This window comes from Mesorhizobium liriopis (genome assembly GCF_024053505.1).
Classification (GTDB): domain Bacteria; phylum Pseudomonadota; class Alphaproteobacteria; order Rhizobiales; family Rhizobiaceae; genus Mesorhizobium_B; species Mesorhizobium_B liriopis.
On the sequence record NZ_JAMXQS010000003.1, the window covers coordinates 168,302 to 279,753 of the forward strand.

The 111,452-nt window shown below is 63.3% G+C and carries 113 protein-coding genes, 1 tRNA gene and 3 pseudogenes (2 of these 117 running past the window's edge); 51 read left to right on the top strand and 66 right to left on the bottom strand.

Annotated features, from left to right (window positions below):
* Positions 1-173: the beginning of a ribosome hibernation-promoting factor, HPF/YfiA family gene (hpf, locus tag NGM99_RS06560; RefSeq protein ID WP_252817288.1), read on the bottom strand. The gene continues 475 nt to the left of window position 1, outside the view; the window shows 173 of its 648 coding nt (coding positions 1-173); the start codon lies at positions 171-173; the stop codon falls past the left edge of the window.
* Positions 174-492: 319 nt separating this feature from the next.
* Between hpf and NGM99_RS06565 the strand changes: the two genes are divergently transcribed.
* The gene (locus tag NGM99_RS06565; protein ID WP_252817290.1) at positions 493-1,203 is read left to right on the top strand and encodes an HPP family protein; all 711 of its coding nucleotides are present in this window, start codon (positions 493-495) and stop codon (positions 1,201-1,203) included.
* Here the strand turns inward: NGM99_RS06565 and rpoN are convergent.
* From rpoN to lptC, 4 genes are all read right to left on the bottom strand, one after another.
* Positions 1,200-2,708 carry an RNA polymerase factor sigma-54 gene (rpoN, locus tag NGM99_RS06570; RefSeq protein ID WP_252817292.1) on the bottom strand — a complete coding sequence of 503 codons (1,509 nt, stop codon included), beginning with the start codon at positions 2,706-2,708 and terminating at the stop codon, positions 1,200-1,202. The genes NGM99_RS06565 and rpoN overlap by 4 nt on opposite strands.
* A 187-nt stretch (positions 2,709-2,895) precedes the next feature.
* Positions 2,896-3,681 (bottom strand): LPS export ABC transporter ATP-binding protein, encoded by a 786-nt coding sequence (gene lptB / locus NGM99_RS06575; RefSeq protein ID WP_435371406.1) that lies wholly within the window; start codon positions 3,679-3,681, stop codon positions 2,896-2,898.
* A 44-nt stretch (positions 3,682-3,725) separates the two neighbouring features.
* Positions 3,726-4,340, bottom strand: a complete 615-nt coding sequence (locus tag NGM99_RS06580; RefSeq protein ID WP_252817295.1) for an LptA/OstA family protein — start codon at positions 4,338-4,340, stop codon at positions 3,726-3,728.
* Positions 4,341-4,363: 23 nt separating this feature from the next.
* Positions 4,364-5,095, bottom strand: a complete 732-nt coding sequence (lptC, locus tag NGM99_RS06585; protein ID WP_252817297.1) for an LPS export ABC transporter periplasmic protein LptC — start codon at positions 5,093-5,095, stop codon at positions 4,364-4,366.
* Between the two features lie 359 nt (positions 5,096-5,454).
* Here lptC and sppA point away from each other — a divergent pair, with 359 nt between their 5' ends.
* From sppA to NGM99_RS06610, 5 genes are all read left to right on the top strand, one after another.
* Positions 5,455-6,420 (top strand): signal peptide peptidase SppA, encoded by a 966-nt coding sequence (gene sppA / locus NGM99_RS06590; protein WP_252817299.1) that lies wholly within the window; start codon positions 5,455-5,457, stop codon positions 6,418-6,420.
* 88 nt (positions 6,421-6,508) lie between these two features.
* Positions 6,509-6,793 (top strand): integration host factor subunit beta, encoded by a 285-nt coding sequence (locus tag NGM99_RS06595; protein ID WP_252817301.1) that lies wholly within the window; start codon positions 6,509-6,511, stop codon positions 6,791-6,793.
* Between the two features lie 22 nt (positions 6,794-6,815).
* Positions 6,816-7,163, top strand: coding sequence for a LapA family protein (locus tag NGM99_RS06600; protein WP_252817303.1), 348 nt, complete (start codon positions 6,816-6,818; stop codon positions 7,161-7,163).
* Positions 7,164-7,165: 2 nt separating this feature from the next.
* The gene (lhpI, locus tag NGM99_RS06605) at positions 7,166-8,128 is read left to right on the top strand and encodes a bifunctional Delta(1)-pyrroline-2-carboxylate/Delta(1)-piperideine-2-carboxylate reductase (RefSeq protein WP_252817304.1); all 963 of its coding nucleotides are present in this window, start codon (positions 7,166-7,168) and stop codon (positions 8,126-8,128) included.
* Positions 8,129-8,428: 300 nt separating this feature from the next.
* The gene (locus tag NGM99_RS06610) at positions 8,429-8,959 is read left to right on the top strand and encodes a hypothetical protein (RefSeq protein WP_252817306.1); all 531 of its coding nucleotides are present in this window, start codon (positions 8,429-8,431) and stop codon (positions 8,957-8,959) included.
* On the opposite strand, the gene NGM99_RS06615 is transcribed toward NGM99_RS06610, so the two are convergent.
* On the bottom strand, positions 8,956-9,573 hold the full coding sequence (locus NGM99_RS06615) for a YitT family protein (RefSeq protein WP_252817307.1): 618 nt from the start codon (positions 9,571-9,573) through the stop codon (positions 8,956-8,958). The genes NGM99_RS06610 and NGM99_RS06615 overlap by 4 nt on opposite strands.
* A gap of 106 nt (positions 9,574-9,679) precedes the next feature.
* Here NGM99_RS06615 and NGM99_RS06620 point away from each other — a divergent pair, with 106 nt between their 5' ends.
* The 5 genes from NGM99_RS06620 (at position 9,680) to olsB (ending at position 15,242) form a co-directional block, all read left to right on the top strand.
* Positions 9,680-10,675 carry an RsmD family RNA methyltransferase gene (locus NGM99_RS06620; protein ID WP_435371407.1) on the top strand — a complete coding sequence of 332 codons (996 nt, stop codon included), beginning with the start codon at positions 9,680-9,682 and terminating at the stop codon, positions 10,673-10,675.
* The gene (locus NGM99_RS06625; RefSeq protein WP_252817313.1) at positions 10,672-11,514 is read left to right on the top strand and encodes a TrmH family RNA methyltransferase; all 843 of its coding nucleotides are present in this window, start codon (positions 10,672-10,674) and stop codon (positions 11,512-11,514) included. The genes NGM99_RS06620 and NGM99_RS06625 overlap by 4 nt, the downstream gene beginning before the upstream one ends.
* A complete protein-coding gene (lspA, locus tag NGM99_RS06630; protein WP_252817315.1) occupies positions 11,511-11,996 on the top strand; it encodes a signal peptidase II in 486 nt (161 codons plus the stop codon). Before NGM99_RS06625 ends, lspA begins: the two co-directional genes overlap by 4 nt.
* A gap of 55 nt (positions 11,997-12,051) precedes the next feature.
* A complete protein-coding gene (locus NGM99_RS06635) occupies positions 12,052-14,313 on the top strand; it encodes a PAS domain-containing hybrid sensor histidine kinase/response regulator (RefSeq protein WP_252817317.1) in 2,262 nt (753 codons plus the stop codon).
* 113 nt (positions 14,314-14,426) lie between these two features.
* A complete protein-coding gene (olsB, locus tag NGM99_RS06640; RefSeq protein WP_252817319.1) occupies positions 14,427-15,242 on the top strand; it encodes a l-ornithine N(alpha)-acyltransferase in 816 nt (271 codons plus the stop codon).
* A gap of 37 nt (positions 15,243-15,279) precedes the next feature.
* Here olsB and grpE read toward each other — a convergent pair whose 3' ends face one another.
* Positions 15,280-15,918: a nucleotide exchange factor GrpE gene (gene grpE / locus NGM99_RS06645; protein ID WP_252817321.1), complete on the bottom strand. Its 639-nt coding sequence runs from the start codon at positions 15,916-15,918 to the stop codon at positions 15,280-15,282.
* Positions 15,919-16,161: 243 nt separating this feature from the next.
* Between grpE and NGM99_RS06650 the strand changes: the two genes are divergently transcribed.
* Positions 16,162-16,356, top strand: coding sequence for a hypothetical protein (locus NGM99_RS06650; protein WP_252817323.1), 195 nt, complete (start codon positions 16,162-16,164; stop codon positions 16,354-16,356).
* Between the two features lie 12 nt (positions 16,357-16,368).
* On the opposite strand, the gene NGM99_RS06655 is transcribed toward NGM99_RS06650, so the two are convergent.
* From NGM99_RS06655 to NGM99_RS06695, 9 genes are all read right to left on the bottom strand, one after another.
* A complete protein-coding gene (locus tag NGM99_RS06655) occupies positions 16,369-16,893 on the bottom strand; it encodes a DUF934 domain-containing protein (RefSeq protein WP_252817325.1) in 525 nt (174 codons plus the stop codon).
* A gap of 65 nt (positions 16,894-16,958) precedes the next feature.
* Positions 16,959-17,711 (bottom strand): phosphoadenylyl-sulfate reductase, encoded by a 753-nt coding sequence (locus NGM99_RS06660; protein ID WP_252817327.1) that lies wholly within the window; start codon positions 17,709-17,711, stop codon positions 16,959-16,961.
* Positions 17,686-19,356 carry a nitrite/sulfite reductase gene (locus NGM99_RS06665; protein WP_252817329.1) on the bottom strand — a complete coding sequence of 557 codons (1,671 nt, stop codon included), beginning with the start codon at positions 19,354-19,356 and terminating at the stop codon, positions 17,686-17,688. Before NGM99_RS06665 ends, NGM99_RS06660 begins: the two co-directional genes overlap by 26 nt.
* A gap of 13 nt (positions 19,357-19,369) precedes the next feature.
* Positions 19,370-19,711 (bottom strand): DUF2849 domain-containing protein, encoded by a 342-nt coding sequence (locus NGM99_RS06670; protein WP_252817332.1) that lies wholly within the window; start codon positions 19,709-19,711, stop codon positions 19,370-19,372.
* On the bottom strand, positions 19,708-21,168 hold the full coding sequence (cysG, locus tag NGM99_RS06675) for a siroheme synthase CysG (RefSeq protein ID WP_252817334.1): 1,461 nt from the start codon (positions 21,166-21,168) through the stop codon (positions 19,708-19,710). The genes NGM99_RS06670 and cysG overlap by 4 nt, the downstream gene beginning before the upstream one ends.
* Before the next feature lie 149 nt (positions 21,169-21,317).
* On the bottom strand, positions 21,318-23,459 hold the full coding sequence (locus NGM99_RS06680) for a transglycosylase domain-containing protein (RefSeq protein WP_252817336.1): 2,142 nt from the start codon (positions 23,457-23,459) through the stop codon (positions 21,318-21,320).
* Positions 23,460-23,534: 75 nt separating this feature from the next.
* Entirely contained in the window at positions 23,535-24,197 is a 663-nt protein-coding gene (locus NGM99_RS06685) for an SOS response-associated peptidase (RefSeq protein WP_252817338.1), read from the bottom strand.
* Positions 24,198-24,236: 39 nt separating this feature from the next.
* A complete protein-coding gene (locus NGM99_RS06690; RefSeq protein ID WP_252817341.1) occupies positions 24,237-24,863 on the bottom strand; it encodes a ribonuclease D in 627 nt (208 codons plus the stop codon).
* Entirely contained in the window at positions 24,860-26,254 is a 1,395-nt protein-coding gene (locus tag NGM99_RS06695; protein ID WP_252817342.1) for a M20/M25/M40 family metallo-hydrolase, read from the bottom strand. Before NGM99_RS06695 ends, NGM99_RS06690 begins: the two co-directional genes overlap by 4 nt.
* Before the next feature lie 348 nt (positions 26,255-26,602).
* Between NGM99_RS06695 and polA the strand changes: the two genes are divergently transcribed.
* Positions 26,603-29,539 (top strand): DNA polymerase I, encoded by a 2,937-nt coding sequence (gene polA / locus NGM99_RS06700; protein WP_252817344.1) that lies wholly within the window; start codon positions 26,603-26,605, stop codon positions 29,537-29,539.
* Positions 29,540-29,652: 113 nt separating this feature from the next.
* Here polA and NGM99_RS06705 read toward each other — a convergent pair whose 3' ends face one another.
* Together NGM99_RS06705 and NGM99_RS06710 are read right to left on the bottom strand one after the other, a co-directional pair.
* Positions 29,653-29,862, bottom strand: coding sequence for a hypothetical protein (locus NGM99_RS06705; RefSeq protein ID WP_252817346.1), 210 nt, complete (start codon positions 29,860-29,862; stop codon positions 29,653-29,655).
* A gap of 10 nt (positions 29,863-29,872) precedes the next feature.
* Positions 29,873-30,058 carry a hypothetical protein gene (locus NGM99_RS06710; RefSeq protein WP_252817348.1) on the bottom strand — a complete coding sequence of 62 codons (186 nt, stop codon included), beginning with the start codon at positions 30,056-30,058 and terminating at the stop codon, positions 29,873-29,875.
* Positions 30,059-30,281: 223 nt separating this feature from the next.
* Here NGM99_RS06710 and NGM99_RS06715 point away from each other — a divergent pair, with 223 nt between their 5' ends.
* From NGM99_RS06715 to NGM99_RS06735, 5 genes are all read left to right on the top strand, one after another.
* Positions 30,282-30,932: a site-specific DNA-methyltransferase gene (locus tag NGM99_RS06715; RefSeq protein ID WP_252817350.1), complete on the top strand. Its 651-nt coding sequence runs from the start codon at positions 30,282-30,284 to the stop codon at positions 30,930-30,932.
* Positions 30,933-31,055: 123 nt separating this feature from the next.
* Positions 31,056-31,793, top strand: a complete 738-nt coding sequence (locus NGM99_RS06720) for a DNA methyltransferase (RefSeq protein ID WP_289852389.1) — start codon at positions 31,056-31,058, stop codon at positions 31,791-31,793.
* Positions 31,794-31,840: 47 nt separating this feature from the next.
* A complete protein-coding gene (locus NGM99_RS06725; RefSeq protein WP_252817352.1) occupies positions 31,841-32,827 on the top strand; it encodes an aldo/keto reductase in 987 nt (328 codons plus the stop codon).
* Between the two features lie 59 nt (positions 32,828-32,886).
* Positions 32,887-33,846, top strand: a complete 960-nt coding sequence (locus NGM99_RS06730; protein WP_252817354.1) for an ABC transporter ATP-binding protein — start codon at positions 32,887-32,889, stop codon at positions 33,844-33,846.
* The gene (locus NGM99_RS06735) at positions 33,843-34,604 is read left to right on the top strand and encodes an ABC transporter permease (protein WP_252817356.1); all 762 of its coding nucleotides are present in this window, start codon (positions 33,843-33,845) and stop codon (positions 34,602-34,604) included. Before NGM99_RS06730 ends, NGM99_RS06735 begins: the two co-directional genes overlap by 4 nt.
* A gap of 226 nt (positions 34,605-34,830) precedes the next feature.
* On the opposite strand, the gene NGM99_RS06740 is transcribed toward NGM99_RS06735, so the two are convergent.
* Positions 34,831-35,568 (bottom strand): GntR family transcriptional regulator, encoded by a 738-nt coding sequence (locus NGM99_RS06740; protein WP_252817358.1) that lies wholly within the window; start codon positions 35,566-35,568, stop codon positions 34,831-34,833.
* A gap of 258 nt (positions 35,569-35,826) precedes the next feature.
* Here NGM99_RS06740 and NGM99_RS06745 point away from each other — a divergent pair, with 258 nt between their 5' ends.
* The 7 genes from NGM99_RS06745 to NGM99_RS06775 all read left to right on the top strand — a co-directional run bounded on the left by NGM99_RS06745 (position 35,827) and on the right by NGM99_RS06775 (position 42,536).
* Positions 35,827-36,915 (top strand): ABC transporter ATP-binding protein, encoded by a 1,089-nt coding sequence (locus NGM99_RS06745; RefSeq protein WP_252817360.1) that lies wholly within the window; start codon positions 35,827-35,829, stop codon positions 36,913-36,915.
* A gap of 23 nt (positions 36,916-36,938) precedes the next feature.
* Positions 36,939-38,231 (top strand): ABC transporter substrate-binding protein, encoded by a 1,293-nt coding sequence (locus NGM99_RS06750; RefSeq protein WP_252817362.1) that lies wholly within the window; start codon positions 36,939-36,941, stop codon positions 38,229-38,231.
* Positions 38,232-38,310: 79 nt separating this feature from the next.
* The gene (locus NGM99_RS06755) at positions 38,311-39,228 is read left to right on the top strand and encodes an ABC transporter permease (RefSeq protein WP_252817364.1); all 918 of its coding nucleotides are present in this window, start codon (positions 38,311-38,313) and stop codon (positions 39,226-39,228) included.
* Between the two features lie 4 nt (positions 39,229-39,232).
* Entirely contained in the window at positions 39,233-40,057 is an 825-nt protein-coding gene (locus NGM99_RS06760; protein ID WP_252817366.1) for an ABC transporter permease, read from the top strand.
* Positions 40,054-40,794, top strand: a complete 741-nt coding sequence (locus tag NGM99_RS06765; RefSeq protein WP_252817367.1) for an aspartate/glutamate racemase family protein — start codon at positions 40,054-40,056, stop codon at positions 40,792-40,794. Before NGM99_RS06760 ends, NGM99_RS06765 begins: the two co-directional genes overlap by 4 nt.
* Positions 40,791-41,639, top strand: a complete 849-nt coding sequence (locus tag NGM99_RS06770) for a GNAT family N-acetyltransferase (protein WP_252817370.1) — start codon at positions 40,791-40,793, stop codon at positions 41,637-41,639. The genes NGM99_RS06765 and NGM99_RS06770 overlap by 4 nt, the downstream gene beginning before the upstream one ends.
* 522 nt (positions 41,640-42,161) lie before the next feature.
* Positions 42,162-42,536, top strand: a complete 375-nt coding sequence (locus NGM99_RS06775; protein WP_252817372.1) for a VOC family protein — start codon at positions 42,162-42,164, stop codon at positions 42,534-42,536.
* Positions 42,537-42,622: 86 nt separating this feature from the next.
* On the opposite strand, the gene NGM99_RS06780 is transcribed toward NGM99_RS06775, so the two are convergent.
* Positions 42,623-42,925, bottom strand: a complete 303-nt coding sequence (locus tag NGM99_RS06780) for a YdeI/OmpD-associated family protein (protein ID WP_252817374.1) — start codon at positions 42,923-42,925, stop codon at positions 42,623-42,625.
* A gap of 233 nt (positions 42,926-43,158) precedes the next feature.
* Complete coding sequence (locus NGM99_RS06785) at positions 43,159-43,383, bottom strand: hypothetical protein (RefSeq protein WP_252817376.1); 225 nt, start codon at positions 43,381-43,383, stop codon at positions 43,159-43,161.
* Positions 43,384-43,782: 399 nt separating this feature from the next.
* Here NGM99_RS06785 and NGM99_RS06790 point away from each other — a divergent pair, with 399 nt between their 5' ends.
* From NGM99_RS06790 to hydA, 6 genes are all read left to right on the top strand, one after another.
* Entirely contained in the window at positions 43,783-44,502 is a 720-nt protein-coding gene (locus NGM99_RS06790) for a GntR family transcriptional regulator (protein WP_252817378.1), read from the top strand.
* Positions 44,503-44,673: 171 nt separating this feature from the next.
* Positions 44,674-45,459: a transporter substrate-binding domain-containing protein gene (locus NGM99_RS06795; RefSeq protein WP_252817381.1), complete on the top strand. Its 786-nt coding sequence runs from the start codon at positions 44,674-44,676 to the stop codon at positions 45,457-45,459.
* Positions 45,460-45,541: 82 nt separating this feature from the next.
* A complete protein-coding gene (locus NGM99_RS06800; protein WP_252817383.1) occupies positions 45,542-46,216 on the top strand; it encodes an amino acid ABC transporter permease in 675 nt (224 codons plus the stop codon).
* A complete protein-coding gene (locus NGM99_RS06805) occupies positions 46,216-46,956 on the top strand; it encodes an amino acid ABC transporter ATP-binding protein (protein WP_289852370.1) in 741 nt (246 codons plus the stop codon). The genes NGM99_RS06800 and NGM99_RS06805 overlap by 1 nt, the downstream gene beginning before the upstream one ends.
* 35 nt (positions 46,957-46,991) lie before the next feature.
* Positions 46,992-48,206, top strand: coding sequence for a cysteine desulfurase-like protein (locus NGM99_RS06810; protein ID WP_252817385.1), 1,215 nt, complete (start codon positions 46,992-46,994; stop codon positions 48,204-48,206).
* A gap of 8 nt (positions 48,207-48,214) precedes the next feature.
* Positions 48,215-49,666, top strand: a complete 1,452-nt coding sequence (gene hydA / locus NGM99_RS06815; RefSeq protein WP_252817777.1) for a dihydropyrimidinase — start codon at positions 48,215-48,217, stop codon at positions 49,664-49,666.
* 134 nt (positions 49,667-49,800) lie between these two features.
* Here the strand turns inward: hydA and NGM99_RS06820 are convergent, their stop codons facing one another.
* The gene (locus NGM99_RS06820; protein WP_252817387.1) at positions 49,801-50,205 is read right to left on the bottom strand and encodes a winged helix-turn-helix transcriptional regulator; all 405 of its coding nucleotides are present in this window, start codon (positions 50,203-50,205) and stop codon (positions 49,801-49,803) included.
* A gap of 73 nt (positions 50,206-50,278) precedes the next feature.
* On the opposite strand from NGM99_RS06820, the gene NGM99_RS06825 reads away from it, so the two are divergent.
* Positions 50,279-50,869: an NADPH-dependent FMN reductase gene (locus NGM99_RS06825; RefSeq protein WP_252817389.1), complete on the top strand. Its 591-nt coding sequence runs from the start codon at positions 50,279-50,281 to the stop codon at positions 50,867-50,869.
* Between the two features lie 164 nt (positions 50,870-51,033).
* Here the strand turns inward: NGM99_RS06825 and NGM99_RS06830 are convergent, their stop codons facing one another.
* Entirely contained in the window at positions 51,034-51,426 is a 393-nt protein-coding gene (locus NGM99_RS06830) for a winged helix-turn-helix transcriptional regulator (RefSeq protein WP_252817391.1), read from the bottom strand.
* Between the two features lie 82 nt (positions 51,427-51,508).
* On the opposite strand from NGM99_RS06830, the gene NGM99_RS06835 reads away from it, so the two are divergent.
* The 4 genes from NGM99_RS06835 (at position 51,509) to paoC (ending at position 56,451) form a co-directional block, all read left to right on the top strand.
* Positions 51,509-52,240 carry an SDR family NAD(P)-dependent oxidoreductase gene (locus NGM99_RS06835; protein ID WP_252817393.1) on the top strand — a complete coding sequence of 244 codons (732 nt, stop codon included), beginning with the start codon at positions 51,509-51,511 and terminating at the stop codon, positions 52,238-52,240.
* A 378-nt stretch (positions 52,241-52,618) separates the two neighbouring features.
* Complete coding sequence (gene paoA / locus NGM99_RS06840) at positions 52,619-53,254, top strand: aldehyde dehydrogenase iron-sulfur subunit PaoA (protein ID WP_252817395.1); 636 nt, start codon at positions 52,619-52,621, stop codon at positions 53,252-53,254.
* Entirely contained in the window at positions 53,251-54,201 is a 951-nt protein-coding gene (locus NGM99_RS06845) for an FAD binding domain-containing protein (protein ID WP_252817397.1), read from the top strand. The genes paoA and NGM99_RS06845 overlap by 4 nt, the downstream gene beginning before the upstream one ends.
* Positions 54,202-54,204: 3 nt before the next feature.
* Entirely contained in the window at positions 54,205-56,451 is a 2,247-nt protein-coding gene (gene paoC / locus NGM99_RS06850; RefSeq protein WP_252817399.1) for an aldehyde oxidoreductase molybdenum-binding subunit PaoC, read from the top strand.
* Between the two features lie 185 nt (positions 56,452-56,636).
* Here paoC and NGM99_RS21735 read toward each other — a convergent pair whose 3' ends face one another.
* Complete coding sequence (locus NGM99_RS21735; protein ID WP_353937388.1) at positions 56,637-56,999, bottom strand: terminase gpA endonuclease subunit; 363 nt, start codon at positions 56,997-56,999, stop codon at positions 56,637-56,639.
* Positions 57,000-57,211: 212 nt separating this feature from the next.
* Here NGM99_RS21735 and NGM99_RS06855 point away from each other — a divergent pair, with 212 nt between their 5' ends.
* Positions 57,212-58,561 carry an NAD(P)/FAD-dependent oxidoreductase gene (locus tag NGM99_RS06855; protein WP_252817401.1) on the top strand — a complete coding sequence of 450 codons (1,350 nt, stop codon included), beginning with the start codon at positions 57,212-57,214 and terminating at the stop codon, positions 58,559-58,561.
* A 42-nt stretch (positions 58,562-58,603) separates the two neighbouring features.
* On the opposite strand, the gene NGM99_RS06860 is transcribed toward NGM99_RS06855, so the two are convergent.
* The 5 genes from NGM99_RS06860 to NGM99_RS06880 are packed head-to-tail and all read right to left on the bottom strand — an operon-like array spanning position 58,604 to position 63,331.
* Positions 58,604-59,365 carry an SDR family NAD(P)-dependent oxidoreductase gene (locus NGM99_RS06860; protein WP_252817403.1) on the bottom strand — a complete coding sequence of 254 codons (762 nt, stop codon included), beginning with the start codon at positions 59,363-59,365 and terminating at the stop codon, positions 58,604-58,606.
* Positions 59,366-60,190, bottom strand: a complete 825-nt coding sequence (locus tag NGM99_RS06865; RefSeq protein WP_252817404.1) for an ABC transporter permease — start codon at positions 60,188-60,190, stop codon at positions 59,366-59,368. It lies immediately after the preceding gene.
* On the bottom strand, positions 60,190-61,056 hold the full coding sequence (locus tag NGM99_RS06870) for an ABC transporter permease (protein ID WP_252817405.1): 867 nt from the start codon (positions 61,054-61,056) through the stop codon (positions 60,190-60,192). Before NGM99_RS06870 ends, NGM99_RS06865 begins: the two co-directional genes overlap by 1 nt.
* A gap of 7 nt (positions 61,057-61,063) precedes the next feature.
* Complete coding sequence (locus NGM99_RS06875) at positions 61,064-62,215, bottom strand: polyamine ABC transporter substrate-binding protein (protein ID WP_252817406.1); 1,152 nt, start codon at positions 62,213-62,215, stop codon at positions 61,064-61,066.
* 39 nt (positions 62,216-62,254) lie between these two features.
* Positions 62,255-63,331: an ABC transporter ATP-binding protein gene (locus NGM99_RS06880; RefSeq protein WP_252817407.1), complete on the bottom strand. Its 1,077-nt coding sequence runs from the start codon at positions 63,329-63,331 to the stop codon at positions 62,255-62,257.
* Positions 63,332-63,459: 128 nt separating this feature from the next.
* Here NGM99_RS06880 and NGM99_RS06885 point away from each other — a divergent pair, with 128 nt between their 5' ends.
* The 5 genes and pseudogenes from NGM99_RS06885 (at position 63,460) to NGM99_RS06900 (ending at position 68,279) form a co-directional block, all read left to right on the top strand.
* Complete coding sequence (locus NGM99_RS06885) at positions 63,460-64,260, top strand: helix-turn-helix transcriptional regulator (RefSeq protein WP_435371403.1); 801 nt, start codon at positions 63,460-63,462, stop codon at positions 64,258-64,260.
* A gap of 526 nt (positions 64,261-64,786) precedes the next feature.
* A pseudogene (locus tag NGM99_RS21905) lies at positions 64,787-65,215 on the top strand (ATP-binding cassette domain-containing protein); the annotation flags it as partial.
* 327 nt (positions 65,216-65,542) lie between these two features.
* Positions 65,543-66,232, top strand: a pseudogene (locus NGM99_RS21910) (ATP-binding cassette domain-containing protein); the annotation flags it as partial.
* A gap of 35 nt (positions 66,233-66,267) precedes the next feature.
* Positions 66,268-67,263 (top strand): ABC transporter permease subunit, encoded by a 996-nt coding sequence (locus NGM99_RS06895; RefSeq protein ID WP_252817782.1) that lies wholly within the window; start codon positions 66,268-66,270, stop codon positions 67,261-67,263.
* Between the two features lie 77 nt (positions 67,264-67,340).
* Complete coding sequence (locus NGM99_RS06900; RefSeq protein WP_252817408.1) at positions 67,341-68,279, top strand: ABC transporter substrate-binding protein; 939 nt, start codon at positions 67,341-67,343, stop codon at positions 68,277-68,279.
* 698 nt (positions 68,280-68,977) lie between these two features.
* Here the strand turns inward: NGM99_RS06900 and NGM99_RS06905 are convergent.
* From NGM99_RS06905 to NGM99_RS06935, 7 genes are all read right to left on the bottom strand, one after another.
* On the bottom strand, positions 68,978-69,325 hold the full coding sequence (locus tag NGM99_RS06905) for a cupin domain-containing protein (protein WP_252817409.1): 348 nt from the start codon (positions 69,323-69,325) through the stop codon (positions 68,978-68,980).
* A gap of 4 nt (positions 69,326-69,329) precedes the next feature.
* A complete protein-coding gene (gene kduD / locus NGM99_RS06910; protein WP_252817410.1) occupies positions 69,330-70,091 on the bottom strand; it encodes a 2-dehydro-3-deoxy-D-gluconate 5-dehydrogenase KduD in 762 nt (253 codons plus the stop codon).
* On the bottom strand, positions 70,088-70,960 hold the full coding sequence (gene kduI, locus NGM99_RS06915) for a 5-dehydro-4-deoxy-D-glucuronate isomerase (protein ID WP_252817411.1): 873 nt from the start codon (positions 70,958-70,960) through the stop codon (positions 70,088-70,090). Before kduI ends, kduD begins: the two co-directional genes overlap by 4 nt.
* Positions 70,957-71,691 (bottom strand): ATP-binding cassette domain-containing protein, encoded by a 735-nt coding sequence (locus NGM99_RS06920; RefSeq protein ID WP_252817412.1) that lies wholly within the window; start codon positions 71,689-71,691, stop codon positions 70,957-70,959. Before NGM99_RS06920 ends, kduI begins: the two co-directional genes overlap by 4 nt.
* The gene (locus tag NGM99_RS06925; protein ID WP_252817413.1) at positions 71,691-72,716 is read right to left on the bottom strand and encodes an ABC transporter permease; all 1,026 of its coding nucleotides are present in this window, start codon (positions 72,714-72,716) and stop codon (positions 71,691-71,693) included. The genes NGM99_RS06920 and NGM99_RS06925 overlap by 1 nt, the downstream gene beginning before the upstream one ends.
* Positions 72,717-72,785: 69 nt before the next feature.
* A complete protein-coding gene (locus tag NGM99_RS06930) occupies positions 72,786-73,736 on the bottom strand; it encodes a sugar ABC transporter substrate-binding protein (protein ID WP_252817414.1) in 951 nt (316 codons plus the stop codon).
* 81 nt (positions 73,737-73,817) lie between these two features.
* On the bottom strand, positions 73,818-75,338 hold the full coding sequence (locus NGM99_RS06935) for an aldehyde dehydrogenase family protein (protein ID WP_252817415.1): 1,521 nt from the start codon (positions 75,336-75,338) through the stop codon (positions 73,818-73,820).
* Positions 75,339-75,438: 100 nt separating this feature from the next.
* On the opposite strand from NGM99_RS06935, the gene NGM99_RS06940 reads away from it, so the two are divergent.
* Positions 75,439-76,134, top strand: coding sequence for a GntR family transcriptional regulator (locus tag NGM99_RS06940; RefSeq protein ID WP_252817416.1), 696 nt, complete (start codon positions 75,439-75,441; stop codon positions 76,132-76,134).
* A 73-nt stretch (positions 76,135-76,207) separates the two neighbouring features.
* Here the strand turns inward: NGM99_RS06940 and NGM99_RS06945 are convergent, their stop codons facing one another.
* The 6 genes from NGM99_RS06945 to NGM99_RS06970 all read right to left on the bottom strand — a co-directional run bounded on the left by NGM99_RS06945 (position 76,208) and on the right by NGM99_RS06970 (position 82,577).
* A complete protein-coding gene (locus tag NGM99_RS06945; protein ID WP_252817418.1) occupies positions 76,208-76,990 on the bottom strand; it encodes an SDR family oxidoreductase in 783 nt (260 codons plus the stop codon).
* A gap of 8 nt (positions 76,991-76,998) precedes the next feature.
* On the bottom strand, positions 76,999-78,147 hold the full coding sequence (gene dgoD / locus NGM99_RS06950; protein ID WP_252817420.1) for a galactonate dehydratase: 1,149 nt from the start codon (positions 78,145-78,147) through the stop codon (positions 76,999-77,001).
* Positions 78,148-78,158: 11 nt separating this feature from the next.
* Complete coding sequence (locus NGM99_RS06955) at positions 78,159-79,052, bottom strand: aldose 1-epimerase (protein WP_252817423.1); 894 nt, start codon at positions 79,050-79,052, stop codon at positions 78,159-78,161.
* Between the two features lie 6 nt (positions 79,053-79,058).
* Entirely contained in the window at positions 79,059-80,009 is a 951-nt protein-coding gene (gene araH, locus NGM99_RS06960; RefSeq protein ID WP_252817425.1) for an L-arabinose ABC transporter permease AraH, read from the bottom strand.
* Between the two features lie 4 nt (positions 80,010-80,013).
* A complete protein-coding gene (gene araG, locus NGM99_RS06965) occupies positions 80,014-81,531 on the bottom strand; it encodes an L-arabinose ABC transporter ATP-binding protein AraG (protein WP_252817427.1) in 1,518 nt (505 codons plus the stop codon).
* A 62-nt stretch (positions 81,532-81,593) separates the two neighbouring features.
* A complete protein-coding gene (locus tag NGM99_RS06970) occupies positions 81,594-82,577 on the bottom strand; it encodes an arabinose ABC transporter substrate-binding protein (RefSeq protein ID WP_252817428.1) in 984 nt (327 codons plus the stop codon).
* 157 nt (positions 82,578-82,734) lie between these two features.
* Between NGM99_RS06970 and NGM99_RS06975 the strand changes: the two genes are divergently transcribed.
* Positions 82,735-83,475 (top strand): FadR/GntR family transcriptional regulator, encoded by a 741-nt coding sequence (locus tag NGM99_RS06975; protein WP_252817430.1) that lies wholly within the window; start codon positions 82,735-82,737, stop codon positions 83,473-83,475.
* 101 nt (positions 83,476-83,576) lie between these two features.
* Here NGM99_RS06975 and NGM99_RS06980 read toward each other — a convergent pair.
* The 8 genes and pseudogenes from NGM99_RS06980 to NGM99_RS07015 all read right to left on the bottom strand — a co-directional run.
* Positions 83,577-83,723 (bottom strand): annotated as a pseudogene (locus NGM99_RS06980) (transposase); the annotation flags it as partial.
* Positions 83,724-83,983: 260 nt separating this feature from the next.
* Positions 83,984-84,736 carry an SDR family NAD(P)-dependent oxidoreductase gene (locus NGM99_RS06985; RefSeq protein WP_252817432.1) on the bottom strand — a complete coding sequence of 251 codons (753 nt, stop codon included), beginning with the start codon at positions 84,734-84,736 and terminating at the stop codon, positions 83,984-83,986.
* 22 nt (positions 84,737-84,758) lie between these two features.
* Positions 84,759-85,823, bottom strand: a complete 1,065-nt coding sequence (locus NGM99_RS06990) for a glycerol dehydrogenase (protein WP_252817434.1) — start codon at positions 85,821-85,823, stop codon at positions 84,759-84,761.
* Between the two features lie 10 nt (positions 85,824-85,833).
* On the bottom strand, positions 85,834-86,607 hold the full coding sequence (locus tag NGM99_RS06995) for an SDR family NAD(P)-dependent oxidoreductase (protein ID WP_252817436.1): 774 nt from the start codon (positions 86,605-86,607) through the stop codon (positions 85,834-85,836).
* Positions 86,608-86,652: 45 nt separating this feature from the next.
* Positions 86,653-88,152: a xylulokinase gene (locus tag NGM99_RS07000; RefSeq protein ID WP_252817438.1), complete on the bottom strand. Its 1,500-nt coding sequence runs from the start codon at positions 88,150-88,152 to the stop codon at positions 86,653-86,655.
* A gap of 17 nt (positions 88,153-88,169) precedes the next feature.
* Positions 88,170-89,090: an ABC transporter permease gene (locus NGM99_RS07005; RefSeq protein ID WP_252817784.1), complete on the bottom strand. Its 921-nt coding sequence runs from the start codon at positions 89,088-89,090 to the stop codon at positions 88,170-88,172.
* 94 nt (positions 89,091-89,184) lie between these two features.
* Positions 89,185-90,684 carry a sugar ABC transporter ATP-binding protein gene (locus tag NGM99_RS07010; RefSeq protein ID WP_252817440.1) on the bottom strand — a complete coding sequence of 500 codons (1,500 nt, stop codon included), beginning with the start codon at positions 90,682-90,684 and terminating at the stop codon, positions 89,185-89,187.
* Positions 90,685-90,785: 101 nt separating this feature from the next.
* A complete protein-coding gene (locus tag NGM99_RS07015) occupies positions 90,786-91,754 on the bottom strand; it encodes a sugar ABC transporter substrate-binding protein (RefSeq protein WP_252817442.1) in 969 nt (322 codons plus the stop codon).
* 287 nt (positions 91,755-92,041) lie between these two features.
* On the opposite strand from NGM99_RS07015, the gene NGM99_RS07020 reads away from it, so the two are divergent.
* The 6 genes from NGM99_RS07020 to NGM99_RS07045 are packed head-to-tail and all read left to right on the top strand — an operon-like array spanning position 92,042 to position 97,015.
* Positions 92,042-92,617: a glucose-6-phosphate isomerase gene (locus NGM99_RS07020; RefSeq protein WP_252817785.1), complete on the top strand. Its 576-nt coding sequence runs from the start codon at positions 92,042-92,044 to the stop codon at positions 92,615-92,617.
* Positions 92,618-92,636: 19 nt separating this feature from the next.
* Positions 92,637-93,302, top strand: a complete 666-nt coding sequence (eda, locus tag NGM99_RS07025) for a bifunctional 4-hydroxy-2-oxoglutarate aldolase/2-dehydro-3-deoxy-phosphogluconate aldolase (RefSeq protein ID WP_252817445.1) — start codon at positions 92,637-92,639, stop codon at positions 93,300-93,302.
* Positions 93,299-94,249 carry a shikimate dehydrogenase family protein gene (locus NGM99_RS07030; RefSeq protein WP_252817447.1) on the top strand — a complete coding sequence of 317 codons (951 nt, stop codon included), beginning with the start codon at positions 93,299-93,301 and terminating at the stop codon, positions 94,247-94,249. The genes eda and NGM99_RS07030 overlap by 4 nt, the downstream gene beginning before the upstream one ends.
* Entirely contained in the window at positions 94,246-95,202 is a 957-nt protein-coding gene (locus NGM99_RS07035; protein ID WP_252817449.1) for a phosphoglycerate dehydrogenase, read from the top strand. Before NGM99_RS07030 ends, NGM99_RS07035 begins: the two co-directional genes overlap by 4 nt.
* The gene (locus NGM99_RS07040; RefSeq protein ID WP_252817451.1) at positions 95,199-96,068 is read left to right on the top strand and encodes an MBL fold metallo-hydrolase; all 870 of its coding nucleotides are present in this window, start codon (positions 95,199-95,201) and stop codon (positions 96,066-96,068) included. The genes NGM99_RS07035 and NGM99_RS07040 overlap by 4 nt, the downstream gene beginning before the upstream one ends.
* Positions 96,069-96,124: 56 nt before the next feature.
* Positions 96,125-97,015, top strand: coding sequence for an SIS domain-containing protein (locus NGM99_RS07045; protein WP_252817452.1), 891 nt, complete (start codon positions 96,125-96,127; stop codon positions 97,013-97,015).
* A 162-nt stretch (positions 97,016-97,177) separates the two neighbouring features.
* On the opposite strand, the gene ligD is transcribed toward NGM99_RS07045, so the two are convergent.
* The 11 genes from ligD to NGM99_RS07095 form a co-directional block, all read right to left on the bottom strand.
* Positions 97,178-97,351: a non-homologous end-joining DNA ligase LigD gene (gene ligD / locus NGM99_RS21740; protein ID WP_353937389.1), complete on the bottom strand. Its 174-nt coding sequence runs from the start codon at positions 97,349-97,351 to the stop codon at positions 97,178-97,180.
* Positions 97,351-97,668 (bottom strand): DUF6538 domain-containing protein, encoded by a 318-nt coding sequence (locus tag NGM99_RS07050; RefSeq protein ID WP_252817454.1) that lies wholly within the window; start codon positions 97,666-97,668, stop codon positions 97,351-97,353. The genes ligD and NGM99_RS07050 overlap by 1 nt, the downstream gene beginning before the upstream one ends.
* Before the next feature lie 97 nt (positions 97,669-97,765).
* Positions 97,766-97,850 (bottom strand) — tRNA-Leu (locus NGM99_RS07055).
* A gap of 226 nt (positions 97,851-98,076) precedes the next feature.
* The gene (locus NGM99_RS07060; RefSeq protein WP_252817456.1) at positions 98,077-98,700 is read right to left on the bottom strand and encodes a 2,3-bisphosphoglycerate-dependent phosphoglycerate mutase; all 624 of its coding nucleotides are present in this window, start codon (positions 98,698-98,700) and stop codon (positions 98,077-98,079) included.
* 10 nt (positions 98,701-98,710) lie between these two features.
* A complete protein-coding gene (dapB, locus tag NGM99_RS07065) occupies positions 98,711-99,532 on the bottom strand; it encodes a 4-hydroxy-tetrahydrodipicolinate reductase (protein WP_252817458.1) in 822 nt (273 codons plus the stop codon).
* The gene (locus NGM99_RS07070; RefSeq protein WP_252817460.1) at positions 99,525-101,369 is read right to left on the bottom strand and encodes an ABC transporter ATP-binding protein; all 1,845 of its coding nucleotides are present in this window, start codon (positions 101,367-101,369) and stop codon (positions 99,525-99,527) included. The genes dapB and NGM99_RS07070 overlap by 8 nt, the downstream gene beginning before the upstream one ends.
* A 94-nt stretch (positions 101,370-101,463) precedes the next feature.
* Positions 101,464-102,516 (bottom strand): glucokinase, encoded by a 1,053-nt coding sequence (locus tag NGM99_RS07075; protein WP_252817462.1) that lies wholly within the window; start codon positions 102,514-102,516, stop codon positions 101,464-101,466.
* Between the two features lie 151 nt (positions 102,517-102,667).
* Positions 102,668-103,717 carry a penicillin-insensitive murein endopeptidase gene (gene mepA, locus NGM99_RS07080; protein WP_252817464.1) on the bottom strand — a complete coding sequence of 350 codons (1,050 nt, stop codon included), beginning with the start codon at positions 103,715-103,717 and terminating at the stop codon, positions 102,668-102,670.
* A gap of 110 nt (positions 103,718-103,827) precedes the next feature.
* Positions 103,828-104,724: an SDR family NAD(P)-dependent oxidoreductase gene (locus tag NGM99_RS07085; protein WP_252817466.1), complete on the bottom strand. Its 897-nt coding sequence runs from the start codon at positions 104,722-104,724 to the stop codon at positions 103,828-103,830.
* Positions 104,725-105,891, bottom strand: a complete 1,167-nt coding sequence (gene queG / locus NGM99_RS07090) for a tRNA epoxyqueuosine(34) reductase QueG (protein WP_252817468.1) — start codon at positions 105,889-105,891, stop codon at positions 104,725-104,727. It abuts the gene before it with no gap.
* Positions 105,872-106,561, bottom strand: coding sequence for a glutathione S-transferase family protein (locus NGM99_RS07095; protein ID WP_252817470.1), 690 nt, complete (start codon positions 106,559-106,561; stop codon positions 105,872-105,874). Before NGM99_RS07095 ends, queG begins: the two co-directional genes overlap by 20 nt.
* A gap of 206 nt (positions 106,562-106,767) precedes the next feature.
* Here NGM99_RS07095 and NGM99_RS07100 point away from each other — a divergent pair, with 206 nt between their 5' ends.
* A complete protein-coding gene (locus NGM99_RS07100; RefSeq protein ID WP_252817472.1) occupies positions 106,768-107,574 on the top strand; it encodes an undecaprenyl-diphosphate phosphatase in 807 nt (268 codons plus the stop codon).
* Between the two features lie 85 nt (positions 107,575-107,659).
* Here the strand turns inward: NGM99_RS07100 and NGM99_RS07105 are convergent, their stop codons facing one another.
* The 5 genes from NGM99_RS07105 to NGM99_RS07125 all read right to left on the bottom strand — a co-directional run.
* The gene (locus NGM99_RS07105; RefSeq protein WP_252817474.1) at positions 107,660-108,643 is read right to left on the bottom strand and encodes a complex I NDUFA9 subunit family protein; all 984 of its coding nucleotides are present in this window, start codon (positions 108,641-108,643) and stop codon (positions 107,660-107,662) included.
* A gap of 153 nt (positions 108,644-108,796) precedes the next feature.
* Positions 108,797-109,648 (bottom strand): ABC transporter permease, encoded by an 852-nt coding sequence (locus tag NGM99_RS07110; RefSeq protein ID WP_252817476.1) that lies wholly within the window; start codon positions 109,646-109,648, stop codon positions 108,797-108,799.
* Complete coding sequence (locus tag NGM99_RS07115; protein WP_252817787.1) at positions 109,645-110,370, bottom strand: ABC transporter permease; 726 nt, start codon at positions 110,368-110,370, stop codon at positions 109,645-109,647. Before NGM99_RS07115 ends, NGM99_RS07110 begins: the two co-directional genes overlap by 4 nt.
* An 83-nt stretch (positions 110,371-110,453) precedes the next feature.
* The gene (locus NGM99_RS07120) at positions 110,454-111,203 is read right to left on the bottom strand and encodes a transporter substrate-binding domain-containing protein (RefSeq protein ID WP_252817789.1); all 750 of its coding nucleotides are present in this window, start codon (positions 111,201-111,203) and stop codon (positions 110,454-110,456) included.
* A gap of 75 nt (positions 111,204-111,278) precedes the next feature.
* Positions 111,279-111,452: the 3' end of an ABC transporter ATP-binding protein gene (locus NGM99_RS07125; RefSeq protein WP_289852372.1), read on the bottom strand. The gene runs 636 nt beyond the window's last position; the window shows 174 of its 810 coding nt (coding positions 637-810); the start codon falls outside the window, past its right edge — the gene reads right to left on this strand; it ends in the stop codon at positions 111,279-111,281.

Consider the following 111,452-nt stretch of genomic DNA (forward strand, 5'->3'; position numbering starts at 1 on the left):
CAATCGGCGGTGAAGCGGTCTCCGGTCCGCGAAACGGTGGATTTGGTGATGGTCACATGACCGCTCGCCCCACCATCGTAATATTTATCGAAAGCACCCGCCAAACGGGATTCGATATGGGCACGGAAGGCGTCGCCGACATCCATGTGTTTTCCGGAAATGCGCAGTTTCATCGCGGTTGGAACCTCATCGGTTGGGTTGCCACAAAGGGAAGCGAACGCCGGCCACGCGATAAACAGTTTAACCGCTCAGCGTCGCCGAAAGCCGCCTCGCGAGACAAACGCTACCCCTGCTTTTCCTGTTCCGCCAGCCCTTATCTTGTGAGCGGCGGAGGGTTGACGGAGCGGCATTTCTCAGGGGCGCGGGGATAGGCAGTTCACCCATCCTTGTCAAGAAATGGACCGCTCGCGATCGGGGTTCGTGGCATAAGGCCTTTGCCTTGCAAGGCTTTGGTGGCTGTGCGACGGCACGAGCCAAGCGAGGCACGTTTTCATGATTCAGCGCCCGATCTTTGCGCCCATCCTGGCCGGCGCGACCCTGCCCGACCGGCTTTTCGCGTGTCTGGGCGCGGCAGTCGGCATCGCGGTGACGGCGCTCGCGGCCTGGGGTTTCTTCACGCTCGTTCCCGACCTCGCGCTTGCCTCCCTGCCCCTGGTCGTCGCGCCCATGGGCGCCTCCGCGGTTCTCGTCTTCGCGGTGCCCGCCAGTCCGCTTGCCCAGCCATGGCCGGTGATTGGCGGCAATGTGATCTCGGCCGTGGTGGGTGTGACCGTCGCGCATTGGGTGCCGAACATGCCGCTGGCAGCTGGCCTCGCGGTCGGTCTCGCGATCCTTGCGATGTCTCTTTCGCGCTCGCTGCACCCGCCGGGCGGGGCCGCGGCCCTCACCGCCGTGATCGGCGGACCGGCGGTGTTCGCCGCAGGCTATGAGTTTCCATTTCTGCCGATCGGGCTGAACGCGCTGGTGCTGGTCGCGGCGGGGCTCATCTATCACCGCTTCTCGGGGCACTCCTACCCGCACCGGCCTGTACCGGCGGCGGGCCACGTTATCCCCGCGTCCTCGCTCATCCCGCACCCCGAAGACATCGACAAGGCGTTGGAGGATCTCGGCGAAAGCTTCGACGTGTCGCGCGAGGATCTCGATCTCCTCTTCGCGCAGGTCGAGCGCCATGCGGCGGCCCGAAGGGGCTCGGTGAGAGCTTAGCGCCCCACGCCTGCGAGCGCCCGCTTCTCCCGGCGGCGCTCCACGGAAGAGGGAATGTTCAACCCCTCGCGGTACTTGGCCACCGTGCGGCGCGCGATATCGACGCCGTTCTTCTTGAGCGCCACGACGATGGCATCGTCGGACAACACATCGGCCGGCGTTTCGGCGGCGATCAGTTCGCGGATGCGGTCCTGCACGGCGAGCGCGGAATGCGAGTCGCTGCCCTCGGCCGAGGCAATCGCGGCCGAGAAGAAGAAGCGCAGCTCGAACACGCCGCGCGGGGTCAGCATATATTTGTTGGCCGTCACGCGGCTGACCGTCGATTCATGCATGGCGATGCTTTCGGCCACATCGCGCAGGGTCATCGGCTTCAGGTGGCGCACGCCATGCGCGAGGAAACCGTCCTGGCGGCGCACGATCTCGGTCGCGACCTTCATGATGGTTTTCGCGCGCTGGTCGAGCGAGCGGGCGAGCCAGTTGGCGCTCTGCAGGCAGTCGCTCATGAAGCTTCGCTCGTTCGCTTCGAGCTTGAGGCGGTTCACTTCCGCATAATAGGTCTGGTCAACGAGCAGGCGCGGCAGGGTCTCGCTGTTGAGCTCTACCGCCCATGAGCCGTCGGGGGCGGCGCGCACCTCGACATCGGCCACCACCGCATCCGCATGCCCGGCTTCGAAGCCCGCACCCGGGCGCGGGTCGAGCGCACGGATCTCCGCCAGCATGTCGAGCAGGTCTTCCTCGCTCACCCCGCAAATCTTGCGCAAGCTCGCGAAGTCTCGCTTGGCGAGCAGGTCTAGCCGTTTCACCAGCGCCTGCATGGCCGGATCGAACCGGTTGCGCCGCCGCAGCTGGAGGCCAAGGCAATCGGCAAGGTCGCGCGCAAAAAGGCCGGCCGGCTCGAAGCCCTGACAAGCTCTCAGCACGGCCTCGACTTCGCGTTGCGAAAGCGACAGGCGCTCGGCGATCTCGCTTGTATCGACGCGGCAATAGCCGGCCTCGTCCAGTTCATCGGCCAGAAGTTCGGCGACGGTGCGCTGAACGGGGTCGTTGAAGCGAAACGCGATCTGCTCGGCCACCACCTCGCGCATGGTGGGTGCGGCACCCGCCAGATCGTCCATGTCCCATGGGTCGAGCGAGGCGGAGCCATTGCCGACCGTCTTCCACTGGGAGGACAGATCAGGACCCATCCGCTCGGTGCGGCCCGGATCGTCGGGAAAGATGTTCTCGAGCGAGGTGTCGAGGCCGGACGCCACGGTTTCGGCACTGAAACGCTCGCCCTGTGCGTCGAACCAGTCTTCGGCGCTCGCAGGCTCGGGCTCCGGCCGGGCTTCGGCCGACGGCTCGGCGGCGTCGGATCGGGAGAGGAGAGGGTTTTTCTCGATCTCTTCTTCGATGAATCGCTCGAGCTCCACCGTGGTCAGCTGAAGCAGCTTGATCGACTGCATCAACTGCGGCGTCATCACCAGCGCCTGCGATTGGCGCATGACCAGCTTTGCCGCGAGCGACATGGTTTTACGTCTGCGAGCCTCGATGAGAATGCTTCGGCGAAGTGCCGTCAGGATCGAGGCATCAAACTGGCGCGGCTTTTGCTTGTCAAGGCGCCTGCATGGTGACGCAAACAGATTTGATCAAAGACCGTGCAGAAAACGGAAGAATCGTGCCCGAAGAGACGCCGTATTGGCGTCCTTGGTCTGTTTAGAGGCTGAAAGCCTCGCCGAGATAGAGGCGGCGCACATCAGGGTTCGCCACGATCTCGTCGGGCGTGCCATGCGTCAGCACCTCGCCGGCATGGATGATATAGGCGCGGTCGATCAGGCCCAGCGTTTCGCGCACATTGTGGTCGGTGATGAGAACGCCGATGCCGCGTTGCTTGAGATGGTGCACGAGGTTCTGGATGTCGGACACCGCGATCGGGTCGATGCCGGCGAAAGGCTCGTCGAGCAGCATGTAATTGGGCCGGCTCGCCAGGGCGCGCGCGATCTCCAGACGCCGGCGCTCGCCACCCGAAAGAGCGATGGCAGGGCTTTTGCGCAAATGCTTGATGCCGAACTCGTCCATCAGGGCGTCGAGCCGGTAGGCGCGCTCCTTCTTGTCCTTTTCGACCACTTCGAGGATGGCCTTGATGTTGTCCTCGACGCTCAGGCCCCGGAAGATCGAGGCTTCCTGCGGCAGGTAGCCGATGCCGAGCCGCGCGCGGCGATACATCGGCATGCCCGACACATCGAAACCGTCGATCTCGATCGTGCCCTGATCCGACGGCACCAGCCCGGTGACCATGTAGAAACAGGTGGTCTTGCCCGCCCCGTTGGGCCCGAGCAGCCCGACCGCTTCGCCTGCGCGCACGCCGAACGATACGCCGCGCACCACCTGGCGGCCCTTGTAGCTCTTGGTCAGACCGCGCGCGATCAGCGTGCCGTTCAGTTCCTGGCGCTGTTCGGGATGGGCTTCCGGCGCGGCGTCCTCCGGCTGCGCTTTCGCCACGCGGCGCGAACGCGATGGCGCCTTGGCTGCGGTTCTCGCCTCGCTCACCGGGTCCGCTGACCCTGCTGCGCGTCCTGGGCGGCCTTCGGGTTGATCGACATGATCACACGGCCATTGCCCGAATTGCCCTTCTTGCAGCCATCGACCTGCGCCTGTCCACTCTGCATCTGCACGGTCAGAAGGCAGCCGACGAGCACGTTGTCGCCGTCCGACAAGACGACTTCATTGCCGGAGAGGGTCATCACCTCGGTCTTCATGTCGAACACGCCACGATCGCCGGTCGCGGTCTGGGTGTCGGACTTGATGTAGACCTTGCCGTCCACTTCGAGGCGGTCGATGTTGGACGAGCCGGTGGTGGTCGAGGCCTGCGGATTCTTCGGGTCGCGCACGTAATAGACGGTCATCTTGCCCGACTTCAGCAGCGCCGTGCCCTGCGTCACGTTCACATTGCCTGTGAAGATCGCCTTGCTTTCGGTTTCCACCACTTCGAGCTTGTCGCTTTCGATCTGGATCGGCTGGTCGCCCGAAAGCTTGAGCCCCTGCAGGCGTCCCTGCTGCTGCGCCTGGGCAAATGCCGTGGCCGAAAAGCTCGAAGCCAGGGCGGCGCCCAGAAGGAGAGCGCGCGCGAAGCGTGCGGGCCGAGGATCAGTGGTTCGCATTCCGCTCTCCATTCGTGTTGCCTTTAGTTGGTGCCATCGGTTGCGGCGCCATCCGCGCCGGAAGGTTTCTTCTGCGACGGCTTGATCACCATATGCACTTTGTTCTCGAAAACGAAAAGCTTGCCGTTCTCGCTGACCGAGAGTTTATCGGCGCTGATGGATGCGTCCTCGCGCTCGATCTCGACGCGACCGCTGGCCTGCATGGTGCTTTTGCCGACATCGACGGAAACGTCGCGCAGGTTCGCCACCGTGCCGTCGCTGGTTTCGATGCGCACGCCGGTGGCATTATCCTCGGCCTTGATGGTCAGCGTGTTCTTGACGCGATCATAGACGCCCTTGGCCGCCTTGATGAGCGCCGTCTGCTCGGCATCGACCGGCAGGAGCGCATTGATCTCCTGCAACTCGACCAGATCTTCCTTGGCCAATTCCTGCACGGCGCGCGCCGCCGTCATCGAATAAGGCAGCTCTTCGCGGGTGAAACCGTCCACCTTCGGGTTCGCCATCACCAGCTTGCCGTCCGACACGCTGGAATTCTCAGCCTGCACCGTGATCTCGGCGGGGATCGAGCTGTAGGAAAAATAGATGAAGACGGCCGCGACCAGACAGGCGAGAACCGGCAAGAGCCAGCGCAACAGGTGAACGGTGCGCGAATGCGCACGAGCGCGACGGAAAGCGTCGATGCGCGCGCCGGTGGATGCGTCCACCGTCATGCGCCGCCGTGGCTCGACGGCGAGGCCGGGCGAGGAAACGCTCAAACGCAGGCCTCCAGCGCGGCAAACCGGCCAGCGGAAGGTGAAACCCCATATGCAGCAAGGAAAGAGCAGAGCATCGGTTCGATCCGCGAAAAGAAGGAGGCGTCAAATCGTTCAGGCGAAGCGGTACCCGGACGGACCAGGATGCTCCATGAACGCGAAGGCGCGAACTGTTCTTGGGCCAATATGGTAATTTTTGGGTTTACTACCAGTATGCGCCCCGAACCTCTCTACAAACCCTCATGTTGCAGCTTCGCGCTGCCGCGCTTCGTCTCACACGACAAAGCGGTGGCGATGCCATGAAGGCTGCTTTAAGACGCGCCTCTCGACCTGACTGAGCCCCTTCGGCTGGAGCCGCCCCGATGTCCACCCGCGCAGACGAGTTGATCGACCGCCGACGCCTGCGGCGCAAGCTGTCCTTCTGGCGGGTGATCGCCATCGGCCTCGTGGTCCTGGCGCTGGCGGCGGGCGCGTTGTGGACGCTGAACCCGGCGGACTATGCCAAATGGGAAAAGGGTGCCGCTCTCGACCACATCGCCAAGGTCAAGATCGAGGGCACGATCACCGAAGACGAGGACCTGCTCGAGCGGCTCGACGACATCGCGAAGACCGATCGCGTCAAGGGCGTGATCCTGTCGATCGATTCGCCCGGCGGCACCACGGCGGGCGGCGAGGCGATCTACGAGGCCGTGCGTAAAGTTGCGGCGCACAAGCCGGTCGTGGCGCAGGTCGGCACGTTGGCCGCGTCCGCCGGCTACATGATCGCATCGGGCGCGGACCAGATCGTCGCGCGCCAATCATCCATCGTGGGCTCGATCGGTGTGCTCGTGCAGATCCCGAACTTCCAGGGCACGCTCGATAAGCTCGGCGTGCGCGTGGACGAGGTGAAGTCCTCGCCCCTCAAGGCCGAGCCATCGCCCTTCAACGAAACCACCGAGCCCGAGCGCGCCATGCTGCGCGCGATGATCATGGACAGCTATGACTGGTTCGTCAGCCTCGTGGACGAGCGCCGCCCGCTCTCCCGCGACGAAGTGCTGGCGGTGGCCGACGGCTCGATCTTCACCGGCCGCCAGGCGCTTCAGCGCAAGCTGATCGACCGGCTCGGCGGCGAAGACGAGGCCAAGGCATGGCTCGTCGAGAAGGGCGTCACCGACAACCTCGAAATCGTCGAGTGGAAGCCCAAGAACAGCGGCAGTTTTCTTTTCTCCTCGATGGGTTCGCTCATGAAGCTCGCGGGCCTGTCCGACAGCCTCGTCGCGCTTTCCGGCAAGCTCGGTTCGGACCGCATGTTTCTTGACGGTCTGGTGTCGGTCTGGCAACCTGAGTGAAGGGGAGAGACCGACCAAAACGTCTGCGAAATCATTCGCCTAATCAGTTCGATCGTCACCAAGTCGCCGACTTCTCAAGGAACGCCCCGTGATCAAATCCGAGCTCGTGCAGATCATCGCCGCGCGCAACCCTCACCTCTTTCTTCGCGATGTCGAGAACATCGTTTCCGCCATTTTCGATGCCGTCACAGAAGCCCTCGCCGAGGGCAACCGTGTCGAACTGCGTGGCTTCGGCGCGTTCTCCGTCAAGAACCGTCCGGCGCGCACGGGCCGAAACCCGCGCACGGGTGACGCGGTCGAGGTGGACGAGAAATGGGTGCCTTTCTTCAAGACGGGCAAGGAACTTCGCGAAAGGCTGAACGATTCGGAGTGACCGAACCGTTCCGGACCCGCTCATGCTCAATCGTATCATCCTCGTCGTCATCCTCGTGCCGCTGGCCGTGCTGCTCGTCACACTGGCTATAGCCAACCGCGAACTGGTGTCCTTCACGCTCGACCCGTTCAATCCGGGCAGCGCCGGCCTGACGCTCACACTGCCCTTCTTCATCTGGCTGTTTCTGGCGCTCGGCATCGGCATCTTGATCGGCAGCGCGGCCACGTGGCTGCGCCAGGGGCATTATCGCCGTCTCGCCAAGCATCGCGGCCGTGAGGCCGAAACGCTGCGCCGCGAGCAGGCCGCGAACGCGCCCGCCACCACGCTGCCTGCCACGGCAGCGGGTCGCGCCAACCTGCCCGCAGCCTGAGCATGCGCAGCATCGGACCCGAAGAGGTCGACCGCCTTCTGTCATTCGGCCACCTCGTCGAAGTGCTGCGGGAAGCATTCCGAAAGGGCGCTGTGCAGCCCGTGCGGCATCATCACACCATCGAGCGCGCGCAAGGCACCTCGCCGACGCTTCTCTTGATGCCGGCATGGGATGACTTCACCAAGACCGAAACAGGCTATGCCGGGGTGAAGATCGTTTCTGTCGCGCCCGACAACGGGCAGAAGGCCCTGCCTGCCGTGATGGGTGTCTACCTGCTTCTGGACGGCACCACTGGCACGCCACTGGCGCTGATCGACGGGCAGAGGCTGACGCTCTGGCGCACGGCGGCAGCTTCGGCGCTCGCGGCATCATACCTGGCGCGCGACGATGCATCCAGGCTGCTGGTGATCGGCGCGGGAGCACTGGCACCCTTTCTGGCCCGCGCCCATGCGAGCGTGCGCCCGATCAGTGAGATCAGAGTCTGGAACCGGACGCCTGCCAAAGCCGAGGCCCTCGCGGATGCCTTGTCGGGCGAAGGCTTCGAAGCGAGGACCACGACCGATCTCGATGAGGCGCTCGGCTGGGCGGACATTGTTTCCTCTGCCACCATCTCGCCCGAACCCTTGGTCAGAGGGGCGCGCTTGAAGCCGGGCACCCATGTCGATCTCGTCGGTGCGTTCACCCCGGCCTTGCGCGAAAGCGACGACGAGGCGGTGCGACGCGCAAGCGTCTTCGTCGATGTGCGCGAGAGTGCGGTCCGTGAGGCCGGCGACATCGTTCAGGCCATCGAAAGCGGCGCATTGAAGCCGGACGCCATCGAGGCCGATCTTTACGGCCTTACCAGAGCGGAACACCGCGGCCGTGCCAGTGCGGAGGAGATTACGCTCTTCAAATCGGTCGGCGCCGCCATTGAAGACTTGGCAGCTGGCGTCGCGGTTTTCGAAGCCAGCGGACACCAACGCTAAGAACCTTATCGTCGGATGCGCAGCTGCCGAATTGCACAGCCTGCGCTTGGCTGCAGATGCCTCATGCAGCTTGCGCATGGGCCGATGGCTTTCACCTTCACTCACCGATCGCCGTGAGAATAGGCCACGATATGACTAGACATATCAGAGGCCTTTCATGCGACATTCACTGTCGCATTCACGCGCCCTTGCGCGGGAAGTCTTCCGCCTGCGATTTTTCTCACCCAAGTTTGAGAAAATAGCTCTTGCATAACCTTTATCGACACAAGATTGAGAGCTCGGTTCAGGGGATTTACCGCATTGGGCGCGGCAGCACTGCAAGAGATATCGACACCGTTCGTCGAGCCCGCAAAGCTCGTCGGCGTTTATACATGGGATGTCAAAACCGACCGGGTTTACTGCGACGGGAAGGTCGCGAGTTACTTCGACCTTCCGGTCTCGGTCGGGTCGGAGGGTGCCCCGTTGCAGGCATACCTTCGCGCTGTGCTGGACGAAGATGTCGAGTCCCTACGGGAATCCATCGATAAGACAGTGAACGGCGGAGGTTCCCGGCAACTTTATCGTGTCAGTTCGCAGCGACACGGCGTTCGCCATCTGCTTTCGGTCGGCCAATGTTTTCGTGGGCCCGACGCGCAGCCGACGATCTATTCCGGCTATATCTTCGACGTGACCACCGACCAGCAAGCCAGTCAGTTGCTCAATCTCAAGCACTTCCTGTCCGAGGCGCGGAACGCGGCGCATGCGCTGAAGCTCAAGCCCTTCACTTATATCCTGGAAATGCTTCTTCTCGACATCACCGAGCGCACCGAAAAGCGTGGGCGCAACAATTAGCTGACAGCCACATACCGGCCCGGCCGGTGATTGAGCGCGATCACGAGATTGAGCACGGCAGCGCCTACGAGCGACAGCAGCACCTTGTCCCAACGCAGCACGAAACAGGCGAGAAGCAGGATCAAAGCATCGATGCAGAGCTGGAAGTAGCCGGCGCGCATCACCCCGCGATCCTGCAGGTAGAGCGCCAGGATGGTCAGCCCGCCGAGGCTCGCGCGATGGCGGAACAGCATCAGAAGCCCCACCCCCGTCAGGCCACCGCCGACAATGGCCGCATAGATCGGATCGAGCGTCGAGACGTCGATCCATGATGGCGTGAGCTTGGCAAAAAGCGACACCAGCGAGACGGCGATGAAGGTGCGCAAAGTCGTGCGCCAGCCCATGCGCAGCAGGCTCAGCGCGTAGAAGGGCAGGTTGATCACGAAAAACACCAGCGCGAAATTCCAGCCGGTGATGCGCTGCAAGAGCAGCGATAGGCCCATGGTGCCGCCGGTCGCCAGAAGCGCTTCGGAGTAAAGCGTGACGCCCAGTGCGGCGATCAGCGTGCCAAGCAGGAAGGCCATCACGTCTTCGGCGAGGCGATGGCGCTGGGTGGTCGTCGTGGTTTCGGTCAAAGCCCGTCTGCCGCAATTTTCCTTTCCCATGCACCCGCACCCTTTCGGCCGCAAGATCACGGGCTTCGTTGCGGCGCGAAGCGCACTGTGGCATGAGCCCGAAGCCATGCAGGCCAAGAACCCATCCACCCCTCCCCACCTTCCGCGCCGCGACGCGGAAAGGCCGCCGCTCGTGCGTCCTTCCGGCGCGCTGCCGGCGGAAACACTGCCGCTCATTCTCGAAGTGGCACCCGACGCCGACTATGCGCTGATCGACAGCGGCGAAGGCCAGAAGCTCGAACGCTATGGGCCCCTGCGCATCGTGCGGCCTGAGAACCAGGCCATCTGGGCACGCGCGCTTCCGCCCAGGGACTGGAACCGCGTGGATGCCGTGTTCACCGGCGACACGGATGAGGAAGGCATGGGCCGCTGGCGCTTTCCGCGCGAGCCGCTCGGCGAAACATGGCCGATGCGCTTCGACGGCCTCTCCTATCTCGGCCGCTTCACCTCGTTCCGCCATGTCGGCGTGTTTCCCGAACAGGCGCCCCATTGGCGGCATATGGCCGGGCTGATCGAGGAAGCATCGGCCAAGCGCCGCGAGCCCGTGAAGGTCCTGAACCTGTTCGGCTATACGGGTCTGGCGAGCCTCATAGCTGCCCGCGCGGGCGCCCATGTGACCCATGTGGACGCCTCCAAGAAAGCCATCGGCTGGGCACGCGAGAACCAGGAGGTGGCAGGCCTCGAGACCAAGCCGATCCGCTGGATCTGCGAAGACGCCATGCGCTTCATCGAGCGCGAGGTGAAGCGCGAAAGCCGCTACGACATCGTCCTGCTCGACCCGCCCGCTTACGGGCGCGGGCCCAAGGGCGAAGTGTGGCAGTTGTTCAGCGACCTGCCCGCCCTCGTCGCGCTCACGCGGCAGGTGCTGACACCAAAGCCTCTCGCGGTCGTGCTCACCGCTTATTCTATCCGTGCCTCGTTCTTCGCGATCCACGCGTTGCTGCGCGACAGCTTCGCCGGCATGGGCGGACGCGTGGAGTCGGGCGAACTGGTGATCCGCGAAGAGAACGAAGCGGCGCGAGCCCTTTCGACATCGCTCTATGCACGCTGGGTGGCCCGATGACCGAACGCAGGCAGGCTCCCGGCCGGGTCCACGAGGTTTCGAGCCTCCAGAACCCGATCGTCAAGAACATCCGTGCGCTCACGCAGAAGAAGCATCGCGACGAGGAAAAGGCGTTTCTGGCCGAAGGGCTCAAGCTCGCCATCGACGCGCTCGATGGCGGCTGGGGCGTGAAGACGCTGATCTTCGCGAAATCCGCACGCGGCAACGCGCTGGTGGAAAAGACGGCCGCCCGCGCGCTGGCCTCCGGCGGTGACGTGCTCGAGGTCTCCGAAAAGGTGCTCGAAGCCATCACCCGGCGCGACAACCCGCAGAACGTCGTTTCGGTGCTCAAGCAACGGACAGTGCCCCTCGAGCGCATTGAGGCGAAGCCCGGCGATGTGGTGGTCGCGCTCGACCGCGTGCGCGATCCCGGCAATCTCGGCACGGTGATCCGCACGGCGGATGCGGTGGGGGCGAAAGCGGTGGTGCTGGTCGGCGAAACCACCGATCCGTTCGGGCTCGAAGCCGTGCGCGCTACCATGGGCTCGCTTTTCGCCGTGCCGCTGGTGCGCGCGAGCGAGGAAAGTTTCATCGCATGGCGGGGCCGCGTCGCGTTCCGCACGCTCGGCACGCATCTGAAAGGCACCACCGACTTCCGCAAGCTGCCGAAGGATGGCCGCCCGACGCTGCTTCTGATGGGCAACGAGGCGCAAGGTCTGAACGAAGCGCTGTCCGGCGCCTGCGACCTCCTCACCCGCATCCCGCAGGTCGGCCAGGCGGACTCGCTCAATCTCGCGGTTGCGACCGGCGTGATGCTGTTCGAACTGCGCCGCGACGCCCTCACTTTGGACGGCCAATGAAGACCATCCTCTTTTACGCCGTGGTCGTCGTGCTTGCGATCATGGGCGATCAGGCGATCAAGATTCTCGTCGAGCACTCCCTGCCCTATCAGCAGATGGTGCCGGTGCTGCCCTTCCTCGCTCTTTTCCGCACCTATAATACGGGCGTTGCCTTTTCGATGTTCAACGCGTCGGAAAGCCTGTGGCTCTTCGTGATGTCGGTCGCGGTGGTGGCCTTCGTGCTGTTTCTCGCCTGGAAAACGGAATCCACGCAGCGCCTCGCGCGGCTGGGTTTCGCGCTGGTGGTCGGCGGCGCGCTCGGCAATCTGGTGGATCGCGGCATTCATGGGCATGTGATCGATTATGTGCTCTTCCACACGCCGGTCTGGTCCTTTGCCATCTTCAATCTGGCGGATGCCTTCATCACGGTGGGTGCGGGGCTGGTCCTGCTGGAAGAGGTTCTGCTTTGGCGGCGCGAGCGGGCAGCGAAGGCGAACCGTTAAAAATCACGGCTGCACGGCCTCCCTTTCGCAAGCACTTGTCTGCTAGGCTCTCGCGATGGCGGCAACCGAAAGCGACACGGCAGACGACCTCGATCCCCCTCGCTCGGTAAGGGGCTCGCACCCAGCGCTGGCCGTGCTGCCGACACCGCCCAGTTCGATCCTCGTCAAGCGTTCACCGGCCATCGGCCTTGCCACGGGTGCCGTACTGGTTCTGGCCGGTGCACTCCTCGCCCATGGCGCACCGCGCTGGCTCGGCCTGCCGATGATGGGGGCTGGCGTCGTGGCGCTCCTGCTCTTTCTTCTCGCCGATCGAAGAACCCGCTCTACGCTGCATTTCTGGGGCAAGCAGACCAATGCGCGGGCCGAGCTCGAAGATCTCGCCGACCGCATGTGGGAAATGCAGGAAAGCGAGGAGCGCTCGCGCGGGCTGATCGACGCGCTGGGCGACCTCGTCGTGCATCGCGACCGCGAAGGCCGCATCGTCTATGCCAATCGCGTCTTCGCGGAAGCCGTGGGCCGAAATCTTCACGACATCAAGGGGCGCACGCTGGCTGAACTCGGCGTTCAGGTCGGCACCGTGCCGGACGCGGCCTTTGCGGACGCCGAATGCCTGAGTTCGGCCGATGTTTCCATTGAAACGCCTGCCGGCACGCGCTGGTTCTCCTGGATCGAGCTATCCATGCGCGACGAGGATCACAATGCCGTCTTCCACCGCGCGATCGCGCGCGACATCACCGCGCGTAAAAGGGCGGAAACGGCGCTGATCGCCGCACGCGAGCGTGCGGAAGTGGCGAGCCAGGCCAAGTCGCGCTTCCTGGCCACCGTCAGCCATGAGATCCGCACGCCCATGAACGGCATCATGGGCATGGCGACGCTTTTGTCGGGCACCGAGCTTTCACCCGAGCAGCGCACTTATCTCGGCGCGGTTTCGACCTCGGCCAGCGCCCTGCTCGCCTTGATCGAGGACCTGCTGGCCTTTTCCAAGATCGAGGCCGGGCGCTTCGAGCCCGAGCCGCAAGCGATGAGCCCACGCGAACTGGCCGATGGCGTGACGGAACTGCTCGCGCCGCGCGCCTATGCCAAGGGCATCGGGCTCGGCTGCTTCGTTCATCCGGCGGTGCCGCGCACTCTTGTTTCCGATCCCGGCCGCGTGCGACAGGTGCTCCTCAATCTGGTGGGCAACGCCATCAAGTTCACAGAAAGCGGTGGGGTCAACGTGGCGGTGACGATCGTCGGCGAGCCTGCTGCGGCGCTTATCCGCTTCGAGGTCAGCGATACGGGACCGGGGCTTCGCGCAGAAGACCGCGAGCGCATCTTCGAGGAGTTCGAGCAGGCCGACAGTTCCTCGACCCGAACGCATGGGGGTGCGGGACTCGGGCTTGCGATCTCGCGGCGCATCGTCAAGGCGCTGGGGGGCACGATCGGCATCGAGCCGGCGGTTGAAGGTATGACGGGCTCGCGCTTCTTCTTCGAACTGCCGGTGACGGATCCATCCGACACGCTGGAAGCCGCGGTTCCGCCGCTGGCCGACCGGCGCGTCCTGATCCTGTCGCGCAACGCGGCGGAGGCGCACGCGATGGGGCAATGCATCGAAGCCTATGGCGGCACCGTCCGCGTGGCGGGCTCGGCCCTCGAAGTGCAGGAGCAGAAGGAGCCGTTCCACAAGCTGATCGTGGATGCCGCGCTCGAAACGCGCGAGGGCAGCACGTTGAAACGCCTGGAGGCCGCGGGCTTCAAGCCGCGTCGCGCCATCGTGGCGGTCGCGCCCGGCGAGCGCGCGATGCTGTCCGATCTGCGCGCCAGCGGCTATTCCGGTTTTCTCGCACGGCCCGTGCGCGGCACGACGCTGATCAAGACGCTGCTCGGCAATATCGGCAATCAGGACGGGGCTGGGAACGCGCCGGCAACGCGCAAGGGTGCCGGCCCGGCCGAGACTGGGCTCAGCGTGCTGATCGCCGAAGACAACGAGATCAACGCGCTTCTGGCGCGTGCGGCGCTGAAACGCGGCGGGCATCGCGTCGAGGTCGTCAACAATGGCCGCGCGGCAGTCGATGCTCTGACGGGCGACGCCCGCGCGCGCTTCGATGTGGCCGTGATGGACCTCCACATGCCCCTGATGGACGGGATCGACGCCATTGCCGCGATCCGCCGCCATGAGGAGGACAACCACCTCGTGCCCCTACCCATCATGGTGCTTTCGGCCGACAGTCAGGAAGGCACACGCCATGCTGTGATCGCGCACGGCGCCAGCGGCTTCGTGTCCAAGCCCATCGATCCGGATGAACTGGTGCGGCGGGTGGAGGCCCAAGCCGGCTAAACGGCTTGCGCTTCGAAGCCTGGACCGCGAAAACAGTCATGCATTCGTCGCGGTTCGTGGCTAGATGAGCGGCCAATCGCAATGCGTCAGTCAACAAGCGATGGAGGACCGCCATGACGATTGCCATGCCTTTGGGCTTCCGCTCGGAAAGTACTGTTCCGCTCGACGCTGGCACCGTGCTCGGCCGGCTCAATCGCTTCGAGGCACGACTGGCGCGTGGAAGCGAGGATATCGAAAAAGCGCAGGCCCTGCGCCACCGCGTCTTCTTCCGCGATGAACAAAGCCTTGCCCGTGACGAGGACCGTTTCGACGCGTTCTGCGACCATCTGTTGGTGGTCGAGAAAGGTGCGGAGGAGCGCATCGTCGGCACCTATCGCCTGATGCGCGAGGAAGCGGCATTGGCTGCCGGCGGCTTCTACTCAGGGAGCGAGTTCGCCGTCGAACCGCTTCTCGCGCGCAACCCGCACGAGCGATTCATGGAGCTCGGCCGCTCCTGCGTCGATCCGGATTTCCGGTCGCGCGGCGCGCTGGAAACGATGTGGCAGGCGATCTGGGCCTATTGCGGCCATTACCGCATTTCCGCGATGATGGGCTGCGGCTCGTTCGCGGGCACCGTGCCCGCACTTCACGCCGAAGCCCTGTCCTATCTTACCCATTTCCATCGGGCGGACGGGCGCTGGGCGGTTTCAGCCCTTTGCGAGCGCCATGTCGAGATGGATCTGATGCCGCCGGAGGCGATAGACCCCCGTTCGGCTACTGCCAAGCTGCCCCCGCTGCTCCGTGGTTACCTGCGTCTGGGTGCCAAGATCGGCCATGGCGCGGTGGTGGACCATGATTTCGGGACCACCGACGTCTTCGTGTTATTGCCGACCGGTGCGATCGGCCAGCGCTATCTCAATTACTACGCCCCAGAGCGCCGCGCAGCCTGAGTTGCACAGCGTTTGGGATTAAATCACGGAGAGTGATTTAAGCGTCCTTCTCAGCCTGCGCATTGACCGGGCCGGGTTCGGCCGGGGTTTCGGCTTCAGACTCGGCGGATTTCGCCACGAAAGCCGGGCCACCCTTGGCGACGCCGACCATGGCGGGGCGCAAAACGCGCTCGCCGATGCGGTAGCCGGGCTGCACCACCTGCACCACCGTGTTCGCTGCCACATCCGGGTTCGGCACTTCGAACATCGCCTGATGGAAGTTCGGGTCGAAGCGCTCGCCTTCCGGCTCGAGCTTCTTCACGCCATGGCGCTCGAGTGCCGAGAGCATGGCACGCTCGGTCATCTCCACGCCTTCCACCAAGGCTGAGAGGCCGGCGGCATCCGCCGTGCCCGAATTGGCCGGAACAGCATCGAGCGCGCGGCGGAGATTGTCGGACACGCTCAACATGTCGCGCGCGAAGTTCGTCACCGCATAGGCGCGCGCATCCTGGATTTCGCGCGCGGTGCGGCGGCGCAGATTCTCCATTTCGGCCACCGTGCGCAGCGAACGGTCCTTGAGTTCCTCGTTCTCTTTCATCAGGCGAACGAGCGCCTCATAATCGTCGGCCTGGCCGGTTTCGGCGTTCTCGGAGAACTCGGCTTCGTTGCCTGCGGGGTTCTGTGTCTGGTCGCTCATGTCGGTCTTTCTTCTTCGGCGCTCGGGAGACACGTCCAAGCGCAAATTCATGGGTCGGGCCCGATATCGAGTGAGGGGCGGCAAAAATCAAGATGGCGCGTTCCTGCCCTTCCGCGACACGATCCAAACTATTTAAGTCAAACTTTACCTTGCCCTGCTCACATGTGTGCGGGGCACGGGGATCAGAGGAACCAATCTGTTTCGAGTGGAGTTTCGACTGTGGAAAACGTGTGCTGGACGGCCATGAACTCTTACGCGGATAATGATCGGGAGCGCCTGCAGACAGGCATCCGTCGCCAGATGGGGGCGGAAATGACGACGCGTTTCCTGCGTTCGCTGCCGCTGTTTCGCACGGTCGAAACCCTGCCTGACCACCTCCGCGACATGCTGGCGAAGCTCGACGAGCAGGACCATCGCGCGGTCGGCGGCAAGCGGTAAGGCGCCAGGCGCCTACTGCTTCAAACGGCGCCAGGAATAGGCCTGGTGTCCCTCGGCCGGCTTGACCGTCGGCTGGTAGTAGAACGGAATACCGCCCGTCACGCCTTCTTCCAGACGCTTCAACAAAGTCGGATTGCTGATCTCGAACTCGGTAAACCCAAGACGCAGCATGTGCGGCAACTGATCGACCAGCACCTGCCCTGTGGCACGGACGATCTTTTCGAAGCCGTAGCGGCTTCGCAGCAACTCGGCTTTGGAAAAGCTGCGACCATCGCTGAATGCCGGGAAAGCGAGCGCCACCAGCGGCAGTGAGCCAAGGTAGGGCTCGATCTCGCTCAATTCCTCGCCCGGCAGGATCTGCACGCCGATACGGTCGGCCGCAGCCTCGCGCGCTTCCCCGCTCATTTCGAGAAATGCCGCAAGCGGCAGGATGAAACGACCATTGCCGGACAGCGCTTCGGCACTCTCCACATGCGTCCAGTCATCCTCGATGAAGCCCTCTGGCGTCCAAAGGCGCGTTGCGGGGGCATCGGTCATAAGCAGGCCTACAGAGCGGGCGGAGCCAAGTTCCGCCGGTTGATGGGTCGAAATGGCTGGTGCCATCAGAGATTGCTGTCAGTCAAGGACTGGTCGAGGCCGCTGAGGTGAATGCCGCACTCGGTCTTGGCTTGGCCCGCCCAGCGGCCGGAACGCGCATCGTCACCGGGCTGCACGGGCTGGGTGCAGGGAAAGCAGCCGATCGAGAGATAGCCGTAAGGCACCAGCGGGTTGGTGCGCAGGTCGTGCTTGCGCATGTAGTCGGCCAGATCGGCCGTGGTCCAGTTCGCCAGCGGATTGATGCGCAAACGCGGGCCGACCACCTCGAAGACGTTGAGCGCGGAACGCGTCGCCGCCTGAAAGCGCTTGCGGCCCGTGAACCATGCGCGGAACGGCGACACCGCGCGCGCCATCGGCTCAACTTTCCGCACCGCGCAGCAGGCTTCGGTGTTGCGACCGTGCAGATCGTTCTTCGGATCGACCTCGGCAAGGGCCGTCTCGTTCGGGCCGATCACCTGCAGGTTGCGCAGGCCCAGATCCGCCACCAGCGCGTCGCGGTATTCAAAGGTCTCTCCGAAATGCTGGCCGGTGTCGAGAAAGATCACCGGCAGGTCGCGGTCCACCTCGGCGATAAGATGAAGCAGCACGGCGGAGTCCGCGCCGAAGGATGAGACGGCAGCGATCGCGCCCGGAAAGAGCTCGTGCGCGGAAGCCTCGATGATGGCGGTGGGCGACAGCGCGCCGTAGCGCGCTTCGAGCGCGCCGGCTTCATCCAAAGCTTCTATCTTGGCTTCACGCAGCCTTGGCGTCGCTTCCATACAGCGCCTCCTTGAACGGCGCGGCGCCGACACGGCGATAGGCGTCGAGGAACTTTTCAGACTTGTCGAGACGCAACCCGAGATAGGTGTCGACCACCGTCTCGACGGCGTCGGTGATCTCTTCGGGCGCGAAGCCGCGGCCGACGATCTCGCCGATCGAGGTCACCTCGTCGCCCGAGCCGCCGAGCGTGATCTGGTAAAGCTCGGTGCCTTTCTTTTCGACGCCCAGAATGCCGATATGACCGACATGGTGGTGGCCGCAGGCATTGATGCAGCCGGAGATCTTGAGCTTCAACTCGCCAATCTCCTGCTGCCGAACGGGGTCTGCGAAGCGGTCGGAGATTTCCTGCGCGACGGGAATCGAGCGGGCATTGGCCAGCGCGCAGTAGTCGAGGCCGGGACAGGCGATGATGTCGGTGATCAGACCGGCATTGGCGGTATGCAACTGGCCTTCCACGAGGCGGTCATAGACGGCCTTCAGATCGGCACGCGCGACATGGGGCAGGATCAGGTTCTGCTCGTGGGACACGCGGATCTCGTCGAAGGCATAGCGCTCGGCGATGTCGGCGACGAGATTCATCTGGGCGTCCGACGCGTCACCGGGCGCTTCGCCGATGCCCTTCAGCGAGATGGTCACGCAGGCATAGTCGGGATGCTTGTGGGTGATGACGTTCTGATCGACCCAGGTGCCGAAGTCGCGGCTGTCGAGACGCGCGAGCTTTATGGCCTCGTCGCCTTCGGGACGAGCGGGCAAGTCGGGCAGCGCGAAATAGCGGTCGATGGCCTGGATGTCGCTTTGCGGCAGCTTCAGCTCACCATCCTTGATCGCCAGCCATTCCTGCTCGATCTGCGCGGAAAGCTCCGCCGTACCCGTCTCGTGGACGAGGATCTTGATGCGGGCCTTGTATTTGTTGTCGCGGCGGCCGTGCAGGTTGTACACGCGCATGATCGCGGTGGTGTAGGAGAGCAGGTGCTCTTCAGGCAGGAAGTCCTTGATCTTCTTGGCGATCATCGGCGTGCGCCCCTGACCGCCGCCGACATAAACGGCAAAGCCCAGCTCGCCCGCTTCGTTCTTCTTGAGATGCAGGCCGATATCGTGGACCTGGATCGCCGCGCGGTCGCGCTCCGCACCCGTCACCGCGATCTTGAACTTGCGCGGCAGGTAGGAAAATTCCGGGTGCACCGAGGACCACTGGCGCAGGATCTCGGCGTAAGGGCGCGGATCGGCGACCTCATCGGCCGCGGCACCGGCGAAGTGGTCTGCCGTCACATTGCGGATGCAGTTGCCGCTCGTCTGAATGGCATGCATCTCGACGGAAGCCAGATCGGCCAGGCAGGCCGGCATGTCGGCGAGTGCGGGCCAGTTGTACTGGATGTTCTGGCGCGTGGTGAAGTGGCCGTAGCCCTTGTCATATTTGCGCGCGATATGGGCGAGCATCCGCAACTGGCGCGAGGACAGTGTGCCATAGGGGATGGCGACACGCAGCATATAGGCGTGAAGCTGGAGATAGACGCCGTTCATCAGGCGCAGCGGCTTGAACTGGTCCTCGGTCAGCTCGCCCGAAAGACGGCGTTGCACCTGATCGGAAAACTCGGCCACGCGGGCATTCACGAAGGCCTGATCGAATTCATCGTAGCGATACATCGAAGAATGCTCCTCAGGCGTTGGCAGGGGTGATGAAGGGCGTGGGGGCGGCCTGCGGGGGCAGCTTGCCCTCGGCCTGCTTGCCGAGATCGGTGCGGTTGGTGGGGCCCGCGGCGCGGATGCGCTCGCGGATGCGGACAGGCACCGGCACGCCTTCGACCACGTTGACGTCGATCAGGTTGATGTCCACGGCGAAATTGGTGCGGCCGGCTTCTGTGCCCACGGCTTCGAGAGCCGCTTCCTCGTCCTTGGAGGCGGCGGGCTTGGCACCCAGGATCGTTTCGATCCAGCCATCGGTTTCGCACCACCAGACGGCGATGCCATCGGTCAGCCTGTTTGCGGTCAAAACCTTCACTGCGGCATACCTTGTTTCTGGGCTTCCATCTGGGTCTGCCTGTTATGAGCCGCAAGCGGCTCCGAACGATCCAACTTGGCGCCTGCCACCGCATCGCCGATCACGGTCATCACGGGGCCGGCCAGATCCGTGCGCTCGGAAAGCGCGGGCAGATCGGCCAAGGTGCCGTGGAACATGCGCCGATAGGGCAGGCTCGCATTTTCGGCCACTGCCACCCCGGTGTCGGGCGACAGGCCCGCATCGATCAGGCGCGAGGCGACGTCGGCCGCGTTGGAGCGCCCCATGTAGACGGCGAGCGTCGCCCCGCCAAGTGCCAAGCCCGCCCAGTCGGGCAGGCTTTCGCCGTGGAGATCGTGGCCGGTGGTGAGCACCAGCGAAGACGACACGCCGCGCAAGGTGAGCGGCAGTTCGAAGTCGGCCGCAGCGGCAAGTGCAGCGGTGACGCCAGGCACCACTTCATAGGACAGGTTGGCGTCGCGGAGCGCGGCCATTTCCTCCCCGGCGCGGCCGAAGACGAGCGGATCGCCGCATTTGAGGCGCACCACCTGCTTGCCCTGGCGCGCGAGCGCGACGAGCAGGTCGTTGATCTCGCTTTGGGTCTTGGAATGACAACCCTTGCGTTTCCCCACGCCGATGCGCTCGGCGTCGCGACGACCGACGGCCACCACGGCCTCGGGCACCAGCGCGTCGAACACGATCACGTCGGCTTCCATGAGAAAACGCTGGGCGCGCAGCGTGAGCAGGTCTTCCGAACCCGGCCCGGCACCCACCAGCGCCACATGGCCACGCCGTTCGAGACGGCGGGCAAGCAGCTCTTCCGCAGCCTCCTGCGCCTCGTCGAAATGGCCGATCTCCATGGCGCGCGCGGGCGCGCCTTCAAAAAAGCTCTTCCAGAAGCGGCGGCGCAGGTTTCCCTTGGGAACCAAATGCTCGACGCGGTCGCGCAAGGAAGCGGCAAGCGTCGCGAGACGCCCGAGCGAAGGCGATAACATACGGTCGATGCGGGCGCGGATCATCTGCGCGAGAACCGGCCCCGCCCCTTCCGTGCCGATGGCGACCGCGACCGGCGCGCGGTTGACGAGCGCGGGCGTGAAGAAATCGCAGAGGTCGGGGCGGTCCACGCAGTTGACGGCCACCTTGCGCGCGCGGGCATCCTCGGAGATGCGGCGGTCGGAGGTTTCGTCACCCGTCGCGGCAAAGGCGAGCACCGCGCCTTCGAGATGGGCGGGACCATAGGCTTCGCGGCGCAGTTCGACATTGTTCTCAGCAGTCCAGGCAACAAGCGCCGGCTCCGGGGTTTCGGCGACCACGAGCAGGCGTGCGCTCGATTGCGACAGGAGCCGTGCCTTGGCGAGCGCCTCGTCGCCCTCGCCCACGATCACCACGAGCGCACCCTCCACCTTCACGAAAAACGGGAAGGCGTTGAGCTTGGGCGTGGGCGTTGGTTCGACTGACATTAAAGGGCTTATCCCGTGAGCGCGGAAAATAGGGAATGCGTCATGGTTTCCCAAGGAATCCATTGAGGACAAACACGCACTTATCGCGAGGGATATTCTATGTGACGCCGGCTGATTAGAATATTATTTCAACGGCAGTCTTCCGCGCATTACCGACCGAACAGCCGCTCCAGAATGGAGCCCGCTTTCGTCTTCGGGCCGCCGACATCTGCGGGCGGAACGGGACGGTTGATCGAGCCCGACGACTCGCGATCGAGCGAGGGCGTGGCTTGCGGCTCCGAGGAGACCGAAACCGTGCGTGGCGCGGCGAACGGGTTCCAGTGGCCCGGCAGCGGGCGGGGCGACAGGCCTTCGTGGGCCGCGGCCATGAACTCGTGCCAGGCAAGCGTCGGCAGCGAGCCGCCGGTCACGTCCTTCATCGGCTTGCCGTCGTCATTGCCGAACCAGACGCCGGTGGTGAGGTTGGCCGTATAGCCCACGAACCAGGCATCGCGCGCATTCTGCGTGGTGCCGGTCTTGCCGGCGGACGGCCAGCCGAAGCGGGCATTGCGCGCAGTGCCGACCGACACCGCTTCCTGCATCATAGTGTTCATCATGCCGACCTTTTCGTCGGAGACCACGCGTGAGAGCTTCTGGTCATGCCATTCGAAGATCGTCTTGCCTGCCGCCGTCTTGATGCGCGACACGGTGTGGACATCCGGCTTCAAGCCGCCATTGGCGAAGGGCACGTAAGCCGCCGTGAGTTCGAGCGGCGTGACTTCGGACGTGCCGAGCGCGATGGAAACGTTGGGCTGGAGCTTGGACGTGATGCCCAGACGCTCGGCGGTCGCGATCACGGTTTGCGGGCCGACCTGCTGGGCGAGTTGGGCGGCGACCGAGTTCAGCGATTCAGCGAGAGCAGTCGTGAGCGTGACGGCCCCGCGATATTTCTTCTTGTAGTTGGACGGGCTCCATTTGCCGATGCGGATCGGCGCGTCGTCGCGCACGCTGTCGGGCGTTTCGCCGGCCTCGAGGGCTGCGAGATAAACGAAGGGTTTGAAGGCCGAGCCCGGCTGGCGGCGGGCTTCGGTGGCGCGGTCGAACTGGCTCGCCGCATAATCCGCGCCGCCGACGAGCGCGCGCACCGCGCCCGTGCCGTCGATGGAGACGAGCGCGCCCTGGCTGACGGCGAGCGTCCTGCCCTTTTCTTTCAAAAGGCGGCGGATCGAATCTTCGGCGGTTTTCTGCAAATGCAGATCGACCGTGGTTTCGACCACGAGGTCCTCGCGCGGCTCGCCGATCAGGTCGGTGAGGTCATCCATCACCCGGTCGGCAACATATTGTTCGGAGCCCGTCCAGTAGGACGGCGCGCTGACGGCGGGTGCGCTCATGGCGGAGGCGAGCTGACGGTCGGACACCATGCCCTCCTCGCGCATCGCACCGAGCACCACTTGGGCGCGCTCTTCCGCCGCCTTCGGGTCGCGCGCGGGCGACAGGCGCGAGGGAGCTTTCAGGAGGCCCGCCAGCATCGCGGCTTCGCCCAGCGTCACGTCGCGGGCGGATTTGTTGAAGTAGCGCCGCGAGGCGGCTTCCACGCCATAGGCGCCGGAGCCGAAATAAACGCGGTTGAGATACATCTCCAGGATCTCGTCCTTGGAGTGCTCCTGTTCGAGCCAGAGCGCGAGCAGCGCTTCCTGCACCTTGCGGCCCACCGTGCGGTCGGGTTTGAGGAACAGGTTCTTGGCGAGCTGTTGCGTGAGCGTCGAGCCGCCCTGCGCCACGCGGCCGCGCACAACGTTTTCGACACCCGCTCGCGCGAGGCCGAGCGGATCGACACCCCAATGCGAGCGGAAGCGGCGGTCCTCGATCGCGATCACGGCCTTGGGGATGAAAGGCGACATCTTGGCGAGCGTCACCGACTCGCCACCCGTCGCGCCGCGATTGGCGAGAAGCTTTCCTTCCGCCGAGACGATCTTCACATTGGGCGCGCGGTCGGGCACGGCCCAGTCGGTCGCGCTCGGCATCTGCGCGCCGTAATAGGCGACGACGCCAGCCAGTGCGATCACGCTCCAAAGCCCGAGAACGGCGGTCCAGTAGACGAGACGCGACGCGCGACGGAACAGACCGGGACCTTTGCGGCGGGCAGCAGGCCGGGACGTTCCGCGTGCTTTCGGCTTCGCCTTGCGCTTGGGCGCCGTCAATGCGTCGTTCCGCATGATCCGGTCGCCCGGACCGATCTGAAGGCCGTAAGGGACTTCAGGACTGTCGCCGAAGCTGGGCTCGATCCGCCGCTTGTCGCCATTCCTCGCCATTTCCGCGTGTGTGATCCTTCGGGCCCGCGTGGATGGCGGTGGGGAGAGGGTAACGGCGCGGCGGTTACCGGAATGTTATGAGAGGTAAGCGAGGTCCCCGCGCCCGATGATCTTGAGCTTTTCATCGGGCAGAGGTCGTTGCAGCGAAAGGGCGTCCTTTGTCGGTGCTTCGAGCCAATGGTGCACTTCCTCGGGTGTCGTCAGAAGCACCGGCATGGCCTTGGGGTGGATCGGCTTCACCACGGCGTTGGCATCGGTCGTCAGGAAGCCGAAGAGCTCGTGGTCCTGCGGGCCTTCCGCTTTCTTGCGGATGCCGTGCCATGGCGTCCAGATGCCCGCGAAGAAGAAGAGCGGTTCCTCGTCGTCGAGCGCGAACCAGACCTTGGTCTTTTTCGGCACCGTGTTTTCCCATTCGCAGAAGCGGTTGGCGGGAACCACGCAGCGGTGTTCGGGACCGAGCCAGCGGCGCCAGTGGGGCGAGCCGGCACTGCGGATATTGGTGACGCCGGGATCGGTCTCACGCCCCTTCATCGCAAAGAAGGGTGACGGCATGCCCCAGCGCAGGCGGACAAGTTCCAGGCCTGCCTCTGTCTTGCGCACGACAGGCGCAGGGCTATCGGGATAGAAATCGTCGGGCTGGAGGTTGCCGGCCCGGTTCTCGAACGGACCTTCGATGATCTTTCCGAACCAGCGGCGGACGCCCTCCGGGCCTTTGGTCAGCGAATAAAGATTGCACATCGGCCGACTATGCCCGGAGCAAGTCCGTCACGCCAGCGCTCAACTATGAGCGAAGATGTCCTGCTCTTCCCAGCCCATCAGGTCGAGCTTCGCGCGTGTGGGGAGGAAGCGGAAACAGGCCTCTGCCACTTCCACGCGCTCCTCACGCGCGAGACGTCCGTCGAGAACTTCGCGCAGGCGGTGAAGATAAAGGACGTCGGACGCCGCATAGTCGAGCTGGTCCTGCGACAGCGTTTCCGCCCCCCAGTCCGAGCTCTGCTGCGCCTTGGAGATGCCGACGCCGATCAGTTCGCCACACAGCTCCTTCAGCCCATGCCGGTCGGTATAGGTGCGCACCAGCTTGGAGGCGATCTTCGAGCAGAAGACGGGCTCGGCCCAGATGCCGAAGGCATGGGCCAGAACGGCGATGTCGAAGCGGCCGAAATGGAAGAGCTTGGTGATCGCCGGATCGGCCAACAGCTTCTCGATGTTCGGGGCCGAGGTCTGACCTTTGAGTATCTGCACCACATCGGCCGTGCCGTCGCCCGGCGAAAGCTGGACGACGCAGAGCCGGTCGCGATGGGGATTCAGGCCCAGCGTCTCGGTGTCGATGGCGACCGCGTCCACCTGATAATGGTCGAGGTTCGGCAGGTCGCCCTGATGGAAGCGGATTTCAGGACGGCTCACGCGGATGCTCCCGACACGGCGTCCAGAATGCGCGCCCAGGAGCGCGTGCCCTTGTGGAAGCTCTGGAGGTCGTATTTCTCGTTGGGCGAGTGGATGCGGTCGTCCGACAGCGCGAAGCCGACCAACAGCGATTCCATGCCGAGATAGGTCTGGAAATCGCCGACGATCGGGATCGAGCCGCCCATGGCGATGGTCACCGCCGTTTTCGGCCACTCGTCGGACAGCGCGCCCTGCGCTTTCACGAGGAAGGGCGAGTCGTAGGAAAGCTGGATCGCCGGCGAGCCGCCATGCGGGTGGAACTCGACCGAGCAGTCGGCCGGCAACCGGTCGCGGACGAATTGCTGGAAATTGTCGCGGATGGCGTCCGGGTTTTGTTTGTGAACCAAGCGGAACGAGATCTTGGCGTGTGCCTCGGCCGGGATCACGGTCTTGAAGCCTGCGCCCGTATAGCCGCCCCACATGCCGTTGATCTCGGCCGTGGGCCGCGCCCAGGTCAGCTCCTGCACGGTCCGGCCCTGTTCGCCTGACGGCACGGACAGGCCGATGGGGCCAAGGAAGTCTTCGGCCGTTTCGCCCAGCGCAGTCCAGGACTGCAGGATCTGCGTCGGCGTTTCCTCGACGCCGTCATAGAAATCGGGGATCGTGACGCGGCCGGTCTCGTCGTGGAGATCGCCCAGGATCTTGGCGAGCACGCGGTTGGGGTTGGCTGCCGCTCCGCCGAACTCGCCCGAATGCAGGTCACGGTTGGCGGCGCGGATCGTGATCTCCTGCCCCACGAGGCCGCGAAGGCCCACACAGATCGCGGGCGTTTCGCGGTCCCACATGCCGGTGTCGCAGACCATGGCGAAATCGGCCTTGAGCTCGGCAGCATTGGCTTCGAGGAAGGGTTTCAGCGAGGGCGAACCGGACTCCTCCTCGCCCTCAAACAGAAGCGTGATACGCGCGGGCAGGCCGCCATGAACCGCCTTCCAAGCACGGCAGGCTTCCACGAAGAGCATCAGCTGCCCCTTGTCGTCCGACGAGCCACGGCCGGTGATGACCTCGTGCCCGCCTTCGATCGTCTTGATCTTCGGGTCGAACGGGTCGTCGTGCCAAAGGCTGAGCGGATCGACGGGCTGCACGTCATAGTGGCCGTAGAACAGAAGATGCGGCGAACCGGCCGGGCCCTCGTGGTGGGCGACCACCATCGGGTGGCCGGGCGTGTCGCGCACGCTCGCCACGAAGCCGATGGTCTTCAGGTCTTCCACCAGCCATTCGGCGGCACGGCGGCAATCGGCGGCATGGGCCGGATCGGTGGAGATGGAAGGAATGCGCAGAAGCGAAAAGAGACGGTCGAGGCTTTGCGGAAGATCGGCGTCGATGCGCTCGAGAACGGAGGCGATGCGGGACATGAAACGGGCCTTTCGAATCTGCGCGCGAACCTAGAGACGACGACGCAAAACGGAAAGAAAAAAGCATGGCCCGGATAAAGAAGCGCCGCCGTGGTGGAGGGGGAACCACGGCGGCTTTACTTCTTGAGGGGCAGCCCGGAGAGGGGGGATGAGGCTGCCGCCTTTACCCGGTCGAGGCGGGGGACGAGCCTCGTAGTGACCGGATCTCGACGTGTGACCCGCCGATGGGTGTTATCTGTGCGCCACAATCGGGCATTTCAAGGATGCGATTTCGTAACGAAGGCGTGAACACCGGCAAGGGCTCGAACGCCCGTGGACAGGCCCCTGCCCCCGCGCTACGGGTTCGCCATGAAAAAGGGTGATCACCTCTTCCTCGTCGATGGTTCGGGCTACATCTTCCGCGCCTATCACGGCCTGCCGCCGCTGACGCGCAAGTCCGACGGCTTGCCCGTGGGCGCCGTTGCGGGCTTCTGCAACATGCTGTGGAAGCTGATGGTTTCCGCGCGCGACACGGAAGTGGGCGTGACACCGTCCCACTTCGCGGTGATCTTCGACTATTCGTCGAAGACATTCCGCAACGAGCTCTACGACCAGTACAAGGCGAACCGCTCGGCCCCGCCGGAAGACCTCGTGCCGCAGTTCGGCCTGATCCGTGACGCCACCCGCGCCTTCGAGCTGCCTTGCATCGAGATCGAGGGCTTCGAGGCGGACGACCTGATCGCCACCTATTGCCGGCTTGCGACCGAAGCGGGTGGCGACACCACGATCATTTCCTCCGACAAGGATCTGATGCAGCTCGTGTCGCCCTCGGTCTCCATGTACGACCCGATGAAGGACCGCGAGATCCGCGAGCCGGAAGTGATCGAGAAGTGGGGCGTGCCGCCTGCGAAGATGATCGACCTCCAGGCGCTGACCGGCGATTCCATCGACAATGTGCCGGGCGTGCCGGGCATCGGGCCCAAAACGGCGGCGCAATTGCTCGAAGAATACGGCGATCTCGACACGCTTCTGGAACGGGCGGGCAAGATCAAGCAGCAGAAGCGGCGCGAGGTCATCATCGCGAATGCCGACAAGGCGCGGCTCTCGCGTGAGCTGGTGCGCCTGCGCACCGACGTGCCGGTGCCTGAAACGCTGGATGAGCTGGTGCTCCATCCACTGAACGGGCCGAAGCTGATTTCCTTCCTGAAAGCGATGGAGTTCACCGCGCTCACCCGCCGCGTGGCCGACAAGACGGATACCGATCTGGCTTCCGTCGGTAAGGCGAAGGTCGAGGTGGAGACCGGCGCGGAAGCGCATGGACCCGATCTGGATACAGGCGAGCCTAGGCCCGCGCCCGACAAGGACACGAGCTTTCCCGGCGACCGCGCCGGAAAGGTGGAGGGCAAGACCCCGCAGGATCTGGCCAACAAGCGCATCGAGGAGGCGGCGAACAGCAAGATCGACACGAGCGCTTATGTGACGATCCGCGATGCCGACACGCTGAAAGAATGGATCGAGCGCGCGAAGGACATCGGCTATGTCGCCTTCGACACCGAAACCACCTCGCTCGACCCGATGCAGGCGGAGCTTTGCGGCTTCTCGCTCTGCTCGGAACCGGGAGTCGCGGCCTATGTGCCCCTGATCCATAAATCCGGCACGGGCGACCTCTTGGGAGGCGGGTTGGCGCCCGACCAGATCGATACGCGCACGGCACTCGACCTGCTCAAGCCGCTGCTCGAAGACCCGTCCGTGCTGAAGATCGCGCAGAACCTCAAATACGATCTCGTGGTGATGAACCGCTACGGGATCGACGTGCGGCCCTTCGACGACACGATGCTGATCTCCTATGTGCTCGACGCCGGCAAGGGCGGGCACGGCATGGATGTGCTGGCCGAACGCTGGCTCGGGCACCGCACCATCCAGTTCAAGGATGTGGCGGGCACCGGCAAGGCCAAGACCACCTTCGACTATGTGCCGATCGACCGCGCCACCGAATATGCGGCCGAAGACGCCGACGTCACCTTACGCCTGTGGCGCGCGCTGAAACCGCGGCTCGTGGCCGATGGCGTGGTCGCGGTCTATGAGCGGCTCGAACGGCCGCTGGTGCCGGTGTTGGCCCAGATGGAGCAGCGCGGCATCTCGGTCGATCGCCAGACACTGTCACGCATCTCGGGCGAGCTCGCGCAAAAGGCGGCGGCGCTGGAAGACGAGATCTACGAGCTTGCCGGCGAGAAGTTTTCGATCGGCAGTCCCAAGCAGCTCGGCGACATTCTGTTCGGGCGCATGATGCTGCCGGGCGGGTCCAAGACCAAGACCGGCCAGTGGTCCACCTCGGTGTTCGTGCTGGAAGAGCTGGCGGCGGAAGGCCATGAACTGCCGCGCAAGATCGTGGACTGGCGCCAGCTCACCAAGCTGAAATCGACTTATACCGATGCGCTGCCCGAATATATCCACCCCGAAACCAAGCGCGTGCACACCTCTTTCGCGCTTGCCGCGACCACCACGGGCCGACTGTCCTCGTCGGAGCCCAATCTTCAGAACATCCCGATCCGCACCTCGGAGGGACGGCGCATCCGCACGGCCTTCGTGGCGGAGCCCGGCAACAAGCTGATCTCGGCCGATTACAGCCAGATCGAGCTGCGCCTGCTTGCCCACATCGCCGATATTCCCGAACTCAAGCACGCGTTCGAGAACGGCTTGGACATTCACGCGGCGACCGCCGCCGAAATGTTCGGGTTGGATGTCGAGAAGGTGCCGACCGATGTGCGGCGTCAGGCCAAGACCATCAATTTCGGCATCATCTATGGCATCTCCGCCTTCGGGCTCGCGACGCGACTGGGGATTAGCCGCGAGGAAGCGGGTGACTACATCAAACGCTATTTCGACCGTTTCCCTGGCATCCGCAACTATATCGAAGGCACCAAGAAGCGGGCGCGCGACAGGCTCTATGTTGAGACGATCTTCGGACGCCGCGCCTATTATCCCGAGATCAAGGCGTCGAACCCGCAGACCCGCGCCTTCAACGAGCGCGCGGCGATCAACGCGCCGATCCAGGGCTCGGCCGCCGACATCATCCGCCGCGCGATGATCCGCATGGATGATGCGCTCAAACAGGAAAAGCTCGGCGCGCGCATGCTGTTGCAGGTGCATGACGAACTGATCTTCGAGGCACCCGAAAAGGAAGTGGACGAGACGATCCGCATCGTGCGCGCGGTGATGGAGGATGCCGCGATGCCGGCGGTGTCGCTGTCCGTGCCGCTGCAGGTCGATGCGCGGGCGGCGGATAATTGGGACGAGGCGCACTGAGGCCTTAGTCTGCCGCACAACGACTCAAACTTCTAAGGTCTGCGCCAGCAGTCCCAACTAAAAAACGGCAGCTCGTTTCCGAGACCGCCGCTTTCTTTATCGCGGATCAAAGCTCAGGCAGGTCTTGTGCCGCCGCCCTTCTTTTCCGCGTCATGGGTGTGGTGGCTGTCCTTCTCACCGCCGCCGCCCGAAACTTTCGAATGCTGGCGCTGATCGCTGTCGGCCTCGCCCTTCGGCACGTCGAGCGGAGCCTTGGCATTTTCGTGCGACGCGCCGGGCCCGCCCTGGCGGATGGTCTGGGGTGCCTTGGTGGATGTGCTCATGGGGCTTCTCCTATCGGTCCTGCTGGTGGCCCTGATGGGTGGTGTTCACCTTGGTGTTGCCCTGCTGGCCCTGCTTGTCGGGATCGGGCGCACCGTGGCTCGCGGCCGAGCCCTGCACGGCTGCGTTCGCCTTTTCGTCGCCGGTGCCCTTGTGGCTCTGGTTCTCGCTCGGAACGGGTGGTGCCTTGGCAGACATGGCTTGCTCCTGTTCGGGTTGAGCAAGCTAACCTCGAAGTGAAACGACGGTTCCCATCGGGAGCGCTTCGCATTTTCGGGAGAAGAATTTCAACAATCTATACGCGCATCAGTTATTACGTCTTTACAACTTAGAGATGCATTCGTATCAACCTGCGAATATGCAATCTGAAGGCACATTCCCTGTAACTTTCACAGCCAGCGCGAACAGGGCTCGGTTGGAGTTGACCTGGATCGGCAAGAACGCGCGACCGCGTCCCGAAACCCGATCATTGCGCGCGCTGGAAAAATTCGGGAAGGAAAACCACGCAGACAACCAGCTCATTTTCGGCGACAATCTGCTCGCGCTCAAAGCGTTGGCACCGGAATTCCACAACCGCGTCCGCTGCGCCTTCATCGATCCGCCCTACAATACGGGCAGCGCCTTCGAGCATTACGATGATGGTCTCGAGCACTCGCTGTGGTTGAGCTTCATGCGCGACCGGATCGAGTTGATCCGCGACCTTCTTTCGCCCGACGGCTCGCTCTGGATCGCGATCGACGACCATGAAGGCCATTACCTCAAAGTGCTCTGCGACGAGATCTTCGGGCGGCGCAATTTCGTCGCCAATGTCGTCTGGCAGAAGCGCATCTCTCCCGAAGCGCGCCTTCAGCTCGGGGCGGCGCATGACACGATCCTCGTCTATGCCAGGGACAAGGCTCGGCTTCGCTTCAACCCGCTGCCGCTCGGTGAAAAACAGCGCAGGAGTTATCGCAACGCGGATGGTGACAGGCGCGGGCCGTGGGTCTCGACCGATTTCACCGCGCAAGGCTGGCGGCCCAACCAGATGTACCCGATCACCACGCCCGCCGGCATCGTGCACCAGCCGCCTTAAGGCCGATGTTGGGCCAATGTCGAGCCGGTCTTCGAACGGCTGAGGGCGGAGGGACGAATCTGGTTCGGCGCGGAAGGCGATGCGCGTCCGCGGATCAAAAACTTTCTCTCCGAAGCCAAGGGCCTGCGGCCATGGAGCTGGTGGCCGCATGAAGAGGCCGGACACAATCAGGAGGCCAAGAAGGAAAGCATCGCGCTTTTCGGCGACGCCCCCTTCGCAACGCCCAAGCCCGAGCGGCTGGTCAAGCGCGTTCTGGAAATCGCGAGCGATCCGGGCGATCTCGTGCTCGACAGTTTTGCGGGCTCCGGCACCACGGGGGCCGTCGCGCACAAGATGGGCCGTCGCTGGATCATGGTGGAGCATGGCGCGCACTGCCATTCCCACATCGTACCGCGCATGAGACGCGTGGTGGACGGAAGCGATGCAGGCGGGGTCTCAGGCGAACTCTGCTGGCAGGGCGGTGGCGGGTTCCAATTATTCGAGCTGGGGCCATCGCTTCTGGAGAAGGATGCGCATGGCCGGCATGTCGTATCTTCCCGCCTGGCCTCGGCGGAACTCGTCGAAGCCGTGTGCCGGCAATTCGGCTTCACGCCTGAGCCGCAGGGACGGGACCCTTGGCGGCACGGCTCGTCGAGCGAGCGCCAGTTCATCCATGTCGCGCCGCGCATGCTGTTTCGCGAGGACCTCCTGCCCTTGAGCGAGGCGCTCGACCCTGACGCGACGCTTCTCGTGGCATGCCTTGCGCATGACACCGATGCGGGCAATTTTCCCAACCTCGATATCCGCAAGATCCCGCGCGACCTGCCCGACGCGATCGACTGGGCAAAAGACGACTACAGCCTCGCCCTCGCCTTGACGTGATCCTGCCCGCCTGTATCTCCCGCCTCACACATTCGAGGAGAGAGACTATGCGTGAGCGCCCTTTTGGCCGGACCGGCCGTTCCGTCAGCGAGATCGGCTTCGGCGCCTGGGCCATCGGCGCTTCATGGGGCAGCGTGGATGACCGGGAAAGCCGCGCGGCGCTCAATGCCGCGCTCGATTCTGGCGTGACATTCATCGACACGGCCGATGTCTATGGCGACGGCCACTCCGAAAAGCTGATCGCGTCCGTGCTGAAGGAACGCGGCGGCGAGCGGCCCTTCGTCGCCACCAAGGCAGGACGTCGCCTGCCCGAGCAAACCGTGGAAGGCTACAGTGCCGAGAATCTGTCGAACTGGATCGACCGCTCCCTGCAGAACCTCGAAGTGGACACGCTCGACCTCGTCCAGCTCCATTGCCCGCCGACCGCGCTGTTCTCGCAAAGAGAGGTGTTCGAACGCCTCGACCGGCTGGTGGAAAGCGGCAAGATCCGGAATTACGGCGTCAGCGTCGAGAAGATCGAGGAGGCCGAAAAGGCGCTCGACTATCCGGGCGTTCAGAGTGTGCAGATCATCTTCAACGCCTTCCGCCAGCGCCCGGCAAAAGAGTTCTTCGCGCGGGCGCAAGCAGCGCAGGTCGCCGTGATCGCACGCGTGCCGCTAGCCAGCGGGCTCCTGTCTGGCAAGTTCAAGCCGGATACCAGGTTCGAGGCCGACGACCACCGCCAGTTCAACCGCCATGGCGAGGCTTTCGACGTGGGCGAGACTTTTTCGGGCGTGCCCTATGAGGTCGGCCTCGCCGCCGTCGAGCGCATCCGTCCGCTGGTCGAGGGCGATGCCACCATGGCTCAGCTCGCGCTGCGCTGGATCCTGATGTTCGACGCCGTGACGGTGGTCATCCCCGGCGCCAAGAACCCGGCGCAGGCGCAAGGCAATGCGGAAGCGGCCGCCCTGCCCCCGCTCTCGGAAGAAACCATGACAGCCATTCGCCAGATCTACGACGAGGACATCGCTCCCCACGTCGAGAACCGCTGGTGAGTTGAGCCCCCGTTGAGTAGAATCGTGTTCTGATTCTTCCCCACAGCGCGGCACGAAATATGCGACCATCCGAGTTCCGCGAAAGTTCCGCGCCCGATGCGGTGATCCGCATCGATGGTCTTGCCAAGCGTTACGCGACAGGCTTCGAGGCGCTGAAAGGTGTGACCCTCGAAATCCGGCGCGGCGAAATCTTCGCGCTACTGGGGCCCAATGGCGCCGGCAAGACCACGCTGATCTCGATCGTCTGCGGGCTGGTGAACCCGTCCGCGGGCACCGTTGCCGTGGACGGGCACGATATCGTGCGCGATTACCGTCGTGCGCGCAGCGCCATCGGCCTCGTGCCGCAGGAACTGACCACGGATGCCTTCGAGACCGTGTTCGATACGGTAAGCTTCACGCGCGGGCTGTTCGGTAAGCCGAAGGATCCGGCTTACGTCGAGAAGACGCTGCGCAGCCTGTCGCTCTGGGACAAGCGCGACAACAAGATCCGCGAACTGTCTGGCGGCATGAAGCGCCGCGTGCTGATCGCCAAGGCACTGGCCCATGAGCCGCAGGTGCTCTTCCTCGACGAGCCCACGGCCGGCGTCGACGTCGCGCTGCGCCAGGATATGTGGAACTTGGTACGCGAACTGCGCGAGACCGGCGTCACCGTGATCCTGACCACCCACTATATCGAGGAAGCCGAGGAGATGGCCGACCGGGTGGGCGTGATCAACCACGGCGAACTGGTGCTGGTCGAGGAAAAGACCGCGCTGATGAGCAAGCTCGGCCGCAAGGAGATCACGTTCCATTTGCGCGAGCCGCTGGCCTCCGTTCCGCCAAGTCTCGACGGGTTCGATCTGGCGCTCGGCGAAGGCGGCGGGGCTCTGACCTATACCTATGACGCCAAGGCTGCGCGCACGGGCATCAACACCCTGATCGAGGCGCTGCGCGAGGCGGGCATTTCCTTCTCCGATCTCGAAACCAAGCAGAGCTCGCTCGAAGACATCTTCGTCGGCCTCGTAAAGGAACAGGCATGAACTGGCGGGCAGTGGGGGCCATCTACGGATTCGAGATGGCACGCTGGCGGCGCACGCTTTTGCAGAGCGTGGTGTCGCCGGTGATTTCGACATCGCTTTATTTCGTGGTTTTCGGCGCGGCCATCGGCTCGGCGATCACAGCCATCGACGGCGTTTCCTACGGTGCCTATATTGTGCCGGGCCTGGTGATGCTGACGCTGCTCACGCAAAGCATCTCGAACGCCTCCTTCGGCATCTATTTTCCGCGCTTTTCGGGCACGATCTACGAGATCCTGTCGGCGCCTGTCTCGCCCGTCGAGATCGTGTTGGGCTATGTCGGCGCGGCTGCGACCAAGTCGGTGATCCTGGGCCTGATCATCCTTGCAACCGCCTCCCTCTTCGTGCCGCTCAGGATCGACCATCCCTTCGTGATGATCCTGTTCCTGCTCCTGACGGCCGCGACCTTCAGCCTGTTCGGCTTTCTGATCGGCATCTGGGCGGACGGTTTCGAAAAGCTCCAGCTCGTGCCGCTTCTGATCGTCACCCCGCTGACATTCCTCGGCGGCAGCTTCTATTCCATCAAAATGCTCCCGCCCTTCTGGGAAACGGTCAGCCTGTTCAACCCGGTCGTCTATCTCGTCAGCGGCTTCCGCTGGAGCTTCTTCGGCCAATCCGATGTCGGCGTCGCGATCAGTCTCGCCATGACGGGGCTGTTTCTGGTGCTGTGCCTGGCGACCGTCGCCTGGATATTCAGAACGGGATATCGGCTGAAGGCATAAGAGCAGGCGGTCATCGCCGGCGAGAAAGCGGCGCAATGAGCAGCTCAAGCAGACATCTTTTTTCGACCAGCGGCGGCACCGGCTCGTGGCGGTCGAGTTCGATCAGGCGGAGTCGATCTTAAGCTGCGCGGCCTTGCGCTTCTGGCGCGGCGGCTCGGGGCCACATAAGGCTGGAACGGCAGAACACAGCAGGATCCGATTGGGGCCGGGTTAGAGAGTTCCCAAGTCAGCTGTTTTGAGCGAGGACCGACGGCTCCCATGGAGCGACGGCGTCGCGCAGGCTGTTCCCGCCTCTCAGACGAAGGTCGAGATCGGCCTCGATATGGTCGAGGTGACGGAGCATCAGATGCGCGGCCTCGTCACCCTCCCCCGCCTTCAGCGCATCGAGGATTTCGCCGTGATGGGTATGCCCGCAACTCGACGCACCGGATCGGCCATAAAGCGCGATGACGAGCGAAGAGCGGGCCACGAGTTCGGCCAGGAAACGGGCAAGAATCGGATTGCCGGCAAATGATGCCAGCACCAAGTGGAAATCGCCCGAAGCCTTGATCTCGGCACGCCGGGCCTGAGGGCCGCGCCGGTCGAGAAAGGCGGCCTCCGCTTCGAGCTGCGCTGCGATGGTCTCCAGTCCTTCCGCAGTCAGCTGCTCGCAGGCTCGGCGCGCAATGCCGGGCTCGATCGAACGGCGCGCTTCGAAGATCTGCCGTGCTTCATCCGGGGAAGGCTGCGCGACAAAGGCGCCGCGATTGCGCTCGATGCGGGCAAGCCCCTCATAGGCCAGCATCTGCAGCCCGGCTCGCGCGACCGTGCGGCTGACCCCGAACAGCGCACCGACTTCCGCTTCATTGAGTTTGGTTCCCGGTGCGAGCCGATGGTCCACGATGGCATCGTGCAACCGGTCGCGGATGGCGCGGGCGCGATCCTCGTTGGCAGCGTCGGTGGAGGGGGAAGCGATGAGATTCATGTCTTCCCCCGGTTCTAATGCCTGTGGGGAAAACTGAAAGAGGTCGCCCGCAATCTCCAGCGGAGATTGCATACAATCCTAGCATGAATTGCAAACAACGCGCTCAATGCTTGAGCAGCGCGCCCCTTCCGCCGCCTCTATCCCTTGCACCTCGATTGCTTGGTGGCCTGCAAACCAAGGGTCTGATCAGCCTTGGGCGAAACTGGCACGGAGAATGCAACGGCGGAAGCTGAGTGACCACATCCTGCGGGAGAGCCGATGTCCAAGGCAGCCGTGATCGACATTGCTTCCGTATCGAAAATCTATGGGCAGACCACGGCGGTAAATGCGATCAGCCTGAAGATTCCGGCTGGCACCTATTGCTGCCTGCTTGGCCCCTCGGGCTGCGGCAAGACTTCGACATTGCGCATGATCGCAGGCCATGAGGCGATTTCCAGCGGTGACATCCGGCTCGGCAACGCCGTCGTCACCGACCTCCCCCCTGCCCGCCGCGGCACGGCGATGATGTTTCAGTCCTACGCGCTGTTTCCTCATCTCGACCTCGTCGACAACGTCGCCTTCAGCCTCAAGATGAAGGGCTCACCTAAGGACGAGCGCCGCGCCAGAGCTCTCGAAATGCTGAAGCTGATGCAGATGGACGCCTATGCGACGCGCCGTCCCGCTCAGCTTTCGGGCGGCCAGCAGCAGCGCGTCGCGCTCGCCCGCGCGCTGATCACCGACCCGGAAGCGCTATTGCTCGACGAGCCGCTGTCCGCGCTCGATCCCTTCCTCAAGGTGCGGATGCGCGCCGAACTCAAGAAGCTGCAGAAGAGCCTCGGCATCACCTTCGTCCATGTCACGCACAGCCAGGAGGAAGCGATGGCGCTCGCCGACCTGATCGTGGTGATGAACAATGGCCGGATCGAGCAGGCCGCGATCCCGCGCACGGTGTTCGAGCGCCCCGCCACCGCCTTTGTGGCCCGCTTCATGGGCGATCACAACGTGGTCTCGGGCCGGGTAACCGAATGCCGCGACGGTTTGGTTTCCGTTGAAGTGGCGCAAGGCGGACGCTTCAAGGGCGTCGGAGCCGGAGAGGAGACCGGCGCTCTCGCCGACCTCGCGATCCGCATCGACCATGTCCGTATCGGCGAGCCCGCCGAGCCCGGCCTCGGCTTCACAGGCACGGTCCAGAACATCGAATATCGCGGTGCCTCGGTGAAGCTTTCCGTGGCCGGCGCCGGGCTCGACGAGTTCACCGCCATTCTCAGCGACAAGCACTTCTTCGCCCATCCGGTTTCGGTGGGCGATGCGGTGCCGCTTTGCTGGGAGCCGGCCGACAGCATCCTGCTCGGCCGCCTCGATTCATAAAACAACCAAAGGGGAACCAACCAATGACAAAAGAACAGGAAAAGAAGTCCGGTCTTTCGCGCCGCGAGCTTCTCAAGCGCGGCACCGGAGCCGCGCTCGGCTTCGCAGCGGGCTCGGGCGCGATCACCGGCTTTCCCACGATCTGGGCACAGAACCCGATCACGCTGCGCCAGTTCGGCACGGGCGTTTCGAACATCAACGCCATCGCCGAGAAGTGCAAGGAAGACCTCGGCATCACGCTGGAAATGACGGCGACCGACTCGGACGCCGCCGCCCAGCGCGCGGTGACCCAGCCCAACTCCTACGACATCGCCGACATCGAATACTGGATCCTGAAGAAGGTGTTCCCGACCGGTGTGATCCAGCCGATGGAGGTCGCCAAGCTCAAGCACTACGATTCCATCGTGCCGCTGTTCAAGACCGGTAAGCTGACGCCTGAGAGCACGATCGCACAAGGTACAGCGCCGCACACGGTCGGTTATGTCGACAGCGCCGACGCCAAGACCTTCGCCAAGAGCGAGACCGGCTTCTTCACCATGGTGCCCACCATCTACAATGCCGACACGCTCGGCATCCGTCCCGATCTCGTAGGCCGCGAGATCACGACCTGGGCCGACATCATGGACCCGGCCTTCAAGGGCAAGACCTCGATCCTCAACATCCCCTCCATCGGCATCATGGATGCAGCCATGATCACCGAAGCGATGGGCAAGATCAAATATGCCGACAAAGGCAACATGACCAAGGAAGAGATCGACCAGACCATCGATTTCCTAATCGAAGCCAAGCAGGCCGGCCAGTTCCGCGCCTTCTGGAAGTCGTTCGATGAGAGCGTCAACCTGATGTCCTCGGGCGAAGTGGTGATCCAGTCGATGTGGTCGCCGGCGGTTGCGGCCGTACGCTCCAAGGGCATCGCCTGCAAGTATCAGCCGCTGAAAGAGGGCTACCGCGCCTGGGGCGGCGGCCTGGGTCTTGCCAAGCACTTGAGCGGCGCGCAGCTCGACGCGGCCTATGAATACATCAACTGGTACACGTCCGGCTGGGTCGGCGCCTATCTCAACCGGCAAGGCTACTATTCGGCGGCGATGGACACGGCCAAGAAGTTCATGACCGAGGACGAGTGGGGCTTCTGGATCGACGGCAAGGCGGCAAAGGGTGACATCGTAGCCCCCGACGGCAAGGTCATGGAGAAGGCGGGCGCCGTGCGCGACGGCGGCTCCTTCGCCGAGCGCATGGGCAAGGTCGCCTGCTGGAACTCGGTGATGGACGAGGACCGCTACATGGTCCGCCGCTGGAACGAGTTCATCGCCGCCTGACCCGTGCCACCGACTGCCGCTCCCCGGCTCCCGATGGGGAGCGGCTCTTCTTTGATTTTCCGAACGGAAAGGCGCGAGGATGAGTATCGCATTCGACCAGCCCGCACTCTCAGCACTCAGCAAGGCTCCCTCTAACCCGTTGCGAGGCCGTGCGCGCAGCCTTGCCTCCTATCTCCAAGCGGCTCCGCTCGCGCTGATCCTCGGCTTCTTCCTGCTTTTGCCGCTCGTGATGATCGTGGTCGTGTCCTTCTGGGATTACGACTTCGCGCAGATGTATCCGGATTTCGTGACGTTCAACTATTCCGAGACTCTCACGTCCTGGGTCACGTGGAAGACCTATCTCAACACGCTGAAATACGCCGCGCTCGTCTGGATTTTGACGACCACGATCGGTTTTACCGTCGCTTATTTCCTGGCCTTCCATATCCGCACCACCGCCATGCAGACGGTGCTGTTTCTCGTCTGCACCGTGCCATTTCTTACCTCGAACATCATTCGCATGATCTCGTGGATCCCGGTTCTGGGGCGCAACGGCCTGATCAACTCGTCTCTGATCGAATCCGGACTGGTCGCAAGCCCGGTCGAGTGGCTGCTTTATTCGGATTTCGCGGTCGTGCTGGCCATGGTGCATCTCTACACGCTGTTCATGGTGACGCCGATCTTCAACACCTTGATGCGCATCGACCGCGCGCTGATCGAAGCGGCGCGTGATGCGGGCGCGAGCGGGCCGCAAATCCTCTGGAACGTTGTGCTGCCGCTCGCCAAGCCCGGCATCGCCATCGGCACGATCTTCGTGGTGACGCTGGTGATGGCCGATTTCTCGACGGTTCAGGTGATGTCGGGCGGACAGAGCGCATCCGTCGCGCTGATGATGAAGAACCAGATGTCGCTGCTGCAATATCCAGCAGCGGCTGCCAATGCGGTGGTGCTCCTGTTGCTGGTGCTCGTGATGGTGGGCGCGCTCCTGCGCATCGTCGATATCCGCAAGGAGCTTTGACGCCATGCGTGAGGAAAGACGCTCAGGCACGTTCTGGCTGCTCGCCGGTTTTTTCGCTCTCTTCGTGCTGTTTCTCTATGGTCCCCTTTCGGCCATCCTGATCCTGTCCTTCCAGGGACCGGATGGTGGGCTCACTTTCCCGCTCAATGGCGTGTCACTGCACTGGTTCGCGAACCTCTTGGAGCAACAGGCGGTGGGCGATTTCGGCGGCTCGTTCCGCCGCTCCTTCGCGCTCGGCCTTCTGGTGATGGCCGTAACGGTCGTCGTCTCGCTTCTGGCCGGCCTCGCCTTCCGCCGCCGCTTCATGGGCGCCACGGTACTCTTCTACCTCTCGGTCGCGAGCCTCGTCGTGCCCTCGATCATCGTCTCGCTGGGCATCGGCGTGCTGTTCAGCCAGTTGGGACTGGAGCCGTGGTGGTTGTCATCGGCTTTCGGCGCGCATCTGACATGGACACTGCCCTTCGGCGTGCTCATCATGTTCGCCGTCTTCAACCGCTTTTCGCCCTCATACGAGGAGGCCGCACGCGATCTCGGTGCCTCGTCCTGGCAGAGCTTCGCCCATGTGGTCTTGCCGATGATCCTGCCGAGCCTTGTCGGCGTGGGCCTGTTCGGCTTCACGCTGTCCTATGACGAGTTCGCACGCAGTTTGATGACGGCCGGCACCTACAACACCCTGCCGCTCGAACTCTACGGCATGACCACCAATGTGACGACGCCCGTTCTTTACGCGCTGGGTACGGTGACGACCGTCTTTTCGCTTCTCGTCATTCTCGTCACGGTGGGCATGATAACGGCTCTCCGACGCCGAAATATGCAGGCCAGACCGTGAAGCTTCTCGTCATCAATCCCAACACCACGGCAAGCATGACCGCAACGATCGCGGCTGCCGCCGGTGCTGCGGCCGCGCCGGGCACGGAAGTGATTGCCGCCACCTCGGCCATGGGGCCGGTTTCGATCGAGGGCTTCTACGACGAGGCCTTTGCCGTGCCCGGCATGCTCGCCGCACTTCGCAAAGGCGAAGCGGATGCGGCCGACGCGGCCGTGATCGCCTGCTTCGACGATACCGGCCTCGATGCCGCCCGTTCGCTTGCCCGCATTCCCGTTCTCGGCATCTGTGAGGCAGGCTTGAGCCTGGCGAGCTTTCTGACCCCGCGCATCGCGATCGTCACCACCATGGAGCGCTCGCGCGTGCCGCTCGAGCATCTGGTCGCACGCTACGGCAAGAGCCATACCACGACCGTGCGCGCCGCCGACATTTCCGTGCTTTCGCTCGAAGATCCGCGTTCCGGTGCCCGCGAGCGATTGCGGCATGAAATCAGGCTGGCCATCGAACACGACCGCGCCGAGGCCATTTTGCTCGGTTGCGCGGGCATGGCCGATCTTGCGAAGAGCTTCGAGACCGAGTTCGGCCTGCCGGTGATCGATGGCGTGGGAGCAGCCGTCAAGCAGGCGGAAGCCCTGGTGGCGCTCGGTCTTCAGACATCCAAGCACCGCACCTATGCTGCGCCCGTGCCCAAAACCTATCACGGTGTTCTCGCCGGATTCGCACCCGTCGAAGCCGCATGACCTCTGAAATCCGCGTCTTGACGCAGACAGAGGTTCAACGCCTTCTGGACTGGGCCGCCGATGAGGGCTGGAATCCCGGCATCGGCGATGCCGAGGCATTCCATGCCGTCGATCCAGACGGCTTTCTGGGCTGCTTCGTCGGAGGCGTGATGGCAGCGGGAATTGCCGCAGTGGCCTATGACGACCAGTTCGGCTTCATCGGTCTCTATATCTGCCATCCGGCTTATCGCGGCAAAGGGTTCGGGCGAATGGTCTGGGATGCCGGCATGGCCCATCTCGGCACGCGCGTGATCGGCCTCGATGGCGTGCCTGAACAGGAGGAAAACTATCGCCGGATGGGCTTCGAGGCAGCCTGTCGAACGATCCGCTATAGTGGTCCGCCAGCGCGGTTGGCTGAATCGGCGGGAAAGGCGAGCAATCGGTCGGTCCGCCCCTACAACTCAAGCTGGCATGACGCTGTGATGCAAATCGATCGCGCATGCTTTCCGGCCGAACGCACCACGTTCATGGCTGGGTGGCTCCAGCCTCCCCGACATGCGGTGGTGGCCGAACGTGAAGGCAAGTTCAGCGGTTTCGCCGCAGCACGTCCCTGTCAGGTGGGATGGAAGATCGGCCCCGTCATGGCGAGGGACCATGAGGCCACGGCCGCGCTTGTTCGCGATCTTGCGCGAACCATCGATGGGACGTTGAGCATCGACGTGCCCGAGAACCAAGCATCATTGGTTTCTCTTCTGCTCGACGCCGGGTTCGTCTCCGATTTCGCAACCGCCCGTATGTATCGCGGGGGCGCACCAAGGGTTTCCGCCCCCCACCTTTACGCGACGACGACGCTCGAGCTTGGCTAGGCGGCAAGGTTCAAGACGACCTTATGCCCCTGGCAATGCAGCCCCGAGAAAGTCGATCTCGCCGACATGGACTAAGAACGACGCCTACGATCCAGACGAACATGAGCGCCACAAGCGGCGGGGATGGAGCGACGCGATAAATGAGAGCGGCCTCTCCAGTTAAGTCGGATCTCGTGCGTACTGGTCCTGTGGTTGAATGGTTCGGTCGGGTTCCTGCGTCTGGCATCCGACCGAGAGCAGGGCCAGACCGCAGAAGAGAATGAAGGCAGGGATCGCAAGTGTGACTCGCATGTCGCGCTCCTTTATGAATGGAGCGAACAGTGACTGCGAGGGCCAGTTCCGCAGGAAGTGTTCTTGCCCGGCGGCTGAGAGCGCGCATCCAAGGGAAGTCCAGCGCTCTGCCTCGAAGCGATAACAGGCCCTGCACCATGACCCATGCCAGATCGATCGCGTAGCCAGAGCCTGCTTGCCGTGCACGGCTCGGCTGCTTTACCTGACCGAATTCGTTCCGGGAGAGGCAGCATGTTTACTCACGTCATGATCGGCAGCAACGATCTGGATCAGGCCAAAGCCTTCTATGACGCCACTTTCACCGCATTAGGCGGCTGGACTGGCTCGGTGGATGAAAGGGGCAGGCTGATCTACGTGCACGAAGGGGGGCGCCTGATGATCACGAAACCGATCGATGGCAAACCGGCGACCCCGGCCAATGGTGGAACCATCGGCTTCGCCGCGGCGAGCCGTGACGACGTTCTTGCATGGCACCAGGCGGGCATCACACATGGGGGCATGGCGATCGAAAGCCCACCCACCGAGCGTGCGAACGGCTCATTCGTCGCCTATCTGCGTGACCCGGATGGAAACAAGCTTACCGCACGGACTTTGCCCCGGAGGTAGCCGGAGCGAAAACGGGTTGGGGCGATCTCTCGAGATAGGCTCTTGATGGTACGCTTGGAGCGCGCTTCGCATACGGAAACGCGCTGTCACCTGCGCTTCTGATCGATCAGAACCGCTTGCTGCCACTTACCGGGCGCCTTGTCGGTGCGGTGAATGCAGCCTGCCCAGCAGCAGGGCCGCTTCTTTCCCTCCTGCAACTCCTCTTTCGTTCGCTCGATACGGCGCAGGCGGGTCTTCGGCTGCTTTGCGTCGTCAATCCAGCACAGGAACTCGTTGCGGCCCAGCGGTGTCAGGCCACCCCACAGAGCATAGACCTGCGGGTCGGCTCGCAAAGCGGCCTGCACGTCATCCGCTGCCTCGTGCACGGTGCCTTGAGGAAACGCGCTCATATGAAAATTCCTGCTTATCGCCCGTCGCTTGCTTCGGCTCGCCGCGAGGCTTCTTTCGTTTCGCGGTCACATGCTTGAGCGGGCTCGGCAACGGATCATTTCCGTACCTTGGAACATCGAGCTCCGGGCAACATCATCGCGCATGATACGGGTACAGGTCGTGCTCGGCGGAGCCCAGCGAAGGAATTCGGATGATGTGGTGCGACCGTTGCAAAGGTCGCGCATGGCCCCGTTCAGGCGTTGCCTTCCGGCTCCATGTCGCCGATGTCGCCGCTCGGCTCGATATCCTCCTCGTCTGAAGCCGAGAGAAGCTGGCCGATGACCTGGCCGGCCTTCCAGAGCATCATAGCAAGATCCTTCTTCGAAAATTGGTCTGGCGCCGCATGCATGGCCTCAATGGTGATCAGGAATTCCTCGAGATCGAGAGCGTCGTCTTCGTCGTCCGGGATGTCGACCATGGTGCACTGCCTGAAAAAGGTATGAGGTTGCCGCTTTCCGGCATCGAGTTCTCACATAGGGGAGCGCGGCGATCCAGGTAGTGTCAGGGGGCTGTAGATGGTTAGGCTTTCTGCCCTTTCATCGAGCTTTTCTGGATCGCGGCCGGCAAGCTCCCTTTGCACCAAACGCGCCTTCCGTCGCCTGTGATGGCAGTCCGGTCTACTGGTGAACGGTGCTCGCTTGGGTGGCTTGAGGGTTTTCCAGCAATCTGAACTTTGCTCATCGATCACAAGCGTGGTCGTCTTTTGCATACAATGCGACTGCGGTTATGCTTGCGATCAGTTCGACGGACAGGTTTGCGTAGGAGCCATGTGCCGTTGTTCCGCATATTCGTCATTTGATTTCATTCGCGAGTCGTCATGGAGCCGCTGGACAAATCCTCTCTCATCCGCGACGCCATCCGCCGCGCCATTCTCGATCAGGCGCTTGCCCCTGGCGATACGTTGCCGGAAGACACTCTGGGCGAACGCTTTGGCGTCAGCCGGACACTGGCCCGTCATGCGCTGGCGCAGCTCGCTTCGGAAGGTCTGGTCGAACTCAGGCGCAACAGAATGGCCATCGTCGCCATGCCTTCGTTTGAAGATGCGCGCGATGAGTTCGACATCAGGATCCAACTCGAGCGTCTTGTGGTGGACCGTCTCTGCGGGAAGCTCGATGCGGTGCAGCTCGCCGAGCTTCGTGCCCATGTGGATGAGGAAGAGCGCAGCGACGGCAATAATGGCGGCAAGAGCGCCATACGGCTGGCCACCGAGTTTCACGTCAAGCTCGCCGAAATGACCGGCAAAGGTCTGCTGACCCGCTATGTCCGTGAAATCGCCTATCGCTCCTGCCTCTCGCTCGCGACATTCGGCCGGCCCCATTCATCCGAATGCGCGATCTCGGAACATCGGGCGCTGATCGATGCACTGGAAAAGAACGACGCGGAGCAGGCGTCGGCCCTGATGAGCGATCATCTCGAGCAGGTCGCCGGACGTGCATTCCTGAAAGTGCCGGAGCGACGGGGCGATCTGATGGAGGTTCTCGCGCCATATGCGGTGATCGAGAAAGCGTCGCCGCGAAAAAGAATGCAGGGAGGCTGATCGGACTTTACCAAAAAGAGCTTCCCACGTCGCGATTAATCGCATACATTTTTCTTAGCAATTGCATGCACTTTTAGTTGGCATCAATGGGAGTTTCTGCCTCTTCAATGTGCACACGGTTGCTTGCGGGCTCCGAACGGAGACCGACCAAAACGAAAAAGGGGAACCACCATGATCCGCAGCTTCATCGCCGCGCTTGCGCTTGCAGCAGCTACCATTGCCAGTCCCGCAATGGCCAAGACACTCACCGTCGGCGCCAATGTCGGCAACGTGCCCTGGGAATTTCAGGACGAGAAAGGCGAGATCGTCGGCTTCGAGATCGAACTCGTGAAAGAGGTCGCCAAGCGGCTGGGCTATGATGATGTTCAGGTCGAGAACATCCCTTTCAACGGCCTCTTCTCCGCAGTGCAGTCGAACCGCATCGATGTCGCCGTTTCCTCGATCACCATCACCAAGAAGCGACTGGAATCCGTTTCCTTCGCCCAGCCCTATTACGACAGCGACCAGTCGCTATCCGTGCTCGCCTCGTCCGGCATCAAGAGCCAGGCCGACCTGAAGGGTAAGGTGCTCGGCGTCGATACCGGCTCGACGGGGGACATGTATGCGACCGAGCACCAGAAGGAGACGGGCGTTTCCGAAATCCGCCGCTTCGAAGGGCTCGCGCCCGCCATGCTCGATCTGGGCAATGGCGGCATCGACGGCTACATCTCCGACATCCCGGCCGTCGCCTACTACATCAAGGACAAGCCGCAATATGCGGTGGTCGAGCGCATCAAGACCGGCGAGCAGTATTCGATGATGTTCGCCAAGGACTCGCCGCTCGCAGCCCAGGCCAGCGAGGCGATCTCGGCGCTCAAAAAGGAAGGTTTCCTGTCGGCGCTTCACAAGAAGTGGTTCGGCACGGAAGCCGATGCCGCAACCTCGACCGCAACCGTCGCGGATATGCCAAAGCTCTAAGCATCCTCCGGCATGACCGGGAGCACCCCGCTTCCGGTCATGCCGATCCGTTTCTGTTGCTTATTCACGGATCTGAGTGCGGATGGATCTCGCTTCGACCTTCTTCAACCTCGACGTTCTCGCGCGCTCCTGGCCGCTGCTGCTCGACGGGCTTGGCCGCACGATCCTCCTCGGCGCCTTGTCCATCGTGCTCGGCCTCGTTGGCGGTCTGTTTCTGGCGCTCATCCGCCTTTACGCGCCGCAGCCCTTCCGGTTTCTGGCCATCGCCTATATCGACGTCTTTCGCGCTTTGCCGGTGCTCGTCTGGCTGGTCATCGTTTACTACGCTTTCCCATTCCTCGGCCTGAGGCTTTCGCCCTTCGCCTCGGCCTGTCTGGCGCTTTCGACCGTTTCCGCTGCCTACACGGCCGAAATCTATCGCGCCGGCATCCAGGCCATTCCGCTCGGTCAGTTCGAGGCTGCCTATTCGATCGGCCTCAACGCATTCGACCGCATGCGCGACGTGATCCTCCCGCAGGCCATCCGCATCGTCATTCCGCCGCTCACCAACAACTCGATCAATGTGATGAAAGACACGGCGCTCGCCTCCGTGGTCGCGCTGCCGGATCTGCTCAAGCAGGCAACGCAGGCCCAGGCGCTTGCCGCCAATCCGAGCCCGCTGATCGGGGCGGCTGTTCTCTATCTGCTTCTGCTTTTGCCCCTCGTCCGGCTCGTGGCTGTGTATGAAGAGCGGTTTCGCCGCAAGGGAGCCCGCTGATGAGTGCCGCGCCCCTGATCCGCATGCGAAACGTCGGCAAGCGCTTCGGCGAATTCAACGCGCTGAAGAACGTGTCGCTGGATATCTTCGCTGGCGAAGTGGTGGTGCTGCTCGGACCTTCCGGGTCCGGCAAGTCGACCTTGATCCGCTGCATCAACCATCTCGAAGACTATGACAGCGGCGATGTGTTCGTGGGCGATATACGCGTCGAGCGCGGACGCAACCTGCTTGCCGTCCGCCAGCAAACAGGAATGGTGTTTCAAAGCTTCAACCTGTTTCCCAACCTGTCCGTGCTCGACAATGTGGCGCTCGGGCCCGTGCGGGTGAAGAAGCAGTCATGGGATGGGGCCCGAACCAGGGCGCGCGAACTCCTGCATCGTGTCGGCATCGCCGATCAGGCGGAGAAATATCCGGCTCAGCTTTCAGGCGGGCAGCAGCAACGCGTCGGCATCGCGCGCGCGCTCGCCATGGAACCGCGCATCCTGCTTTTCGATGAGCCCACTTCCGCGCTCGATCCCGAAATGGTGGGCGAGGTGCTCGACGTGATCAAGAGGCTCGCCCATGGCGGCGTGACGATGATTCTCGTCACCCATGAAATGGGGTTCGCCCGTCAGGTCGCCGACCGTATCGTTTTCATGGAAGCCGGCGAAATCCGCGAGATTGCCGACCCACAGACCTTCTTTTCCTCGACCACGAACGAGCGCGCCCGCGCCTTTCTCGACGCCGTGCTCAACCACTGAGCTCCGGCTGATACGCCTTCAAGGACAGCCCAACCATGCTCGATCTTTCCTATGTGCGCAGCCAATTCCCTGCCCTTTCGGGCGAATGGGCCTTTATGGACAATGCGGGCGGCTCGCAGGTGCTGAAATCCGTTGCCGACCGTGTGTCGGACTATCTCCTCACTTCGAACGTCCAGACCGGTGCGAGCTACGCACCGAGCCAGGAATCGACGCGGCGGGTGGGCGAAAGCCGCAACGCCTTTGCCCGCTTCATGAACTGCGCGCCGAACGAGATCGTGATGGGCCCCTCCACCACGATCCTGATCCGCTTTCTATCGGAAGCCATGACCGGACGCCTCCAGCCGGGCGACGAGATCATCCTGACCAACGTCGATCACGAAGCCAATATCGGCCCCTGGCTGCGCCACGAGGGCCGGGGCGTCACCGTCAAGTGGTGGCGCTGTGACCCCGAAACCTTCGAGCTCGACCTCGACGATCTGCGCGGCCTGATGAGCGAGCGCACCAAGCTCGTCTGCGTGACGCATGCTTCCAACATCCTCGGCACGATCAACCCGATCCGGGAGATCGCGGACATCGCGCATGAAGCGGGCGCGGAACTCTGCGTCGATGCGGTGGCCTATGCGCCGCACCGCGCCATCGACGTGAAGGCACTCGATGCCGACTACTATATCTTCAGCGTCTACAAGGTGTTCGGGCCCCACCATGCGGTGATGTTCGGCAAGCGCGAGAAGCTGGAAGCGCTCGACAATATCTACCACTACTTCTTCGATAAATCGCGGGTACCTCACAAGCTCGAACCCGGCAACATCAATTATGAATGCGCCTGGGGTTCGATCGGCGCGGTCGATTATGTCGAGGAGCTCGGCCGTCAGGCCAATGGCAGCACCGGCCGCGCGGCAATCGAGGCGGGCTTCGAGGCGATCACCGAGCAGGAACGGAAACTCACCGGAAAGCTCCTCGACTTCTTTCAAAGCCGAAACTCGGTGCGCGTGATCGGTCGCGCCACAGACGCACCAGCCGAGCGCGTTTCGACAGTCAGCTTCACCGTGGAGAACACGGACTCGGCCGCAGTGGTGGAAGCCGTGGACAGGCATCACATCGGCATCCGCTTCGGCGACTTCTATGCCCGCCGCATCGTCGAGGAGCATGGGTTGCTCGGCAATCACGGCGTGGTGCGGGTATCGATGATCCACTACAACACCGAAGCCGAGGTCGATCGCCTGATCCAAGCTCTCGAGCCCAGCCTTTGAGCACGACCGTGGCTTACGATCTTCTTATCCGCAGCGGCACGGTCGCGACCGCGAGCGATGTGTTTCAGGCCGACGTCGCGGTCCACGATGGTACCATCGTAGCGATCGGCAGGAATCTCGGTGAGGCGTCGCGCGTGATCGACGCCACGGACCGGCTTGTCCTGCCGGGCGGCATAGACAGTCATGTTCACATCTCGCAGCCATCGGGCGACGGCATCGTCATGGCCGACGATTTCGAGTCCGGCACGCGCTCAGCTCTCTTCGGCGGCAACACCACGGTGATGCCGTTCTGCCTGCAGACAAAGGGCCAGAGCTTGCGCGAGGCGCTTTCCTGGTATCACGGCCTGGCGGAAGGCCAGTGCTACACGGATGTGTCCTTCCACCTTATCCTGACCGACCCCAGCGCCGCGGTGCTCGGGCAGGAACTGCCTGCGCTTGTCGCCGACGGTTACACCTCGCTCAAGGTCTTCATGACCTATGAGGATCTCAGGCTGAACGACGCGCAGATTCTGGGTGTGATGGATACCGCCCGCCGCACCGGCGCGCTGGTGATGGTCCACTGCGAGAACGAGGATGCGATCCGCTATCTCGTCAATGCGCATGAGCATCGCGGCGATGTTCGCCCGCTGGCGCATGCCACGACACGACCGACGGCGGTCGAGCGCGAAGCGACCCATCGCGCCGTGTCGCTGGCCGAAGTGGTGAATGTGCCAGTGGTCATCGTCCATGTCTCAAACGGCGAAGCCATCGCAGAAATTCGGGCCGCCCGCGGCCGTGGACGCAAGGTCGTAGCTGAAACCTGCCCGCAATATCTGATGCTGACAGCCAAGGACCTCGATGGCATGGACTGGGAGGGCGCGAAATTCGTTTGCTCGCCGCCGCCCCGGGATGAGGCAGCGCAGGCCGCCTGCTGGGTCGGGCTCGAGCAGAACGACTTCGATCTCTTTTCATCCGACCATTGCCCGTTCCGCTACGACGACCCGCACGGCAAACTGAACCCGAGAGGACGGCAGAGCTTCAGGCACGTGCCCAACGGCATTCCCGGTGTGGAAACGCGCCTGCCGATCCTTTTCTCGGAAGGCGTCGTCAAGGGCCGCATCACGCTCGAACGCTTCGTGGCCCTGACTTCCACCAACCATGCCAGGCTTTACGGCCTTTCGCGCAAGGGCTCGATCGCGGTGGGCATGGATGCCGACATCGCCATCTGGGACCCGAAGGCGAAACGCACGATCCGCCACGCCGACCTCCACGACGGCGCCGATTACACACCCTATGAGGGGCTGGAAGTGACCGGCTGGCCGACCACCGTGTTGCTCGGCGGGAAGATCATGGTCGAAAACGACGCGCTTATCGGAACGAAGGGCAGCGGGACCCATGTCGCGCGGGCACTTTCGTCGCTGGCCAAGCCCTTGGAAACCAGCTTCAATGTCGGCACGTTCCATCCGACACGGCTTGCCTAGATCAACGCTGAATTTCGGGGGCGAAAGTCTGGCAAGCACTCAAGCGCACTTCAATCGCGGCAAGCGACACTGCCTGCGTCCGCATAGTCGACCCTGAAACCACCGGCTCCCGTCCACCGGCGCATGATGTGGGGCTACTGGCCGGCGCGCCTTGTCGCATAAGCGGCGCGCGCTGCCTCCATGCGTGGGCTGTTGACCATGACCCATTCGGCAAGCGCTCTGACGGGCTCGAGAAATTCACGCCCCAGATCAGTCAAAGCATACTCGACTTGCGGTGGCGTCACAGGTGTCACCGTTCGCGAGACGAACCCGTGTTCTTCCAAGTCGCGGAGCGTCGAGGCGAGCATTTTCTGACTGATCTCGCCGATCTCGCGACGCAGCGCGTTGAAACGGCGCGGGCCTTTTCCGAGCACCCGCACGATCAGCATCGACCACTTGTCGCTGGTGCGCGCCAGCGTTCGACTGATGTGCTCACAGGCTGCCACATTGTGCGTCTCACGCTCGTGAGCGGTTTCCAAAGGGTTATCTGGTGTCGCCACGGTGCCTCCTTGTGCGCCCAATTGCGATCCGTAATTAGGTTTCTGTTGTAAACCTGATTACACGAGGAACCTGATGACAACCAAGCCCCGAATAGCGCTCATCATCGGATCGACGCGTCCGACGCGCTTCGCGGACGTGCCTGCCCAATGGATGTTGAAACAAACTCAGGCACGCAATGACATGGAGGTCGAGGTTGTCGACCTGCGCGATCATCCGATGCCGTTCTTCGATGAAGCAGCGTCCAACCTGTGGGCCCCAAGCGAGAACCCTGAAGCCGTTCGATGGCAGCAAACAATCGGGAAATTTGATGGCTTCATCTTCGTGGTTGCCGAGTACAACCATTCGATCACGGGCGTTCTGAAGAACGCGCTCGACCAGGCCTACAAGGAATGGAACCGCAAGCCGTTCACTGCGATCGGATATGGCGGCACGGGTGGTGCACGTGCAGTCGAGCACCTGCGCGGCATCGGCGTTGAGCTTCAGATGGTTTCCACGAAGTCTGCTGTCCATATTGGCGGCGGCGACTTCATGGCGATCCACCCATATTTCGGCAAACAGTCGATCGAATCGATCGAAGCGAACCTGCTTCCCTCCGCCACTGCAGCATTGGATGAGCTCGTTTGGTGGGCCAAAGCGACCATTGCGGCGCGTGCCACCGTCTAAAGGCAACCCCATCGCCTCTGCCCGTATTCAAGTTGGGCAGAGGCGTCACAACCTGCGGTCTGTCATTTTCGAGCGGAACTCACACAGGCGGTTCCGGGGACGCATCATAGCAACCGACCTCTATCTGCAGGCCACAGCACTCTCCGGTTCATGGCCTGCAACAGCTATCGGTCAGCTTTCGCCTGATCGAAGTTGGTGCTCGCTCGCTCAATGTCAGGACCGTGCGTAAGCGCCCAGGCGCATAAGGCCTCGAACGGCTGCCGCAACGAGTGGCCAAGCGGTGTGATCGTGTACTCCACGCCGATCGGCGCGGTCGGCAGGACCGTCCGGGTGACGAGACCATTTCGTTCCAGCCGCTTCAAGGCGTCAGCAAGCGCCTTGTGCGTGATGCCGTTCAGCCGTCGCTTGATTTCGTTGAACCGTGCCGGCTTGGGGCACAACACGGTCAGGATCAGGATCGTCCACTTATCCGCGATCCGATCCAGAACTGGCCGGATGCGGACCATCTCCACGCATGCCTGCGCCGACAAACGCTCAAGCTCGGTATAGTCCGTCATATCTAGGCTCTTCAAAGTGCGTTCTTGCGACTAGATACCCGTCGTATATCTGGATGCCATCGCTGAGCAAGGAGCATGTGCGATGGCAAGAGTTGAGAACAAGACCGCTCTCGTGATCGGGGGCGCCAAGGGCATCGGTCTGGCGGTCGCCGAACGCCTGTCGCGTGAAGGGGCGACCGTCTTTCTGACCGGGCGAAGGACCGAAGAGGTCGAGGCCGCCGCTCGCAAACTGGGCCCGCAGGCCCGCGGCTTGGTGGCCGATGCCGGCGCGCCGGAAGACCTGTCGCGCGCTGTCGCGGCGGTCATGGAGGCGCGCGGACGCTTGGACCTTCTCGTTCTGAATGCCGGCCTGTCCGAGCCAGCCTCGATCGCGGACCAAACCCCCGAGCACTTCGATCGCCACTTCGGAGTGAACGTGCGTGGCATGGTCTTCGGCCTCAAGGCGGCCTTACCCGCGATGGGTGATAGGGCCTCGGTGGTCCTGATGGGATCGATCGCGGACGTCATGGGCATCCCGCCCTACAGCACCTATGCGGCCACAAAGGCGGCAGTCCGATCATATGCGCGTTCCTGGGCCGCCGAACTCGCCCCTCGCGGCATCCGCGTCAACGTCGTGGCACCGGGTCCGACGGATACGGACATGATGGCGGCCGTGCCGGAAGAAGGACGTGCGGCACTGATTGCGCCCATTCCGCTGGGCCGCATGGCGCGCCCCGACGAGGTCGCCGCCGCGACGCTCTTCCTCCTCAGCGACGAGGCGAGCTTCATTACCGGTGCGGAACTCTGCGTCGATGGCGGGATGCAGCAAATTTAGCAGCCGCCTTTTTTAAGCCATCGCATCTTTCTCCCACGTATTCATCTCTGAACGCACCGTCGGGTTCCATACCGACAACGTGGTTCAGACGGGTAGACGCAAACCGTCCGAAAGCGGTCCAAACGCTTTCGGCTCGACCCAGGCAAGCTGAGGCGTCCCAGAGGCTTCGAGAAGCACCTCAAAATGCTGTCGACAGACCGGTCAAGCATGGAAAGCTCACGTCCACTTCACAGCACTGTGCGGGTTGTCGTCCCGCACTCGCGCGTTACCCTATTTCGGTAATAGCGGTCCTGCGGCTTCACGCATGATTGGCACCGGTCTCAATCAAGCAAGGGCGCGCCTTGGCGCGTCCCAGCCAGACAAGGACGATCCGTCTTGATGCAATCTCCCGGACAACTCGAACTCAACCGGCGCGACCTGCTCGTCAGCACGGCCGCAACCGTCGCCGTTTCCGCGGTGCCCGCAGCCGCCCAAGCCCAGAACTCGACAGGAGAAACCGTGCAGACCACGCGCATCAAACTAAGCGTCAATGGTAAGCCGCGCGAGTTGGAAGTCGACACACGCACCACGCTGCTCGACGCGCTGCGCGAACACATGCAACTGACGGGCACCAAGAAAGGCTGTGATCACGGTCAGTGCGGCGCCTGCACGGTTCTGGTCGATGGCCGGCGCATCAACTCATGCCTGACATTGGCCTGGATGCATGAGAACGAGGAGGTCACCACGATCGAGGGCCTTGGTACCCCAGAAACCCTGCATCCGATGCAGGCGGCCTTTGTGTCGCATGACGGCTACCAATGTGGCTACTGCACCCCGGGGCAAATCTGCTCGGCGATAGCCGTGCTCGATGAGATCAAGGCGGGCATACCGAGCCATGTCAGCGGCGACATCACAGCTGCGCCCGAGGCCACGGCATTGGAGATGCGGGAACGGATGAGCGGAAACATCTGCCGCTGCGGTGCCTATTCCAACATCGTCGATGCCATGACCGATGTCGCCGGGAGGCAGGCATGAAAAGCTTCTCTTTCGAACGTGCTCAGTCTCCGGCGGACGCAGCAGCCGCTGCCGCGCGCCAACCCGACGCCAAGTTCATAGCAGGCGGCACCAATCTTCTCGATTTGATGAAGCTCGAGATTGAGGTGCCGACGCACCTGATCGATGTGAACGGACTTGCACTCGACCGCATCGAGGACACGGAACAGGGCGGCATCCGGATCGGTGCGCTGATGCGCAACACCGATCTGGCTGCGCATGAACGCGTGCGGAGCGACTACGGGCTCCTGTCCCGCGCACTCCTCGCAGGCGCCTCGGGCCAGTTGCGCAACAAAGCGACGACCGCTGGCAACCTGCTTCAGCGCACGCGATGCCCTTACTTCTACGACACCAACATGGCCTGCAACAAACGGCAGCCCGGCTCAGGCTGCTCGGCCATCGGCGGCTTCACGCGCCAGCTCGCCGTGGTGGGCGTCAGCGATGCCTGCATCGCCACCAATCCAAGCGACATGAATGTGGCCCTGCGTGCTTTGGATGCGACGGTCGAGACGGTGAAACCCGATGGCCAAACACGTGCGATCCCCATCGCCGACTTCCACAAGCTGCCCGGCGACACGCCGCATATCGAGACCGCTCTCGAACAGGGTGAATTGATCACGGCCGTGACCTTGCCCAAGCCGCTTGGTGGTAAGCACATCTACCGCAAGGTCCGGGACCGTGCGTCCTATGCCTTTGCGCTCGTTTCGGTGGGAGCCGTGATCCAACCAGACGGCACGGGGCGCTTCGCAGTAGGTGGTGTCGCGCACAAGCCGTGGCGAGTGGAGGAGGCTGAAAGCGAGCTGTCGCGCGGTGCGCCAGCCGTTTCGCAACGCCTTTTCGCGGACGCCAAGCCCACCAACGAAAACCGTTTCAAGCTGGCGTTGACCACACGAGCGCTGGCCTCAGTGGTCGAAGAGGCGAGGACCTGAGCCATGAAGTTTGACACCCCCGCCGCCACCAATCCTATCGATCAGCTCAAGGTCGTCGGACAACCGCATGACCGGATCGAAGGCCCGCTCAAGACGACGGGCACCGCGCTTTACGCCTATGAGCACAACCTGCCGAACCAGGCTTACGGCTATGTCGTGGGCGCAGGCATCGCCAAGGGCCGCATCCGCTCGATGGAAACGGCCGAGGCCAAGCGCGCACCGGGCGTAATTGCCATTGTCACGGCAGAAAACGCCGGCAAGCTCGGCATCGGTGAGAAGAACACGGCTAAGCTGCTCGGCGGACCTGAGATCCAGCACTACCATCAAGCCATTGCCCTTGTGGTGGCCGAGAGTTTCGAGCAGGCGCGTGCGGCAGCCAATCTCGTCCGTGTTGAATATCAGAGTGAGAAAGGACGCTTCAGCCTCAACGAGGAAAAGGGTCAGGGAAAGAAGCCGGAAGATGGCGAGCCCGATTCAGCCGTCGGCGATTTTCAGGCAGGGTTCGAACGTGCGGCCGTCAAGTTCGACGCGATCTATCATACGCCCGACCACTCCCATGCGATGATGGAGCCTCACGCCTCGGTCGCAGCGTGGGACGGCGATAAGTTGATGGTCTGGACATCCAACCAGATGATCAACTGGGGTGCGGACGATCTGGCCAAGACGCTGAACATCAATCGCGACAGCATACGCCTGATGTCGCCTTTCGTCGGGGGCGGGTTTGGCGGCAAGCTCTTTCTGCGCTCGGACATCGTGCTGGCAGCCCTTGGGGCAAAGGCCGCGCATCGTCCGGTGAAGGTCGCGTTGCAGCGGCCGTTGATCGCCAACAACACAACCCACCGTCCGGCCACGGTGCAGCGCATCCGCATCGGTGCGAGCCAGGACGGCAAGATCAGTGCCATCGGCCACGAGAGCTGGTCTGGCGATCTTGAAGGCGGGCAACCCGAGAACGCCGTGCAGCAGACGCGCTTCCTTTACGCAGGCGCTGACCGCATGACGCAGACCCGCCTTGCCGTGCTTGATCTGCCCGAGGGCAATGCCATGCGCGCGCCCGGTGAGGCGCCAGGGCTGATGGCGCTCGAGATCGCGATGGACGAGATGGCCGAGCGGCTCGAGATCGATCCGATCGAGTTCCGCATCCTCAACGACACGCAGGTGGTACCGGACAAGCCTTCCGCGCCTGCGGACGAAACCGACCCGCAGGCCAAGGCGGGCGAAGGCGGAAACAAGGACCTGCCATTTTCACAGCGCCAGTTGACCGAATGCTTCCGCCAAGGTGCGGAACGCTTCGGCTGGAACAAGCGCAACCCGCAGCCCGCCCAGGTTCGCGACGGACGCTGGCTTGTCGGCATCGGTGTCGCAGCGGCATTTCGCAACAACCAGACCATGGATTCCGGCGCTCGTGTGCGCCTAGCCACAGATGGCGTGGTGACGGTCGAGACGGACATGACCGATATCGGCACGGGCTCCTATACGATCATCGCGCAGACGGCGGCCGAGATGATGGGCGTGCCACTCGAAATGGTCGAGGTGCGGCTGGGCGACTCGACCTATCCGGTATCGTCCGGCTCGGGCGGTCAGTGGGGTGGCAATTCGTCGACCGCCGGCGTCTATGCCGCTTGCGTCAAGCTGCGCGAGGCTGTCGCCCAGAAGCTCGGCTTCAATGCGGACGATATCGAGTTCGCAGACAGCAAGGTGCGAGCAGGCAATCGTTCCCTGCCCCTCAAGGATGCAGCAAAGGACGGGGAGATCGTCGCCGAGGATACGCTGGAGTTCGGCGATCTCGACAAGAAGATCCACCAATCCACCTTCGGCGCACATTTCGTGGAGGTGGGCGTCGACAGCTTCACCGGTGAGACCCGCATCCGCCGCATGATGGCCGTGTGCGCGGCGGGCCGCATCCTGAATCCCAAGACTGCGCGCTCACAAGTGATCGGCGCGTTGACCATGGGTGCGGGCGCGGCCCTGATGGAGGAGTTGGCCATTGATGAACGCCATGGCTTCTTCGCCAACCACGATCTCGCCGGCTACGAAGTGCCGGTCCATGCCGATATCCCACACCAAGAGGTGGTTTTCCTCGACGAAACCGATCCGACTTCCTCACCGATGAAGGCGAAAGGCGTGGGTGAACTCGGTATCTGCGGTGTGGGTGCCGCAGTGGCGAACGCCATCTATAACGCCACGGGCGTGCGCGTACGCGAGTATCCGATCACACTCGATAAGTTGTTGCCAGAAATGCCGGACGTTTAAGGAATGAGACCCTCGCTAATGCTATCGTGCCTGCTTTGCATTTGTTAAACAACGATTACGTTTACGGGTGCCGCCACAAGTGCACATTTCCGACACATGCAAGAATCTAGTTGTATTTGGAGTATATTGCGAAGTTAGCCTGGAGATCCCAGCAACCACAATTTGTCCGCCATGGTACGAGCGGCTTAGCCTAAGGACGAATTTGGCCTGAGAGACTGCAATGCTAGCTTCAAGCTCAAATCGCGGCGTCGGAGCGAGCCACGCATTGAAAAGCTTTTGGTTTGAGCAAATCGACACGCAGCGGAAAACTTGGCGGCAGAATCGAGTGCCTCGTTGCGTTTGCCTGATGGCAAGCCCAATTCACGGACAGGCCTGCCTTTGACCATTCGCACCTGCACGACTTCAGCAACCAGCTGCGCCACGTAGCTTACCGTGACGCTCAAGCAAGGGCAGATGCACATACCCGGAATGGCTAGCGTGGTCTGGCTGAGGCGCGTGGGATGATGGTTCTGTCCGCTCCGCTTGCTGAGGTTGTCTGGGTGGCTCATTCTTTATGCTTGGCCCGTCGATCTGCATCCGGGCATAGAGCGTGTCCTTGGCCGTATCGATGCCGATACCACGGCATCGCAGACCTTAAGCGGATCACTTGATTGTCCGCGATCCCGACGGCTATCGATAAGGCGCCATACCGGCTCGGCCGACCACCAGACACAATGCCATTCTTGCTTTGGCGCCTTTCAGTTCGGAAACAGCGATCTTCGTGACCATCACTTTCCCTTTCTCTGACACTTACCCCGCCCGGTTCCAGTCGCCGCTGCCTGAAGCAGCGGACGTCGTGATCGTGGGCGGCGGCGTTATCGGGATTATGACGGCGCTGTTTCTGCGGCGCCGCAATATCTCCGTCACGGTTCTGGAGAAAGGCCGCGTTGCAGCGGAACAGTCCTCACGCAACTGGGGCTGGATTCGTCAGCAGGGTCGGGACGCGGATGAACTGCCGATCGTGATCGAAGCGCGCCGCCTCTGGCAGCAACTGGCCGAGGAATGCGGCGAGGATATCGGGCTCACGCAGTCGGGCGTCGCCTATCTCGCACGGACAGACAAGGAAATGAGCGCCTATGCCGACTTCATGGTGGTTGCCGGCGCCCATGGCGTTGATACGCGGCTGCTTTCCTCGCAGGATGTGGCAGACCTGATACCGGCCATGTCGCGGCGCTACAAAGGCGGCATGCTGACGCCGTCGGACATGCGTGCCGAGCCATGGGTTGCGGTACCGGCAATCGCCCGCATGGCCGCGCGTGAAGGTGTCACGATCATCGAACACTGCGCTGTGCGCAAACTTGACATCGCGGCAGGCCGCATCAACGGTGTCTGGACCGAAAAGGGGCGCATCTCGACCTCCTCGGTGCTTGTTGCAGGTGGTGCATGGTCGTCGCTGCTTTTGCGTGCACACGGCGTCTCGATTCCGCAGTTGAGTGTCAGGTCGACGGTTGTTGCAACCGAGCCCATGCCGGAAATCCATGTGGGGGCCGTCACCGACGGATCGATCGCGTTTCGGCGCAGGCAGGACGGCGGCTACACGCTTGCCGGCGGCGGTGCTTCAGAACTCTTCATCGGGCCGGATGCCTTCCGCCATGCATCGAAATATGTTCCTGCCCTCAGAGCCAATCCGTTCGGAACGCGCTACGGACCAGCCGCTCCGCGTGGTTATCCGGACAGCTGGCTGACATCACGCCAGTGGGACGCCGACACACAAAGCCCATTCGAGCGAATGCGGGTTCTCAATCCGACACCCAAGCCCGGGGCGGTGCGCAGTATCGGCAAGGAGTTCCGGGCGCTGTTTCCAGACTTCAAAGACGTGCGTCTCAAGGCAAGCTGGGCGGGCATGATCGACGCTATGCCGGATGTCGTGCCGATCGTCGATCGCATCGCGACGATCCCGGGCCTCTTCGTGGCGACCGGCATGAGCGGCCATGGCTTTGGCATCGGACCGGGCATCGGCCGCGTCATGGCCGACCTGATCCAGAACAACGAAGTCGGACACGATCTCAGTCGTTTCCGCTCCACCCGCTTCGCCGATGGCAGCCCGATCCGGCTCGGGCCAGCGCTCTAGGAGCGAGTTGGCCTTTGTGTCGATTGTTCGATGACTCCCCCTTCAAACGACTGTTTCACCCCCATCCGCAACGAGGATCTGACCGGTCATGTAGGAAGAGCGGTCGGAAACGAGGAAGAGAATGCATTCGGCGATCTCGTCCACCGTTCCCCAGCGCCCGAGCGGCACCTTCTCGCGCATGTAGGCTTCGATCGCGTCGCGCCCGCCCATTTGCGCGATGAATGGGTCGTTGAAGGGCGTATCCACCCAGCCCGGACAGAGCGCGTTCACGCGGATATTGAAACGGGCATAGTCGCCGGCCATCTGGCGCGTCATGGCGATCACGGCGTGCTTGGTGGTGGTATAGGCGATCATCTCGCGGTCATAGAGCACGCCCGAGCTCGATGAGGTGTTGAGGATCACGCCGCGCCCCGCGGCCTTCATGGCGGGCACCACGAGGCGGGCTGCCATGAAATGGGCGCGTACATTGAGCTGCCAGGAGCGGTCGAAGCCGGACGGATCGACGGTTTCGAGCGTGCCGGCCACCTGTGCGCCCGCATGGTTATGGAGAATGTCGATGCGCCCGAAACGAGCGAGCACGTCATCGACGAGCACTGAGAGGGCGGCATCGTCGGTGACGTCGAGGGCATGGGCCTCGGCCGAAAAGCCTTCCGCACGGATCAAAGCGGCAGCGTCTTCGCCGCCCTCCGCGTCGCGATCGATGATCACGACATGGGCACCCTCGCGCGCCATCAGCGCGGCTCCTGCCCGGCCGATGCCGGAACCGGCACCGGTCACGAGCGCCACGCGCCCCTTCAGGATCATCTACCCCTCCCCAGAGGTTCTCATTGTTTTCTCGCGCATCAGAAAGCGTGCGGCGAAGATCAGAAAAAGCGAGGCGATGAGCACCGTGGTTGCCACCGCATTGATCTCGGGTGTCACGCCGCGCCGGATCGAGGCAAAGACATAGATGGGCAGCGTCGTTTTCGAGCCGGCCACGAAGAAGGCGATGATGAAGTCGTCGAAGGAGAAGGTGAAGGCCAGCAGGAAGCCTGCCAGCACCGAGGGCATGATCTGGGGGAGCACGATCTGCCGAAAGGTGCCGAAGGGGGTGGCGTAGAGATCGTTCGAGGCTTCCACGATGTCGCGACCCAGGCTCGCGATACGGGCGCGCACGATCATGGACACCACGGCCATCGAGAACAGGCCATGGGCCGCGATGATCGAGAAATAACCCAAACCGAACTGCGGCGGCGTCGCGGTAGGCCACAGGCTGGCGAGTGCCGGATTGAGCACGGAAAAGACGGCAGCCAGTGCTACGAGCGTCGCGATACCGATCACCACGCCCGGCACGACGATGGCGGCGGCAAAGAGCCCGTCGAAGACGAGGCGCATCCTTGCGCCCATGCGCTCCATGGCGAGTGCTGCCATGGTGCCGAACACTGCGGCCAAAAGCGCGCTGGTGAAGGCGATGATCAGGCTATTCTGCAGCGCCTGAATCAGGAAGGTGTTCGAGAAGGCCTTGCCGTACCATGCGAGTGAGAAGCCGGTGAACTCGCTCGCGCTGCGCCCTGCATTGAATGAGAACAGCACGACGAGTGCAATCGGCGCATAAAGGAAGAGATAAACAAAGGAAACGAAGGCGCGCATCAGACGAGGTCCACGCGTCGCGTACCGGCAAAGCGCCAAGCGATCCGCATCGCCACCGTCAGCACCACCACGACCACCAGAACCAGTGTCACTGCGATGGCAGAGCCGAAGGGCCAGTTGCGCGACTGCAGGAAAAGGTCGACCAGCGCATTGCCGATAAAGAACACCTTGCCGCCACCGAGCAGTTGCGGGATCAGGTATTCTCCGAGGAGCAGGATGGTGACGAGCGCCACACCCGTCATGACACCCGGCAAGGAAAGCGGCAGCGTGATGCCGAGAAAGGTCGAAACGGGCCTTGCCCCGAGATCGGCAGAGGCGTCGAGCAGGCGCCGATCAAGCTTCTCGAGGCTGACATAGATCGGCATGATCATCAGAGGCAGGTAGCCGTAGACGATGCCGACGAGCACCGCGCCCGGCGTGTTGAGCATGCGCAAGTCGGGCAGGCCGATCGTGCTCAGGAGGTTCGGCAGGCCGCGCGAACCCAGGATATACATCCACGCATAGGTGCGCACGAGGAGGCTCGTCCAGAACGGCACGACGATCAGCGAGACCAGAACCAGCCGATGGCGCGGCGCGGCTTTGACCGCGAGATAATAGGCGACGGGATACGCGACCAGCAGGCACAGGAGGGCGCCTGCTGGTGCGAGCATCAGCGTGTTGCCGAAGGCCGCCGCTCGCGCAGGCAGGTTCAGGAACTGCTCGAAGGTGAAGCCGGGCAGATAGCCGCCCTCGGGCGCACGGCGTCCGAAGGCGAAGACCAGCATGGCGACGAAGGGCAGAACCAGAAAGACGAGCATCCACAGCGCGGCAGGCGCCGCGAGCGCTGCCGTCACAAACCGATGTCTCGTTCCCGCACGCGTCGCCATGGTTGGATCAGGCCGCCTTGAAACGCGCCATCACTTCGGCACGGGCCGGGTCGGTCAGCGTCACCGCGGCACCGAATTCGAGCGGAGTCAGCGCGGCCTCGTCCGGGTAGACGATCTTGTTGCTGGTGACTTCGGTCGGAAGAAGAGCGAGCACCCGGCTGTCGGTGGTCGGCGCGCCATTGGCGATGTGTTCCTTGACGGCGTTTTCAGGCGTCATCAGGAAATCGAGCAGCGCATAGCCGGCGGCCTTGTTCGCCGCGCTCGACGGGATGGCGTAGAAATCCGACCAGATCTCGCCGCCATCCTTGCCCAGCACGAAGGCGATCTCGGGCATGTCGCGGTTGAGCTGTGCGCCGTCATTGGTCCAGCACATGGTCATCCAGGCGTCGGTTGCGCGCATGGCCGGCTGGTAGTCGCTGTTGATGGCGAAGAGATGCGGCTTGACCTTGACCAGCAGCTCCTCGGCCTTGGCGAGTTCGGCCGGATCGACCGAGTTGAACTTGTAGCCGAGCGATACCAGCGCGCTGCCGATGGTGGTCAGCTGATAGTCGTGAACCATGGCCCGACCATCGGCTTCCGTCTGTGCCAGCTCGAAGAAATCCTTCCAGCTCGTCACGGGCGTCTTCAGCTTGTCCGTATTGATCGCCATGCCCGTGGTGCCCCAGTTCTTCGGCACGGCATAGGTCTGGCCGTCGATCACGCCTTCCTGCGTGAAGCGGGCGGTTTCGGTCTTGGCGCTGTAGTTGGGCAGCTTGGACAGGTCGAGCGGGTCGATCAGCTTCAGCTTGGCATAGGTCGAGATCGTATAGTTGGTCGGCACGAACAGGTCCCAGCCCGTGCCGCCGGCCTGAAGCTTGGCGAGCATCTCCTCGTTCGAGCCGAACACGTTGACTTCGACCGCAACCCCGGTCTTGGCGGTGAAGGCCTCAAAGCTCGCCGGATCGTGGTAGTTCGGCCATGTCGCGAGCGACATCTGGGAGCCGAGGTCCTGTGCGTGTGCTTCGAGGGAGAAAGAGCCAGTGCGGCCCAACACGGCGGTGGCAAGGCCAAGGCCCGTCACGCCCAGAAAATGGCGGCGCGAAACGGAGCCGCGTTTGAGCCGCATGAATTGCGCCGTCAGGGCCTCTGCGCTGATGGGCTTTTCCGGAAGCTTCGACATGGTGGTTCCCCTTTTTTGTTGTCGGACTTGTTCGGCAGGTCAGGCTGGAAAAACGAGCAGGCTCTCCGGCTTGAAGCTGAGATTGACGCGCTCGCCGGGCTCGGCCGGGTCACGGGCGGCACTGCGGTCGGCGGTGACAAGCATTTCGCCTAACCCGTCGATCGCCACCGCATACTCCACAGCGTTGCCGAGAAAGATGCGATGCGTGACGGTGCCGCCGAGCGCGTCCATTCGCTCCGAACACTCACCCCGGTCGAGCCGGATGGCTTCGGGGCGCAGAACGGCCGTCACAGCTCCGGGCGTCTGTGCAACAACAGGCAGAGCCCGGCCATCGCCCAAGCGCAGGGTCGTGCCGCCTGCTTCGACCGTGCCGGAAAGGCGATTGGTCTTGCCCACGAAATCCGCGACGAACAGGGTCCGCGGCCGGTCGTAGACTTCCTGCGGCGGGGCCATCTGCACGATCTGGCCGGCATTCATGACGCAGACATAGTCGCTCATGGAAAGCGCCTCCTCCTGGTCATGTGTCACGAGAAGGAAGGTGATGCCGAGTTCGCGCTGCAGGCTTTGCAGTTCGATCTGCATGGCCGTGCGCAGCTTGCGGTCGAGCGCCGCGAGCGGTTCGTCGAGAAGCAGCACAGCGGGGCGGTTGACGATGGCGCGCGCCAGCGCCACCCGCTGCTGCTGACCGCCCGACATCTCGTGGACGCGCCGTTTGGCGAAGCCGCCGAGACGCACGAGTTCGAGTGCCTGCGCGGTGCGCTTCGCCACTTCGCGGCGTTCGATGCGCGGCCGCCGCTGGCGCAGGCCGTAGGACACGTTGGCTTCCACATCGAGATGGGGGAAGAGCGCGTAATGCTGGAACACCATGTTTACGGGCCGGCGATAGGGCGGCACGCCGTTCATGGGCTGGCCATCGATCAGCACCGTGCCCTCGCTCGGTTGCTCGAAGCCGCCGATCATGCGCAAACAGGTGGTCTTGCCGCAACCGGATGGACCGAGCAGTGCCACGAAGGCACCCTTGGGCACGGCCACGTCGATGCCGGACACCGCCAGAACTTCGCCATAGCGCTTGCTGACCGAGCGGAACTCGATGTCGTTCACGGCGGCGGCCGTCACGCTTCCCGCATCCTCATTGCCCCCGCTTCTGTTCCGCTCAACGGACGAAGCCTACCGAAAGGGGATACTCGCGGTATATACCCCAAGAGGGGTATTTTTCTCGTTATCGGCTCCTGCAAGGTATAGGCATGATCCAACGAAGCGGCCTGCTCAACGTGATTGTGCCTTTGCTGGCGAAGGAGGCGCTGCCTGATGCAGCAGTGGGTGCCGCGTTTGGTGAAGCCATGGCGGCGCTCGCACGCTTCGATTTTACTGTGGTCTTCGCTTATCGAGGCCAGGAGCGGCCGATCGATCTCTTTTCGAACTTCGAGCCTTCCGATTACGAGATTTTCGTGTCGCGCTATCAGGCCGGGGCCTACCTGCTCGACCCGTTCTTTCACGCCGCGCGGCAGCCGATATCCGGCGTGTTTCGCATGCGCGAATTGGCACCCGACCGCTTCTTTTCGAGCGAGTATTTCCGCACCTACTATTCGGAAACGAGGCTAGCCGAGGAGATCGGCTTTTTCGTGCCGGCCGAAAACGGCATCACGGTCGTGCTTTCACTGATGCGCAAGCACAGCACGCATGTCTTTCCCGCTCGCGAGTTCGCTCTCCTGAAGGACGCAGAGCCTTTCGCGGCAGCGCTCGTCAAACGTTTCTGGTCCGATCTCGACCCGCGCTTCGATGCAGCTCACGCAGAACGGAGGCGCAAAGCATCGCCGATCGACGCGCAGCGAGGTGTGTGGCAGCGCTTGGGGCTGACGACACGCGAGGCCGCCATTGTCGAACTGGTGCTGCAGGGGCACTCGTCGGAGGCGGTCGGCGAAAGGCTGGGCATCGCGACAGGAACCGTGAAGGTCCATCGCCGAAACGTCTACCGAAAGCTTGGCATCGCCTCGCAGACCCAATTGCTCTCGCTTTACCTCAAGACGATTCAAGCCGCGGCTTAAGGCTCGGCTCCTTGAGTTCAGCCCCTTGCACTTGGCAATCGATCTTTCCGATCGGTCCGAGCAGATCCTCTGCGAAGTGCATGCGCAAAGTCCTAGGATCGATGCCGAAAACAGTCGCGATCCAATCTGGGAGCTGGATAACGGAACATGACCAGTCGCTTGGTTGCCGCCTATCCTGTTCCGAAAAGCTCGCGATCAGCATTCCAGCCCAAAACGCCCAAACCTGCGAGTTTCGCTCGCGGGACGGAAGCTGTGGGTGGGCGGCTGGTTTCAGATGGTAGATGATGTCCAACTGTGTTCCAGACGTGCGCGGAGGAATCACTCCCGCGAAGCTGCAACTGTTGATGAGGCATCAGGACCGTGTTGCATTCGTTTCGATGCGAGATAGTAGAAGGCATCGCGCTCAACAGGCGCTGGCTTGAGAGCGAAAGAGGATAGCGTGACGATCCCGACGACCTCCGCCCCCGCGCTTGAAATGCGCCATATCAGCAAGACGTTCGGCCCGGTTCGCGCCCTCAATGACGTCTCGCTCACGGTCTATCCTGGCGAGGTCCACGCGCTGATGGGCGAGAATGGCGCGGGCAAGTCGACGCTGATGAAGGTCTTGTCGGGCGCCTACTCGCCCGACAGCGGCGGCGAGATCCTGATCGAGGGCAAGCCGGCCTCCACGGGTGATCCCATCAAGGCGCGCGCGAATGGCGTGGCGGTGATCTATCAGGAACTGTCGCTCGCGCCCAACCTGTCGGTTGCCCAGAACATCTTTCTCGGCAACGAGCCGCGCCACTTCGGCATCGTGGATCGAGCCGCGATGGTTCGGAATTCCGAAGGCATCCTGAAGCGGCTCGGTGTTTCGTTCGGCCCACGCACGCTCGTGGAAGGGCTGTCGCTCGGCGAGCGGCAGATGGTGGAGATCGCACGCGCGCTTTCCACCAATGCCCGCATCATCGTGATGGACGAGCCGACCACCTCGCTGTCCTCGCGCGAAACCGACCGGCTGTTCGAGGTGATTGCGAACCTCAAGAGCCAGAACATCGCGATCATCTACATCTCTCACCGCATGGAAGAGATTTACCAGCTCGCCGACCGCGTCAGCGTTTTGCGCGACAGCGGCTATGTGGGCACGCTTTCGCGCGAAGAATTGAACGCACCGCGCCTCGTTTCCATGATGGTCGGCCGTGACCTGTCCTCGTTCTACAAGAAGGACCACAAGGCGCCCGTGGGCGAGCGGACTGTGGCTCTGAGCGTCCGCAACATGTCGGACGGCGACTTCCTGCAGAACTGTTCCTTCGACCTCTACAAGGGTGAAGTGGTGGCGCTGGCAGGTCTCGTCGGCTCGGGCCGAACGGAACTGGCACGCCTCATATTCGGCGCCGACAGGAAGCGCACGGGAACGGTCGAACTCGACGGCAAGCCGCTCGCGGTCAACTCGCCACGCGAGGCACTCCAGGCGGGCATCGCCTACCTCACCGAGGACCGCAAGCAGCTCGGTTTGTTTCTCGATATGTCGATCGCCGACAACATCAATATCGGCGTGATCGGCGAGGACGCCAAAGCCGGCGGCATTCGCGACTTCGGGATGGCGCGCAAGCGTGCCGACAAGGCAGTGTCCGATCTTTCCATCCGCACCAAGTCGATCAGCACCACTGTCGGCTCCCTCTCGGGTGGCAATCAGCAGAAGGTGCTTCTCGCGCGTCTGCTCGAGACCAAGCCGAAGGTCGTCATTCTCGACGAACCGACGCGTGGCGTGGATGTCGGCGCAAAGTCGGAAATCTACCGCCTCATCGATAGTCTCGCCTCGCAAGGCATCGGCATTTTGATGATCTCGAGCGAACTACCCGAGGTGACCGGCGTCGCCGACCGTGTGCTCGTGATGCGTGATGGCCATATCGCTGGCGAGGTTCGTGCGGCCCCCGGCCAGCCCGCTGCGCAGGAAGATATCATGGAACTCGCCACAGGAGCCGCGGCACGATGAGCGTGAACGACCCCAACACCACGCCTGCCTCCAACATGGCTGGAGCCGCGCCGGTGGCGGCGACGTCTGCGAAGCCTGCGACTAGCGCGCGCTGGCGGACGCTCGTCTCCGCGCTTGGCATGCTGCCGATCCTGGTTCTGCTCGCCATCGGCTTCTACTTCATCAATCCGCGCTTTCTGACAGACACCAATCTGCTGATCGTCATGCAGCAGGCTTCGATCAATCTGGTGCTTGCCGCCGGCATGACCTTCGTCATCCTGACCGGCGGCATCGACCTGTCCGTCGGCTCGATTCTGGCGGCCTCGGCCATGGTCGCGGTGATCGTGTCTCTGTTTCCCGACTGGGGCCTGCTCGGCGTGCCTGCGGCGATCCTGGTCGGCCTCGGCTTCGGCGTCATCAATGGCCTGCTCGTCGCCTATGTCAAACTGCCGCCCTTCATCGTCACGCTCGGCTCGCTGACGGCCGTGCGCGGCATTGCGCGTCTGCTCGGCAATGATACGACGGTGTTCAATGCGGATCTGCCGTTTGAGGCGATCGGCAATGGCTCGCTCTTCGGCGTGCCATGGCTCGTGATCATCGCGCTGTCGGTGATCGTGATCTCCTGGTTCGTTCTGAAGCGCACCGTGCTCGGCACCTGGATCTACGCCGTCGGCGGCAATGCCGAGGCCGCGCGCCTGACAGGCATCAAGGTCTCGCTCGTGTTGCTCTTCGTTTACGGCGTGTCGGGCCTGCTCGCAGGTCTGGGCGGCGCCATGTCGGCCGCGCGGCTTTATGCGGCGAACGGTCTGCAGTTGGGCACGAGCTACGAACTCGATGCCATCGCGGCGGTGATCTTGGGCGGCACCAGCTTCGTGGGCGGCGTCGGTTCGATCTGGGGCACGCTGGTGGGTGGCCTGATCATCGCCGTTCTGTCCAACGGCCTGATCCTCGCGGGCGTGTCCGACATCTGGCAGTATATCATCAAGGGCCTCGTCATCATCGTGGCCGTGGCGCTCGACCGCTACCGTGCGCAGGGCACCGCGCGGACATAAGGCCCAAAGGAGCTCCGGCGATGTGCCGGGAGAAAACGGCTTCCAGCAGAAGCGGAAGCCTCAACAGGAGGAATACAATGAAGAAGCTTTCCGCGCTGCTCTGCGGCGCAGCCCTTGCGGCGCTGGTCGCGGCTCCCGCCTCGGCCAAGGATCTCGAAAAGGTCGGCATCTCGGTCGGCCTGCTCGGCAACCCGTTCTTCGTCGCCACCATCAAGGGCATCGAGGACGCTGCCAAGAAGATCAATCCGAACGTGCAGGTCACCTCCGTTTCCGCCGACTACGACCTCAACAAGCAGGTCTCCCAGGTGGACAGCTTCATCGCGGCCGGCGTGGACGTGATCATGCTCAACGCCGTCGACGCCAAGGCGATCGCGCCCGCGGTGAAGAAGGCCCAGGCTGCCGGCATCGTGGTGGCTGCCTTTGACGTGTCCGCACCCGGCGCCGACGTCACGGTCATGACCAACAACGTCAAGGCCGGCGAGGAAGCCTGCAAGTATCTGGTCGACCAGACCGGTGGCAAAGGCGATTACGTAATCATCAACGGCCCGGCTTCGTCGTCGATCCTCGACCGCGTGCAGGGCTGCAAGAACGTGCTCAGCCAGCATCCCGACATCAAGATCCTGTCGGACGACCAGAACGCCGAAGGCTCACGTGACGGCGGCCTGAAGGTGTTCCAGTCCCTGCTCACCCGCTTCGACAAGATCGATGCCGTGTTCGCCATCAACGACCCGACGGCGATCGGCGCGCAGCTTGCCGCCAAGCAGCTGAACCGCAACGAGTTCATCATCACCGCAGTCGACGGCGCACCGGATATCGAGAAGGAATTCTCGTCAGGCAACTCCATGATCAAGGCCTCGGCCTCGCAGGATCCTTATGTGATGGCTGGTCAGGCCCTGACCATGGCTGCCGACGTGCTTGCCGGCAAGAAGCCTGCCGAGCCGACCGTGCTGCTCGACCCCAAGCTGATCACCGCCGAGAATGTCGGCGAGTATAAAGGTTGGACCGCAGCCCGCTAACTGCTGGCATCGAATAGGATACGGCCGGGCTCAACCCGGCCGTTTTCCGTTCCGAAAAGGTAAAACACCACAGCTGAAACGCGAGGTGTAAATGAGGTGTTCAATTAAAGGCTCGCTACCGTCTTCTAACGCCTAACCTCTTCACTCCGCCCTGCCTGCTCGCTGCGTCACCCGTCCCATGGGGCTCTGCCCCTTCGGCGGCATCATCCCCGAACCCCGGCACGACCGGCCGTGCCTACCACGGATGGAGTGGTACGACAGACGCGGAACTGGGACTTGAGCTTATGGCCGCCTCACTGTTTCAGACAGGTGCGTCGCCGTCCTGTTTATTGTCTACTGGCGACAGACTTGTCTCACGCTGTTGATACCAAGTCGCTCGGCCGGTTCCCAACGCTTCCCATGGCCTCGAGGGATGTAGAGCTCTGCCTCATAGCATGCGCGATTACAGCGGCCTGATGCACTCCTCTTTTGTTCTTGTCGCGCTCCATAGCTTTCACACTTGATCTCTTTGAAAAGCTTGAGTCGTTCCAGCCGCGTCAGATCGAATGCTCCGATCGTGCGAAGCTTGAGCTGACCCCGCTCAGCCATTCCAACCCTGAGAAGATGGGCGCACCCTTGTGCTGAGATCGTTCGCCGCCGTGGTTCAGAGGTCAAGCGCGTAAGCAGGGTGGAAAAGACCCTTTCTCGAATTAGCAGGCTCAGCGGTCGGTTAGGAAATCCACGCGGGCTGGCGTGAAGCTATCGATCAGACGGCCTTTCTCCATGGCTTTGACGCCATGCTCCAATCCTGAGGGCACGATGAAACAGTCGCCTGCGTTCAATCGCTCCGTTTGCCCGTCGATAGTGACATCGAATGCGCCTTCGGCGACAAAGCTCGACTGCACGTGCGGGTGCGAGTGCTTCCAGCCTACGCCGCCTTTCTCGAAGGTGAACTCCACCATCATCAACTCTGCGGTATGAACGAGCACGCGGCGCCGGTTGTTGTCCGGTGTGGCTTCCCACACGCCCTCGTCGGCACGCATGAAGATGTCGGTGTTCTGGGTCATTACATTACCTCGCCAGCCAGCCGCCGTCGGCCGGTATCACCGCACCGTTCACATAGCCCGATGCGGGCGCCAACAGAAATACAACCACATTGCCGATATCGTCCGGCTGGCCCCAACGTCCCGCCGGAATGCGCGATAGAATGGCGGCATTGCGTTCGGGATCGGCGCGCAGCGCCTCGGTGTTGTTCGAGGAAACATAACCCGGCGCCACGGCATTCACATTGATGTTCCGGCTCGCCCATTCATTGGCGAGGATTCTCGTGAGGCCAAGAACCCCATGTTTGGAAGCCGTGTAGGACGCAACGCGGATACCGCCCTGAAACGACAGAAGCGAGGCGATGTTGACGATGCGGCCCGGCCGGTTCTCGGCCATCGCATGGCGTGCAAAGGCCTGCGAAAGCAGGAATGTGGCCTTGAGGTTGAGATCGAGCACATCGTCCCAGTCGGCTTCGCTCAGCTCCACCGAGTCGGCGCGACGGATGATACCGGCATTGTTGACCAATCCATCGAGCGGCCCAAGACTTTGCCATATCTCGCCGATCAGGTTTTTAGCGGCGGCATCGGCCAGATCGCATGCGGCGGAGACGATCCTGCCACCCGCAGAAGCGACCATCCGCTCGGTTTCGGCCATCGACGAGCGGCCGAACGCCACCACCGCGCCGCCAGCCCGCGCGATCGCCACGGCGATCGCCTGACCGATGCCGGTATTCGCACCCGTCACCGCGATGCGTTTGTTTTCGAGGCTGAACGCGGAGAGACCGCTCACCGCATGGCTCCGAGCGGCACTGGATCGACATCTGTGTAATCGACATTGTCGCCGGCCATCGCCCAGATGAAGGCGTAGTTTGAAGTGCCGCAGCCGGAATGGATCGACCAGGGCGGCGACAGAACGGCCTCCTCGTTGGCCATCACGATGTGCCGCGTCTCGTGTGGCTCGCCCATGAAGTGGAACACGCGTGCGCTGTCGGGCAGATCGAAATAGAGATAGGCCTCCATGCGCCGGTCGTGCAGATGCGCGGGGATCGTGTTCCACACCGAGCCCTTGGCGAGCTGCGTCATGCCGACCACGAGCTGGCAGGTCTCGATAGCCGAGGTGAACTGGAAGATGGACCGCTCGTTGGAGGTTTCCTGCGCGCCGAGGTCCAGCCGCTTGGCGTCCGCGACTGTCATCAGACGCGTCGGGCAGGCTTGGTGCGCGGGAGCGGAAAGCAGGTAGAACCGGGCGGGCTCGTTCGCATTGTCCGAACCGAAGGAAACCCTCTCACCCCGGCCGACATAGATCATGTCGCGCGGTCCAAGGCGGTGCTGCTCGTTGCCCGCCGTCACGGTTCCGGGCGCGCCGATATTTACCGCAACCAATTCCCGCCTGTCGAGGAAGGACGAGGTGCCGGCCGTCTTGACGGCTTCGAGCGACAGAGTTTCGCCCAAGGGCACCGCGCCACCGACCACCATGCGGTCGTAATGGGAATAAACGAGGTTCACGCGGCCGGGCTCGAAGAGCTGTCCCAAGTGAAAATGCTGACGCAGGTCTTCCGTACCCATCGCGGCCGCGGCCGCGGGCGCCACCGCATGGCGCGATGTAGTGAGCTGATGCGCGCAGGCTTCGCCTTTGATGTCGCGTTCGGGCTTGTTCATGTCAGCACCACATATTCCGTCAGTTGGCTGATACTCGTGTCGGCCTTGGCGACATCGAAGACCTTGGTGCCGTGGCTCATGATCACGAACCGATCGCAGACCTGGTAGGCATGGTAGAGATTGTGCGTCACGAGCACGCTCGACACGTTCTCAGCCTTGAGCTTGAGTACCTGGTTGAGCAGCGCTTCGGTTTCGCGCACGGAAAGCGCGGAGGTCGGCTCGTCGAGCATCAGGATGCGCCGCTTGAAGAACACGGCGCGCGCAATCGCCACCGCCTGCTTCTGGCCGCCCGACAACTCGCCCACCAGCATGTCAGGCGAGTCGATGCCAGAGATATGTACGGCGCTTTTGAGCACCTGCATCGCGATCTCGCGCATCTCGGCAAGTTTCAGCATGCCAGCGTGCGTGCAAAGCTCCCGGCCCATGAAGATGTTGCGCGTGATCGAGAGCGAATCCACGAGCGCCGTGTTCTGGTAGATCGTCTCGATGCCGGCTTCGGCGGAGTCGGTGCGACAGGAGAACAGCGTTTGCTTGCCATCGACGAAAAGATGCCCGCCGCTCGGCTTGTGGATCCCTGAGATCAGGTTCACCGCCGTCGATTTTCCCGCTCCATTGTCGCCGAGTAGCCCGATCACCTCCCCTTCATTGACGTGAAAGCTCAGGTCGCGGAGTGCCGTGAGCGCTCCGAAGCGCTTGGTGATGTTATGGAGTTCGAGGATCGGCATATGCATCAGCCCCGTCCCTTCCGCTCAATCATGCTGTTGAAGGCGGCGGCCCCGACGATGAGCACAGCGATGAACATGTCGAGATAGAATCCCGGGGCACGCATCAGCAGAAGCACGTTGGTGATGGTGTGGATCAGCATGCCGCCCAGGAAGATGCCGAGCACCGAACCGCGCCCGCCGGTCAGCGACAGGCCGCCGATCACGCAGGCCGCGATGGCCTGCAATTCGAGCCCCGTGCCCTGCCCCGGCTGGACACTGCCGACCCGCACGGTCGCCAGAATGCCGGCGAACGCCGCCATGCCGCCGGCAATCGCAAAGGCGGTCATCTTCACGCGGTTCACATCGATGCCGATGGCGGTCGCAGCCGCACGGTTGCCACCGGTCGCAAAGACGTGGTTGCCGAAGCGGTGACGGTGGAGCAACAAGTAAAAGGCGAGGCTGAGTGCAAGGAACCACCAGAAGGCGGCGTTGATGCCGAGAAACGTGCCGCCGAACAGGCCTTGGAAAGCCGGTCCCGGATCGAAGCGCACCTGCACCGCGCCATTATAAAGAAGCACCGCGCCTCGCCAGAAAAGCAGGCCGCCGAGCGTGACGATAAAGGAGGGGAGTGCTGCCCGCAGCGTGATGAAGCCGTGGAGCAGACCGATCGCGACCCCGATCAGCACCGCCAAGGGTGCCGCCAAAAACGGGCTCATTCCGCTGCCGACCTGCACCGCCATGACGATGGCGGTGAGCGCATAGACGGAGCCCACCGACAGGTCGAACTCGCCTGCGATCATCAGCACGCCGACGCCCAGCGCCATGCAGCCCAGAACCGGCACGGCCTTCATCAGGATCGTGAGGTTCTGTGAGGACAGGTAGCGGAACTCGTCGGGGGCGATCAGCGCGTAAGCGATGCACAGGACCTGAATCAGGATGAAGGCGACGAGGATGGCGCCCGCCGGCGCGCCGATCAGGCGCATCAGGGGTGATTGTCTTCGCAGGCGGCCATGCGGCGCCGTCGCCTGCACGAGCATGGGTGCAGCGGTCATGGTATTTCGAACCTCGGGAACCCGAAGCCCTACGCGCCTGACGCGAAGGGTCGGAACAGTTTGGACGGACTAGCGGTAGGAGCCGATCATCGGCTTGACCCTCGCGATGCGATCCTTGTCGAGGAAGGCGCCCTGGCCGGTATCCACGTCGGTGGGGGTCAGGCCGTATTTCTTGGCCATGGCGATCTGAGCGATCGGATAATAGCCCTGCAGGTAGGGCTGCTGGTCCATGGTCGCGAACATCGCGCCCGACTCCACGGCGTTGGCGATCTCGACAGCGAGGTCGAAGCCGCCGAACGGCACCTTGACGCCGGCATCTTCGATGGCTCCCGCGCCGACCGTCGAGGTGACCGAGCCCGTGCCGAACACCGCCTTGACGTCCTTGTTGGCGATCAGGAACTGCGCCATGATGTTACGCGCTTCGGCGAGGTCGAGCCCGGCGCGAACCGTTTCCACCTTGATGCCCTTTTCCTTCATCGCCTTCTCGATGCCGCCGCCCCGTGCGACCGCGAAGCTCGCTTCGGGGATCTCGCGCGGATTGAACACCACGTCGCCTCGCTTCAGACCGAACTTCTCGATCATGCGGTTGCCGAGCTCGTAGCCCGAAGCGAACTCGTTCATGCCGACATAGGCTTGGCGGCAATTGCCCTTGGAACCCTCCAGATCGTCATTGTTGAAACCGATTACGACGATGCCGGCCTTAACCGCGTCGCAGATGCTCTTGTCGAAGGCGTCCGAGCTCGAGATCGCGACCGCGATGCCATCGACGCCGGCCACGGTCGCCGCCTCGATCAGGTCGTTCTGGCGGACAGGGTCGTTATTGGCATATTGCACGTCGAGGTCGACGCCGAACTGCGCAGCGGCATCCTGTGCGCCCTTCACGACCGGATTGAAGAACTGGACGCTGGGGTTCAGGTAGATGATCATGGTCGCCTTGACGTCGGCGGCGTGCGCCGCCGTCGAAAGCATCAAGGCCCCAACTGTTGCAGCCAGTCGGCCGCGGAATTTAACTTTCGCCATTTCTCGTTCCTCCCTTTGGTTGCTGTTTTCTCCCGCCACGCCATCGTTCCCTCCCAGGCGTGGAGAGGTTCAGGGCAATCCTCAGTCGTTGAACCAGCGCGGTCCCTGGCCGAGCGTGATGTGGATGCCCTTGATCTGCGAGTATTCGTCGAAGCCGTAGCGGCCAAGCTCGCGGCCCAGGCCGCTCTTCTTGTAGCCACCGACCGGGAGTTCGGGCGTGCCGTCGATGACGCTGTTGATCCAGCAGCGCCCAGCACGCACGCGGCGGATGGTCTGCATCGCGTTTTCGAGGTCGGTGGACCAGACGGTGGCCGATAAGCCGAATTCGGAATCGTTGGCGAGCGCCACCGCCTCGTCGGCCGTCTTGAATGAAATCGTCGAAAGCACCGGGCCGAAGATTTCCTCTCGCGCGATCGACATGTCGGGCTGCACACCCCGGAACACGGTCGGCTGGTAGTAGAGCCCGTCTTTCCCCTGCCGCGCCCCACCCGTCAGCAGTTCCGCGCCTGCCGCCTCGCCGTCGCGAACATAGCGCTCGACCTTGTCGAGATGGGTGTCCGAGATCATCGCGCCGATGCGCGTCTTCTCGTTGAGCGGGTCGCCGAACGGCACCTTGCGGGAAATTTCGAGGACGCGTTCGAGCAGGGCGTCTCGGATAGTCTCATGTACGATGAGGCGGCTGCCTGAAATGCAGCACTGGCCCGCATTGTGGTAGACGCCGTAGGCGATGCCATCTGCCGCCACTTCCAGATGGGCATCAGAGAAGACGATCTGTGGCCCCTTGCCGCCCAGTTCCAGCCCGACACGCTTCACGTGGCGCGCCGCGAGCTCGGCGAGCTTCGTGCCGACCCGCACCGAGCCGGTGAAGGCCACCATGTCGACGCGCGGGTCTTCCGCGAAGGGCTGGCCGGCGGCATCGCCATAGCCGGTGACGACGTTGAACACGCCATCGGGCACACCCGCTTCCCGCGCCAGTTCTGCAAGCCGGATCGAGGTGCCGGATGTGAGTTCAGAGGGCTTGAGAACAATCGTACAACCGGCACCAATGGCCCATGGCACGCGCTCGGAAGCGATGATCAGCGGGAAGTTCCAGGGCGTGATGATGCCGACCACGCCGACCGGTTCGCGCAGCACGAGGCCTAAGCGGTTGTCGCCGATATCGTTGTGGCTGTCGCCATGTTGCCCCCGCGCCTGACCCGCCGCATAGGCCCAAAGATCGGCGCAGAAGGAGACCTCGCCACGTGCCTGCGCGATCGGCTTGCCGACTTCCAGGCTTTCCATCAGCGCCAATTCCTCGACATGGCGCTCGATCAGTTCGGCGACACGGAACATGATGCGCGAGCGTTCGGCGGCGGCCATGCGTGGCCACGGCCCACGGTCGAACGCCTCACGTGCGGCGGCGATTGCTGCCGAAACATCGGCGGGCGAGGCTTCCGGCCACGCGCCGACCACCGCTCCCTTGTGCCCGGGGCTCTCACGTTCGATCAGCTTGCCGGACGCGGCATCGACCGAGCGCCCGCCAACGAGCATCTTGCGCGGCGCGGGGCGTACGAGGCGGCTGTCGTTGCTGTCGGGAGAGACGAAGTTATCGGGAAATGCCATGCGAGTGCCTTCTGTGCAGTCACGACGAACAGATCACGACCGTTGTTGTATGGTACGGTATGGTAGTTGTGAAATGCTGTCAACGTGCTAATGTGTGCCCATGAACATCGCGTCCCACAGCTTCTTTAAAGACGCTGAGCCAAGCACATCGGTCGCCTTGCAGGTCGAGCGCGACCTGCGGGAGGCAATCATTTCCCTGTCGCTCAAACCCGGGGCGCGGCTTTCCGAGCAGGAGATCGCAGATCAGCTGCGCGTGTCACGCCAGCCGGTGCGGGAAGCCCTGATCGCGCTGGCCCGCGCGAACCTTGTCGAAGTCCGCCCCAAGCGCGGCACGATCGTCGTCAAGATTTCGGCGCGCAAGATGATGGAAGCGCGCTTCGTGCGCGAATCCATTGAGACGGCGGTGGTGCGCCGGGCTTGCGAGAGTTTCGACCCCTGGGTGCGGGTAACCATCGACGAAAATCTCGTACGCCAGCGTGCAGCCTGCGCGGCGAGCGACTACACGGCGTTCCGGAAAGAAGACGAGCGGTTCCACATCGCGATCGCCCATGGCGCAGGATGCGGCTTGGCGTGGGATGTCATTGCCGACATCAAAGCGCATGTGGACCGCGTCTGCAACCTACAGCTCCGCAAGGCAGAGTCGATGCCGCGGCTGATTGCCCAACACGAGAAGATTGTCGAGGCCATAGACAGCTGTAACGCTGAAAGTGCAGCCGCTGCCATGCACGCGCACCTCACCAGCATACTCGTCGATCTGCCGGCCATCGCCGCCGGCAACCCGGATCTTTTCGAGTAGAACACGGGAAACGGTTGATGCGGACCGTCTCACATGGGACTTCAGACCGCCGAGAAACCGGGTGGCTCCAGAGCTACGCCGGATGCTGTTGAACGCTCAAGCCTCCATCGATTGTGAGGCAAGTGGCGTTCATGAAGGGGCATTCGTCGGAGATCATGAAAAGGGCGGCCAGTGCGATTTCTTCTGGCGTTGCGATGCGCCCGCCTGGATGCAGTGCCAGCGTTTCGGCTTTGGCGGTTTCAGGATCGGGAAACCCATTCCAGTAGTCGATCACTTTCTGGGTCGCGACATAGCCCGGCGCGAGTGCATTCACCCGCACGCCGCGCTTGGCATATTCGAGCCCGAGCGATTTGGTCATTCCCAAAAGCGCGTGCTTGGCGAGCGGATAGGGAAAGGTATGCGGGATGATCGTGAAGGCGTGCGTGGAGGCGATGTTGAGGATGGCGCCGCCGCCGCTCTCGATCAGGCCAGGCAGCACTGCGCGGCAGCAGTTCCATGCCCCCTTGAGGTTGACGTCGAAACAGCGTGACCAATCCGCGTCTGTGCTTTCCAAGGGATCGCTGAAGACGTTGATGCCGGCATTGTTGACGAGCGCGTTGAGAGGACCGATCGCGCCGTTGGCCATCTCCACCGCCTTTGCGACCGCCATGGCATCGGTGATGTCGGCTGCGGCCGTGACCAGCGTCGCACCCGCCTTTGTCAGGCGCCTGGCGCCCTCGGCAAGCAAGGCCCCGTCGCGGTCGAGAAGCAGCAGGCTTGCTCCTTCCCGGGCGAAGGCTTCCGCCATGGCATAGCCGATGCCCTGGGCCGCTCCCGTGATCATGATGCGTTTGGTGTGAAGCCGCATGCCGGTCATGGTCGGCTTCACCATTCGGCAAACGAGCCGTCGGCATGGCGCCAGACCGGGTTGCGCCAGCGGTGCCCTTCTCGGGCGCGCTCGATCACGTAATCCTCGTTGACCTCGACGCCGAGACCCGGGCCTTGCGGGATCGACACGAAGCCGTCAGCATAATGGAACACGTCCGGGTTCGAGAGGTAGTCAAGGATGTCGTTGCCGGTGTTGTAGTGGATGCCCAGGCTCTGTTCCTGAATAAAGGCATTGTAGCTCACCGCATCGATCTGCAAACAGGCGGCGAGCGCGATCGGCCCAAGCGGGCAGTGCGGCGCGAGCGCCACGTCATAGGCTTCCGCCATGGCCGCGATCTTGCGGCATTCGGTGATGCCGCCGGCATGGCTCAGATCGGGCTGGATGATGTCCACATAGCCGTCCTGCAACACACCCTTGAAGTCCCAGCGCGAGTAAAGCCGCTCGCCAAGCGCGATCGGCGTCGAGCAATGGTTGGCGATCTCCTTGAGCGCCTCGCGGTTCTCGGAGAGCACCGGCTCCTCGATGAACATCAGCTTGAAGGGCTCGAGTTCCTTGGCAAGCACCTTGGCCATCGGCTTGTGCACGCGACCGTGGAAGTCGACGCCGATGCCGATATGGGGGCCGACCGCCTCGCGGATGGTCGCAATCGTGGCGACCGCGCGCTCCACCTTCTCGTTGGTGTCGACGATCTGCATCTCCTCGCAACCGTTGAGCTTGATGGCCTTGAAGCCGCGCGCCACCACATCCTTCGCGTTGCGTGCCACATCCGCTGGCCGGTCGCCGCCGATCCAGGAATAAACCTTGATGCGGTCGCGGCACTGGCCGCCAAGCAGCTGGTGGACAGGCACCCCGAGCGCCTTGCCCTTGATGTCCCACAAGGCCTGGTCGATGCCCGCGAGCGCACTCATGTGGATCGCCCCGCCACGGTAGAAACCGCCCCGGTAAAGCACGTTCCAGTGGTCCTCGATCAGAAAGGGGTCCTTGCCGATCAGATAGTCGGCCAGCTCGTGCACCGCCGCTTCCACCGTCAGCGCACGCCCCTCCACCACCGGCTCGCCCCAGCCGACCACGCCCTCGTCCGTTTCGATCTTCAAAAACAACCAGCGCGGCGGAACAATGAAGGTCGAAAGCTTCGTGATCTTCATGGAATGCAAACTCACTGCGCGAGGCTTGGCTGGAGAAGAAGGCTGGCTCGCAAGACCTCGCCTGGAGAAAGCATAGCGAGACCGCCGCCGTCAGTCATGTTGTGGCCGTCGGCAAGATGCGTCATCGGCTCGAAGGCGAAATAGTCTTGGGCGTAGTGGGAATCGAAGATCTCGTCGGGCATGAACAGGAAAAAGTGCCTGAACTTCTGGTCAGCCTGGATCTCAAGTGCTGTTTCTCTTTCCGGCCAAATGATCCGCGTTGCGCCGCTCCAATCTTCGAAGCCGTTGTTGAGCCAGCGCCGTGGCATTTCGCGGGGGGCATGAAAGCGGAGATCGGCTGGAATGGTGGTTGGCCGGCCAGGGAGCCAGCCTTCTTCCTCCGTCCACATTCTTTCCGCCGACGCCTCGAGCGTGGTGCGGGGCGTAAGCGGAAAGTACGGATGCCAGCCGAGGCCGAAAGGCATCGGCGACGAACCGAGATTGGTTACGGCAAAGGTGGCGGTGAGACGGTTGCCTGCCACGCGAAAGTTTTGAGACGCCTCGTAGCGATAGGGAACAGGCTCAAGGGGCAGATGCGTATAGCCAAGCGTGAGATGATCCGCACCCTGTTCCAACACAGTCCAATCGCCCAGCCACCCATCGCCGTGGCAGTGGTGCGGATCGCCAACGGTGTTCGGTTCGAGCCGGTATTCGCGACCGCGGACCGTAAACCGGTTGCCACGCACGCGATTGGCGAAGGGCACCATGGGAAAGGCAGAAGACATGCCCGCGGTGGCGTCCGCCGCCGCCTCGCGTAGAAGCGGCACAGCACCCCCGCCCCCATTCCATTGCAGCTGCGTGAAGGCGCCGCCTACCGTGTTGAAGCGCGCTTCGAAGCCTTCCGCTTGGAACGTGACGAGCGCCATCCGGCGTCAGCGCCTGACGAGCGCGCGGGTGCGCAGGTTGTCGAGGAGAACGGCGAGCAGCAGGATCGAGCCGCGCACCAGATACTGGTAGAAGGCCTGGATATTGAGAAGATTCATGACGTTTTCGGCAATGCCGAGGATCATGACGCCGACGATCACCCCGCTCATCGAGGCGCGCCCCCCGGCAAGCGATACGCCACCCAGCACGCAGGCCGAGATCACCGAAAGCTCGAGGCCCGTCGCCGCATTGGGCTGGCCCGAGGTGATGCGCGACGCGAGCAGGATGCCGGCGACCGCGCAGACAAGTCCTTGCAAGGCGAATATCCAGATGCGGCTCCAGTCCACATCGACGCCCGCCAGCCGCGAGGCTTCTGGATTGCCGCCGATGGCCAGCGTATTGCGTCCGAAGACAGTGCGGTTGAGCACGAAGGCGAAGACCACGAACAATGCGGCCATGATCCAGACCGGCGTCGGGATGCCCAGAAAGCGGCTCAGTGCCAGCGAATAGAAGGTCGGATCGTTGATGCCGACGGCACGCCCGTCGGATGCCAGAAGCGCCAATCCGCGTACGATCTGCATGGTGGCAAGGGTGGTGATCAGCGCATTGATGTGGAGTTTGGCGATCACCACGCCATTGACGAGGCCGACCAGCGTTCCGGCCAGAAGAGCGGCGAGGAGACCCAGCGGGATCGAGCCCGTCGAGTTGGACACCATCACCGCGACCATGCCGGCGAAGGCGACGATCGAGCCCACGGAGAGGTCGAAGTCGCGCGAGGCGAGGCAGAACATCATGGTGCAAGCTACGATGCCGATCGTCACCACTGACTGCAGCAGCCCGAGGATGTTGCGCTCGGACAGGAAATTCGGAACCGTCAGCGAAACGACGGCGAAAGCCAGAACAAAAATAACGAGAAGCCCCTGCTCGCCGAGGAGCACGCGCTTGAGGGTGGCGGTCATGAGATCAAGCCCTTTGAGCAGCGGTTTGCGGGGTCTGTCGATCGGGCAGAGCGGCGGCCAGCAACACGCCTTCAGTGAATTCGCCGCGCTTGAACTCGGCTGCAATGCGGCGCTCGCACATGACGAGGATGCGGTCTGAAATGCCCATTACCTCCGGCAGTTCGCTCGACACCACGACGATGGCGACGCCCTGCTCGGCAAGACGGTAGAGGATGTCGTAGATTTCGGCCTTGGCGCCCACATCGATGCCGCGCGTCGGCTCGTCCACGATCAGGACATTGATGCCGGGCTCGGACAGCCAGCGGGCGAGGATCACCTTCTGCTGGTTGCCGCCCGACAGGTTGACGATATCCTGTCGCCGCGACGGCGTGCGGATACGCAAAGCCTCGATGAAGCGATCGGCAACGGAGGCTTCTCGGCGCGGATTGATCACACCGAGCGGCGAATAGTGACGGCGCGATGCGATCACCACATTCTCGCCGACCGAACGCCCCTGCACGATGCCGTCCGCCTTGCGGTCTTCCGGACAAAGCACGAGCCCTGCACGAATCGAGCGGCGGGGGCTGCCGAGCGCCAGCGGTGCGCCATCGAGAGCCACGCTTCCGCCGTTGGGCTGGTCAGCCCCGTAGACGAGGCGCATCAGTTCGGAGCGCCCAGCACCGACCAAGCCGAAGAAGCCGAGTATCTCGCCGGCTCGCGCTTCAAAGCTTGCCGGTTCCGGCACACGCGGGCCGTGAAGGCCTTGGACCGAAAGGCGCACGGCGCCACTCTCACGCGGCCGCCAGCCCCAGATATCGGCGATCTCGCGCCCGACCATTTCCGAAACGAGGCGGTCACGCGTTACGACTTCCATGGTCTCGTGGTGGGCGGCGAGCCTGCCGTCGCGCAGAACCGTGCAACCGTCGCAAAGGCGGAATATTTCGTCCAAGCGGTGCGAAACATAGATGATGACCTTGCCGGCTTGGCGCAGGCGGTCGATCAGGCGAAACAGCACCTCGCTTTCGCGCGAGGATAGCGACGAGGTGGGTTCGTCGAGCGCGAGCACGCGGGCGTCGATCATCACCGCCTTGGCGATCTCGATCATCTGCCGCTCGCCGATCGATAGGCTCGACACGCGGGCGCGAGGATCGACATCGATGCCGATCTCCTTCAGCACGCGGCCGACTTCCTCGAAAAGCGCACGAAAGCCCACCACGCCGCCTCTAGCTGGAAAGCGGCCGAGGCGCAGGTTCTCGGCCACCGACAATTCGGGAACGAGCTGCAATTCCTGATGCACCACCACGACACCGGCGTCGAAGGCATCGCGCGTGGACGCATAGGCCTGGGTGTTGCCGTCGATGCGGATTTCGCCTTCGTCGGCGCGCTGGTCGCCCGACAGCAAGCGGATCAACGTAGATTTGCCCGCGCCATTCTCGCCCATCAGCCCGTGAACGCTGCCTTTGCGCACGCCGAAGCTGACGGACGACAAGGCCTTGACGCCCGGGTAGGTCTTGGAAATATCGGAAAACTCGAGAAACGCCATCCGCCTATGCCCGAACATGTCTCTGCCGGCAGCATTCGCGCAGCCGGCAGAGAAATCGCTGATTACTGGATACCGAGTTCCTTGCGCACGGCCTCGTAGTCGCCGCGCGTGGCGAGCTGGCCGCTGGTAAGAATCAGCTTTTCCGGCTCCTTGTCGTTGGCAATCCACTCATACATGTTCAGCGCCGTTTCATAGCCGTGACGCTTGGGACTGATGATCACGGTGCCGAAGAAGCCGGTCGGGCTGGGCTTCTTGAACTCGTTGATCGCCGACTCCGCCCCACCGATGCCGACGCCGATCACGTTCTCGGCAGGAATGCCCACGCCTTCGGTCGCGCGCACCGCGCCCAGCACCGCCTCGTCGTTCAGGCCGACCGCGATCCAGTGCTTAATCTCAGGATGGGCGTTGACCACGGTGGTCGCTGCATTGAGCGCGGCTTCGGTGTCGGTCTTCGCCTGCGGCGCGTTGAAGATATTGGCTGCAGGAAAACCTGCCTTCTCGATCACCGAGGTGGCGCCCGTCACGCGGTCCACTGCCGTCGGCAACTGGTCATAGGAAACCTTGATGGCGCCCACTTCCGCCATGTTCCAGTTGCGCTTCTTTATCTCGTCCACGATGGCCTGACCGACGGCCTCGCCGATCTTGGTGGCGGAAATACCCATATGCGGCACGTCCTCAATGGGCTGTCCACCATTGTCGACCAGACGGTCGTCCACGGTCATCAGCTTAAGGTCGTTGGCGGCGGCCTTGGCGACGATGCCGGGCCCAAGCTTTACATCGGGCGTGCAGATGATGAAGCCCTGCGCGCCCTGTGCACCTAGATTGTCGATGGCCGACTGCACCTTTTCGCCGTCCTCGGCGCCAATTTCGACCAGCGTGAAGCCCTTTTCCTTGGCTGCCTCCTGGGCAAATTTCCACTCATCCTGAAACCAGGGCTCTTCTGGCTGCTTCACAACGAAGCCGATTTTCACGTCCTGTGCGAAGGACGCGCTTGATGCCAAAAGCAGTGCCGCGCCCGCCAGAACGGCGCGCTTCCAAAACTTCATGATTTCCTCCCAAATATGTCAACCGCCCGGGGGCAGTTCACCAATTCATAGGCCCGATTGGTCAGACTCGTCAATATTAGAGTATGACTTATTCAGTAGGTTGTCTGAAGTTTACAATTGCGTCAGAGAAGGAAAATATCGGCAGAAAGGAAAGACCGTGCCAGCAACCGCAGCCAGGGCCTTTTCCGAGCCCAAGCCGCAATCACGACCCAAGCCACGGGTGGGGCGCGATTTCGTGGCTGCACTTGCCCGACTGATCGTCGAAGATCGCTTCCCCCCAGGCTCGACCCTGCCACGCGAACAAGACCTGTGTTCAGAATTCGCGATTAGCCGCACGGTGGTGCGCGAGGCGCTGAAAACCCTCGAATCCAAGGGGGTCGTCCGTTCCCGCCCACGCGCAGGCACGCTTGTACGCGAGCGCGTCGAATGGAACTTGCTCGATGCCGACTTGCTCGATTGGATGGGTGACGCAGTGGTAGACAGCGAACTGCTGGCATCCGTGCTTGAAGCCCGCCGCGCGGTGGAACCGTTCGCAGCCGAGTTGGCCGCGAACCGCGCGAGCCTTTCGGATGTCGCAGCGCTTTATCGAGCTTGGGAAGCCATGCGGGATGCCAGGCCCGACGACAATGCAGCCTTCACCGCGGCGGATGTCGAATTTCATCGTGTGCTGCTGCACGCGAGCGGCAATCGTGTCTTCATCCAGCTTTCCGGCGTGATCGATGCCGCGCTCACCCGCGCGCTAGACCGCGCCAACCGCTCCGTGCACACGCATCAGGAAACGGTCGAGGTTCATGGCCGCCTAGTGGAAGCCTTGCGCATGCGCGACCGCGAGGCCGCGCGCAAAGCTTCAGAAGACATCCTTGCGACCGCTGCGCGCGATCTCAAGCAGATGGAATAACCTCTTCTGAAAGCCCTCAACTTAACAGTCAGGTTTGACACCGGATATGGCTGCTGTATCGGGTGGCAACCCTTCGCCAGTCTTAGACACGGCCGAACATGGTCCCGCCATCGCAGACCGTTGCGGTTGACAAAGATGATGCCGCTCAACACCCGCCGATCATCGACACCCAGCCTGCCATGGCTCTTTAAAAAGAACGGCCGCAAGCGCTCCATCTGCTCGTCCGTCAGCCAGAACGGGTCGCTCATCTGCAGTCTCCTTGCGGAGCCTGAATCAGATCGACACCCCATATCAGTAGGTCCTGAGCCTAGGCCCCCATCGACCGCAAGGCACACGGCGCTCACAAGAGAAGCACTATTCATCTGAGATCATGAAGAGGGCGGCAAGTGCGCTCTCTTAGGGTCGCGAGTTCGCTTGGATGCAGTCCAGCGTTCGGGCGCGCCGCACCAGAGATCAGCCGGATCCCATGAAAGCGAAGCATTAAGCTATATGAAAGGAGGAGCCCAAACTACCCGCTGTGGTAGCCGCCATCCACTGGCAGGGTAACGCCCGAAATGAAATTGGCTGCCGGTGACGAGAGAAACAGTGCGGCGCCAACAAGGTCGTTGATGCTGCCCCAGCGCTTGAGCGCGGAACGGTCGGCAATGCGAGCCTCGTCCGCTGGATTTTCCCACAGAGCTCGGGTCATGTCGGTACGGTGGTAACCAGGCGCAATCGCATTGACGCGGACGCCGTTCTTGCCGAAGCGGTGTGCGAGTGCGCGTGTGAGGCCGACAATGCCGGTTTTGCTCGCGGTATAGGCGGGCACTTCCGCATCGGCCAGATAGCTCAGCATTGAGGCAAAGTTGACAACGGAACCTCTACTTGCCTCGAGCTTCGGCAAAGCTGCCATGGTCAAACGGAAGGCGCTGTTGAGATTGACGTCCATGACGTCGAGAAACGCGTCTTCAGTCCACTCTGCGCCCGGACGCGCTATGCCTTGGGCGTTGACGAGCACATCGACAACCGGCTGGCGCGCCATGAACGCATCTACCGCCGACCTGTCGCGCACGTCGAGCGCCTCGAAACGTACGTCCTTATTGGCAGGGTCTTGTTCGCTCGCGACAATCTTTTGAGCTGAGCTGCCCGTTGCTACCACATGGGCGCCGAGGCTTGCGAAACCCCGCGCGATCGCCTGGCCGATGCCGCTCGAGGCGCCTGAGACGATCACATGCCGGCCTTGAAACAGGTCGCGCGCGAAGCTTGCCACTAATGCCTCCATGATGCTTTCCTCCTCGCTTCGTTCAGATCAGCGCTGTCAACGCTTCGACCACCATCGCTGGCGTCACTGGAATGGGCTCGTTGTGGATGATCTCGCCTGAACGGCAGGCCCGCGCGGCGATGGTTTGCAGCTTCTCTTCGGTCGCATCCTTGATGCCGATGTCGCGCAAGCGCACCGGCAGGCGAACGCTTTCGCAGAAGGCACGGACGCGGGCCAACTCGGCTTCTTCCTTGTGAAGCTTGAGCCCTGCGAGCACGCCGATCGCAACCTTCTCACCATGGAGATGGTGATGCACATCTTCGAGTTCGCAGAGCCCGTGATGGATGGCATGGGCAGCAGCCACCCCGCCCGACTCAAAACCGATGCCGGAGAGAAGGATATTAGCTTCGACCACGCGTTCGAGCGCGGGGCCTGCTGTTTTGGCGTCGCATTCGGCGAGCGCGTCCGCTCCGAACGCGAAGATAGCATCACGGCAGGATGAGGCGACCGTAAAAGCTAGAGGCAGCCCCGGCATGCCAAGGCAGTTGTGCGCGCCACTCTGTCGGCAGCTTTCAGCTTCGTAGAAGGTCGCGAGCGCATCGCCGATGCCTGCCGCCAGAAAGCGCGCGGGGGAATTGGCGATGATCGCCGTGTCGGCCAGAACGAGGTCAGGATTGCGCGGCAGGAAGCTGTCATAGGCGACCGTGCCGTCGTCGTTATAGACCACGGCCAACGCGCTGCACGGCGCATCCGAGGCAGCGATAGTCGGCACGACGATAACGGGCAGAGCGCAGTCTCGCGCGGCAGCCTTGGCGGTGTCGATCGCCTTGCCACCACCGGCACCCACGATCACGCCGGCCCCATGGGCTCTTGCGGCTTCCACCATCCGGCGGATTTCGGATTCGGAACACTCACCGCCATGTTCGAATATTTGCGCTTCGACATGTCCTCGCATCGCGGTTTCGACCGGTTCGCGCAGAAACGCGACCACGCCTTTGTCGAGAACTACAAGCGCGTGTGGAGCGAAGGCCATCGCCTCCACGCCGAGGCGATCGAGAATACCCGGGCCCTGCAGGTAGCGGCCGGGAAAGCGAACTCCCTTGACCATGCTGCTTCCCTTACCAGCAGACATAGCCGCCATCCGCCAGAACGATCGATCCGGTCATGAGGCTCGAGGCGTCGCTGGCCAGGAACAGGATCACGGACGCCACCTCGTCGGTGCGGCCCAGCCGGTTCATTGGAGTGCCGCCGACCCAGTGGCGGTACATCTCCGGATCGTCATAGACATAAGCGTTCATCTCGGTCTCGATATAAGTCGGCGCAACCGAGTTCACGCGCACGCCACGCGCACCCCATTCCGCCGCAAGCGAGCGCGTCAGGTGATGAACGCCAGCCTTGGATGCGTTGTAGTTCGCCTGCTCCTGCGGCCGGTTGACGATGAAACCCGACATCGAGCCGACATTGACGATGGTTCCCGAACCGCGTTCCAACATGGCCTTGCCGAACGCTCGACAGCACCAGAAGACGCCGTTGAGATTGACGTCGATCACCTTTTTCCAGATATCGTCGGCCATCGTCTCGGCTGGATGGTTGGAGATCGCGATGCCGGCATTGTTGACGAGAACGTCGACCTGGCCGTGACGCGCAAGGATCGTTTCGCAGACCGTTTCCACGGCGCGCGCATCAGTCACGTCAAGCTGCTCGCCTTCCACCTTGTAGCTCTTCGCCGCGAGGCTTTCGACCGCGCCACGGAGAAGTTCATCATTCATGTCGGTGAGAACGACGGTGGCCCCGGCTTCGGCGAGCGCTTCCACGGCGGACAGGCCGATGCCGCGCGCAGCACCCGTCACCACGGCGACTTTGCCGGTCAGCTTGAACTTGTCGAGATACATGCTTGATGCCTTTCGGTCGGCGAGATGATGATCAGGGCGCGGAAGTCAGGCCAGCGTGTCGAGATCGTCGTAGAGGGCTTGAGAGTGGTGGTAGAGCTTTTCCCAGACCACCTGCATGTGCCGGTAGGTGTCCACCCAGCGCGGATCGGGCGTGATCTCGCGTCCGTAGCGTACGAGCGCCGAGGCGGCAGCCGTCGCTGACGAGAAGCGACCGGTCGCCACGCCTGCCATTGCCGCGCAGCCGATCAGGCCGCATTCCGCTTCTTCGGGCACGAGAATTGGTGTGTTATAGGCGCTGGCCTTGATCTTGAGCCAAAGCTCGGTCCGCGATCCGCCGCCCGAGGCAATGATGCGCTCGGGCGCGCCACCTGCGATTTCGTTCATCATGCGTAGATGCCGCGCGACACCGAAAGCGACACCCTCGAGCACCGCGCGGTGCAGGTGAGCAAGCCCGTGCGACGCCGCAATACCGAAGAACTGTGCACGCGCGTTGCGATGCGTACCGAACCGTTCACCGGTTAGATAGGGCATGAACAAGAGACGATCGGAGCCGGCAGGCGCTTTCGCGGCTTCCGCCACGATATCGGCATAGGACAATGCCTTGTCGTGAAAGGCGCGGCGCGCCCAGCGCATTCCATCGCCGCCGGTTTCGAGCAGCATGAAGGCACCCCAGTCGCCTTCCACCGTGCCGATATTGGAGATTTCAGGGTGAAGCAGCGGGTCCTCGGTGACAAGGGTCACAATGCAGGACGTGCCGAGCATTTCAGAGCCGAGGCCGGGACGGCATACGCCCGAGCCCAGAAGGGCCACCGGAAAATCGCCGCCACCCACAAGAACAGGTGTTCCCTCGCGCAAGCCCGTCTCGGCGGCCGCAGCGGCGTTTACGGTGCCCAGAATGTCGAGTGAGTTGCGGATGGGCGCAAGCTTGGCACGATCGAGCCCGAGCCGCTCGCAGATTTCGCCCGACCAGTCTCCGGTTCCCGGATTCATCAGGAACGAGCACGCGGCTTCCGTGCGGTCCATGGCCGGCAAGCCCGTCAGCCGAAAATTCACATAGTCCTTGGGCATGAGGACGGCACTGGCGCTCGCATAAGCTTCCGGATCGTTGTCGCGGATCCATTGGAGCTTGAAGGCGGGCCAAGCGGGCGTGGGCGGATTGCCGGTCTTGGAAAGATACTCGCTCGGGTCGTTTCGCGCCTCGAAGAGAGAAACGAAATCCATGGTGCGCTTGTCGTTCCAGAGCGGCACGGCCTCGCGCGTCAGGTTGCCGGCGCTGTCGATCAGAACCGTGCCATGCATCTGGCCGCAGGCGGCAACCGCCGCAATCCGATCGCGCGCGCCGGGAAGCGCGTCCAGCACTTTTCGCACCGACACGACAACGCCTTTCCACCAATCGGCGGGGCGCTGTTCGGACCAGCCGAAAGCCGGCACGATCTGATCGTGCTCGCGCACGGACACTGCGAGAATGCGGCCTGCTTCGTCGACCAGGCCGGCACGGACGCTGCCCGTTCCGACATCGATGGCAAGAGTGAGGTCATTAGCCATGGGGATGCGAGGCAGGTTCAGCGGCGGAAGAAGGTCGAGCCGTACTGCAACAGCATGGCACCAATGATGATGACGCCCATGAAGACCTGCTGGTGGTAACCGGGCACGCTGGCGAGGTTCATCAGATTGGCGATGATGCCGAGCACGAAAACGCCGATAAAGGTATTGATGGCCCCACCACGCCCGCCCATCAGGCTCGCGCCGCCGATGACGACGGCTGCGATGGCGTCGAGCTCTGCGCCCACGCCGACGGTTGCCGAACCGATGCCCGTGCGGCTGCTGGAGATGATACCGGCTGCGGCAGCGAGAACACCGGAAATGACATAAACGGACACGACATAGCGCGACACGCCGATGCCCGAGAGGCGCACGGCTTCCGCGTTAGAACCGATGGCTTTCACCATGCGGCCGAAGCGTGTGAAGGCGAGAACGAGACCGGCCAGTACGAAGACGGCGAGCATCAAGAGAACGGGTTGCGGCATGCCGAGCGCATAGCCCGAGCCGAAGCGTGTGATGAAGGCGCCGGCTTCGCCCATGCGGATCGGCTGACCGCCTGAAGCAATCAGCGCGGCACCGCGTGCGATCGTCATGACAGCGAGCGTCGTGACAAAGGGTGGCAGGCGCAGATAGGCGACAAGCAGGCCCGAAAGCAGACCGAAGGCGCCGCCGATAGCAAGCGTCGCGACGACCGCAAGACCGGGTGCCATCTGCTGCACGAGAATGGCCGAAGCGACGCTGCCCAGCGCTGCAATGGAACCGACCGACAGGTCGATGCCGCGCGTCAGGATGACGAACAGCATGCCGACCGCCATCAGGCCGGTGCCCGAAATCTGGCGCAGAACGTTGAGCAGGTTGCGCTCGGTCAAGAACACGTCCGACATCGAGCGCGCGACAACGAGGAGCACGACAAGAATGACCACCGTGCCGTAGCGATGCATGAGATCGCCGAAATCGATGCGCCGCGCAGGCGCGTCTCCAGAACGGGGGCTGGTGTCGGCGGTGGTGGTCGTCTGGGTCACGATTTTTCTCGCTTCAATGCGCGGCAGCGGCGGCAGGAGCCGTCATCGCGAGCTTCAGCATGTTTTCTTCCGAATAATCGGCAGGCAGGAGACTGCCGGTCAGGCGCCCTTCGCGCATCACCAGCACGCGGTCGCACAGGCCGAACAGTTCGAGATGCTCCGAAGAGATCACGAGAACGGCGCGGCCTTCGGCGGCAAGCGACTTGATGAGCGAATAGATTTCGGTTTTGGCACCAACATCGACGCCGCGCGTCGGCTCGTCGAAGATCAGGATGCGGCCGCCTGCGTGAAACCACTTGGCGAGCACGACCTTCTGCTGGTTGCCGCCCGACAAGCTCGACACGGGTGCGTCCATGCTGGCGGCCCGGATGCGCAGACGGTCCGACAGGGCCTTGACCGCAGAACGCTCGGCCGAGCGCCGGACGACGCCAAAAAGGTTCACGAGCGGCGACAGGCGCGCCATGGTGGCGTTGACCCGGATCGGGAAGTCCAGAACGACGCCCTGCTCCTTGCGGCTCTCGGGAACAAGGCCGATGCCGGCCTTGACCGCATCCTTCGGATGGGTCGGGTTTATTTCATTGCCTTCCACGAGGATCTTGCCGCTTTCGCGATGATCGGCGCCGAAGATCAGGCGCACGAGCTCGGTCCGGCCCGCGCCCACCAGGCCGCCGAGGCCGACGATCTCGCCGGCGCGCACGCTCAGCGAAACGTCGCGGACGCGGGCGCCGCGTGTCAAACCCTCCACCCGCAGCAGTTCAGGGCCGACCGCGCGCTCCACATTCTCGCCGAACAGCGCGCTGAGCGGACGCCCGACCATCATGCGGATTACGTCGGGGATCTCGACCGCGTTGCGCTCGACGGTCTCGACGGAAGCGCCGTCCTTCATGATGGTCATGCGGTCGGCAATGCGGAAAACTTCGTCGAGGCGGTGCGAGATGTAAACCACGCCGACACCCTGGCGACGCAAACCGTCGATGATGCCCAGAAGACGCTCGGCGTCCTGGCCCGACAGCACGGCGGTCGGCTCATCGAAGACAATGATGCGCGCGTTGCGCGAAAGCGCCTTGGCGATCTCGACCACCTGCTGATAGGCCACAGACAGATCGCGCACGATGGCATTCGGCTTGATGTCGAAGCCCAGGCGCTCGATCAATTCACGGGCGCGGCGGTTCAGTGTCTTCCACGAAACGATGCTTGGGATTTCCGAAAGAAAGATGTTCTCGGCGACCGACAGGTCGCTCGCCAGCGCCATTTCCTGATGGATGACGACAACACCCTTCTTCATGGCGTCCGTCGGGCTGCGCAGTTCGACTGGCGCTCCGTCCATCACGATCTCGCCGCCGTCGGGCTGATGCTCACCACCCAATACGCGCATCAGGGTCGACTTGCCCGCACCGTTTTCGCCTAGAAGCGCATGGACCTCGCCTGCTTTCAGGCTGAAATCCACGCCGCGCAGCGCGTGAACGCCGCCGAAGGATTTCCTGATGCCTTGAAGCCGAACGAGTTCTGTCATGAAATCATCTGCGTGGAAGGTGAGAAATGGGGAAGAACCGGCAGCGAAAGGCTATCTTTCCGCTGCCGGCCTCGTTTATCGCCCTGGGAGGCGTTGCGCGATCAGAACACTGCGTCGGGCTTGTAATACTGCTCGACATTACCCTTCGTGATGGCGACGGGGGTGGTGTAGGTGGTCTTGGGCGTGCTGGCGGGCAGCTCCTCGTCGATCGCCTTCTTGGCGAGATCGACGGCGGTCGCGGCCACGAGGGCTGGATCGTTGAGGCCGGTTGCGCCGTACTTGCCGTCCTTGATCATCTCGAGCGCTTCCTTCTGGCCGTCGGCCGCAGCTACGAGAAGCACGTCATCGAGCTTGTTTGCAGCTTCTAGCGCCTTCCGAGCACCGAGCACCATGGAATCGTTTTCGCCGAGCACAACGTTCACGTCCGGATGCGCGGTGAGAATGTCTTCCATCGCCTTCAGGCCGCCTTCGTTGTTCCAAAGACCCCAGCCCTGGCCGACGACCTCGAACTTCGCCGAACCGCCATTGCGGAGCTGGCCTTCGAGCAGGCCGGCGAGCACGCCCAAGCGACGTTCCTGGCCGACTTCATTGCCCTGATCGCCCGACAGAAGCGCGATCTTGAGGTCCTTGCCCTTAGTGTTGTCGGCGATCCAGCCCCCCACCAGCATGCCATTCTGCATGTTCGACGACTGAACCAGCGTCACGAAATCGGCGCTCGGGTCGAGTGTGGAGTCGATCACGAAGACCTTGACGCCCGCAGCTGTCGCCGCATTGACGGCCGGCACCAGGCCCTGACTGTCGCGCGGGTTGATGATGAGAGCGCCAATGCCCTGCGCCACCATGTCCTCGACGTCGGAAACCTGCTTGTTCAGGTCGTTCTGCGCATCGGACGCGATCACCGTGCAGCCGATCTCCTCGGCGCGCTTTTTGGCTGAAACATCCTGAGCCGCGAAATATGGCGCGTCGAGTGTTTTCATGGAAATGCCGATCTTGCAGTCGGCGGCCTCGGCGGCGCCGACGCTCAGCAGCGAGGCGGCCGCGAGCAGAGCCAGCTTCACAGGGGTCTTCATAGGTTCTCCTCCGTTTTCAGGGCGTGACGACGACCGGTCACGAGCCGTTCGAATGCGACGGTTGTATGTAGCTTAGTTACAAGAAATGTATGGGTCAACGTATCTCAAAGCCCAAAACCGGATTTATTCGTGCTGCAATGCAACATAAACAGCCTATTGATGCGTCATCGATTTCCAATTATGTAATTTCACTACGCATTCGTATATGTCGAATGACCGAAATTGGAGACAGTCACTTGAAGCTTTTCGAGCCAGCGAGCTGCCAGATCGATCTGGCGAGCGGGACCATGTCAGGCGCGAGTGGCCATTACGAGAAGCGCTTGAGCGACCTCGACGGCCTTTATCTCGATGACGCTGCCCACAAGGCGCTTCTGAGCGAGAAAGGCGATGTCGTGGTTTATGAGGTCGGCGACTTTCGCCCCTCCGCCGTGGCTGGCGACATGATCTTCGGCCTGACCCGTATGGTGCCGGGCCTCGTCGGCGAGGAGTTCTTCCTGACTCGCGGCCACATTCACGCCAATGCCGACCGTCCGGAAGTCTATTACGGCCAGAAGGGCCACGGCCTGATGCAGCTCGAATCGCCCGAAGGCGAGACGCGGATCGTGGAGATCGCGCCGCAGACCGTGTGCTACGTGCCCCCCTTCTGGATCCACCGTTCCGTCAACACCGGCAGCGAGGAACTGGTGATGATGTTCGCCTACCCCGCCGATTCCGGCCAGGACTACGGCATCATCGAACGCTCAGGCGGCATGCGCCACCGCGTGATGCGCAACGGACAGAACGGTTGGCGGCTCGTGGACAACGCCGCCTACAAGCCCCGCGCCCGAGCCGTGGTCGACGCGCTGATGCGCGCGGCGGCCTGACGCGGAAGGAGCGCAGATCATGACATCCTCTTCCACCGACCCCCTTGAGCTCATCGCCAGTCTTGGCGTCGTTCCCGTCATTGCCATCGAGCGAGCAAGCGATGCCGTGGCGCTGGCCGACGCCCTTCTCGAAGGCGGCCTGCCCGTGGCCGAAATCACCTTCCGAACCCAAGCCGCGGCAGACGTGCTTGCCGCCATCCGCGACGCACGGCCCGAACTCTGCATCGGTGCCGGCACCGTGCTCGATGAAGCGCAGCTCGCCCGCGCCATTGAAGCCGGCGCGCGCTTCGGCCTCGCGCCCGGCTTCGACCAGGGGATCGTCGAGGCGGCGAAGCACGCTTCCCTGCCCTTCTGCCCCGGCATCATGACGCCGTCCGACCTGACAGCCGCCGCGCGTTCGGGCGTGCGTCTCGCCAAGTTCTTTCCGGCAGGCGCCGCCGGCGGGCCCCTCTTCCTTGAAGCCATCGCAGCCCCCTTCGCCCATCTGGGCATCCGCTTCATTCCGACAGGCGGCGTCAGCGAAAACACGATCGGCGACTGGCTGAAGCTCAAAAGCGTGATGGCGGTCGGCGGCACCTGGATCGCCCGCACCGACGACATCCGCGAAGGCCGCTTCGGCGCCATCATCGCCAAGGCCAGGGCGGCGGTTGCCGTGGCCCGTCAGGCCCTGGAGGCACGCTCGTGACCTACACGCCCGCGACCCGACCAACGCTTTATTTCATCGGCGTCACCACCGCCAAAAGCTCGATCATGAAGGTGTTTCCGGCTTGGGCCGCCTTTCTCGGTCTCGAAAACGCGGTGATCAAGGGGATCGACTTTCCCCTTCACGCCGATCCCGCGGCCTATCGCGAGGCAGTCGAGTTCATTCGCGACGACCCGCTCTCGCTCGGCGCCCTAGTCACCACGCACAAGATCGACCTGTTCCACGCCGCGCGCGACCTGTTCGACGTGATCGACCCGCATGCGCGGCTGATGGGCGAAACGAGCTGCATCTCCAAGCAGCACGGCAAGCTCGTCTGTCATGCCAAGGACCCGATCTCCTCGGGCCTCGCCATCGACGGCTTTCTCGGTCCCGACTATTTCGCGAAGACCGGCGCCGAGCTGTTCTCAATGGGCGCGGGCGGGTCTACGATCGCCATCACCTGGCACCTGATGCGGCAAAGCCGCGGCGCCGACGTGCCCGCGCGCATCGTCGTCACCAACCGCAGCCAGCACCGGCTCGACGAGATCAGAAAGATCCATCAGGACGTCGCTTCGCATGTTCCCGTCAACTACGTGCTGGCGGAGGAGCCTTCCGCCAACGATGCCGTGCTGGCCGGCCTCAAGCCCGGCTCGCTGGTAATCAACGCCACGGGTCTGGGCAAGGACGCCCCCGGGTCGCCGCTGACCGATGCCGCGATCTTCCCGCGCGAGGCCATCGCCTGGGACCTCAACTATCGCGGCGATCTCGTTTTTCTGAGCCAGGCACGCCGGCAGGAAACCGAGCGCGCGCTTCGGATCGAGGATGGCTGGACCTATTTCCTGCATGGCTGGACGCAGGTGATCGCCGAAGTCTTTCACGTCGAGATCCCGACTTCGGGGTCACGTTTCGGGCGGATTTCCGAGATCGCCATTGAGGCGGCAAAGGCATGAGCGCGACCCCTGAACGCATTCTGGTCACGCCCCGCTCGCTTACCGCCGAGCCCCATCGCGAAGTCGAGCGCATGCGCGAGGCCGGCTTCGACATCGTTTATTCCACGCCCGGCAAGACCCCGAGCGAGGACGAACTGATTTCGCTGGTGCCCGATTGCGTGGGCTGGCTGGCTGGCGTCGAGCCGGTCTCCGAACGCGTGATCGCGGCAGCGTCCAGGCTGCGCGTGATCAGCCGCAACGGGGTCGGCACGGACAATCTCCCCATTCCTTTCCTTCAAGCGCGCGGCATCGCGGTAGCCATCGCCGAGGGCGCCAATTCCATGGGCGTCGCCGAACTCGCCATCGGCCTGATGTTTTCGGCCCTGCGCGCCATTCCGCAGGCCGATGCCGGCATCAAGCAGGGCGCATGGCCCCGGCGGCGCGGCATCGAGATTCATGGCCGGACCGTGGGCGTGGTGGGCTGCGGTGCGATCGGGCGCGAGGTCGCGCGCATGGCGGCTGGTTTGGGCGCGAACGTCGTCGGCTTCGATCCGGCAGAACCCGAGTTGGGCCTTTCCCCCGAACGCTTCCGCTTCGCGAGCCTCGACGCACTGCTTTCCGCCTCCGACGTGGTGACCCTTCATTGCCCGATGCCACGCAATGGGGCGGCGCTCATCGACGCGAAGGCCCTTGCCGGCATGAAAGCGGAAGCCGTTCTCATCAATACGGCGCGTGCCGGTCTCGTGAACGAGACCGCGCTCAAGAGCGCTCTCGATGACGGGCGGCTCTTCGCCTATGCGACCGACGTGTTCAGCGAGGAGCCGCCGAAAGAACGCGCCATCGCAGACCATCCGCGCGTGATCGCGACCAGCCATATCGGCGGCTTCACCGAAGAAAGCGTGGACCGCGCCACCTCGATTGCCGCGGCTAACATTCTGCGGCATCTGCGCAGCGACGCGCGAATGCCGGCATGAAAGCCACACTTTCCGCCATCCCATTCGAGAACGACGGCGATGATACGCTGCTCGTCAGGCTGCGGGCCGCGCCCCGACCCGGCACACGGCTTTTCTGGCTGGGTCAGGCCGGCTTCGTCATCGAGACTGCCGGCCGACGGCTGGTGATCGACCCCTACCTGTCCGACTCTCTGGCCGAAAAATACCGCAACAAGCCCTTCTCGCACGAACGCCTCATGCCGCCCCCCGTGCAGGCGGACGCGCTGGGCACGGTCGATCTGGTGCTCGTGACCCATCACCACACCGATCACATGGACGCCCAGACGCTGCAGCCCCTGTTGCGCGCCGCGCCTCAAAGCCGGCTCGTGGTTCCCGCAGCGTCCACAACCCTCGCCTTGGAGCGCGGCGACGTCGAAAGCAACCGCCTGCTACCCATAGATGCGGGCGAAACCATCGAACCGTTCCCGCACCTGCGGATCACCGCGACGCCCGCCGCGCACGAAACCCGAGACCTGGACGAGAACGGCCGCCACCGCTTTCTCGGCTATCTCGTCGAAAGCGACAATGACTGCCGCATCTGGCATTCCGGTGACTGCGTGCCGTTCGAGGGGCTCGCCGAAACCGTGGCCGCCCTCAGTCCGACGGTCGCGCTTCTACCCGTCAACGGCCGAAAGAAAGAGCTTTCCGCACAAGGCATCGCGGGCAATTTCACGGTCGAGGAAGCCATTGCCCTGGCGCGAGCAACCGTCGCGCAGGCGATGATCGCGCATCATTACGGGATGTTCGCCTTCAACACGGCACGCCCTGAAGACATCGACCGCGCCGCCGAAACGGCCCCGCTCACGGTGATGCGCGCGGAACTGGGAACATGCTACGCATGCGGCTGATGCCCTTCCTTTCATTGTGATAGGCTGATGGCATCCACGCGGATTGCGGAACCACGATGCAGCGCGAAACACGCACCGAAAACCAGAACGGCTCGATGCCCAACATCATCGAGGTCGTGCGGACCAGCTTTCACGACCTGCGCAAATCGGACCGCAAGGTCGCCGAAGCCGTTCTGGCCGACCCGCGCCGCATCCTCAACGCAACGGTGGCCGAACTGGCGGCGCTTGCCGAGGTCAGTCAGCCGACGGTAATCCGCTTCGCGGCAGCCGTGGGCTGCGCGGGCTTTCCCGATTTCAAGCTGCGCCTCGCCCAGGCGCTCGCGCTCGGCACACCCGCCACGCATTCCGTGCTCCTCGACACGGACACGCCCGAAGCCGTGACGGAAAAGATCTTCGATTACACGATGACCAGCCTCGACTGGGCTCGCAACCATCTCGACCGCAAGGCGCTCAACGACGCCATCGACATTCTGACGGCCGCGCGCTCCATCGAGTTCTTTGGCTTCGGCGCGTCGGGCATCGTGGCCCGCGACGCGCAGCAGAAATTTCCGCTCTTCGGTGTTCCCTGCGGCGCCCAGCTCGACTCGCATCAGCAGTTCATGGTCGCCTCCATGATGGATCCAGCCGATGTCGCGGTGGTGATATCCAACACGGGAAGCACTCAATCCATCTTGCGCGTGGCCCAGACTGCGCGCGGTTCGGGCGCCAAGGTTATCGGCTTGATCGGCTCCGACTCGCCTCTGATGCACTATTGCGATGTGTCGCTGCTCGTACGTACGCTCGATAACACCAATATGTATACGCCCACGACGTCACGTATCGCGGCGCTGGTCGTCATCGATATTCTATCTACCAGCGTCGCTTTGAGACGCGATCCAGAACACAAAAAGCAGGTCGCCAGCATGAAGCGTCGGCTCCAGGAGTTCAGAGGAATCGACGCAGTCTGACGCTCGGTCTTGCTCGATCATCACGGCCGTGCAGTACTTCCAATCAGGGCAATCGCTGATCAAGCTGCATCAGTGAGCTCCACGGGTCGATCCTCAAGCGTCTCATCCGGCTTACGAGGTTCTTCAATCCGAACCGACTGGACTGGACACCATCATGGGCTCCTACCATGTCAGCGGCGTTGAGACGGGCGCCCCCGCCCTGTCCCGTGTCGAGTAGGCCGCAACCGCTGTCGCACCTCGTCCGTTGCGCAAATAATCGACGAAGATGCGACCTGTGCGTGAGCGCATGGCAATGCTGGCCGTGTAGCGCTCCAGACCGTCCTTCGCTATCCACATCAGGCGATGCAATTGGGGATGCCACGTGAATTGTTCGCTCGGATTGTCCCGGCGCTCTTCTGACCAACGATCGTAGAGTGGGCCGCCAGTGCATGGGCTATTTGGTTGGTGATCGAGCGTGATCCGCTTCGCAGGTCCGCCCACTGTGATTCCAATTCAGCAAGCTCAATGGCCAGCTTACGCTTCGCTTCCGCCGGGTCTCGGGTCCCGAGGCTTTGCGTGACTTCCTTGCGGCCCAAAGTGGACACAAGATCCTGCGGGACGCGTTTTTGAAGCCAGTAAATGCCAGTGCGGGGATGCTTGAAAGGACGGCTCATCGCCAAGCTCATGTGTAGCACCCGTGCGTAGCACTCGGGTCGCGTAAGCACATGTTTTTGCTGATTTTACTGTGTCGTCAAGCACTGTGGGAGTGCTTGGTGCCCAGAAGAGGACTCGAACCTCCACGCCTCGCGGCACACGGACCTGAACCGTGCGCGTCTACCAATTCCGCCATCTGGGCAGGCGAGAGGGGGTGTAGTGGGGCGGGTGGGGCCTGTCAACGGGGAATCTTGTGAGGGACGATTTCCGTTTCGTCAGGCGGGTGCGGACGGGCGTTGTGCCTGATGGATCGTGAGTTGGTGCGGCTGTTCACAGCCTTTTCGCAACTCCGGAGGCGGAAGGTGCCGGCGCGTCGGCAAAGCTGAGGACGCGCCGGGAAACAGGCAAGAAGATGTGATGGCCGTTGCTTAGACGGCCGCCAGAATTTCCTTGGAGGCGACCGTGGAATCCGCATTGAGGCGGTAGACGATGGGGACGCCGGTGGCGAGTTCGAGATTGACGATGTCGGGGCCGGCGATGCCTTCGAGCGCCATGATCAGCGCGCGCAAGGAGTTGCCGTGAGCGGCAACCAGAACGGTTTGCCCGCGCAGCACATGCGGCTGGACCTCATGGATGTAATAGGGCCAGACGCGCGCGCCGGTGTCCTTCAGGCTTTCACCACCGGGCGGGGGCACGTCATAGGAGCGGCGCCAGATATAGACCTGTTCCTCGCCCCATTTGGCGCGGGCGTCGTCCTTGTTGAGGCCTGAGAGGTCACCATAGTCGCGCTCGTTGAGCGCTTCGTTGCGGACGGTTTCGAGACCGGACTGGCCGAGCTCGTCGAGCACGATCTGGCATGTGTTCTGCGCGCGCTTGAGCGCGGAGGTGAAGGCGATATCGAATTTGAGACCCTTCGCCTTCAGGCGCTGGCCGCCGGCGAGCGCCTCAATGCGGCCCGTTTCGGTCAGCTCGACGTCGCGCCAGCCGGTGAAAAGGTTCTTCAGGTTCCAGTCGCTCTGGCCGTGGCGGATCAGCACCAGTGTTCCAGTCATTCCGTTCTCCTCAGTTCAGCCCGAGCACGTCGAGCATGGAATAAAGGCCGGGCTTGCGGCCATGGGCCCAAAGGGCGGCGCGGACGGCACCGCGCGCGAAAATCGTGCGGTCCTCGGCCTGGTGGGACAGCGTGATGCGCTCGCCCGTGCCCGCCAAAATCACCGAATGATCGCCGACCACCGAGCCGCCGCGCAACGTCGCAAAGCCGATCGTGCCGGTTTGGCGCGCGCCTGTGTGGCCGTCGCGCGAGCGGACGCTGTTCTCGCTTAGATTGATTTCGCGGCCCTCGGCTGCGGCGGCACCCAGCAAAAGGGCCGTGCCCGAGGGCGCATCGACCTTGTGGCGGTGATGCATTTCCAGAATTTCGATGTCGAAGTCTTCTGCCGGCAACGCTTCTGCCGCCTTCTTGACGAGGCCAGCGAGCAGGTTGACGCCGAGGCTCATATTGCCGGACTTGACGATCGGCGCATGGCGCGCGGCGGCCTTGATCCTAACCTCGTCCTCATCCGAGCAGCCGGTCGTGCCGATGATGTGCGCAATCCCGGCTTGGGCCGCATAGCCGGCGAATTCGACGGTCGCGGCAGGCGTGGTGAAATCGAGCACGCCCTGGGCGGCGGCAAAGGCGGGAAGCGGGTCGTCGGTGATCTTAATGCCGGACGCTTCGAGACCAGCATGAGCACTCGCATCGCGACCGATGAGCGGCGAGCCTGTGCGTTCGACGGCACCACTCAGGCACAGGCCGGGCGTGGCGTGGATGGCGCGGATCAGCGCCTGCCCCATGCGGCCGCCGGCACCCACCACGACCAGTCCCATTTCGCGCGTGTCAGCCATGGGTTGCGATCCTTTGCGGCTCGGGGGCGGGCTGTGCGGCTTTGCGGTCGTCCACGAGGCCTAAGCCCCGCGCGCTTTGAAGGCGATGGAAGCGCGCATAGAGGCCGCGCTCGTCGGCGAGCAGCGTGCCGTGCGTGCCTTCCTCCGCCACCTGCCCCTCTTCCATCACCACGATCTTGTCGGCGTTGACGACGGTGGACAGGCGGTGGGCGATGACGATGGTGGTGCGGCCGACCATGGCCTTGTCGAGCGCTTCCTGCACGCGGGCTTCGGATTCGTTGTCGAGCGCGGATGTGGCTTCGTCGAGAAGCAGGATGGGTGCGTCGCGGACCAGCGCGCGGGCGATCGCGATGCGCTGGCGCTGACCACCCGACAGCGTCACGCCGTTCTCACCGACCTCCGTATCGTAGCCCTGCGATTGCCGCTCGATGAACTCATGCGCATTGGCGAGCTTCGCGGCCTCCTCGATCTCCCCATCCGTCGCCGTTTCACGGCCATAGCGGATATTGTCGCGGATCGTGCCTTCGAAGAGATAGGGCTGCTGGCTGACATAGGCGATGGACGACCGCAGCGACTGCTTGGTGATCGTCGAGATGTCCTGCCCGTCCACCGTGATGCGACCGCCATCAAGATCGTAGAAGCGCTCGAGAAGGGCAATCAGCGTGGACTTGCCGGCACCCGAGGCGCCGACGATGGCCGTGGTCTTGCCGGCCTCGGCCGTGAACGAGACGCCGTGCAGCACCGGCAGGTCTCCCACATAGCCGAAGCGGATGTTTTCGAAGCGCACTTCGCCTTTGTCGACGCGAAGTGCGGGCGCGCCGGGCGCATCCTGCTGGCGCGGCGGCGTGTCGAGGATCTCGTAGATCATGCGCGCGTTGACGAGGCTCTTTTCCAGGCTCACCTGCACGCGGGCCAAACGGCGCGCGGGGTCGTAGGCCAGAAGAAGGGCCGTGATGAAGGCGAACACGGAACCGGGCGGCGTGGCGGAGCCGGAGAATTGCAGGCCGGCATAGGCGATGACGCCGGCGACCGCGGTGCCCGCCAGAACATCGGTCACCGGCGTCAGGCGTTCGGACACGCTGGCGATCTTGTTGGAGCGCTTCTCGACGCGGGTGATCTGCTTGTCGAGGCTGCGCGACAACTGGTCTTCCATGGTGAAGGCCTTCACCACCGCGATGCCTTGGGCGGCTTCCTGCATGGAGCCGAGCAGCCGCGAGGTGATGTCCACCTGTTCGCGGGTCATGCGGCGCAGGCGCTTGACGAGCATATTGACGGTCAAGACCAGTGGAGGGCCGATAACCAGCGCGGACAAAGACAGGACCGGGTCCTGAATCACCATCACCACCAACAGGGCGATCAGCGAAACGGCATCGCGGGTGACGGCCGTCAGCGTGGTGTTGAGCAGGTCGCGCACGCCGTTCACGTTCTGGTTGATGCGCGCGGCAAGCCGCGCCGAGCGGTTCTCGACAAAGAAGTCGAGCCCGAGCCGCATCATGTGGGCGAAGACGCGGCGCTGGTAGCGCGCGACGAGATTGTTCCCGATCTTGGCCAAGATCACGGCCTGACCATACGACGCGAAGCCGCGGAGCGCGAAAGCACCGAACACGACTGCCGAAATGCCCAGAACCAGATCCGAGCGGCGCTCGTAGAAGATCTTGTCGATCACATCGCGCATGATCCAGGCGGTGAAGGCCGTGGTCGCGGCGGTGAGCAGCAGGCAGATGCCGGCCAGCGCATATTGCGCGACATATTCGCGGCCGTTCTCCGAGGCGATACGGCGGATCACCGCGATGATCTCGCCGGGCTCGGCACGCTTCTTGTTGTTTTTGGAGGCCAAATCGTTTGCCGATGGTCGAGTGAAGGGGCGGCACGAAGCCGTATCGCGCGCCCCTATAGCCTCTTCGCTTCGCCTTGACTATCAGGCCGACACATTACCCGCGCCAGCGGCGGCCATCCGTTTCGAGCCCGAAGTCGTACGGATGCCGGGCATAGGCCGCGAGACCGAGAAGGGCCGCAAGCGGGTGCGTCATGACGGAGACCGGCATTGTCGCCATCAATTCCTGATGGGGTGCCTTGTCCTCGAAAGCTTCGCGGAAGCCGGGCTTCTGGAGCGCAGGCACGATCTTCTGCGCAATGCCGCCGGATAGAAACACGCCGCCCCGGCTCATGAAGACGAGTGCAAGGTCGCCTGCCGTGCGGGCGAGATAAGTGACAAAGAGGTCGAGCACCTCCTCGGCAAGCTCGTCCTTGTCTTCGAGCGCGGCCGAGGTGATTTCGGCCGGCGTGTGGAGCCTGGCTTCCACGCCGTCGGCCTTGGCGACCGCGCGGTAGAGGTTGACGAGGCCACGGCCGCACAGGATCTGTTCGCCGGAAATGCGGCCGTCGAGCTTTTCGATGAAGGGAAAGATTTCGAAGTCGCGCGGGGTGCGGGGGCCGAGATCCATGTGACCGCCCTCACCGCGCACCGGAATCCAGCGACCGTTCGACTGAATGAGACCGGCCACTCCCAGACCGGTACCGGGCCCGAGCACGACGCGGCTGCCGCCTTCCTCCGCTGTTCCCGAGCCGATGGCAGCCAGGTTTTCCGGCTCCATCACCACGGCGGCGAGCGCCTGCGCCTCGAAATCGTTCAGCATGACGATGTCGTGGAAGCCGAGCTTGTCGATCAGCGCGCGGGGGCGCACGACCCAGGGGCAGTTGGTGAGCGCGATGGCGTCGCCCGTCACCGGGCCGGCGACGGCCAAGATCATGCTCGCCGGCGGATCGCCCCGACGCTTGGAAAGCGCATGGGTGATGGCGTCATCGATGTTGAGGAAGTCGGCGACACGCACGATCTCGACTTCGCCCAGATCGTCGTCCGGCCCTTCGACCACGGCGAAGCGGGCATTGGTGCCACCAACATCGCCGATCAGGACGGGAAACTGAAAGACGGCTTCGCGCGATGCGGCTGGGGTTCGGTGATCTCTTGCCGCACTGCTCGCCATGCCGTTTTCGTCCTCAAGGCCACCCTGTCCGGCCCCCTTATCCGGGCCAGAGATAAAAAACAAATGGTGGAGAAAAGCGTAGCTTGGCAGCGTCTGCCTCAGCCGCGCGGGCGGCTTGCTCTACCTAGCCGCGCGGGCGGCTTGTTCGGGCTCAGCCGCGCGGGCGGCTGGGCGGCATCGGAATGTCGACCTTGGGCGTCGGCGCGAAGGCTGAAGCCGCAGCAGGCGTCGAGCCCGCCATTTCGGGCACTGAAACGCGTGCGACGGGATTGTCCGAGCCGCCGGTGTCGCCCATCGTGACAAGCGCTTCGGACTTCGGCGACGGCGCATTGAGAACCATCTGGCAGGCCTTGGGCAGCGCCGAAAGCTTCATGACGTCGCGCGCCTTGGGCGCGTCCGGGTTCTCGTTAGGGCGCCACGGCTCCTCAGTGAACCACCAGGCGAGCGGCTTCCCGCAGCCGTCGCCTTCCGGCACGTCGGCCTGCTTCTTGCAGCCTTCGGAACCCGGCTGGCAGCCGATGCGGACGTGGAAGTGGTAGTCGTGGCCCCAGAAGGGGCGCACCTTGGCGAGCCATGTGCGGTCGCCCTTCACCGTGTCGCAGAGCTTCTTCTTGATGCCGGGATTGACCAGAATGCGCTCCACCTCCGGATAAGAGGCGGCGCGCTTGAGGATCCGCTCATGGGCGGGCGTCCAGTAGCGGTCGATCACCAGATGCGTCTTTTCGTTGACGAGCGAGCGCGGCTGGATGCTTTCGCGCTCCTGCGGGGTCAAACGGCGGTCGGGCATCGGCGTGAACCAGATATCGGCGTCGAGCCCGATCTGGTGCGAGGCATGGCCCGACAGCATCGGACCGCCGCGCGGCTGTGAGATGTCGCCGAGCAACAGCCCCGGCCAGCCGTCCTCTACCGCATCATGGCTGAGCTTTTCGATCAGCTTGATCATGGTGGGGTGGCCCCAGCGGCGGTTGCGCGACAGGCGCATGGCCTGCCATGTCGGCCCGTCGGTGGCGATCGCCACGCCGCCCGTGAAGCAGCCCTTGGAGTAGAAGCCGTAGGATTTCGGCGCGCCCACCGTGGGCAGCTTCTCCGCGCCGAACATATCCTTGGCGAGCGGATCGGCATTGGCATCGATCAAGGCCGTCAAGGCGATGGTGACGGCCAAGCCGATCAGGATGACGATGCGCGCGAGGCGGCTGAACATTTCGAAAGGTCTCCGAACCGGGGGCGAGACTCGTGAGAGCGGGTTAGCGAAGTCTTAAAATCCCAGTCTTGCCTGAAGCCGGTCTCGGTGACGTCCGTGTGGCGAGGCGGTCAACTTTGCGAGATCGGCGAGCGGCCGGCGCCCTCGCGCCAGTTTCCCTCGCGCCAGAGCGCGTCGAGGGCTGTGCGATAGTCGGGAAAGCGGAAGCGGAAGCCGGTGGCTTTCAGCTTGGCATTGGAGACGCGCTTGTTCTCGCCATAGAAGGAGCGCGCCATGGGCGAGAGATCGGCGGTGGCGAAGTCGATGGCGGCGGGAGGTTCTGTTCCCATCAGGCTGGCCGCGTAGGTGACGACATCCTGCGGGGGGGCGGGTTCGTCATCGGTGACATTGAAGATGCCGCCACTGTCGGCCTTGGCCAGATGCCAAAGGGCCGCGCCGATATCCTCGCCATGGATGCGGTTGAAGACCTGACCCGGCTTCACGAGCCGCTTGGCAGTGCCGCTTTCCAAATTCACGAAGGCGTTGCGGCCGGGGCCGTAGATGCCGGACAAGCGAAGGATCGCGAGCGGCACGGACTTCTCTCTTGCCAATGCGTCCCAAGCCCGTTCGGCTTCGACGCGCTCGACCGAGCGGCGCGAGCGGGGAGCCGTCGGCGTGGTCTCATCCACCCAGGCGCCGCCATGATCGCCATAAACGCCGACGGTGGACAGGTAGCCGATCCAGCGCAGGTTCGGTGCAGCGAGAATGTCATCGCGGAAGGCGCGCAGCACGGGATCACCCGCCTCGCCTGGCGCGGCCGAAATCACGAGATGGGTGACAGTTTCGAGTGCAGCGAGCACATTTTCGTCGCGCGCTTCGCCGTCCCACAACAAGGGCCGGATATTGGCGCCTTCCAGTCTGCCGAACTTATCGCGGCTCCGCGTCGTGCCGGAAACCGGCACATTCCCTTCGCGCAGGCGACCGAAAGCCTGGCCCGAATAGCCGGCGCCGAAGATCAGAACATTCATTCAAGCCGCCTCGTGGAGATGAGAAACAGCCCGCCACTCGGCGCGCACATCCGCGTCGGCTTCCGTGCTCAAACGCTCGCTGCGGAGTGCTGCGAACTGGTGGGGCGGAAGAAGCCGGGAGAGAGCCCAGACGGCCGCGCCACGCACCAGCGGCGACGGATCATCGAGCAGCGCGAGACAGGGCGCGATCAGGCTCCCCTCGCCTGAGTTTCCCGCAGCAGTCAGAACATTGCGCAAAAACCGGTCGCGGCCGATGCGCTTGACGGGCGAGCCCGAGAAGCGCTGGCGAAATGCGGGGTCGTCCATGCCGAGGAACTCGGCCAAAGGCGGCGAGACGAGATCGGCGCGGGCCTGCAGCTTTGCTTCCGACGCTGTTTTCGCGAACTTGTTCCATGGGCAGGCGGCGAGGCAGTCGTCGCAGCCATAAACGCGGTTGCCGATGCTCTCGCGGAATTCGTGCGGGATCGGACCCTTGTTCTCGATGGTGAGATAGGAAATGCAGCGGCGCGCGTCGATCTGAAAGGGCGCGGGGAACGCGTTTGTCGGGCAGGCATCGAGGCAAGCACGGCAGGAGCCGCAGCTGCCGCCGGTGGGTCCGTCGAAAGGCAATTCGGCATCGGTGAAGATCGTGCCGAGAAAAAGCCACGAGCCATACTCGCGGCTCACCAGATTGGTGTGCTTGCCCTGCCAGCCGAGCCCGGCATTCTCGGCCAGGGGCTTTTCCATGACGGGCGCGGTGTCCACGAATACCTTCACGTCGCAACTGCCCTTGGACGCGAGCTTGCCGGCCACGGTCTTGAGCCGCCCCTTGATCAGCTCGTGATAGTCGCGATTGCGGGCATAGACCGAGATGTTGGCATGGTCTTTCAGTGCCAGACCCTCGCGCGGGTCGATAGCGGGGCCATAATTCAGCCCCAGCACGATCACCGAGCGCACTTCCGGCCACAACCCTTTCGGATGGCCGCGCCGGGCGAGTGTTTCGCGCATCCATTCCATCGAGCCGTGGCGCTCGTGGCCCACGAATTCGGCGAGCCGCCCGGCCGCCAGCGGCACACCGTCGGGGTCGGCTATCGCGACGCAATCGAAGCCCGCGAGACGGGCCTCGCGGGTCACGAGTTCCTTCAGCTTGATGGGGCTTGGGCGCCCCTCAGAAGTCGAGATTCGCATAATGGGCCGAAGGGGCCAGCCCCCGTACGCGGTCGCTCAGGAGCGAGCGGAAGGCGGGGCGCGATTTCAGTTTCTGGTACCAGTCATGGGCGGCCGCATAGTCGCGCCACGGGATTTCGCCGAGATAGTCGAGTACGGAGAGCGTGGCGGCGGCGGCAAGATCCGCATAGGTCAACCGCGTGCCGGCCAGCCAGTTCCGCGTGCCTGCGAGCCAGTTCACATATTTGAGGTGCTGGCGAATATTGGCGCGCGCGGCGCGGATGGCCGCCGCATCGGGCGCGCCGCCATTGCCGTTTTCCATATAGGGCTTCAACACGCGCTCGCGCACGAGATGGCGCGTCACTTCGCTCTCGGTCTTATCGAGGAACCAGTCCATCAGCCGCCTGATCTCGGCGCGGTCGAGCGGGTCTTCGGCGAGCAAACGACGGTCACGTTTCAAAACGCCGCGCGTCTCGTCGAGATATTCGGCGATCACGTTCGCGCCCACCACCGGTACGTCGCCCTCGGCCAGAAGCACCGGCACGGTTCCTGCCATGTTGAGCGAAAGGAATTCCTTGCGCCGCATCCACGGACGCTCCTCGATCAGCGCCAACTCCTCGCCATACTCGCCAAAGGCCAGACGCACGAAACGGCAGGGAGCGAAGAGCGGATAATGAAAAAGCGTCAGCATGGACCCTACGGGTTACTACGCCCTGCGGAGCGCGGTTTCGGCAGAAGCTAAACGGCCCCAAGGCTGAGGCAAGTCCCGTCTGACAGATCGATGATCGCCAGGCGCAGAGGTCTATAGAAGCGTCACGCGCCCGTGACAAGCGAAGCCAAAGCTGGCAGAGGCGAGAGCCGGGAGGCTTCTCTTCAGCCACATGGGATGAAGGAATCATGGACGTCCATACATTTCTCGAAGCGCTCCTGCTCGGCCTCGTGGAAGGCCTGACGGAGTTCATTCCGGTTTCCTCGACCGGCCACCTGCTCCTGATCGGCCACTTCATCGGGTTCCAATCGACGGGGCGCGTATTCGAGGTTCTGATCCAGCTCGGCGCGATCCTCGCGATCCTGTCGGTCTATGCCAAGAAGCTCTGGTACATCCTCACCGACCTGCCCTCGGACCCGCCGACGCGCCGCTTCGTGGTGGGCATCATTGCGGCTTTTCTGCCGGCCGCCATCATCGGCGCGCTTGCGCACGACTTCATCAAGACGGTCTTGTTCGAAACGCCGGTGCTGATCTGCATCACGTTGATCCTGGGCGGCGTCGTGCTGTTCTTCGCCGACCGACTGGCGGTCAATCCGCGCTACACGAATATCGGGCAGATTCCGCTGCCGGTCGCGGTCGGCATCGGCTTCTTCCAGTGCCTGGCCATGATCCCCGGCACGTCGCGCTCGGGCTCGACCATTGTCGGCGCGCTTCTGCTCGGCGTCGACAAGCGTTCGGCGGCCGAGTTCTCGTTCTTTCTGGCGATGCCGACCATGGTGGGCGCGTTCACGCTGGATCTCGTGAAGAACCGCGACCTGCTGACATCATCGGATGTCGCCGTGATCGCGGTAGGCTTCGTGGCCGCCTTCCTGGCGGCACTGCTCGTGGTGCGCTCGCTGCTCGATTTCGTGTCGAAGCGCGGCTACGGCATCTTCGCCTGGTGGCGCATCATCGTCGGCACGCTCGGCCTGATCGGCTTGGCGGTGTGGGGCTGATATCCAGCTGGAGCGTTTCCCGCTCCAGCCTATTTCCTGTCGCAATCCCGGGCGCAAACCGGTTCGCCCTCTTGCCGGGATTGATTCAGTTCCGCGCGAAGGCCCGCTTGGTGGCGAACTGGCCGGTTTCGCGGAAGCGCCAGAGATAGGACGGCAGGATGGCTTCGAGCGAATCCGGCTCGATGCCCATACCGGCAAGCGTGCGGCCTTCGCCTTCGGCCGCGCTCGATACCACATTGTCGGAGCGCAGCAGCTCGACCTGATCGCTGGTGAGAAGCGGCTTGGGCAGAAGCCCGAGCACCTTGCCCTGGATTTCGGCCACCGGCCACGGCACAGACACCAGCAGGCGCTTGCGGTCGATGACCTTCAGCATCCGCTCCATCAGTTCTCGGAAGGAAAGCACTTCCGGGCCGCCGAGTTCGTAAACGGCACCGCTCGACAATGCGCCATCGCCTGCGCGCGCCACGGCCTCGGCGACATCTCCCACATAGACCGGCTGATAGCGGGTGTGGCCGCCACCGATCAGCGGGAGTGCGGGCGAAAAGCGGGCCATGTCGGCGAAGCGGTTGAAGAACTGGTCCTCGGGGCCGAACACGATGGACGGACGCAGGATCACCGCATCGGGGTGCGAACCCAGCACCGCGCGCTCGCCCTCGGCCTTGGTGCGGGCATAGTCGGACTTGGAAGCCAAATCCGCGCCGATGGCCGAAAGGTGGACGAGCTTCGCGCCGACCTTGGCAGCAGCTTCCGCCACGTTCTTCGCGCCCTGGTGGTGGATGCCATCGAACGTCGCCCGGCCACTCTCATAGAGAATGCCGACGAGGTTGACGACGAGATCGGCCCCTTCCACCGCGCGCTCGATGGAGGCCGGCAGCGTCACGCTCGCCTGGAAGGGTGCGATCTGGGACATGTTGCCGATCGGCTGAAGGTGCATCGGCATGCCCGGCGAGCGGGTGACCGCGCGGATGCGCCAGCCGCGCTTGGCAAGCGCGCGCACCACGTGTCGCCCGAGAAAGCCCGAGGCGCCGAACACGACAGCGAATTTCGGGGTTTCGGTGATGGTCGTCATGGCTGGGCTCCAACAAGCCGGGCGTTTCGTTTCCGGCGCGAAGCCGGGCTCTGATCTTTCCGGCGTTCTAGCGCAGCGCGCGCCGGAGTCTACCGCTTTGGTGCCGCAGGGCGAAAGGCGGCCCGGCATTTCGCCGAAGCAGGAAAGCAAAGCTCATCCCACCCGTGTCGGGATGCGCCTTTCCCAGCGGCGGAAAACAAGCACGAGCAGGCCTGCGATGATCGCGTAGACGGCAGCCACCAGAAGCAGCGGCTCGTAGATCACATAGGTCTCGCGCTGCACGCGGGCGGCGGCCGCATAGAGGTCGACCACGGTGATGGTGGCCACCAGTGGCGTTGCTTTCAGTTGAAGCACGGTTTCGCCCGCGAGCGTCGGCAGCGCGCGGTGGATGGCCTGGGGCAGCCAGATGCGGCGAAAGGCGGTCCAGCGGCGCATGCCGAAGGCGCGTGCGGCCTCGAGCTGCCCGCGCGGCGTGCCGGCAAAAGCCCCGCGCATCACCTCGCCCTCGTAAGCCGCAAAGGAGAAGGTCAGCGCCACGATCGCGTAGGGCCATGCCTGACGCAGATACGGCCAGAGTTCGGATTGCCTGATCCAAGGATATTGTGGAAAGAGCGAGCCCAGACCGTAATAGAGAAGCCAGAGCTGGAGCAGCAGCGGCGTGCCCCGGATCACGGTGCAGAAAACGCGCGCGGGCGTGGCCAGCCACCATGGCCCGGCGGCCTGCGCCAAACCCAAGGGCACCGCGAGCGTGAAGCCGAGCGCGACAGTGAGCGCCAGCACCCAGATCGTGCGCCACAGCCCTTGGACGAGAAGTGTCTGGTATTGCGGAATCCAGTCCCAACGAAGGGCAGTTACCGCATAGGCGACGAGGGCGAGACCGAGGAGTGCCAGCACGACGCGATGCGGCTGCAGCCAAGCCGAAAGTTTCGTTTCCGCGACATGTGTGGAAACGGTTTGCGGCGAACCGATGAGACCGAGATTATCGGGGGCGTCGCGCTCGCTCATGCGGCCTCCCGTATCGGAGGCAGGCCGCGCCGGGCCCAGCTTTCCAGTCTGCCGAGGAAGACGCCGGAAACCAGCGTGACAGCAAGGTAGATGATCATCGCCGCCGTGAAGAAGGTGAGATAGGCCTTGGTCGCCCCCGCCCCCTGGCGGGTGGTCAGCGTCAGCTCGTTGAACCCGACGACCGCGAGCAGTGCCGTATCCTTGGTGGCGATGAGCCAGAGATTGGCGAGGCCGGGAATGGCGAAAGGCAGCATGGCGCGCAGCGTGATGCGGCGCAAAAGCGTCCATGGGCTCATGCCATAGGCGCGGCCGGCCTCGATCTGCCCCTGCGGCACGGCGAGGATCGCGCCGCGCAGAACTTCCGTCGCATAGGCGCCCTGCACCACGCCGAGCACGAGAATGCCGGCGGCGAGGCCCGAAATGTCGAGCGGGCCATAGCCCAGCGCGGCGGCGGCACGGTTCACGAGATCGGTCCCCGCATAATAAAGCAGGAGGATCAGGATCAGTTCGGGGATCGCGCGGACGAGCGTGGTGTAAAGTTCGAGCAGGTCCCGCACCATCGGCCCGCCATAAAGCTTCCCCGTCGCTCCCAGCGTGCCGAGCCCCAAGCCGATCACAAAGGCACCAGCGGCAATCTCCAGCGAGGACAGAAGCGCGCGCAGGAGATTGCCGCCCCAGCCGGGCGGGGAAAGTGCCAGCAGGTCGAGCGTGCCGAGCTGCAGGAAAGGGGCGAGGGTCGGAGTGATGGGAAAGCCCAGGCGTTGGGTTCAGCTGCGTCGTGTCGAAAACGCCCTTTCCCGTATCTTCAGTTCGCCTGCGTTTCCTCGCCATAGATGTCGAAGGAGAAATACTTCTTCGAGAACTCGTCATACTTGCCGCTGGCCCGCACGGCCTTGATGGCGGCGTTCAGTCTTTCGCGAAGGGCCGTATCTTCCTTGCGCAGGCCGATGCCGACGCCGGGTCCGAGCACTTCGACATCGGGCGCGACATTGCCCTCGAGCTTGCAGCAGTCCTTGCCCTGTTCGGACTGCAGAAATGCGTCGAGCGCGATGGAGTCGGCCTGCACCGCATCGACACGGCCGGCGGCGAGGTCCTGATTGGCCTCGTCCTGCGTTTGATATTCCTTGATCTCGGCGGCTTCCGTGAAGTGCTTCTTGGCGTAGGCCGCATGCACCGTGGACACCTGCACGCCGATCACCTTGCCCGCGAGCCCTTCGGGCGTCGCCTCGAAGGTCTCGCTTTTGGGGCCGATGATGGCGGTCGGGGTGTTGTAGTACTTGTCGGTGAAGGCGATGGTCTTTTCGCGTTCGGGCGTGATCGACATGGAGCCGATGATCAGGTCGATCTTCTTGGAAGTGAGCGCAGGGATGATGCCGTCCCAGGCAACCGGCGTCACCACGCAATCGAGCTTGGCTTCGGCGCAGATCGCATCCTTGAAATCGACCTCCCAGCCGACCCATTTGCCGGATGCATCAGGCGAGGTGAAGGGCGGATAGGGCTCGGCGGCGAAGCCCACGCGCACGGTTTCGGCTTGTGCCGCGCCGGCAGCTGCCATCAGTGCGAGACCGGCGGCTGCGATGGTGTTGGTCCAGTTTTTCATTTTTTGGTTCCCCTGCTGGTTTTTATGGTTTCAGCCGACTGTGCGGATGAACTGTTTGAGGCGCTCCGAGCGCGGATTGCCGAACACGGCTTCCGGCGGTCCCTGCTCCTCGATCTGTCCGTTGTGAAGAAAGACCACATGGCTCGCGACCCCGCGAGCGAACTTCATCTCGTGGGTAACGAGCACCATGGTGCGCCCTTCCCG

Bases quoted from the DNA above. Each gene is read 5' to 3' on its own strand.
- NGM99_RS06660 (WP_252817327.1), bottom strand. From the start codon at position 17,711: ATGGAAGCGACGCCAAGGCTGCGTGAAGCCAAGATAGAAGCTTTGGAT.
- NGM99_RS06895 (WP_252817782.1), top strand. From the start codon at position 66,268: ATGGCTGGAGCCGCGCCGGTGGCGGCGACGTCTGCGAAGCCTGCGACT.
- NGM99_RS07120 (WP_252817789.1), bottom strand. From the start codon at position 111,203: ATGGCAGCTGCCGGCGCGGCACAAGCCGAAACCGTGCGCGTGGGCTTC.
- NGM99_RS06730 (WP_252817354.1), top strand. From the start codon at position 32,887: ATGCGACCATCCGAGTTCCGCGAAAGTTCCGCGCCCGATGCGGTGATC.
- NGM99_RS06985 (WP_252817432.1), bottom strand. From the start codon at position 84,736: ATGGAGGCATTAGTGGCAAGCTTCGCGCGCGACCTGTTTCAAGGCCGG.
- NGM99_RS06920 (WP_252817412.1), bottom strand. From the start codon at position 71,691: ATGCATATGCCGATCCTCGAACTCCATAACATCACCAAGCGCTTCGGA.
- NGM99_RS06710 (WP_252817348.1), bottom strand. From the start codon at position 30,058: ATGTCTGCCAAGGCACCACCCGTTCCGAGCGAGAACCAGAGCCACAAG.
- lspA (WP_252817315.1), top strand. From the start codon at position 11,511: ATGAAGACCATCCTCTTTTACGCCGTGGTCGTCGTGCTTGCGATCATG.
- NGM99_RS06885 (WP_435371403.1), top strand. From the start codon at position 63,460: ATGATCCAACGAAGCGGCCTGCTCAACGTGATTGTGCCTTTGCTGGCG.
- NGM99_RS07085 (WP_252817466.1), bottom strand. From the start codon at position 104,724: ATGAATGTTCTGATCTTCGGCGCCGGCTATTCGGGCCAGGCTTTCGGT.
- NGM99_RS06665 (WP_252817329.1), bottom strand. From the start codon at position 19,356: ATGTATCGCTACGATGAATTCGATCAGGCCTTCGTGAATGCCCGCGTG.
- NGM99_RS06865 (WP_252817404.1), bottom strand. From the start codon at position 60,190: ATGCGCGCCTTCGTTTCCTTTGTTTATCTCTTCCTTTATGCGCCGATT.
- NGM99_RS06770 (WP_252817370.1), top strand. From the start codon at position 40,791: ATGACCTCTGAAATCCGCGTCTTGACGCAGACAGAGGTTCAACGCCTT.
- NGM99_RS06810 (WP_252817385.1), top strand. From the start codon at position 46,992: ATGCTCGATCTTTCCTATGTGCGCAGCCAATTCCCTGCCCTTTCGGGC.
- NGM99_RS06580 (WP_252817295.1), bottom strand. From the start codon at position 4,340: ATGCGAACCACTGATCCTCGGCCCGCACGCTTCGCGCGCGCTCTCCTT.
- NGM99_RS07045 (WP_252817452.1), top strand. From the start codon at position 96,125: ATGCAGCGCGAAACACGCACCGAAAACCAGAACGGCTCGATGCCCAAC.
- kduI (WP_252817411.1), bottom strand. From the start codon at position 70,960: ATGAACAAGCCCGAACGCGACATCAAAGGCGAAGCCTGCGCGCATCAG.
- NGM99_RS06755 (WP_252817364.1), top strand. From the start codon at position 38,311: ATGAGTATCGCATTCGACCAGCCCGCACTCTCAGCACTCAGCAAGGCT.
- NGM99_RS06650 (WP_252817323.1), top strand. From the start codon at position 16,162: ATGAACTCTTACGCGGATAATGATCGGGAGCGCCTGCAGACAGGCATC.
- NGM99_RS06845 (WP_252817397.1), top strand. From the start codon at position 53,251: ATGAAAAGCTTCTCTTTCGAACGTGCTCAGTCTCCGGCGGACGCAGCA.
- NGM99_RS07020 (WP_252817785.1), top strand. From the start codon at position 92,042: ATGTCAGGCGCGAGTGGCCATTACGAGAAGCGCTTGAGCGACCTCGAC.
- NGM99_RS06775 (WP_252817372.1), top strand. From the start codon at position 42,162: ATGTTTACTCACGTCATGATCGGCAGCAACGATCTGGATCAGGCCAAA.
- NGM99_RS06795 (WP_252817381.1), top strand. From the start codon at position 44,674: ATGATCCGCAGCTTCATCGCCGCGCTTGCGCTTGCAGCAGCTACCATT.
- NGM99_RS07035 (WP_252817449.1), top strand. From the start codon at position 94,246: ATGAGCGCGACCCCTGAACGCATTCTGGTCACGCCCCGCTCGCTTACC.
- NGM99_RS06930 (WP_252817414.1), bottom strand. From the start codon at position 73,736: ATGGCGAAAGTTAAATTCCGCGGCCGACTGGCTGCAACAGTTGGGGCC.
- NGM99_RS06735 (WP_252817356.1), top strand. From the start codon at position 33,843: ATGAACTGGCGGGCAGTGGGGGCCATCTACGGATTCGAGATGGCACGC.
- NGM99_RS06860 (WP_252817403.1), bottom strand. From the start codon at position 59,365: ATGATCCTGAAGGGGCGCGTGGCGCTCGTGACCGGTGCCGGTTCCGGC.
- olsB (WP_252817319.1), top strand. From the start codon at position 14,427: ATGACGATTGCCATGCCTTTGGGCTTCCGCTCGGAAAGTACTGTTCCG.
- grpE (WP_252817321.1), bottom strand. From the start codon at position 15,918: ATGAGCGACCAGACACAGAACCCCGCAGGCAACGAAGCCGAGTTCTCC.
- NGM99_RS06790 (WP_252817378.1), top strand. From the start codon at position 43,783: ATGGAGCCGCTGGACAAATCCTCTCTCATCCGCGACGCCATCCGCCGC.
- NGM99_RS06750 (WP_252817362.1), top strand. From the start codon at position 36,939: ATGACAAAAGAACAGGAAAAGAAGTCCGGTCTTTCGCGCCGCGAGCTT.
- NGM99_RS06995 (WP_252817436.1), bottom strand. From the start codon at position 86,607: ATGTATCTCGACAAGTTCAAGCTGACCGGCAAAGTCGCCGTGGTGACG.
- NGM99_RS06725 (WP_252817352.1), top strand. From the start codon at position 31,841: ATGCGTGAGCGCCCTTTTGGCCGGACCGGCCGTTCCGTCAGCGAGATC.
- NGM99_RS06780 (WP_252817374.1), bottom strand. From the start codon at position 42,925: ATGAGCGCGTTTCCTCAAGGCACCGTGCACGAGGCAGCGGATGACGTG.
- NGM99_RS07010 (WP_252817440.1), bottom strand. From the start codon at position 90,684: ATGACAGAACTCGTTCGGCTTCAAGGCATCAGGAAATCCTTCGGCGGC.
- NGM99_RS07105 (WP_252817474.1), bottom strand. From the start codon at position 108,643: ATGACGACCATCACCGAAACCCCGAAATTCGCTGTCGTGTTCGGCGCC.
- NGM99_RS07060 (WP_252817456.1), bottom strand. From the start codon at position 98,700: ATGACTGGAACACTGGTGCTGATCCGCCACGGCCAGAGCGACTGGAAC.
- NGM99_RS07110 (WP_252817476.1), bottom strand. From the start codon at position 109,648: ATGAGCGAGCGCGACGCCCCCGATAATCTCGGTCTCATCGGTTCGCCG.
- paoC (WP_252817399.1), top strand. From the start codon at position 54,205: ATGAAGTTTGACACCCCCGCCGCCACCAATCCTATCGATCAGCTCAAG.
- araG (WP_252817427.1), bottom strand. From the start codon at position 81,531: ATGGCGTTTCTCGAGTTTTCCGATATTTCCAAGACCTACCCGGGCGTC.
- paoA (WP_252817395.1), top strand. From the start codon at position 52,619: ATGCAATCTCCCGGACAACTCGAACTCAACCGGCGCGACCTGCTCGTC.
- NGM99_RS06695 (WP_252817342.1), bottom strand. From the start codon at position 26,254: ATGTCCCGCATCGCCTCCGTTCTCGAGCGCATCGACGCCGATCTTCCG.
- rpoN (WP_252817292.1), bottom strand. From the start codon at position 2,708: ATGTCGCTCGCGGCAAAGCTGGTCATGCGCCAATCGCAGGCGCTGGTG.
- NGM99_RS06705 (WP_252817346.1), bottom strand. From the start codon at position 29,862: ATGAGCACATCCACCAAGGCACCCCAGACCATCCGCCAGGGCGGGCCC.
- eda (WP_252817445.1), top strand. From the start codon at position 92,637: ATGACATCCTCTTCCACCGACCCCCTTGAGCTCATCGCCAGTCTTGGC.
- NGM99_RS06800 (WP_252817383.1), top strand. From the start codon at position 45,542: ATGGATCTCGCTTCGACCTTCTTCAACCTCGACGTTCTCGCGCGCTCC.
- NGM99_RS07100 (WP_252817472.1), top strand. From the start codon at position 106,768: ATGGACGTCCATACATTTCTCGAAGCGCTCCTGCTCGGCCTCGTGGAA.
- NGM99_RS06625 (WP_252817313.1), top strand. From the start codon at position 10,672: ATGACCGAACGCAGGCAGGCTCCCGGCCGGGTCCACGAGGTTTCGAGC.
- NGM99_RS06990 (WP_252817434.1), bottom strand. From the start codon at position 85,823: ATGGTCAAGGGAGTTCGCTTTCCCGGCCGCTACCTGCAGGGCCCGGGT.
- polA (WP_252817344.1), top strand. From the start codon at position 26,603: ATGAAAAAGGGTGATCACCTCTTCCTCGTCGATGGTTCGGGCTACATC.
- NGM99_RS06830 (WP_252817391.1), bottom strand. From the start codon at position 51,426: ATGACGGACTATACCGAGCTTGAGCGTTTGTCGGCGCAGGCATGCGTG.
- NGM99_RS06970 (WP_252817428.1), bottom strand. From the start codon at position 82,577: ATGAAGTTTTGGAAGCGCGCCGTTCTGGCGGGCGCGGCACTGCTTTTG.
- NGM99_RS07015 (WP_252817442.1), bottom strand. From the start codon at position 91,754: ATGAAGACCCCTGTGAAGCTGGCTCTGCTCGCGGCCGCCTCGCTGCTG.
- NGM99_RS06740 (WP_252817358.1), bottom strand. From the start codon at position 35,568: ATGAATCTCATCGCTTCCCCCTCCACCGACGCTGCCAACGAGGATCGC.
- NGM99_RS07005 (WP_252817784.1), bottom strand. From the start codon at position 89,090: ATGCATCGCTACGGCACGGTGGTCATTCTTGTCGTGCTCCTCGTTGTC.
- ligD (WP_353937389.1), bottom strand. From the start codon at position 97,351: ATGTGGATAGCGAAGGACGGTCTGGAGCGCTACACGGCCAGCATTGCC.
- NGM99_RS06600 (WP_252817303.1), top strand. From the start codon at position 6,816: ATGCTCAATCGTATCATCCTCGTCGTCATCCTCGTGCCGCTGGCCGTG.
- sppA (WP_252817299.1), top strand. From the start codon at position 5,455: ATGTCCACCCGCGCAGACGAGTTGATCGACCGCCGACGCCTGCGGCGC.
- NGM99_RS06760 (WP_252817366.1), top strand. From the start codon at position 39,233: ATGCGTGAGGAAAGACGCTCAGGCACGTTCTGGCTGCTCGCCGGTTTT.
- NGM99_RS06785 (WP_252817376.1), bottom strand. From the start codon at position 43,383: ATGGTCGACATCCCGGACGACGAAGACGACGCTCTCGATCTCGAGGAA.
- NGM99_RS06835 (WP_252817393.1), top strand. From the start codon at position 51,509: ATGGCAAGAGTTGAGAACAAGACCGCTCTCGTGATCGGGGGCGCCAAG.
- NGM99_RS06945 (WP_252817418.1), bottom strand. From the start codon at position 76,990: ATGACCGGCATGCGGCTTCACACCAAACGCATCATGATCACGGGAGCG.
- queG (WP_252817468.1), bottom strand. From the start codon at position 105,891: ATGCGAATCTCGACTTCTGAGGGGCGCCCAAGCCCCATCAAGCTGAAG.
- NGM99_RS06825 (WP_252817389.1), top strand. From the start codon at position 50,279: ATGACAACCAAGCCCCGAATAGCGCTCATCATCGGATCGACGCGTCCG.
- NGM99_RS06925 (WP_252817413.1), bottom strand. From the start codon at position 72,716: ATGACCGCTGCACCCATGCTCGTGCAGGCGACGGCGCCGCATGGCCGC.
- NGM99_RS06935 (WP_252817415.1), bottom strand. From the start codon at position 75,338: ATGGCATTTCCCGATAACTTCGTCTCTCCCGACAGCAACGACAGCCGC.
- NGM99_RS21735 (WP_353937388.1), bottom strand. From the start codon at position 56,999: ATGAGCCACCCAGACAACCTCAGCAAGCGGAGCGGACAGAACCATCAT.
- NGM99_RS06805 (WP_289852370.1), top strand. From the start codon at position 46,216: ATGAGTGCCGCGCCCCTGATCCGCATGCGAAACGTCGGCAAGCGCTTC.
- NGM99_RS07050 (WP_252817454.1), bottom strand. From the start codon at position 97,668: ATGAGCCGTCCTTTCAAGCATCCCCGCACTGGCATTTACTGGCTTCAA.
- NGM99_RS06685 (WP_252817338.1), bottom strand. From the start codon at position 24,197: ATGTGCAATCTTTATTCGCTGACCAAAGGCCCGGAGGGCGTCCGCCGC.
- NGM99_RS06905 (WP_252817409.1), bottom strand. From the start codon at position 69,325: ATGACCCAGAACACCGACATCTTCATGCGTGCCGACGAGGGCGTGTGG.
- araH (WP_252817425.1), bottom strand. From the start codon at position 80,009: ATGACCGCCACCCTCAAGCGCGTGCTCCTCGGCGAGCAGGGGCTTCTC.
- NGM99_RS06635 (WP_252817317.1), top strand. From the start codon at position 12,052: ATGGCGGCAACCGAAAGCGACACGGCAGACGACCTCGATCCCCCTCGC.
- NGM99_RS06620 (WP_435371407.1), top strand. From the start codon at position 9,680: ATGCAGGCCAAGAACCCATCCACCCCTCCCCACCTTCCGCGCCGCGAC.
- NGM99_RS06745 (WP_252817360.1), top strand. From the start codon at position 35,827: ATGTCCAAGGCAGCCGTGATCGACATTGCTTCCGTATCGAAAATCTAT.
- NGM99_RS06680 (WP_252817336.1), bottom strand. From the start codon at position 23,459: ATGGCGAGGAATGGCGACAAGCGGCGGATCGAGCCCAGCTTCGGCGAC.
- NGM99_RS07075 (WP_252817462.1), bottom strand. From the start codon at position 102,516: ATGGCGAGCAGTGCGGCAAGAGATCACCGAACCCCAGCCGCATCGCGC.
- NGM99_RS07040 (WP_252817451.1), top strand. From the start codon at position 95,199: ATGAAAGCCACACTTTCCGCCATCCCATTCGAGAACGACGGCGATGAT.
- NGM99_RS06565 (WP_252817290.1), top strand. From the start codon at position 493: ATGATTCAGCGCCCGATCTTTGCGCCCATCCTGGCCGGCGCGACCCTG.
- dgoD (WP_252817420.1), bottom strand. From the start codon at position 78,147: ATGAAGATCACGAAGCTTTCGACCTTCATTGTTCCGCCGCGCTGGTTG.
- lhpI (WP_252817304.1), top strand. From the start codon at position 7,166: ATGCGCAGCATCGGACCCGAAGAGGTCGACCGCCTTCTGTCATTCGGC.
- NGM99_RS06875 (WP_252817406.1), bottom strand. From the start codon at position 62,215: ATGTCGAAGCTTCCGGAAAAGCCCATCAGCGCAGAGGCCCTGACGGCG.
- NGM99_RS06940 (WP_252817416.1), top strand. From the start codon at position 75,439: ATGAACATCGCGTCCCACAGCTTCTTTAAAGACGCTGAGCCAAGCACA.
- cysG (WP_252817334.1), bottom strand. From the start codon at position 21,168: ATGTCAGTCGAACCAACGCCCACGCCCAAGCTCAACGCCTTCCCGTTT.
- NGM99_RS06655 (WP_252817325.1), bottom strand. From the start codon at position 16,893: ATGACCGATGCCCCCGCAACGCGCCTTTGGACGCCAGAGGGCTTCATC.
- dapB (WP_252817458.1), bottom strand. From the start codon at position 99,532: ATGGCTGACACGCGCGAAATGGGACTGGTCGTGGTGGGTGCCGGCGGC.
- mepA (WP_252817464.1), bottom strand. From the start codon at position 103,717: ATGTTCAGCCGCCTCGCGCGCATCGTCATCCTGATCGGCTTGGCCGTC.
- NGM99_RS06870 (WP_252817405.1), bottom strand. From the start codon at position 61,056: ATGGCGACGCGTGCGGGAACGAGACATCGGTTTGTGACGGCAGCGCTC.
- NGM99_RS06955 (WP_252817423.1), bottom strand. From the start codon at position 79,052: ATGGCGCTCGTCACGTTCCAAGCGGAAGGCTTCGAAGCGCGCTTCAAC.
- NGM99_RS07095 (WP_252817470.1), bottom strand. From the start codon at position 106,561: ATGCTGACGCTTTTTCATTATCCGCTCTTCGCTCCCTGCCGTTTCGTG.
- NGM99_RS07000 (WP_252817438.1), bottom strand. From the start codon at position 88,152: ATGGCTAATGACCTCACTCTTGCCATCGATGTCGGAACGGGCAGCGTC.
- NGM99_RS06900 (WP_252817408.1), top strand. From the start codon at position 67,341: ATGAAGAAGCTTTCCGCGCTGCTCTGCGGCGCAGCCCTTGCGGCGCTG.